The sequence below is a fragment of the Schlesneria sphaerica genome (assembly GCF_044336245.1).
Classification (GTDB): Bacteria; Planctomycetota; Planctomycetia; order Planctomycetales; family Planctomycetaceae; genus Schlesneria; species Schlesneria sphaerica.
The window spans coordinates 1810736-1926078 of sequence record NZ_CP172346.1 but is presented as its reverse complement, the minus strand read 5'-3'; the positions used below and the strand labels follow the sequence as shown (position 1 = coordinate 1926078).

The window sequence follows — 115343 nt, the reverse complement described above, 5'->3', positions numbered from 1 at the left end:
TATTGCTGTGGAATGACTCCAGATGCAGCCGTAAGTTCACCGCCGCAGTCGACGTAGTCTCAATCAGATTCGTGTCGTGACGATGCAGCCACGGCAGGGGACCTTGCCAAAGGCACACAATCAGACACAGGCGCCCCATCACGCGCAGCATCCCACTGGTCTGACAATTGTCCCGCTTCGCGATCATCTCTGGTTCCCGAGCAGCCGTGGCTCAAGATCGAGGATCATTCCTCGTCATCGTCGTCGTATTCCTCATCGAAATCGTCGTCGTCGCCATCAATTGTACCAACGTCCATGCCGTCGTACGAACTGATTCCCATCTTTTGGGCGAGGTCCGCCAGTTCCTGATTTCTCTGGAACAGCGATTCAGGATTGTGGATCTCAATTTTTTCGACCTGCAGCGTCAGGGGATCGTCGGCTTCATCCCCTTCTGCGATCTCCACGAAAACATAGCCTTGTTCGACGAGGTGATCGGCGAACGATTCAAGCTTATCCCGATCATCGTCCGTAAAGAAATAGCCCCAGAGCATCTCGGAGGACATGTCCCAGTCCGTTTGTTCTGCGATGGCCTCGAACATCTCAATTAATTCAGACTTGGGAATCATACGGCGGCCTCAGTTTCTGCGTGGGCGAGCAATCTCAATACACTCTCCAATTTTAGAGGCAGACCACCCCTGCAGCAATTCACTTTGCCTGAGTTCGAAAATTCTCAGGCAGCTTCGCCGATGCAACGCGAAAAGCCCGATTCGTGCCATTTCGAATCGGGCGTCGCGGTCGAAGTACTGTGTAACAATATGAAATTAAACAGGTTGCAGCTGAGCCAGTTCCTCACGCAGCCGGATTCGGGCCGTATGCAGCCTTCGCTTAATCGTCCCGATCGGGCTTCTGAAACGGTCACTCATTTCGATCAGAGACTGGCCTTCAAAATAGAATGCCACCAGGGTCTGCCGATCGAGTGTTCGTAACCGCTTCAATCCCCCCCAAACCTGGTCTGCTCGTTCGTCAGACATGAGGCCGTCCAGAGGAGACTGTGCCTCTGCGTCAACCGAAACGAGCGTCACTGGATCTTGAGAAACCACGGGGGGCCGCCGCACTGCTCGGTTAATGGCGAGCCGTACCGTGATTCGCTTCAGCCAACCGGGGAACCGTTCCGGTTCACGTAACTGATCCAGCTTTCGCATGGCCTGAACGAAAACGTCCTGAGTCAATTCGGACGCCTCGGCCTGATTCCGCAATCGCCGTAACGCAATCGCATAAACGGTCGACTGGAACAGGCGGACCAGTTCTCCGAAAGCAGCCCGGTTCCCTGCTTGAGCCTCTAACACAATCGGCAAGTATTCGTCTATGTCCATTATTCGCTCGTTTCCCAAAGCTACGCAGCGACGCTTTCCACGTCAAAAACTGCGAGCGGAGTGGTTTGGCGAATTCAGGTGATGCCATGCAAATGCCGCTGGCAAACGTCGACACCCTGTGCGGAAATAGGCACGATCCGACTACGGCACAATGCCGTCAGCCGGGGGCGACGCTTGCTCGAAGCATTTGCATGAGACACTCGACGTGGACCTCAAAGGGATCCGTCAGAGTGATTCACCGGAATTCGATAAAAAATGTCCTGTCGCAAATGCGCTCAGCCACTGATGGTGGATCTGACGCCCCGCATGCTTCGCCCCATCATCGATCCCCGTTTAAAGCGACGTTTCTGTCGCCAGGAATCTTGTGGTTGGCAAAGTACGACCGGATGCATGTGCTCCCCACTGCCGAGTTCAGACTCAGAGGACGAGTCGGATAGGCGCGGCGAGGGCAGATACATTCGATACGGACATTTTTTGACTGGGTACGTGTCGCAGGATTTCGTCGGTAGGGCACGATGGGCATTCGCGCGGCCGGCGACGACTACGACGGCTTCAAATCCGACGTTGGCGTTGATGTTGGCGTTGTGAATGCAATTGACATTTGACATCGTGATAACCTCCTGCGATCGCCGCAGTCTCCGGGAAACGAGAGAAAAATTCTGTGTTCGGAACAGTCCGCAATACTGAGATCTTCGTGGATCACGCTCACGAATGGCGGGCGGAGAAACAATTTCTTCCGCGATGTCGCATTAGAGCACAGATCGTCATGATTGGTTCGCGGAAATTCCGGATTTCTCCAAAATTTAAGAAGATCGTTTCTGAGGCCCTTCGTTAAGCGAGTTGAGCCTCTTTACTGAATTCCACCACCAATTTTCAGAAAATTCGAAAAAATCCTCCCAACCGTTAAAGTTTAACAATCCGGCAGGCCGATCCTATCAGAGACAGAGTCTCGGTGAATTGAATCTGCTTGAATATGGGTAGGATTTCAGAATGAATCTACTGCGATACTTGATGGTCTCGGTCTTTACGCTGTCTTCAATTGGATGTTGTTGCAGCCGCTGCGTCGTGACCGATCCTTGTGACCCCTGCGGAGTTACAGCGATGCCTCGCTGTTCGATCTCCCGGATGTGGCCATTCTCACGCATTCATAGCTGCCTCAGCCATGCAACACTCCCCACCGCATGTCATTGTGCCTGTGGTGGTTACAACACGTTTGATTCCTACACCGACTTTGGTGCCGTCTCCAGTTGCGGCTGCGGGGCTCCGATCAGCTCGTGTGCCGCCCCTTCCTGTGCGTCACCCATCATCAGCTCGTGTGCCGCCCCGGCGACTTGTGCCGCCCCATTTATGTCCGAGGTTCCCGCTCCCAGCGGCTGTAACTGCACGAATGGTGGTGGTGGGACTTCGTACTCCACTTCCCTGCCCCAGATGAGCACTCCAACCTACGTAGCACCGCCCACCTCAACGCCTCAGACGATTCCTGAAATTCCTCCCAGCAGTGCACCACTGCCGCCGACCGAGTCCACTTCCTATCTGCCTCCGCAAGTAGGCGGTCAGCCGCAAATGGTTTCATATGAAGAGTTTCAGCGTCTGCCAGGCAACATTATTTCGGGACCCGGTGCTCCCGGAACTCCCGCTCCCTCGCCAATCCAGCAGGTTTCGGCACCCGCTCCTTCCATGACCGTTCCTGCCGCCGCGGCCCCCACAGTGGCCCGAGCCGCTCGAGTTCAGCCACCAGCCGGGAACCAGCAGACTGTCTGGTCACCAGTGAAGGCCTACTGAGTTTCGTGAGACACCTCTGACCGAGACCCTGTCGCCTGTCCATGCTTCTGTCGGACTTCAACTCAACTGAAAGTCTGCGGAAACCGGTTCAATTCCTCACGATGACTCACCGATCACAAGCCCGGGTCTATGACCTGGGCTTGTTTGCGTTCCCCTGTCTTCTGCTGGAAGGTGTCCCATACGGGAAAACAAATGTATCCAATCTGTTCGGTTTTCAGGACATACACCGGCTGTTACACTCCCGCACCCGAGCGACCGGGGAATCTTCCTGGCCCTAACGAATTTGAGGTCAGGCGGTGGTACGGTGATCAAATCCTGTGACTTCTGTACCAGGAATTGCCCAAATCGTCTTGACTTGTCCCGTCTTGACCCGGGAACCTGATCTCGCCGTCTCCGGTTCATTCGACCGGAGCAAATTCGCATTATCACAACGCAGGGAAATTGGGAATGACGCACGCTTGGCACGATGTCACGCCGGGAGAAAACCTTCCATCGGAATTTACGACAGTCATTGAAATTCCGCGAGGCTCCAGCGTCAAATACGAACTCGACAAGACGACGGGTCTGCTTCGTCTGGACCGCATGCTCTACTCGGCCGTCTATTACCCCGCTAACTACGGTTTTATCCCCCAAACTCTGGCGGAAGACGACGATCCTCTCGACGTCCTCGTACTCTGTCAGGAACCGGTGGATCCCTTGACCCTCGTCGAAGCCCGGGCGATTGGCTTGATGACAATGGTCGATTGCGGAAAGCGGGATCATAAGATCCTCGCCGTCGCTGTTCACGATCCTGAATACAACGCCTTTCGTGAGGCAACGGAACTTCCGACCCATAAACTCACCATGATCCGCCGCTTCTTCCAGGACTATAAAACCCTGGAAGGAAAAGCAGTTGAAGTCGATGAACTGACCGAAGCCAAAACGGCCTTCCCCATCATCCTCGAGGCGCTTGAGCGATACAGTCTCTCACGACGACGAGGATTTCGTTAATGGATTGTCTGAGGAACTCGACGTCCGGTGTGATTGAATTGATTGCCAGATTCGGAATGTCGGCGAGTCGTACGGCTCGCCGACTGGAATCGCTCTCTTCGTGGCGAGCGAGCAACGACAGTGGATTGGCCGCATTCATCGTGACCGGCGACATGGTTCGACAGTCGAAAGTATTTTTCGAAGGATAAGTAATGGGTTCATTCCTCCTCTTGAATCCATGGCCGACAGTTTCCATCGCCCCATTCTTGACGCTGGGGGCCGTGGACGCAGATGGATCGACCGTCGGCACGGGTGCGCTTGCGTCGTCGCCGCTCCTCTTGCTTGCGGTCTACTGCGGTCTCATTGCCGTTTCGTCGCTGTGCGGTGGAATGGTGCCGCTGCTGATTCGAATGACCCATACCCGCATGCAGATTCTGGTCAGCGCCGTAGGCGGGTTCATGCTCGGCGTCGGTATTTTTCATCAGCTTCCCCACGCCGTTTCGGCGATCTCGTCCGAAGATGGACACGATTCGTTCGCACTCGACTGGTGTATGGGCTGGCTCATGTTTGGGCTGCTGCTCACTTTCTTCATGTTGCGGATGTTTCATTTTCACAGTCACGGACCCGTGGAAGAAGACAGCCCGCATGATCACGACCATGACCACGATTGCGGTCATGATCATCACCATGCCCATTCTCATGCGCACGACCACTCACATGGACACAGTCACGAACACAGTCATGGGGCGGGTGAGCCCGCCACGCTGAAAGGGGCGAGCTGGATCGGCATTCTGCTGGGACTCTCGTTGCATACTCTGCTCGATGGTGTTGCTCTGGCAGCGAATGTGAAAGCGGATGCACTTCATTTTCAGGGTTCAACGACATTCGTTCTGCTCGGACTCGGGACGTTTCTGGGTGTTGCGCTGCACAAACCACTCGATTCCATGTCGATTACCTCGCTGATGGCGGCGGGGGGCTGGTCCCGACGTGCCATGCAGATGGTCAACCTTGTCTATGCCTTGATGTGTCCATTGGGGGCATTCCTCTTCTACTTCGGCATTCAAGCCTACTCCGGCGTTCAAGAGAACGTCGTTGCCGCGGCACTTGCCATGTCGGCGGGGGTCTTCATCTGTATTTCGCTCAGTGACCTGCTTCCCGAGGTCCAGTTCCATTCCCACGATCGGTTGAAGTTGTCAGCCTGGCTGCTGTTGGGTGTTGCGACCGCCTGGGGCATCGGTTTCCTCGAACCACCGCATTCCCATGGACATCAGCCGCACACACATGGCCACCAGCAGGCCCCCCACCAGGGCCAGGATGACCACGATCACAGTCACGGCCCGAGCGGCCACCGTCACTGACGCAGGCGTATTTCAGTAGCCCGCCCGACGAAAGGCACACTGCAAATAGCTGCTCACCGTGAACGAACCCTGTGTTTCAGGGACCTAAGAGAAGCTCAGCTTGTTCAACGGTGGGCATCCTTAGTGTGCTTCATTCCAACTCCAACGAGGCGGACCGAGCATCCTCCTGGCGACCCGCCGATTCGCAGGTGGGGGAACGTCACGTTTGCCGCCATGAACGTGAGAAACGTGGGAAGACTGGGTTCCGCTGGCCAGCTGGCCAGTCCCCTTGAAAACACATAACGTGTTTTCGCTCAACAACATGGGACTGGCCACCGACTGGCCAAGGGGCTGGCCAGTTGGCCAGCCGCGGGCTGGGGTGACTGTGATTCGACATCGGCGCAATAAGTTCCATAGCATGCAAGGCCTCTTCCGAACTCCCGTCCGTCCGCATCTTGAGACGCGCGATCTTTCAACGCGAGCAGTGTGATCGCTCGAAAGCAACACCGCGAGTCCAAGCATCCATACATTTGGAAGACGGCGCATGCCCCGGTCTCGAATGAAGGCGAGGCCAGGAAGTCGTCGGCGTCACCCGGCGCTAATTTCTTGATCGTCCCATGCGGGGAATTGCCGCATCCGCTCCAGCGCGAATTGCCGGCTATGCACCTCACCTACACAGCGGATGACATTTGCTCGCAGTTCGTCAGGCCAACGCATCCAAAAAATACCAGGATAATTGCCAAGCAGATGCACAACGACCAGTCGATTCGGAGCTGTTTGGTCTGCCTGAGAAGCAACAACAGCGGTGCGGTTACGAGGCACAGCACCGAGGCAGAGAGCAGAATCACGACCGAATGCATCAGCATGGCAATTAAGTGAGGTTTACGGCACAGCGGTTTTGTTCATCCCATCGGCGAGAAAGAAGATGCGTTCCAATGCTAACACCGTGAGTTTCTCCGCCTCAAGGCCCGCGCGATTCAGAGGCTGGCACCGGTAGCGCGGTGGGAGCCACCGCGCCGGATACAATCCCAGTCCTGTCGCCTGGAGGCCAGACATGCAATTCGACTTCTGACTCATGCCGACTCCGGAAGTTCTTGCAAGAATAGATGCTGTGCCCTATGCCCGTGCCTCCTGCGAGAATGTTGATCATTCGACAACGGCTCAGAGAGATCGCATTTCAAGCTGTTGTGTTGTTCCATCCTGGCCAACGACCCAAATCTTTTGGGGGCACCGTTCGATGCGGAACAGTCCAGTCGCCGGCGTATGCCATTGCGTCATTACACGGATGCTTTCGATGCAGGGAATTTCCCGTCCGACCAATTCATTGAGCGGCCGGGGCGATTCGACAGGCGGCAATGTCTGCCCTTCCAGTTCGTGTCGGATCGTACTCAGAATTGCTTTTGAATGTGCGGCGCTTGCGCCAGCTGTCACTTGCGGATTGGACGTGTACATTGATTCATGCAGAATTAATCCTTCTGCACATAAGCCGATACAGATCACCAATATGATGGTAGAATAGGCGCGCATGGAACCTATGGTTGGTGCGATGAACGCTGCTGAGCTATCTCGCTCAGCGGTATATGGAGGGCGGTATATGGAGGGCGGTATATGGAGGGCGGTATGCAGTTCTATTATTTAACTGGCGAGAGGATTTGCGCTGGAGACGCTGTTCTCGCTGGCGGTAAACAGGCGATTGTCGAAAGCGTACTACTCAAGCATACTAACGATGCAAGAGACTTTAGCTGTTATGAGACAGGGGGCGTTCTTTTAGCGTTTCAGGATGGCGATCTCCAGATGTGGCCTTATATAAATGAAGATCTAGAGCTGATTCGTGGTAATACAGGGTTAAGTAGTAGGTAAAGGGCAGCAATTCCCGGAGGTCAGAAAAAGGCTGAAAATCGAGCGATATTGGCCGCCCCTTTCGTAAACATCGGGTAGGATTTTCGTGGTCTTGATACTCTGATTTCCGCTGTTAGGAACTGCGGGGTGATGAATGGAATCGCGAGAAGGCATTAAGGCGCGGAAGCATTTGTCGACAAACGCGCTGATCCGTGTGGTTCAAGAGAGATTCTCTTTCGTGAAGGATCCACGACGGGGACTCGTCGAGATTCCTCTGTCGGATGCGTTGATGTCGGCGTTCGCGATGTTCTCCCTGAAATGCCCGTCCTTGCTGGCGTTTGAAGAAGAACGTAAGAACCCCAACATCGGGCGGTTCTATCACATTGGACGTACTCCGAGTGACACCCGGATGCGGGAAATTCTGGATAGCGTCGCCCCCGAGGAAATTCGCCCTGCGTTCGCGGATGTGTTTCGCTGCGTGCAACGGGGGAAGATTCTGGAACGGTTTGCCTATTGGAAGAATTGCTATCTGCTCGCGTGCGATGGGACAGGCTATTTCTCGTCCGACAAGGTCCATTGCACATCGTGCCTGGAGAAGCACTCGCAGTCGGGCCGGATCACCTATTCGCATGCTGCCGTGGCAGCGGTGATCGTCCATCCCGACATTCGTGAAGTGATCCCGCTGTGCCCGGAACCGATCATTCGCCAAGATGGCACGGAGAAGAATGACTGTGAACGGAACGCTTCGCGACGTCTCTTGAGTCACGTTCGAAAAGACCATCCGCACCTGGGATTCATCGTCACAGAAGATGGGTTGGCCTCGAATGGACCGCACATTCAGGACCTGCGTGCTCATGACATGCATTTTATTCTGGGGGCCAAGCCGGGGGACCACGCGCTTTTGTTTGAGCAAGCAACACAAGCCATTGATGACGGGACTGCGATCACGTGGCAAACGGATGACCCCCACAAGAGTGAGCGAAAGAGTTACACCGCCGTGGCGCAACTCCCGCTGAACGCGGCCCACCCGGACCTGATGGTCAATTTTGTCTCGTGCACCGTCGAAAAGGGGAAGAAATCGACCACATTCAGTTGGGTGACGGACCTGCCCGTGGAACCCAGGGAAATGATGCTCCCACTGATCGAGCGAGGAGGTCGCGCCCGGTGGCGGATTGAGAACGAAACGTTCAACACACTCAAGAATCAGGACTACCATTTTGAGCACAACTACGGGCATGGATTCCAGCATCTGTCCACCGTCCTGATGATGTTGATGATGCTTGCGTTTCTGGTGGATCAGACATCGCAACTGGCTTGTCCGCTGTTCCGTGCCGCCTATGCAGCGATGAAAAGCAAGCGGGCTTTATGGGAACGACTGCGAGCCCTCTTCTTTACCGCTCCCTTTGAAGACATGGAGCAACTCTACCGAAGAATCATTCGAGGCTTCGAAGATTTCCCCACCCCGGTCAATAGCTCGTAACCCACAACCGTCCACGCATCACACCAGGGAAGATCATGCGGCCGCCCCAAGGATGGGGAGGGTCCAGGGCAACGTGCGCAACACGCCCTTACAACAACGAAATTGAGGTAACCTCACGCGGCATTAGCACAAAGAATACATCGCCGTTCGTGGCGATAATGCCGATGAATTACACCTCTTTGCCCCATTCTACCATCTGCATCTGCGCCACTGCCGAAATCGCCTCACAATCAGGCTCAAGGGGTGCAATCCCGTTTTGCGGTCGAGTACGGAGAAGTGATTATTTGCTGAGTGATCTCTGAGTCTGTGTTATTCTTCCCTGCTGTTGTCCAATCGAGGATTGGATGGATTCGGCACCGAGATCGCAATGGAGGGCGGTCGAATGGGAGGGATTTCCTTGGACGGTCGGGATGGTGAGTTTATTAAATCCGTTTCGGAGATGCTCTTCCGATTCAGTGGCGAGGTGTTTCCGAAGCTGGGGGAGTGGGAACGTCGTCTGAAAGGAGACCCGCTGAGTCTGGAAGCCCTTGAGTTGGAAGTCCAGCGGGAGTTCGCGCGGGGTGCGGGGATGGTCGTGGCGGGCTTGGCATCAGTCGTGATGCAGACACCGGAATTTGCCGCTGCCGCCGAGCAGACGCGACAAGACTATTCGATTCCGCTATCCAAGGGGCGTGATCGAAAGATGTCGGTTCGGCTTCTGGGGGGCGTGGTCATGTGGATCACGTCGCTTTACTGTGAAGCGAGTCGTCGTCGCGGGAATGGTCTGCAGAAGGAAGAATCAGTCTCGGGCCTACAGATTGAACAGGTGCAATTCGGGCTGGGAAAGAAAGTCTCTCCCGGGCTGGAGAGTACGGTCTCTCGGCAGTCGGCTCTGTGTCCCTCGTTTGAACTGGCTTGTGAGGAACTGGAGCGTCAGGGACTGTCGCTCAATCTCAAAACGGTGCGGCGGATTTCTCAGCAGTGCGGTGAGAAACTGCTGAAGCTACGAACGGCAGAATTGGCCTCCTGGCGTGCTGGAACTTTGGCATCGACAAACGAACTGTCGGGGAAGCGTGTGTCGATCCAGATCGACGGCGGCCGGACGAAACTCCGTGGAAAACTGCGAGCGGCAACGCCTCATGCAGAACAACTCAACGAAGACGGTTTGATTATCAGTGATGCGCCGGGACGCTCTAAGCGCCTCGCAAAACGGACGTTCGATGGCGAATGGCGCGAACCCAAGTTGATGACGATCTTCATTCATGATGAGCAGGGGCGCCTGGAGAAGAAGTCACGCATGACAATGGATGGGACGTTTGCGGGACCTGACGCTATGGCGGAACTGGTTGCCATGCACTTGCATCGCCTGGGAGCAGCCAAGGCACTGAGCCTGACCTTTGTCAGTGATGGAGCGGTCTGGATCTGGGACCGCGTCGATCAAATCGTGGCTCAAGCGCGGATTCCGAAGGAGGTCGTGATTCATCAGGTTCTGGATACCTGCCATGCCGTGCATCATATCTCACGAGCGTTAGCCACGCTCGGCGTGACCACGGAACAGCGGATGCCCCTGTATCGGGATCTTCGCACGCGACTACGTAACGGAGAATGGGAATACGTCGTCCAGGAACTACGAGTGTTTGCTGAAGACGAACCCACCAACGCGGAACTTCAAACCGAATTGAACTACCTCCAGCGACACGGGGATGCGGGACGATTGAACTATGCCGAATTTCGTCGCTGCGGTCTCCCCCTGGGAAGCGGTGCCATTGAAAGCAGTATCCGCCGAGTCATCAACCTGCGGCTGAAAGGAAACGGCGTCTTCTGGCGAGAACATCACGCGGAAGAAATGTTGCAACTGCGCGCCTTGGTGATCAGTCGCCGTTGGGATGAACAGGTCAAACGAATGCGAGCTTGGACCAAGAAACATCACCTCGCCACCTGGCAATGGACACCCCAACTGATGTCCTGCAAAGTTGAACCCCAAACCGCGAGTCCACAAAACACCCTGTAATCAAGAGTTTCACCGAACGCAAAACGGGGTTGCACCCGGCTCAAGACAGCATCACTCCGGGAATGGCTGGACTTCAACGCTATCGATCTTGTGTAGCAATTGTCAACAGAATATGCTGTGTCCCAATACTGTTCGGCACGCCATTTGCGCATGGCCAAGATACTGATTGCAAGATGCCAGAGGGGCATTTTTGCCCGTCATTTGGTCAGTTTATCTGCCATGTCAGCGTGCCCGGATGCCAAAAGAGCAAGCTCCCGACTCGGATGACGAACCAGCGCCGAAGATCTCGGCCAAGAATATTCATGGTCTGAAGTACTTTCGGGTGCTGAGGCCCTTCCTGAAGCGTTTACATGCGGTTGGAACCGCACGGGATACAGCGGGAAATCGACAGCTGCACATGGACCAGTATTGCACGCTGGTGCTGCTCTGGTTCTATTCTCCCATCGTCGACTCGCTGCGTGGCCTGCAGCAGGTGTCGCAGCTGAAGAAGATCCAGCAGAGACTCAAGATCCCTCGAACGTCATTGGGCTCCCTCTCCGAATCGGTGAAGCTCTTTGATCCTGAACCGCTCAAAAAGATTGCTCGCGAGTTGGCTGACCAGTTGCCCGACGCACCAGCCCCGGAGCGCTTCCGAGGGCTGGGTAAGACTCTGGTCGCTGTGGATGGTTCAGTGATTCCCACCTTGGCACGGATCGCCCGACTCGCCTGGATCACCAACTGTTCCGAGAAACCAACGTGCGGCTATCGCCTGCATACACATTTTGAAATCCTGCGTGGTCTTCCGAAGCGGATTGAAGCCACCTCAGCCAACCCGAAGGGAGATGCGGACGAACGAAAAGTTTTGGAGCGGACAATCGAACCAGACCACTGCTATGTTATCGATCGTGGTTACATGACGTTCCGACTCTGGAATAAGATCCATAACGCTGGAAGCAGTTATGTCTGTCGAGTCCGTGACAGGCTGGCGTATGAGACAATTGAAGAACGACCGCTCACGCCCGAAGCGACGGCTGCTGGAGTTCAGGCTGACCAAATCATCGAATTGCGACACAAGAAGACACGAACCAACCATACCTTGAGGCTGATCTCCGTCCGCTGCTCCGCTCACACCAGCCGCGGTCGACGCCGGGGACGCAAGTTCTCCAGTACAGCCCCCAGCAGCGATGGAACCCTGAGAATCGCCACGGATCTGCTGGACGTCCCCGCAGAACTGATCGCAGAGATGTATCAGCTTCGCTGGACGATCGAGCTCTTCTTCCGCATGTTCAAGCACCTGCTGGGCTGCCGCCACCTGCTGAGTACCCGACAGCAAGGTGTCGAGATTCAGATTTACTCCGCGCTCATCGCCTGCCTCTTGATTCTGCTTTACACCGGACGCATGCCGACCAAGCGGACGTTTGAGCTGTTGTGCTTTTACCTGATCGGCTGGGTCGACTTCGATGAGATCCAAGGACACATCGATAAGCTTAAGACCGCGTCTTCCTGACGTGAGTCTTTGATAAGAGATCCGTTCCGCGTGAACTACATTCCGCGATGAGAACGGGTGCGCGCCTATATAAACATCCTAATCGACAACCACTAAATACTAGTCTCACGTCGCGCCGAACTCCTTGCTTCGCGGGATTGACCGGGCGTGAACAGCTACAGAAAGAACGAATCCAGGATACAGACGAGCCACATCAATTCTCGTGCCGAACAGTATTGGCTGTGTCCCTGTTTCTCCTCCGCGGTGCTGAGCTATCTCGCTCAGCGGTATATGGAGGGCGGTATATGGAGGGCGGTATATGGAGGGCGGTATATGGAGGGCGGAATGCAGTTCTATTATTTAACTGGCGAGAGGATTTGCGCTGGAGACGCTGTTCTCGCTGGCGGTAAACAGGCGATTGTCGAAAGCGTACTACTCAAGCATACTAACGATGCAAGAGACTTTAGCTGTTATGAGACAGGGGGCGTTCTTTTAGTGTTTCAGGATGGCAATCTCGAGCTATGGCCTTATATAGATGAAGATCTAGAGCTTATTCGTGGTAATACAGGGTTAAGTAGTACGTAAAGGGCGAAAAGACGTATTTTTCACTTTACGAAGGACAATAATTCAAAAGTCTATGCTCACACACAAAAAGGGACACAGCATGAGGAAAAGTACCCATGGGGACACAGTGCGCCAGCACTAGCCGGAGGATTGTAGCGAATGCAAGTTTCGTACGAGGTAAGATCTAGCCAGTCGCCTTGGCCCCGAGTGATGCGTCTGTATGGGCAACTGTGCAGTCGAAGCGTTCACAGGGGAAAGTCCGGGTTGTGTATTGAGCTCCGAAATCAACTTTTTGTGATGGTCGACCTTGTTGTGTCAAGGGGAAGGCAATAGTCGGATCGAACGATATTGGCGAGTCCGATCCCACCTCCACGGAGTCCAGGACCACATGCACGGACGGAAACAATTCTCGCGCAAGCTGGGAGATCCCGGAAACATCCCTCACATTAGAGATGGATCGGTCGGAGAAGGCGAGTGGCCACAAGGCCGACATGCACGTTTCCGGGAAGTCAGACAGTCTCGTAGTACCGCAGAAGCGGGTGAACGACGCCGGACAGCCAACGGCTGAGGAACCTGTAGAGGGAAGGAGACTGACCAAGGAGAACGCCTCTCAGCCGCTCTTGGTCCAGACACAGAGCCGGGTTGCCAAGTCGCGTGGGTTGCTGGGCGTACGAGAAACGGCACGAGAAGATAAGAAAGCGAGGTTTAACAATCTGCTGAACAATGTCACTCCTGAATTGTTGAAGGCCAGTTTCTTTGACTTGAGGAAGAACGCCGCCCCCGGCATTAATGGAGAGACGTGGACCGAGTACGCCGAAGATTTCGAAACGCGGATCGTCGATCTGCATAGTAGGATTCATCGGGGATCGTATCGGGCAAAACCATCCTTGGATCCCCAAACTCGATGGCACGCTGCGGCGGAGCACGCTGTGTGACTGGGTTGCCTCGATGGCCGATCTGCTGACGCTCTTGTACGACTTGCTGTGCCAGCGCGTGCGGCAATCGGGAGTGATCCATACGGATGACACGAGCATCAAGATGCTGTCCGAAGGTCAGTGCCAGAACTGCAAGTTCTGGACATACATCGGCGATCCCGCCCATCCGTACGTGGCCTACGAATTCAGCCTGACCCGCGCTGGGAGGAACCCGTCCCGGTTTCTGGAAGGCTTCTCGGGTTATCTGCAGGCGGATGGCTTCAGCGGATACGACAAGGTCTATGCCAAACAACGGGTGATGGAAGTCGCCTGCATGGCGCATTGCCGCCGGTACTGGCAGGAGGCCAGTCACACCGATGCGCGTCGAGCGTACGAAGCGCTGGGCTACATCTGACGGTTGTATCAACTAGAAACAGAATTCGAAGCGGCAGGGCTGACCGGTGCCTCACTGCGTGACGCACGCGAGCAGCATGCGGTTGGGATTCTCAAGACCTTCCGCGGCTGGCTGAACGAAGAGCAAAACCAGGTACTCCCCAAGAGTCCGATCGGACAGGCCTTCACCTCCACACTGAATCAGTGGGAGGCGACCTGCCGCTACACCGACGACGGTGCACTGCAGATCGATAATAATCTGGCGGAGCGGATGATGAAGCCCCCCGCCATCCTGCGGAAGAACATGCTGTTCGTCGGCGGCGAACAGGGAGGTCATCGCGCTGCGATCCTGCTCAGTCTGGTCGGCAGTGCCAAGTACTGCGAGGTAGAACCGTGGCACTGGCTGCGAGCGGTCCTAGAGGAACTCCCCAAACGACTACGCACGGGAGCAGATCCCCCCGACCTGACAGGCCTGCTCCCCGATCAATGGCTGAAGGCCCATCCCGAGCACCGCTGGAAGATCGAAACGATCCGCAAAAAAGAACGCCAAAGGTCCAAACAGCAAAAAGCCAACAAGAGAAAGAAACGCTGAACCCCCATTCTCATCCACGGGGGCCTTCTTCACCGTGCGCTTACTCTGCGAGAACACGGGCGTCCATGTTATCACTCTTGCGAGCGCTCTGAGCAACCACTCGCAGCTTCCCAGGGTGCGCGAGGATCACGCGTTTCACATGAGGTTCAATTGCGGCGACGAACCACTTATAGCTCGCCGTGGCTTCCACCGTAACCAGGCACTCGCCCAGAGACTTCAAGTGGGCAACATTGGCGGCTGTATCCAGATTCGAAAAACGCTTTCGCGAGTGAACTTTCCTTGTCGCATTCACGGCCACCATTGTGATAGTTTGTTTGTGGAGGTCGACGCCGACGAAAAGCGTGATGGTTTTCCTTGTGTACAAGTGAGACGGATTTGTTAGTGACGTAACAATCATCTTTACTTATCCACCCGACTACTGTCATTTCTTTTCTTCGGCTCGACTCTTCCTTCATAGTTTCACTGCACTTCAGAGGAGGCTACCGGCACGTCCCCGTTAGCGTATGTTCTACCCCGACAAAAAACGGTTAAGAAACGAAATGATCAGATTGAGTAAATTTACTACTCCGGTAACAAGCCATGCGCTCACGGCGAATGCAGGTACGACAACGATGAGTATCGAGAGAACAAACCAAACACCGTAACGCAAGTGAAGCTCCATTGCACCCCACGTCGTGAGTCCAGTAGTGATCAAAACCACGGCTAATGTGTCAACATGGCCAGGTCGCTCGTATGAGTTGGATGTTTCCTTAACTCCGGTCGGTGGAATGTTGCCTGAATTGCTGTCGGCGCTTTCGTAGTCTCCACCCTTTCCCATGCTTGATTTCCTTTGGGCGGCAGCAAGCTCCTGCTCATTGGCTGCTCACGTGAGGGACTGTGTTCGCTGAAATACTGCTCAGCGAGACATTCGTTTCTCTCCAGTGATTGAAGCGTTTCCGGACGCATTCGGTGGTCGAGTGACGCTGTGTGGCCCGACCGCCTGTTGAGGGCGGTCGGGTGCCGGAGGTACAAGATGCAATCTCGTCGGCTGGCCATTCCACATCCGAGGTAAATTTATCATCCGCTTCCAAATCAGGCGACTACCGAATCGGTAAACCAGCAGATTTCTGTTGAAAGTACCAGCGAGCCGAACTCGACGGCCAGTCCCTGGCTCGTTCTACCAACCCGGCCCGAACGGGATTCATGTGCCTGGAGTCCAGTTTTAGTTTTCTTCCACCTTGGCCCGCGACCAAATGTTGAACCCTTAGTAGCGTGCCTGCCAGACGGGTTCGGTGGAGTCAATCAGGGACTAGTTGCTCTGGAGACGCCGGTGCAACAAGGTTTCCAATGATGTCGAAGTCAGTTCTTTCGACTTGTTCATGAACGGGCTAAATTTCCACCTTTCCGGGAACCAGATGAAACGGTGCCCCTATGCCCGCTGTGTCGCTATGCCCGCGGGGGATGGACGGAGATCAGTCTCAGGGGCTGGTTGATTCTCGCTTCTTCTCATCACAGTTGGATGACTTGATCAGCCTGAATTCCTGCTGCCGTCGCTTCTACTGACTGTCATGGAGCGTATTGCTGGTGGCGACCACCCTTTATTAATCTAGGTTGCCGCTTTGGATAAGGTGCGGTTGCGTCAGCGAGAACTCGCCATCAACGCCATTTCACCGATTGACGATTTTCGTTCAGGGCGTCATTCGACGTCGAGAAAGGGACTCGAATTGCATCACAAGTTTGACCTGATTTGTCTCGGCAGTGGCCCTGCTGCTCTCACCGTTGCGACCACTTGCGCCAAGGAAAAATTAAAGGTTGCTGTCGTGGAGTCGCGCGAACTTGGGGGGACGTGTGCGCTGCGGGGTTGCAACCCGAAGAAAGTCTTCACCAACGCTGCCAGTCTGGTTGACCAATTCCAACGCGCACGAGGTCGCCTCACTCGTGGCAGTGAGTCACATCTAGAATGGAGTGACTTGGTCGCGTTTCAGCGCGAGTTTACGGAGCCGGTGCCCGAACTCACCGAAGAAAAGCTCCGTAAGCTAGGTATTGAGACATTCAAGGGAACTGCCCAATTCGAAAGCGAAAACGTGATTCGCTTGGGCGATATGCTTCTCGAAGCGGAGAACGTCTTCATTGGTGTCGGTGCACGTCCAGTTCCGCTGAAGATCCCTGGAGAAGATCTGATCGTAACCAGCGATGATTTCATGGAAATCAATCCTCTTCCCGCAGACGTGGTGTTCCTGGGAGGGGGCTTCATCTCGTTCGAGTTTGGGAGTGTGGCGGCGCTTGCAGGGTCGTCCGTCACAATTGTTGATCGCAACGAGTTGCCGCTCAAATCGTTTGATCCAGATCTCGTTCAGTTGCTGGAGAAGACTTGCCGGGCAGCGGGAATTGAAATTCTGACCGAAACAGAGATCACCTCGATTCAACTCGTCGAAGGTCGCAAGAAATTAACGCTGAGGACGTCCAGCGGGACCGTGACCCGGATGACCGACATGATCGTCCATGGAGGAGGTCGGGTGGCAAATGTCGGCGGAATGAATTTGGAAGCTGGCGGAGTGGACCACGGGACGCGCGGGATTGTGGTGAACGAATTCCTCCAGAGCAAATCCAATCCGGCGGTCTATGCTGCGGGAGACTGCGCCGACAGTGGAGTTCCCATGTTAACCCCCACGGCGAACGAGTCCGCCCGCGTTGCCGCCAAGAACATTATTTCCGACCATGCGTCAAGAAAAATCAGTCCAGCAAAGGCACAAGGTACCGATCAACCGAAGAACAAGGTCGTCTTTGGATGTGTAGCTCAAGTGGTATTTTCTATACCACCACTGGCTGCAGCAGGGTTGTCAGAGGCAGAAGCGCGACACAAGGGGTACGATGTCGACATCCGCTTTCAAGATCTTTCAACTAAGGGCGAGGTTCGAAAGCTATGCGCCCCTGCCGCTGGCTGTAAAATCATCGTAGATCGCGAGACGGAGCAAATTTTAGGTGCCCACTTGCTGGGACCTCACGCAGAGGAAGTGATCAACCTCTTCGCGCTCGCCATTCAAGTCCGTATGACCGCCACGGATTTGAAGGCAATGCTGTTCAGTTACCCCACGATGACGGCAGAGTTCCTCCGAATTCTGTGAAGAGGCGGCGGGAGATTGCATTTCGGCCGAAATTCTCAGTTCGTCGGTGGTACACATCGGTTACCGACCGTCGAAACAGTCTGTGAAGTGTCAATAAGACACGAAATCCCGCTTGGGCGGTTTGTTGTGCCCGTAACAAGGCATAGGAAAACCACAGGGCTTTTCCGGGGCGTCGCTCTGCGGCGCTGTGCCCTGGCTGATATGTCCTGGCCTTTCCCAGCCAGGAGCAGGACCATGCCTGCGAATAGGCCGTCATTCGCTCAGTGTAGCCGAAAATTCACGGGTGGGGCGATTAGGTCGACGTTATTCCCGGGTTAATTTCGCTGTTTTGCCGTCATTCTTCGTTGGCATCGGGGCCTTCACTTCAGCGCGCCAGGCGATGAGGCGGTCGTGGAGTTCCTTGACCTTGGCGGGTTCGGATTTGGCGAGATTTTTTGATTCGCTGATGTCGTCGGTGAGGTTGTAGAGTTCCAGGCGGCCATCCTCGAAAAACTCCATCAGTTTCCAGTCGCCTGTCTGGATGAGACTCACAGGTGTCGTCCGCCAGTGTCCGTCGCCCCAGCCGAGGTAGCCGGGGAAGTGTGCGAAGATTGCATCTCGCTGCAGTTTGGCCGCGGAATCCCGGAATAATTTGACCAGGCTTTCTCCATCGAGTGTCTGCCGTGGCTGCGGAGCACTGGCGATTTCAAGGAGGGTCGGGAATAGGTCGACATGGATGGTTGGCACGTTCGATGACGATCCCGGTTTGGTCACACCGGGCCAGCGGACGACGAAGGGGACGCGAGTTCCACCCTCATAGAGGCTCCCTTTTCCGCTGCGGAGCGGCGCGTTGTCGGTGATGCCGGCATCGTCGTCGTCGGCACCTTTCGCCTTCTTTCTCTTGTTGGCCTTGTTTGCCTTCCCTTTGGCACCTGGTTCGCGTTCCAGGCCGTCTGGTCGGTCGTACCCACCCACTCCACCATTATCACTGGTGAAGATGAGGATTGTGTTTTTCGCCAGGTTCAGTTCATCCAGCGTCTCCATCACGCGACCAACGCTCTCGTCCACCGATGCAATCATGGCGGCGTAGGTAGGGCTGTTGTGGCCTTCGACGGCAGATTTTCCTTTGAACTTTTCAATCAGTTCTGCCTTGGCCTGATGGGGAGAGTGGACGCCAAAATGGGGCAGGTAGAGGAAGAAGGGTTTGTCCTTGTGTCGCTTGATGAAATCGACCGCCTTATCGGTAAGGAAATCGGCGAGATATTCTCCCTTGGGGTATTCGGTCTTGGGTTCGGTGTTAAAGTCAAAATGCTTGCCCGCAGAGACGATGGCTTCGTCAAAACCGCGGTTCTGGGGAAGGTATTCCCCCTTCTGGCCGAGGTGCCATTTGCCAAACATGCCTGTTACGTAGCCGGCAGCTTTCAGTTGATTCGGGATAATGTCGCGATCAAGAGGGAGGTTCGTGACGTTGTCGACAGGCCGCAGGGGGCGTTTGCTCCAGTCGAAGCGATCGATTCCTCCCACGGTATAAACCCCGGTGCGAGCTCCGTATTGTCCGCTCAGGATCGCCGCCCGGGACGGCGCACAATTCTGGCAATGGTGGTGATTCAGGAGTCTGGTTCCCTGCGCCGCGAGTCGGTCGATGTTCGGCGTTTCGTAGTATTGGCTGCCGAAGCAGGCCACGTCTGTGTAGCCCAGGTCATCTGCCATGATGAAAATGATGTTCGGCTTGGCGGACGGATCTGCTCCGACGGCATCACGCACAGACGTGCTGGCGAGCAGTTGCAGAAATGTCAGCAGAGCAACACGCGTCAGGAGGATTTGTAGCTTGGATGTCATCATGATTCCGCAGGGTTTTACGACAAGAGATCTCGCGACGCATGCATTGTTTCACACGTGCGACGGTGTTGGCAAGAATGGCACTTCTGCACGCGACCGTGAATGACTCGGTCACTTCGGGTTTCCGACAGGTTCCAGTTGCGGATCTTTTTGCTGACTTGGGGGGCTTTGGAGGGGCCGCTTGGTCGAAGGGAGATCTGTCGCACCACTCAATAGCTGAGTACGGATCCTTTAGGGTCTGATGGTGGGTGACCTCTCGTGCTTCGCACGCGGGTAGCCCAGAGGACCGTGCAACCCGCGCTACCCCTTGAGTTGCGTTGAACGCGCTCGTCTTTGTTAGCGACTCCCAGTTGTTGGCGACTCCACGCCTCGGTACGGGCCTTGGAGCACGATGGAGCATGCACTGTCAGGCACAGGTTCAGTCTCGATCCAAAGGGGAAGGCGACAAGTAGACTGCTGCTCTGGGAATACCTGGGTGACTACCTTGGGAGGGGGCAAAACAAACGCCCCTTGGACACGGGGTCCAAGGGGCGTTTGTTTTAACTGATATCAAGCGGAGAGGGTGGGATTTGAACCCACGGTGATATTGCTACCACACTGGATTTCGAGTCCAGCACAATCGGCCACTCTGTCACCTCTCCGGGGTCCGTCTTGCTGATATCCAGTTCAAGTTGGTCGATTGCGGTATCTTCATACCTCAACGGACGTTCGTTGACCCGGATCTGGCAAAACAGGGATCCACTGACACCGGGCAGTTCAGGCGGTCGGTGTCAGCGACGTCACCCACCGTTGCGAACATGGGTGATGCGTGGCGGATTCTAGCGAAACTTTTGCCGGGGGCAAACCCAAACTGCCGGACAAACCGTTCGCGGGATGGTGACCGTTGGGACAGACTTTGGGCGCGAGATCAGAGTCGTGGCAAGAAATTGCGTCGTGCGCAGTCTTGCGAAAGAAAAAGCCATCCAGACGAGTGGTCGGGGATGAATCATTTCATCCGGTCATTGGCCGGGTTGGAAGGTCGCGCTTGCAGTGGTGGAAGCGGTCAACCGGCAATGTCACTCAGCGGAACTGAGAACACTAAGAAGCGTGCTGAAGGGCGTTGATGTGGCCCAGGAGCCCAGAGGCACAGAGATGCAGGCTCTTCTCATCCCATACAATCGACGAGGCTGTCTTCGAAGATTTCGTCATGATCCCAGGCGTCCATTGCGCTCAGCAGTTTCCTTGGGAAAAGGGTGATGTTGACGCTGTCTTCGCTGTTTCCATCCATGAGCTGAACGCTTGCTTTGATGAACAGGTAGACGGGGGCGTCCTGAAGGTCGGCGACTTTTTCGATCCAGTCTCGCAACTGCTGACGCTCATCTTTCATGAGGCGTTCGTAATGCGAGCGGAATTCCGCGAAGTCCTGGTCGCGACCCTGAATGCATCTGGTAAGCGAGTTGCGAAGAGCGCGATCACCGTCTCGACTATCGAAAGTGGACATGAAATACCTTGCTCGATAGAGGCTGGAAGTTTGAGAACTTTTGATTCTAGACCCTACCCCCTCAGCGGCAATAAAATTTTCTCTGCCTGCCAGCGGGATGCATCCGCGAAGCTTGATTTCTGCTGCAACCTCGTTTTTCCACTGGGGATAGTGACCCCCTCTTCAACGGTGTGGTCTCGGAAACGGTGTCTTAAAGCTCATCGCGCGTGACGGCAGTGTTGCTTCCAATTCCGTCAGATCCATGCTGGCGCTGGTGGAAATAGCTCGGGTAGCTCTGCCTCTGCGGTGATCGGTTAGACAATTTGTGCCGACCGTAACGAGCGGTTGTCGGATAACCGAAGATATCGATCCACATGAGAACACAGCGGCCCACTTGGATGGGGCAATAAGGTGTCTCCTTTGCAAATCAGCTCTGTTTGACCGACAGTTGTGTCAGGCTGGGGACCATTCGCGAGTTTGCGGAGGGTCTGTTCCAGCCTGGGGCTGATGCCGCGCTTCCTGGCGACAGAGTCCGCTGCGTGGTTTCCTGCTGGTGGTCACGGGTCGGGTGCTCGCTGAACCTATTGGACGGAGCCACAAGCACGTGATTGTTGCAGCCTGTTTCTTCTCAAATTTGATGAGTTGTTTTTATGTTTACGGGATTGGTCGAGGGGTTGGGTCAGATCGTATCGCTGGTGCCGGAACCGGCCGGAGTTCGAATTACGCTAAAGCCACCCACGGAAATGTTGACACCGGGTCAGGCTGGCTCACAACCGACGGCCTGCGGTGACAGTATTGCCATCAATGGCTGTTGTCTGACGGTGATCGCGATCGAGGAGGGAGACTGGTCGTTTCAGGCCGGGACCGAGACGCTGTCGAAGACGAACCTTGGGCAGCTTCAGTCAGGTGACGTGGTGAATCTGGAACGTTCGCTGCCGGTCAACGGGCGACTGGGAGGGCACTTCGTGCAGGGGCACGTCGATGGCGTCGGCACGGTGGAGTCGATAGAGAGAGATTCGGACTGGGTCAACATGGTCTTCCAGGTGCCGGCTTCACTCAGCGAACTGATGGTTCCGAAAGGTTCGGTGGCGGTCGACGGAGTCAGCTTGACGCTGGTCAACGTCGAGGAGACGACCTTCAGTATTGCGTTGATCCCTCATACGTTGTCCGTCACGACATTGGGACAACGAGCGGTCGGACAAACGGTCAACATCGAGACGGACATCTTGGGAAAATATGCTCGAAAGTTTCTGTCAGGGGAGCGGGGTCTCCTGACGATTTGATGTCGCGGCAGGCACGACCGCCAGGGATGTCGTTCGAGGTGAAGCGGTTCCCCATCTCAAGGGCTGTTCTGAATGTGGCACATCCCCCCAACTCCCCTACGCGAGTCAGACAGAACTCGCGATTGTCGCCAGTTCGACTGTCTGTGGCTTCGCGAAAAGGTGAAATTCTTCGGAGCCTGTTTTCCGGTCATCACGGCAGAGCGTGGTGAGAAGGTCGAGTCCGGGGCTTCGTGCTGGTCGTGGCCTCGGCGACCCAATTTTGTATGGGGAAACGCGAGCAGCCGCCCTGCTCTTTGTGGAAGCGGGAGCGGCTGCATGAATCCAGTAGGCCGATGGAATCAGGGGCTCGTGGATTGCCGTGATTTGATTTCAGGCGACTGCCAGAGCACTGCACGAGGACAGGGCACTGCATGACCGCGGACGGTCATACAGTGGCATGCCTGCCTTATTCGCAATGAATCGCTAGTTGCGATTGCCGCGGCGGTTTGGTCCTTCGTCCCGGCCGGGGCGGAAGTCTCGACGAGGGGGCGTGCCGGGCATGGCCTGGACTCGTCTTCCTCGCAGGCGGACTCCCTGAACGGCACCGAGAATCTGCTCTGCCGCCTCAGCAGCGACCTGAACGAAGCTGACGGTCTGGAGGATCTGAATGTTTCCGATGACGGTACGTGGGACACCCGCCTCGTTGGCGATGCAGCCGACAAAGTCGCCCGGTGAGACCCCGGCGTTATCGCCGACATTGAATTTGATCCAGACTCCCGAATCGTCAACCCGCGAAGGAGGCCCGTCGTATTGGCCTCGACCGGTCGATTCACGTGGCCGGGTCATTCGCGGCGGACCATCGTCGCGGTCGCCTCTGGGTCCGCGCTGGTCTCGCTGATCGAACGGATGATCGCGGTGGGATCGACGGGGAGGACGCGGGTCGTCTTCGGCGATCCGTTCGGGGGCTCGGTTGCTTTCGCCCGCCAGCATGTGCATCAGGGCGGAGATGATTTCGCCGGGAGCGTGCCCTGCTTCGATCAGGTCTTCCAGCAGTTTGTCCTGCGGCTTGAACTCGCCCGACTGGATCGTGTTATGCAGGGACTCGACGAGTCGACTGGCATGTTTCAGCTCGAGCTCTTCAAGTCGCGGGACTGAGACTCTGTTGATCTTCGCCTTGGTGAAACGAATGATCTGCTGCAACCGTCCGAATTCGCGGCCACTGACCAGGCTGATGGCCTTGCCGCTTTTACCGGCGCGTCCCGTCCGGCCGATGCGGTGTACGTAGTCTTCGGCATCATGCGGCAGCTCGTAATTGAATACGATTTCAAGATCGTCCACATCCAGGCCGCGGGCTGCGACGTCGGTCGCAACGAGCAAGTCGATTTTACGTTCACGGAACCGCTTCATGGTTCGTTCACGCATCGGCTGGGTCATGTCGCCATGCAGTTTGTCGCAACTGTAACCGCGCGCCGTCAGCGCCTCGGTAAGCGTATCCACCTGGATCTTTGTGAATCCGAAGACGAGTCCGTAGCGGACATCGTGCAGGTCGAGCAGGCGACAGAGTACCTCAGTCTTGGATCGGTAGTCGACTTCGACGTAGGACTGTTCGATCGCCGGGACGCTCATCGCGGTTGCTTCGATCCGGACCGTAATCGGGTCCTTCGTAAAGCGTTCGATGATTTTGCGGATCGGAGGGGGCAGGGTTGCTGAGAAGAGGACGATCTGGCGCTCGCTGGGGATCGCTTCGAGGATCTTCTCGATGTCGTCGCGGAAGCCCATGTCGAGCATGCGATCGGCTTCGTCGAGGACGATCATCTTGACGCCGCTCAGCTTCAGCGTGCCTTGCTTGATATGGTCGATCAGTCGGCCGGGTGTCCCGATGACGATCTGCGGGCCCGCTTTCAGTCCGCGAAACTGATGTTCGTAACTCTGTCCGCCAAAGATCGGCAGTTCGCGGATTCCCTTTTTGAAGTGGGCGAGTTTCGAGATTTCTTCGGCAACCTGCGAGGCCAGTTCGCGAGTCGGGCACATCATCACGATCTGCACGTCACGATTGGTGGGGTCGGCCATTTCCACAGCCGGGATACCGAAGGCAGCGGTTTTACCGGAACCGGTTTGAGATTGGCCGATCACGTCCCGGCCGGTCAGAATCTGTGGGATCGCCTCAGCCTGAATCGGTGAGGCCTGTTCAAAACCCATTCGCTCGATGGATTTGAGAAGGTCGGGCGAGAGGCCCAGATCGGAGAAAAGTTTGTGTGTCATGCCGAAAACTATACCGAGATTTGCGTCTTCATCACAGCAAGCAAATTTGATCGCGCGGGTAGGGTGCGAATGTTCAAGCGATCCAAGTTTCCTGAGGCGTCGCCGATGGAAATTCCCGTCCCGATCAGCGGGGGAATTCCCCTTCCGTCCGAATGTGACGATTGAGCAATCTGAACCGGTCTCGCACCAGGCGGTGGGGGACTCGGCTGGTGGAGTTAAAGGGCTGGGGCGGTGAAGTCACACGCGATTGACTGAATTTGTTGAACGTCTGCAGGCCCGGAAAAAAATTCCCGAATTTGATCCTCGTGGCGAAAAGTTCCGTTGCGGAGGGGGCCATCTGCGGGAAGGACTGCATCTGCTGGTGGGGATTCCTTGTGTCGCGGAATAGTGACAGTCTTTGATGCCGGAGTGGCGTCAGTTGCGCAAGTGACGATGAATGCGTTGGCAGGCCGTGGACTCGACGGATATGGAAGCGGAGGTGATTGACAACGAACCTTGTTCAGGCCGTGTGGGGAGGTCTGTTCACCATCAATCAGCCGTCCGGTGGGGTTGTGCGTCAGGGAGGGCTTTTGCGGCGTTGGCCAGGTTCTTGAGGTTTACGTTGGTTGACGCATCCGCTTTAACGGCAGGTGCTAAATCAATTGCCCGTACGACGGCTCAATCAGACTGATCCCTTAAAAATTCCTGTTTGCCAAACTCCTCATTCCTGTTACGGTCTGTTACATTCAAAAACAATTTCCGATGTTACGGGTTGGTTGCCTCACCAAACTGGTTAGAATGAATCGGAACGTAGAGTCTTTTTTGCATCACAGGTTCTCTCGACTGGAATTTCAGACAGGGGCAAGCCTTCGACCAGGCGAGTCGAAACAGGGCCAGCACCGTCTGACTCGGGATCAGAAACGATCAAGATGAGTCCTTCAGATACGGTTACAAGTCGCTCTTCGTCGAAGGGCGTTTCTTCCTCAAGTGGGTCCCGTAATGGAGACCACCAATTTCTGGATGAGGAGAGCCGGGTCCCGGGTCAGGATACAAACTTGACGTATGTCGAGTCGCTGTATCTGGAGTACCTTGAGGACCCCTCTTCAGTTTCGGAAGATTGGCAGGACTACTTTCGACAGATCGTCGAGAGTCAGACCCGATCTGGAGGCGAGCTGCATGATCCGAGCCTGTTCCGTGCACCATCGGTGGGAACAGGTGTGGTCAGTCCGATTCAGCTTGACTACGCCATTCTGCAAGAGCGGGTTGAGCGACTGATTCGTAACTACCGAATCATGGGCCACTACGCAGCCGATATCGATCCCCTGGGTCAGCCACGACCGACCGTCGATGAGCTTGAACCTGCTGCCTGCGGTTTGACCGAAGCCGACATGGATCGTCAGGTCTCCACGATGTCGGCAGGCGGACAGCACTTCCGAACCGTTCGCGAAGTGCATCAGTGGATGCGGAACACTTACTGCCGATCGATCGGTGTGCAGTTCATGCATATCGACGACATGCGGGTTCGTGAGTGGCTCCAGACCCGGATGGAAACGACCGAGAATCGGATCGAGCTGACGCTGCAGGAGCAGAAGCGAATCCTGAAGCGACTCAGTGACGCGGTCGTGTTTGAAGAGTTCATCCTGAACAAGTTCAAGGGTGCCAAAAGCTTCTCGCTCGAAGGAGCGGAAACGCTGATTCCTCTGCTGGAACTCGCCATCTATCAGGCGGCGGACCAGGGAGTCGAAGAGATTGTTCTGGGGATGGCCCACCGCGGTCGTCTGAACGTGCTGGCAAGCATTATGGGGAAAGCTCCCCGGGCGATCTTCCGCGAGTTCGCTGACCTTGATCCTGAATTGAATACGGGGCGTGGTGACGTCAAGTACCACCTCGGTTACAGCAACGACTGGCATTCCGGCGACGGCCGCAAGATGCACTTGTCGCTTTGCTTCAACCCCAGCCATCTGGAATTCGTCAACCCGGTCGCCATGGGCCGTGTTCGCGCGAAGCAGGATCGCAATGGCGACACCACTCGCGAAAAAGTGGTCTGCATGCTGATCCATGGGGACGCTGCTTTTGCCGGTGAAGGGATCATTCAGGAAACACTGAATATCAGCAATCTCGGTGCGACGGGAATCGGTGGTACGGTTCACGTCGTGGTGAACAACCAGATCGGATTCACCACGGGTCCTCATCAGGCACGTTCGACACCTTATGCCACCGACGTGGCGAAGATGCTTCAGATTCCGATCTTCCACGTGAATGGGGAAGATCCGGAAGCGGTCGCTCAGGTGGTCCGACTGGCGATGGACTTCCGCCAGACGTTCCACAGTGACGTCGTAATCGATATGTACTGTTACCGCTTCCGTGGGCACAACGAGAATGACGAGCCGTCATTCACTCAGCCGCTGATGTACCGTCAGATCAAGGCACGGAAAAAGGTCGGACAGAACTATCTGGACAAGCTGATGAAGCTCGGCGGGATCACCGAGGAAGAAGCGAATCGTCTGCAGTTCGCTCATCGGCAGCAGCTTGAGTCGGAACTGGAAGTTGCCAACGGTCCCAACTACGAACATCGCTGGGATATGCTGCAAGGGACCTGGCGCGGGTACCTCGGCGGTAACGAAGCGGGGATTCCCGAAGTCGACACCGGAGTTGATCCCGCCAAGCTCGCTCAACTTCTGGAGCAGATGTCGCAGCTTCCCGAAGGGTTCCAGCCGCATCCGAAGGTCCACAATCCGCAGAGTTCGCTGGCAATTTTGACGAAGCGACTGGCGATCGCCCAAGGCAAGTTGCCGCTCGACTGGGCCTCGGGTGAATCGCTTGCATTCGCGACGTTGAGCTTGGAAGGGCACCGGATCCGATTGCACGGACAAGACGTTGAACGCGGGACGTTCAGTCACCGCCACGCCGTGTTCCATGACTTTGAAACCGACCAGACCTATATGCCGCTGGCACACCTGTCGCCAGATCAGGCCCCGGTTGAAGTCGTGAATAGCTGTCTGTCAGAAGCAGGCGTTCTGGGCTACGAGTACGGTTACAGCCTCGATACACCCGACGGGTTGATCTGTTGGGAAGCTCAGTTCGGTGACTTCGTCAACGTGGCTCAAGTCATCATTGACCAGTTCATCGTCAGTGCTGAAGACAAGTGGAACCGACTCAGCGGTCTGGTCATGTTGCTTCCGCACGGGTTTGAGGGGAACGGGCCAGAGCATTCCAGTGCTCGTCTGGAGCGATTCCTGCAACTGGCTGCCGAAGACAATATTCAGATTGTCTATCCCACGACTCCAGCCCAGATTTTCCATGTGCTGCGTCGTCAGGTGCTGCGAAAGTGGCGTAAGCCGCTGATCGTGATGACGCCGAAGGAATACCTGCGTAATCCGCGAGCTGTTTCCAGCTTTGCTGATCTGGGTACCGGAACGTTCCGCCGACTGTTGCCCGACACGCTGGAGCGACCTGCCGGTGAAGTTCGTCAGATCGTGCTGTGCACGGGCAAGATCTACTACGAATTGGCGGCCCGCCGCGAAGAACTGCAGAGAAACGACGTGGCGATTCTGCGGCTTGAGCAGCTCTATCCGACTCCGGATAAAGAGCTGGAAGAAGTTCTGTCCGCCTATCCTGATGGGACGCCGGTCGTCTGGGCACAGGAAGAACCCGAGAACATGGGTGCCTGGCGGTTCCTGCGAGTTCACTGGGGCGAATCGCTCTTCCGACGCTATCCGCTGTCATGCGTGTCTCGACCCGCTTCGGCCAGTCCGGCAACGGGATCGCACAAAAGTCACGATCTCGAACAAAACGAGATTTTGACCAAGGTGATCGGCGCTTCGACAAAACCTGCGACCTCGCACTAGTCGAAAAACAGTTTGACGTCTCAGCATTGATTCTCTGCATTGAAAATACGCTCTGTTCCTGACAGGCAAAGGATGACGAAGTCTCATGACAGTCGAAGTACAGCTGAAGAAAGGTGATTTTGGCGATTCCGTCTCGGAGGTCGTCGTCGTTGAATGGCTCAAGCAGGTTGGTGAGCAGATCACGGCCGACGAAGACATCGTCGAGCTGGAAAGTGATAAGGCCACAACGAAATGGCCCGCACCCAAAACGGGTGTGGTCACCAAGTTGATGTTCAACGCTGGCGATACGATTGAGCTTCCCGCTGTGATCGCCTTGATCGACGAAACGGCTGTCGCCGCAGCTCCGGCTGCCGCACCTGCAAAAGCCGAAGCACCCGCCGCTGCCAGTGCTGCCAAGCCGGCCGCGACAGGTGACATTCGCGTCATGCCGTCGGCCGCTGCTGCTCTGGCCGAGAACGGTCTGAAGCCATCCCAGGTGACCCCAACGGGACCCGGCGGGCGGCTGCTGAAAGAAGACGTTCAGCGTCAAGTGGCTGCTGCACCGAAGGCACCCGCTCCCGCTGTCGCCAAACCGGCTCCAGCCCCTGCTCCAGCACGAACGATCGTCGCTGGGGACCGCTCGGAAAAGCGACAGGCGATGAGTCCGATCCGCAAGCGAATTGCCTCGCGGCTGGTCGAAGCTCAGACTAACGCAGCGTTGTTGACCACCTTTAATGAAGTCGACATGACGGCCATCATGGATCTGCGAAAACAGCACCAGGACGCGTTCGTGCAGCGCTACGGGATCAAGCTCGGGTTCATGTCCTTCTTCGTGAAGGCCGCGATCGATGCCTTGCAGACCTTCCCTGCGATTAACGCTGAGATCCAGGGTAACGAGATCGTTTACCATAACTATTTCGATATCGGGATCGCGATTGGTGGCGGCAAGGGACTGGTCGTTCCCGTGCTTCGCAATGCCGAAGGGATGGGCTTCGCACAGATTGAGCAGGCCATTGCCGAGTTCGCCAACAAGGTTAAAGGGAACACTCTCAGTCCTCAGGAACTGACCGGCGGAACGTTCACTATCACGAATGGTGGGGTGTATGGATCGCTGCTCTCAACCCCGATCGTCAATCCGCCACAGAGCGGAGTGCTCGGGATGCATGCCATCCAGGATCGTCCGATCGCTCTGAACGGACAGGTCGTCATCCGACCGATGATGTATCTTGCACTGACCTACGATCACCGGATCGTGGACGGTCGCGAAGCCGTTACATTCCTGAAGCGGATCAAGGATTGTCTCGAGAATCCTGTTCGTTTGCTTCTCGACGTCTGATCGATCACGGATGAAAGCGCGTTCAAAGTGGGATGAAGTCTGACTGGCGAAATCCCCACGGAATGCTCGTCCGCGAGAAATGATTGAGTTACAACACGGGGCGTCCTCAATGCGAGGGCGCCCCGGTCAACTTTGAGACCCTACCTTTGCAGCAAGACTTCGTTGGTCGCCCGGGGCCGAAGCAGTGTCCGGACACGAGGTTGCTGTCTCGTTGTTTCAACTGAATGCTGGAATCGAAAATGCCTCAACATGATCTGGTTGTCATTGGTGCCGGGCCCGGCGGATACGTTGCGGCGATTCGTGCGGCGCAATTGGGACTGAATGTCGGATGCGTCGAGCAGGAAGGGGCCCTGGGGGGGACCTGTCTGCGGATTGGTTGTATTCCCAGCAAAGCGCTGCTCGAAGCCAGCGAACTCTACAAGATGGCTCAGCATCATCTGAAGGAGTACGGCGTCGGCGTCGACGGGGTCAAGCTGGATCTTGCCACCATGATGAAACGGAAGGATTCCGTCGTTACTGGTCTGACGACAGGGATTGCAGGCCTGTTCCGCAAGAACAAGATCACACGCTACACCGGCAAGGGGCGGATTGTCGCTCCCGGGAAGGTCGCGGTTGAAGGCGCCGAACCCGTCGAAATTGACGCCAAGAAAATTCTGATCGCCACCGGCAGCTACTCTGCACCGCTGAAGGGGGTCGAGGTCGACGGCAACCTGATTGGTACGAGCACCGAAGCTCTGGGCTACCCCACCGTCCCACAGCATCTGGTGGTGATTGGTGCCGGTGTGATCGGACTGGAACTGGGTTGCGTCTGGTCGCGACTTGGTTCCAAAGTGACCGTTCTCGAGTATCTGAACCGCATTCTGCCGGGGATGGACACCGAGATTGCGACGGAAGCACAGAAGACTCTGCAGAAGCAGGGACTCGAGTTCCGGCTGGGCGTGCGCGTCACGGGAGCCCGCGTGGTGGGACAAAAGTGCGTTGTCGAATGCGACGGACAGCCACCCGTGGAATGTGATCGAGTCCTCCTTGCTGTTGGTCGGCTTCCGAACACCAATGATATTGGGTTGGAGAAGCTGAATATCGCTCGCAATCAGCGTGGATTCATCACTGTTGATCCACACACATTTCAAACGTCTGTACCAGGGATTTACGCCATCGGGGACTGTATTCCCGGCCCGATGCTCGCTCATAAGGCGGAAGACGAAGGGGTTGCCGCCGCCGAGTCGATCGCGGGCAAATACTGCCATGTGAACTACGACGCGATTCCTTCTGTCGTCTATACCGATCCGGAAATTGCCAGTGTCGGCAAGACTGAAGAGCAGCTGAAGGAAGGGGGAATTCCCTATCGGAAAGGAATCTTCCCGTTCCTGGCGAACGGTCGTGCCAAGGCGATTGGCCGAACCGAAGGACGCGTCAAGATGTTGGCTCATGCCGAGACCGATCGAGTGCTGGGTGTCCACATTATCGGGGCTCACGCAGGGGACTTGATCGCCGAAGCGGCCGCTGCGATCGAGTTTGGTGCCAGCAGCGAGGACATCGCCCGTACCAGTCACGCGCACCCGACCCTCGCCGAAGCGATTAAGGAGGCGGCGTTCGCCGTCGACGGTCGAACCATCCATCTGTGATGGGCTGACCCATCGGAGGGAGGCTGCCGCTTGAATTGTGGCCGAAGACCATCCCACGAATGAACAAAAATGGCACGGGCAGTCCCTGAGGATTGTCCGTGCCATTGTCATTAAATGGACTGTGGGAACGTGGCGTCGGACGGGACTTCTCGTCCGACGGGATTCGGCATGATTCAATGAAAGGCGTGAGGTGAATTGGCGGTGCCTTACACACGAACGCATGATGTTCCACAAGCAATCCCCGCACCCCTTGTCTGGTTGGGGCTTCTTTGTTGATTTGTTGACGGGATTACTCCGTCTGAGGAACAGGTTTCATTCCTCAACGGAGTGAGTGGGCTGTACGGACCGGGGGCCGGGCATGGCGAGCGGGGTGGGTTGTGACTTCCCTCGAACTCGCTATTTTCTGCTGTGGATCCGGATCCATCAAAGCCTGAATACGCGGCGAACGGGTCTTGTATGGCTGGCGGGAACTCGCACGAGAACACGCGAGCGTGGCGTTTCAGGACAGCCCCTTCCTCGTGATCGATCGACGAACCCTTCATCACTGGCGAATTCATGTCTGACGGTCACCTGCCCGAAATTTCCTGGCCTGCCTCTGTGCTGGGGTATGACGAGACATTGCCGACACCGGCTGACAATCTGGCTCTGGAGGAGGCGCTTCTTGCGGATGTCGAGGCGGAACCCGCGAAAGCCTGCCTGCGGTTCTGGGAGCCGAAAGAGTACTTTGTGGTGCTGGGGCGTTCGAACCGTGTCGAAACGGAAGTCAATGTAAAGGCGTGTGCGGACGCTGGGATCCGGATTTTTCGCCGGGCAAGTGGGGGTGGGACGGTGCTGATCGGACCGGGGTGCCTGTGCTATTCATTGGCGCTTCCCATCACCAATTTACATCGCACACTGGGGGTGGGGGGCGTCACGACAAAGTTGATGGAACGGATCGCTGTGGCTCTGAGTCAACACGGGCCTCAGGTTGAAGTGTGTGGAACGAGTGATCTGGTCTGGAACAATCAGAAGTTTTCGGGGAACGCGCAGCGCTGGCTGAAGAATGCGTTTCTCCATCAGGGAACACTGCTCTACGATTTCGATCTGGACCTGCTCGCCCGGTGTCTCGCCTTCCCGAGTCGACAGCCGGATTACCGGCGAAGTCGGAGTCATCGCGATTTTGTCGTCAACATCCCACTGGGGTCTGTGGCCCTCAGGGAAATTCTGCGTGAGACCTGGCGAGCCATGATGGCGGATGTGACAGCGACACTGAGAGCTGCGGCGACGAAAATCAGTGAGACGCGCTACAATTCATCGGAGTGGCAACTGTGAAGGCCGGCGCTCGGTGGCCGATTTATTTTGCGGGCGATTTATTCTGTGGACGATTCACGGAGTCGCCGCAGCCGAATCCCTTCTGTGGGATGTTGCGGCTTGCTTCCCTGCTGAGGGGCGTGCCGCTAAAGAGACGTTTGTGCAATTCGATCCCCTGCGGGTTCTCGCCAGAGGACTATTGCCGGCAGAAAATCGAGCCATGAATCGCAGCGCGGTTGGATTGACTTCATGACGACCTTGCTGCATCGTGGCGACCCGACGACACCAAATTTTGATTGCAAACGAAGAAGGAGAGAGACACATGCCCAAGTTGACCGTGGAAGGTTTCGGAGAATTTGACGTTCCAGAGGGCAAGCGTCTGGTGTTGGCGTTGGTGGAAGATGCGGGTGTGGACCAGCTGCATGCCTGTGGGGGTGTCGCCCGGTGCACGACGTGTCGCGTCGAAATTCTGGCAGGCGAGCCGGAAGAGATGACCGTCGCAGAAAAGAATATCCTTCAGGCGAAGGGGGCAAGTGGCGTACGCCTGAGCTGTCAGATCGCGGTTCAGAACGATATGACGGTACGCTGCATCAGTCGATTGCAGGATAGCGGTCGTCCCGGGCCAGGAAACGTTCCGACACCTGAGATCGCTCCACTGCCTGAATGGACGACGAAATAGAGATCGCGAAGTTTATAAGAGGACGTTTCATGCGGGGATTCGGACTGGTCCTGTGCGTTGGTCTTTGCTTGCTGAATCTGACGGAACGAGCGGATTGTTCTGACTACATCCGCGAGATCCAGCAAAAGGCAATTGAGGACAACAAGGCTGACTTTGGGCACTGGGGACATGAGCCCTCAAACTACAAATCGTGGGGTTCTCACTCAAATCGCCTGATTCCCGTCTACACTTTTGGAACGCTCAACGCTCCGGACGGCGTGGATCTGAGAAGCTACACGGGCAAGAAGAGTCCCTACCGTAGTGAAACGGAACTCCAGCGGATTTATGGTCGTGTCCCCCCTGACACGCTGAATGACCAAGCCGAGTACCTCGATCAAACGAATCTCTTTCAAATTCAGCAGGCGGGATTTGCCAAGGGCAAGAAATACGTCTTTCTGGTCGTTTTCGACGGTATGGACTGGCAGACGACGCGAGCGGCAGCGATCTACAAGACTCAGCGAATTGCGTATACCGAGGGACGCGGGACGGGTTTCCATTTTCAGGACTATACGGCCAATGGAACGTCCCAGTTCGGTTATATGTGCACCAGTCCGCACAATGAAGGAACCCAGGTTGACACCAATCTTCAGTCTGTCTTGAACCCGGGTGGAACGCTTTTCGGTGGTTATTCTGTTTCGCTCGGCGGACCAAACGCCTGGACCGCCGGGAGTGACCTGCTCTACCCCATTTCGGGAAACAAAGAAGGACCCATCCGACACGCCTACACTGATTCGTCCAGTTCCGCTGTCAGCATGACCGCAGGCATCAAGACGTATAATAACGGGGTGAATGTGGACTACGCGGGAAATCAGGTTCCCACGATTGCTCATCTGCTGCAGGAACAGGGGATTTCGGTCGGAGCTGTTTCGAGTGTGCCGATCAGCCACGCGACGCCCGCTTCCGCCTATGCGCACAACGTCCACCGCGACGATTATCAGGATCTGACTCGTGACATGATTGGACGCAAGTCGATCAGTCATCCCGACGTTCCTCTGCCGGGGATGGATGTCGTGATCGGGGGTGGTTTCGGTGACAATCGTCTGGTTGCGGGAAACCCCAGGAAGTCGACGGCTGGTGAAAATTTTGTCCCCGGAAATGCGTATCTGACAGATGCGGATCTGGAAGCGATCGACGTCGAAAACGGTGGGAAGTACGTCACATCCATCCGCAAACCGGGTGTCGCAGGGAAGGCGGCCCTGCAACAGGCTGCCGAGCGCGCCGCGAAAGAGGGCCACCGGCTGTTCGGCTTCTACGGTGTCGGCAAGTATGCGGGACATCTTCCTTTCGCGACGGCGGACGGTGATTTTGTTCCGACTATCGGTCGATCGAATCGGGCTGAAGAGTACGAGCCTGCCGACCTCGCAGAGAACCCGAGTCTCAGTGATATGGCGGCGGCAGCAATGACAGTGCTGTCGAAGAATCCCAAAGGGTTCTGGTTGATGGTTGAACCAGGGGATGTCGACTGGGCAAACCACGACAATAACATCGATAACTCAATTGGAGCGGTCATCAGTGGGGACGCGGCCGTGAAAACCATCACGGACTGGGTTGAGCAGCACAGCAATTGGGACGAGTCTTTGCTGATTGTGACGGCAGACCACGGGCATTATTTAGTCCTGGAAAAGCCCGAACTTCTGATTCAGCCTCGGTAAACGTTGAGCGGCTTGTCAGGGCGAAGTCGGGGTTTTAGGATGGGGCTCCGCAAGCTGGACCGATTTCTGAAATCTTACATGTGAAGAGCAAACGCCTTCATCATGTTCGACGTACACCGTCAGCAGTGAGTTGTATTTTTTCCGACGAGATCTCGTTGGTGATTTGAGTTTGAGTCGTTTTCGTCGTCATCGGCTTTTACGTTAGAGACTCCGGGAGCATGCATGAGCCAGTCTGAGGCTGTCATCGAGATTCGCAATTTGTCGAAAGTCTATCGCGACTTCTGGGGTCGCCCTAAAGTTAGAGCTCTCAATGCTTTGAGTCTCGATATCCGTAAGGGTGAAGTGTTCGGTCTGTTGGGGCCGAACGGATCCGGGAAGACCACGACGCTGAAGCTGTTGCTGGGACTTCTCTTCCCTACGGAAGGGGAGATTTCGATTCTCGGCAAGCCTGCCGCTGATGTCAGCAAGAACGAGAAGATTGGATATCTGCCGGAAGAGTCTTATCTTTACCGGTTCCTGAATGCTTACGAAACACTCGATTTCTACGGTCGGCTGTTCAATCTGTCCGCTGCCGAACGAAAAGAGCGATCTGACAAACTGCTCGATCTGGTCAAGCTGGCTCCGCAAGCGCGTCGTCGCCAACTGAAAGAGTACTCCAAAGGGATGACTCGCCGAATCGGGGTCGCCCAGGCCCTGATCAACGATCCTGATCTGGTGATGCTCGACGAACCAACCAGCGGTCTCGATCCGCTCGGTAATCGTGACATGAAGGACCTGATTCTGGATCTGAAGAAGCAGGGGAAAACCGTTCTGATGTGCAGCCACCTGCTGGCTGACGTGCAGGACGTCTGCGACCGGATCGCCATCCTTTATGGTGGTGAGCTGAAAGTGATGGGTCGTGTTGACGAACTGCTGAAGGTTCAGGACGAGACCCAGATTCGCAGCACCCTGCTGAGTGATGCCGCGAAGAAGGAAGTGGAAGAAGTCCTCGCGCGTCACGGTGCGAAATACACCGTGGATCAACCGACCGAGAACCTGGAAGACCTGTTCCTGAAAACGGTCAAGGAAAGCCGCGATCGTCCCGGCCACCGCAACGTTGCCGAACCACAGTCCGCGTCCTGATCGAAGTCCGTTGACTTCTGATCAAGGTCGATACGCAGTGGCGCTGTTGCCATTTTTGGTCCTTCATTCATCAGCAACGGTCTAGGTTATGTATTTTGATCCTGCGATTTATCGACTGAACCCGCTGTACTCACTGCTCAACTGGGCCGTGGTGGCGGGGGCTTTAACATTTGTCGTCATGTTCGTCTCGTTGTTGAACCTGGTCCTGACTCGCGGGAGTAAGGGCTTCGGGATCTTCTTCGGCGAACTTGGGGCGATGTTGTCAGATCTGATTCATCTGTCCCCTCGCCGTATCTGGGCATTGACCCGCCTGACGTTCATGGAAGCTTACCGACGCAAGGCCCTGGCGGTCTTTGTTGTCTTCGGTCTGCTGTTCATGTTCGCCGGCTGGTTCATGGGCGATTCTAAAGAAATCAAACCCGATCAGGTCAAAGTCTATATCAGCTTTGTGCTCACGGCCCTGAGCTGGTTGACACTGCCCGTGGTTCTGCTGCTCTGCTGCTTCGGCATTCCTGAAGATATTCGCATTCGCTCGATTCACACCGTCGTGACCAAGCCCGCACGCCGGGTTGAAATCGTGCTGGGCCGTATGATTGGTATTTCGCTGATCGGTTATCTGGTGCTGCTGGTGATGGCCACGGTGGGCTATATCTGGATCGTTCGCCAGATTCCCACCGAAGCGCAGGGGTTGCTGATCTGCCGTGTTCCGGTTTATGGCGATGGAATGCGATTCATCGATCGCGAAGGAAACCAGGGCGCGACCGGGATCAACGTGGGGGATATCTGGTCGTTTCGCAGTTACATCGAAGGAGCGACAAAAGCACGAGCCCAGTGGCTATTTTCGAACGTCAATGAATCGATGCTCGACAGTGACGGGAACTTGAACCTCGAGAACTCATTCACCGCATTTCGCAGCTACAAAGGGGATATGACACGCCCGCTGTTCTACGATATCAAGATCTTTAATCCTGATACGAACCTGGCATACACGACGGACCCCAGTCCCGTGGCCGAGTTTCGCAGTACGATGAACAAGATTCCTCGTAAACTGACGGTGGACGACAAGCAGTACGATCTCCTCACCGACTTTGTCACAGAGAAGAAGCAGATGTTCGTTGAGGTCTCGTGTATCGACCGCGAACAGTATATCGGGATGGCTCGCCCGGACTTGTTCATCCGGATGCCTGACCGTGATTTCTGGGTCGGTTACTGGAAAGCCGTGTTGGGGATTGCCCTCACGTTAACCCTGGTCACGATGATTGGTGTCGCAGCGAGTACCATTGTTAAAGGACCTATCGCCACGGCACTGACTCTGGTGATTTACATCCTGTCGGGGCGGAACGCTCATCAGTTTATGGATCAACTGGTGTCCGGCCAGGTTCAAGGGGGTGGCGTTCTCGAATCGATTTATCGACTCGTCACTCAAATGGGACCGAGCCAGGAACTGCCTGCCAATCCTGCGTTCAAGATCGTTCAAGGAGTGGATGGGATCCTCAACAGCTTCCTGTGGTTGTGCAAGCAGGTGATCCCCCGGTCCGAATATTTCAACATGCCTGAGTTCGTGGCAAATGGATTTGATGTCCCCTGGGCCACGTCTCTGCTGCCGAGTCTTCTGGTGACATCCGCATTCATTATTCCCTGCGTCGTTCTGGGGTATTTCGCGCTTCGAATTCGCGAACTGGAGTCCAAATGAACAATCTGACATCCCAACAACGCAAGTTGGTTTACCTGACAGGAATTGTCCTGCTGCTGATTCCGATCATCTGGCTGAGCTTGCCCTCCGATGGCGAGAAATCGCCCGGTGGAGTCCTGTCTCAACTCCGTTCACAGTATGAACTGGGTGAGGCGGATCTGGGTGATGTGGATGCATCGAGCGCTGCCATGAATCTCGTCCTCCTGGGGATGCGAGGGATGGCTGTGAATTTGCTCTGGATGGATCTGGATCAGCAGAAGGATATGAAGCGATGGGCGGAAATGCAGGCCACGACGGAATCGATCGTCCGGCTTCAGCCACACTATGAAAAGGTGTGGGACTTTAATGGCTGGAATCTGGCCTATAACACGTCAGCGGAATGGGACGCTGTGCCTGATCGCTACTACTGGGTCAAGCAGGGTGCCAAGTTCCTGAAGCGAGGAGTGGAACGAAACAAGCGATCGACCGAACTTCACTACCGCACCGGGAAAGTGATCCAGCACAAGATCGGTTATGCCGACGAGGCCGCTGACTATCGTCGTTACTTCCTCTCGGACCCTGATCCTGCCTACGAAGGGAAGCCCGATCTGGTGATCAATCCCGAAGGGAAGGATAACTTCCTGGAAGGGAAACGCTGGTTTGAACTCGCCTGTGAAAGAGAACTTTCCCGTCCTCAGCACATTCTGGATCGCAGTCTGTTCCGCGCTACCCCTGCACGATGTCAGTTCGACTATGCCCAGGCGTTGCAGAAAGACGGAAAATTCGGGGAAGGGACGCGGGAGGCCTGGGATCAGGCACGCAAGGACTGGACGGAAGGTTATGGGCGTGAAATTTTCCATGCTCTGATCGGTTCAGAAGAATCTGATATTCGTCTCGAAATGACGGACGAAGAAATTAAACAGATTGCTTCGACTCCGGATGACGAGCAGCGTGTTCGCAAGGCCGTCGATGCCTACCAGAAGATGACGAACTACCGCTACTGGCGTATGCGGGCGTATGCCGAGGCTGAACCGGAAACGGCAGAAGCCCATCGTGCAATCTTCGAAGCCAAGCAGGCGTACAAGGCTCAGGAATTCGACAATGCCCGGAACGCGGCCTACCGCGGAATGGAAGGCTTCGACAAGCTGTTGAAGAGTCCTGAATACGAAATGCTGACGGACGAAGATCTGTTGTGTGAAGAATGTCTGCTCGCGTGGAAGATCTGGGACGACATCTACCAGGTGGCTGGCGAGAAGATTCCTGACGACTATCCGCTGAAGTGGCTCGTTGAACTGAAACAGGGCAACGACCAGCTGATGGCGAACGTCAACAAACAGTTCAAGCGGTTGTTCCTCGAGAATAGATAAGTGGTAATGACGGCTTGGGATCAGGTCATCAAGCGGACCGCCGAACACGTTCGGCGGACGCTTGAGAATGACACGACAGGACACGACTGGTGGCACATTGATCGGGTCCGCCGTAACGCTCTGCGAATTGCCGCAGAAGAGAAGGCGGACATGGTCATCGTGGAACTGGCCGCTCTGCTGCACGATATCGCTGACTGGAAGTTTCATGGTGGTGATGACACCGCGGGGCCACGGGCAGCCCATGCGTGGCTGAGTGAGAACAATGTTGATCCTGCTGTTGTGGATGCCGTGTGTGATATTGTTGCTCGAGTGACCTTCAAAGGGGCGGGTGTTCCGACGGAAATGCCGACGATTGAAGGCAAATGCGTTCAGGACGGAGACCGTCTGGATGCGATTGGAGCAATCGGTGTTGCTCGTGCGTTCACCTATGGCGGGCACATGGGGCGGCCGATGCATGACCCGTCGGTCCCCGCGGAACTGCATTCGTCGTTCGCGGCTTACAAGTCGAAGTCAGGTCCGACCATCAATCACTTCTACGAAAAACTGCTGCTTCTGAAAGATCGAATGCAGACGGATTCAGGGCGGCGAATCGCTCATGAACGCCACGCATTCATGGAAAACTACCTGCAGCAGTTCCTGGCGGAATGGAACGGCGCGGACGGGCTTCTCGTCGCCCAGACACCCTCCGCCTGATCTCAACCTACTCTTCGCTGCTGATCTTGAGATGGGGTGCCCCTGTGCGCAATGAGCCTTTCCAAACTGGCGCGAGCCGACTTTCGTCTCCCCTTTCAGGGTGATGCTGTCGCTGGAATCGCCGGCGCTCGACCACGCTGAATTCCTTCTCGATGTGAGAAGTCCTCTTCGCTTGGGCCGCGGGAGTGCGTATCTGGATCAGGCCAGGTCACCGGGAACGGGGGCTTGGCACCGATCGACAGACTTTGGAGGGACTTAGTGCCGGGCGATCTGGGGCGGATTCGACAGGGTGTAGATGAGTGATTCAGCCGCGATGCGGTCCCTGACCAGCTTGGACGACTGCAGAATGCCGAGCAGTGTCTGGCCGTCAAACATTCGCATGGGGCTGGACGTGGCTTGCTGTAAGAGCTGGTCGACCTGATTGACGTCGGGTCGTTTTTCAAACGGCTTATCCGACGCGACGACAAATCCCCAGGCAGACCCGTATGTCGGGACGTTGACGGTCGCAATCGCCGTATCGCGGAATACGGATGCAATCGTCTTCGCTGTTCTGGCGAGAGGTTCGATGAGCGGGGGTGACTGGGAACCCGCTTGATTGACGAAAAAACCGCCTGGCGTGAGGGCGTTCTGGCAGTGCGTAAAGAATTCTTTCGTGAACAGCTTGTAGGCCGGGCCAGATTCAATGGGGTCGGTCAGGTCGGCGATAATGACATCCCAGCCGCTTGTGTTCGCAATCACATCGAAGGCATCCGCGGCTTCAATCCTGACGCGTGGGTCGTTGAGTGAACCTTGATGGATTTCTGGCAGATGCTGTCGACAGGCCTCGATGGCATTGCGGTCAATGTCGACGAGCAGAATCTCTTCCACGTCGTTCCACTTGAGCGCCTCGCGGGCCGCTCCTCCGTCGGCTCCGCCGGCAATCAGAATCCGGCGAGGCTGACCGTAGAGAACAAAGGGAGTGTGAACGAGCGGTTCGTGGTAAAGGAATTCGTCACCGGTGCATGTCTGCCATCGGCCGTCGAGGACGAGTGCTTTTCCATAAGCACCACTTTCGACGACATACAGTTCCTGAAACGGTGTCTGCTGATGGTGAAGAACCTTGCTGACGCGGTGCTGCCAGATGTCGTCAGGGGTGAATGATTCACCGATCCAGCGTTCTTGTGTATTCATCGATGTGGACCTGTCACAGTGTCTTGATGTTAAAGCGTCTTGAGGTTAACCGGGGTGTTGTTCACGGCAGTGCGGGGACTGCACGTGCGATTCTGACAAAAAGGAGTCGCAACCGCGCGAGGCTGGCAACTGTTCTGCCTCGACTCCGTGAATGCGCAACGGACTCGGTCATCAAGGTGCCGATGACTCCCACCCTTCCAGCTTCACCAAAGCGTATAGCCACCGTCAATGACCATCGCGGCTCCCGTGACGTAGCGGGACGCGTCACTGGCCAGGTAGACCGCCAACGGCCCCAGATCTTCAGGCTGACCGAAGTCTCCGCTCGGAATCTGTTGACGGAATCCCTTGATCATTTCAGGGGCGTCATTGGCCCAGCGGATATTGGGAGCGGTCATGAATCCTCCCGGACAGATCGCATTGACCGTGATCTTGTGCGGAGCCCAATCCGCTGCGGCCGAACGGGTCAGATGCATGACAGCAGCCTTGGCGGTTTCGTAGCTTCGGCCACCGATTCCGCGGTTGGCGACCATTCCCGAAATGGAAGCGATATTGATGATCCGGCCCCCCTGCCCTCGTTCGATCATCGATTTACCGATGTATTTCATGCACAGGAAGGTGCTGGTCAGATTCAAATCGATGATCTGCTGCCACTGCTCGAGTGTCTGATCCTCGATCTGGACGTCAATTCGTCGTCCTCCCACATTATTAATCAGGATGTCGATCGGACCATGATGCTGCAGGACCTGATTGCAGATCGCTTCGCACTGTCCCGGCTGACTGACGTCCCCTTCGATTGCCCAGGCCTGTCGCCCAAGGGCACGAATATCATCGGCAGTCCCTTTCAAACTGGTCGCTTCGCGGCCGACCAGGACGACATCGGCCCCCGCGTCTGCAATCGCGAGCGCCATTTCGCGACCCAGTCCCCGGCTGCCGCCGGTGATGAGAAGACGTTTTCCATTCAGTCGAAACCGGTCGAAGATACTCATGAATTTCCCTTTCTTCACAGTCATCACGGGACGTCGCGCGCTTCCGTCGATTCGCTGCGCGACGGAGATGTTAGAGCCACAGCCGGATTCGATCTTTCAACTGTTGCGGGATTCGTTTCATCACGGCCCGTTCAATCTGGTTTGTGGCGTATCGCGTACTGAAGTGCATGGCAATGATCAGTTCGTTATGGAACTTGTCTGCACGTTCGATGATGTCGTCCAGGTGCATGTGTCCGAATTTGTAGATCTTTTCCTTGCGGTGTTCGGGGCGGAAGAATGTGATTTCTGTAATCAGGATCTTGGCTTCGAAGACGGGGGGATAGTTATCGATTCCGGGAGGAGCCGTGTCACCCGTATAGCAGACGAGCGGAGTTCGCACTTCGTGTGTGACTTCCTCACCTGACATTCTCAGATCCCGGATTTCGTTACCGGTGAGTGTGATGTACTGGGGCTTGAGTTTTTTGCGGCGCTGCCAGACGACGTATCCCACTGAGGGGACCGTATGGCGGGTCGGAAAGACCGTCACGACGTGATCACGTGAGATCTCGATTTCCTGGCCGGCCTTGACGCCGATCAGTTCGCAGACCATGCGGCCCCGATCCAGTTGCTGCCAGACTTTCAGCAGGCGTTCGGCCCATTCGACGTTTTCTTCCGGAAGGTAAATCCGGGGAGGTTCCATTTTCATCATCCGCCGGCGCGCGACATAGACTGGCAGAGCCGCCATGTGGTCCAGGTGTGCGTGCGTGACGAAGATCGTGGGGATATTCATGAAGTCCCAGGGACTTCCTCCCAGGTCGAATCCGAGTTTCAGTTCCGGGATTCGCCAGTAGCTCTGCACGGCCGCCCGGGAGTAACCCTCGATTGTCAGGCCGTCGTGCTCAAGCGTGTGAATTGGCAGGTTTTCGACCATGCGCGGGATCCGATCAGTGGGAACGTCGCACTTCTTGCACGGTCGTTCGTCGCGGGGGTGTCAGGGAATGAGTGGATATGATTATAGGGATCGCTTTGCAGCAATCGACCGACTGAGACCTGTCTTGCTGGCCAATCTGGACCAGGGCAATCACTCGCTCAGGGACCCGTTGTTGTCTGCAAGGTGTCTGCAGAGAGGATCAGAGGGAATCCCTGTCGGGATTCCCTCGTGACTGCTGTCCCGGGCAGTGCGTCTGCCCGTAGATCCTTTGAGTGTGTGCGCCGTCCAGGATCCCATATCTTTGCGGCGGGGCTGTGGGTGCTAACCATCGGTCGAGCCCCCCCCCTGAGCCACTTGACCGGTTTGAAATCGTCTGACCAGCAGGGGGATTTGCCTCGATGGGACTAGCTGACCTTGACCGGCTTGCCCGTCTGGATGCTCTTCGCTTCAGCGTAGCAGACCTTCAGTGCGTCACGTGCGAGTTCGTCAGACAGAAGTCGTGGCGTTTCTCGTGACTTGACGGCGTCGACGGCCAGCTGGAGTTCGGCGGTGAAGGCAGAGCACCATTCGGTCCCTCCCTTGAGCTTCGGTTGGGTTACCTTGCCGCCGGTGACAACGGTGAGAGGGCGGTCCGGGGTCCATTCACCCGCCAGGGTACTGGCGCTATAGAGAAGAGTGGCTTTCTCGAGATAGATTTCGAAGCCGGCTGAGAAACCGAGACCGTCGGCGGCGATTCCTCCGCTGACAGCGCTGATGGCGAGTGACGGGTCTTCGTAGAGGTACTGGGTATGGACGTGATTGACGTATCCATCCTGAAGCAGACCGCGCGAAAAGACCTGTTGCGGGACACCACAGATCAGGCTGATGAAGTGGTTGTCATGAATGTGGAGATCAATCCCCCACCCGCCGAGTTTGCGGAAGTCGGACATTTCGGCCGACCATTTCGGTGACGAGATGACGCGGCGGAAGTGAGCGGCCTGCAGCTTGCCGTATTTTCCGGACGCGATCGTCTCGGCGGCGAATTTGAATTCGGGGAAGAAGGGCAGCACCTGGGCCACCATCAATTTGCGGCCGGTCTTGCGCGCGGCAGCGACCATGCGCTCGGCTGACTTCAGGTCGATGGCGATCGGCTTCTCGATCAGGACATCCTTACCGGCGTTCAGCGCGGCGATGGCGACTTCTTCATGCTTGTCGTTTGGCAGGCAGATGTCGATCAGGTCGATGTCTGGAGAAGCCAGCATCTGCTCATAGTTATCGTAAGCGACGATCTTGGTGAGATCGAGCTTGGCGCCTCGAGGACCATAGTTCCCTTGGATCGAGGTCCAGTCGCCGATCAGCTTTTCGGGGCTGCGCGCGCAGATTGTTGTGACCGTGCCACCCTTGAGCTTCGAACCGGTGATGCGACCCGCTTCGTTGAATTTCATTGCCCCGGAAAAGTGGGCCCACCCCATGAAACCAATTCCGACGATTCCAATTCTAACCATCAAAAAACCTCTCAATCTCGCGGCGTAAATTTCCCTGATTCTTGGCTGTAAGCATCTGGCTCCCCTATGGGAAAAGCAAGCGAGATGAGTTGCACAAAAACCAGGCAGCGAGGCGTTGCCTAAATGTTGTGCACGGCATTGCAGTGACTCGCTGGTGACGGACTGCAGTTTTGGCAGGTTGATTGTTTGTTGCGAAATGATGCGATGGGTTGGCCGCTTGGGGGCGTGGTTGGGGGTTCTTCTGGGTGTTTGTGCACGGATTTTGTGCATGTGAGATGTTTGCAGGCGATTCAAGTTGCAGGGTTGTTTCTGTCGATTTCTCGGATTGGACTAGATTTTCCTGTCTCGCCCCTGTTATCCTTCTGACGTCGTATTCCAGTTGATGACAGTCGCGGTGGTTAGCCGCAGGGATGGATTCCGGACACGACTCGTTGAGACCGCGCAGCACGATACAGGGAAGATACTCACGACCAGGAAAGGGGTGGCGGTATGTTGGTGCTCTCTCGAAAGCCAGGCGAAAAAATTCTGATTGGTGAAAATGTGACGGTCACGATCGTCAGGATCGGTCCGAATACCGTGCGGATCGGTATTGAAGCGCCGCGCGACATGAATATCGTCCGCGAAGAGCTCTACCAGACGGCAGGGCATCTTGAAGACCCGCTCAAGGGGCATCAGGATGTGGAGTCTCTCTAAAGAGAGCACCGCAGAGGACTCGCTCAGGGCGAGGACTCAAAACACCAAAACATCAAACCGACGTGGCACTCGTGCTCCGTCGGTTTTTTATTGGTCTCTCAGGAAAGGACCGGCTCTAGTCCTGACGCCGTCAGCTCTGGCTTTCTGAACGAGTCGCTCGAAATCAGTCAGAGTATGTTACAGTACCAGGTGCCCATGCATTGATCGTGGTTTGAGTGATGACAAACGCTTGCTGGTGGAGCTTCCCCCATGATGCATCTTTCGGGTTCTGGAGTGGCACACACGTGCGACGGCGTTTCGCGGCGCGACTTCATGCAGGTCGGCTCGCTAGGCGCGATCGGACTTTCGATGGCTGACGCCGCGGCGATGGAAGCGCGTGCCGCTGAGTCTTCAACGAAGCGGCCCGGCAAGGATCAGCGATCATGCATCATGATTTTCAATCTTGGTGCGCCGAGTCAGCTCGACACGTTCGATCCCAAACCGGATGCCCCCGCAGAGGTTCGGGGGCCCTTCAAGGCCATCTCGACGAAGTCACCCGCGATTCAGATCAGTGAGATCTTCCCCCGACATGCCGCCATTGCCGATAAGATCTCGTTTGTTCGCAGTTGTAATCATGGTGCTCCCGCGGTGCATGATGCGGGATGGCAGATGATGCAGACCGGGCGTTTCTTCACCGGAGGGGTCAACACGCCGCATGCCGGCAGCGTGACATCTTATCTGATGGGGCGCAAGACGGATCTTCCTCCCTTCGTGGTTCTTCCCGAACTGATGGGATCAGGGGGTGGAAACCTGCCCAACGGACAAGCGGGCGGGTTCCTCGGCAAGGCGTATGATCCCTTTGCCCTCAATGCGGATCCCTCCAGGCCCGACTTTGCAGTCCCGGATCTATTGCCTCCTGCGCAGCTTGGCGAAGTCCGCCTTCAGCGTCGTCAGCGCTTGCGGAACGTCGTCGAACAGTCGCTCTCAGGATTCGAGCAAAGCGAGAATGCCCAATTGATTGACAGCAGTTTTCAGTCGGCCTTTCGTCTGATTTCCAGTCCACAGGCCCGCGAGGCGTTCGACCTGAACAAGGAATCGCCCGCCGTTCGCGAACGATATGGAATGAATCGGTTTGGTCAGTGCTGTCTTCTCGCGCGTCGCCTGGTTGAGGCGGGGGTTCGGTTCGTCACAATTAACACCTTCCTGACGGTGTTCAACGAAGTGACCTGGGACATTCATGGGACACTCCCTTTCACCTCCATCGAAGGGATGAAGAACATCGTGGCGCCCATGTACGATCAGGCCTACACCGCATTGATTGAAGACCTGGTCGAACGAGGGATGCTCGACGAAACCCTCGTCTGCAACCTCGCCGAATTTGGCAGAACGCCACGCGTGAATCCTGCGGGGGGGAGAGACCACTGGCCACAATGCTGGACCGTGTACTTTGCAGGAGGAGGAGTTCAGGGGGGCCGCGTTGTCGGACGGAGTGACCCGATTGGCGGTTATCCCGCGGAACGACCCGTGACGCCTCCCGATGTTGTCGCGACGATCTATCACAGTTTGGGATTCAATGTGGAAGAGCATCTTCCTGGTCCCGCAGGTCGGCCGTTTCCTCTGGCCGACTTCGGTACGAAGCCAATCCTTGAGCTGTTTTAGCAGGAGAGAATGGGGATCGTCGTTTAGGTGAGCTTCGTCTGAATCGACCCGCGCGATCCTGTGGACCTGTCCCGTCGGTGGAAGCGTCGGCACGCTGAGGAGGGATGGCTTGCGCGGTGGCGATTCGCGCGTGTTTCAGCGGCATGTTCTTGAAAGACTTTGCCGTCTGGTGAGCAATCCGAGTCTGACACCGCGGCGGGCCTGATCGAGCCTGGATGAATGCTGCTTCGCGGGTATTGCTTTGTTGGTGCCCCTCTGGTTGGGGTTGCATCCCAGTCATCGCGCAGCAAAAAACCCTTCGCGAGCCGACGAACTCAGACTCGATGAAATCGTGTCTGAAATCGCTGACTGCGAAGGGCTCGTCCCCCCCGACATCGCCGGATCGCGATCTGTTCGATCACGGATTGTCCGACGATGTACGAGTCGCGTGATGCGAGTCTGCTCGTCGTAGACGTACAAGCAACCTCAGCATGGTGTTCGATTCATCCGACGGGCGTCCGGGCACTGCGATCAGTAGCCCGCGTTTTCGTTGAGGCCCTGCATGGATGCCTCACGGTCGGCTTTATACTTTTCCAGGGCGCGAATCTGCCGGGACAGTTTCTGCTCAGGCCCTTTGGGGAAATACTGAACATCATCATCCAGATAGTAGGCCGATGGCAAGGTTTGGCCTCCAATCGTTGTCTGAAGACATCCGATCGAATTGGCCGAGATCAGCAAGCCTGCTACCAGATGCATGTGCCAGCCCGATTTCGCTTTCATTGCAACATCCTTGCACGACAAATTCCCCACGAAGCAACCGTGGCGTTCCCTACTTAGATCGGCGAACGAAGCCCGAATCTTTCGCAGATTCAGCATAACCCGCCACATTTATGGCTTTCATGCAAGGGGCGAGGAAAATGGCATGCAGAAATGGGCGCACAAACTCTCTATTTTTCCCAGACATCCTGATCCGCAGAGGCGGGAGCGCGCCGCATTTCGGAGATTCTCGTTCTGATCCATTCTGTAATCGAAGTCACGCGTCGTCAGGAAATTGTGATCCATTCCCGGAAGCGTGATTCATCCACGTTTCTTCCGCTCAGGACGATGACGATGTCCCCTTCTCCGTCCAGCGAGATCTTCCCGGTCAGCAGGGCGGCTGTGGAAATCGCGCCGGAAGGCTCGGTCCGCAGACCGTGGGTCTCGTAGAGCCACTTCATGGCTTTCCGTGTTTCCAGGTCGGGGACTGCAACCGCCTTCGACAGATACTTCTGAAGGATGGGCCAGTTGTGCTGACCCACGTCATAAGAGAGCAACCCGTCGCAGATGCTTTTGGGGTGGTCAACGCGCACGCGGTGTCCTGCGGCGAGCGACTGGGCAAAATCGGTTGCGCCGTCGGGTTCAACCCCAATAATTTGAGCGGTTGGGAAACCGTCGGCGATCGCCAGGGCGTGGCCTGCCATCAGGCCTCCCCCGCTGACCTGACAGACAAACTGTGAGATTTGCCGTCCTTCACGCTGAAGCTCGCGAACGATTTCCAGACCACCGACGCCATTCCCGGCAATCACATACGGGTCATCGTAGGGGGATGCCTGAACGGCGTGGTGTTCTTCCGCAATCTTGCGGGTCAGTTTGTCTCGTTCGCCCGTTTCGTGGTCTCGCGCGATGTCGTAGGTCATGACTTCGGCGCCGAAGGACCTCGTTAATTGAAATTTGACGTTCGGCGCGGTGTTGGGCATCACCACGATGACTTTTTTCTGATAGCGCATTCCGGCGAACGAAATTCCCGATGCGAAGTTGCCCGAGGAATGGGCTGCAACGGGAAGATCACCGATGCGATCCAGATTCTTCGACATCCAGTACAGAGCCCCTAATAATTTGAAGGAACCGACAGGAGTCCACCCGTAGTCCTTCAGCCAGACGCGGCGACCATTGGTCAGGCCGAGCTCTCGTTCAAGCGGGTAGGAGCGGATGAGCGGGGCAGGTGAAAGATGTTGGCGAATGACCGCTTCTGCATCGCGAACGTCTTCCATCGATGCGATTTTCAACGTCATTGGGGGGCGTCCTTCTCTAGAGGGCGTAATGGGTGGAGGGCTGTCGGTGAGAAAAACTGGGCGACGGCAGGGTTTGCAGGGAATTCTCGTTCGCAGTGGAACAAAGCAATGGAACAAAGATGTCTCGCGACCAGCGTTCGACGGAGCGGCATCGTCGTCTGGCCGCAATGGCCCCTACTCGTCAGTGAGAAGTTCGTCTTCCAATTCCGCATCCTGACCGCTTGCCAATTCTTCCAATTGCCGGGCGAGGTCGAGTTTTTCCACGATGGCATAGCGCCCCTCGCACCATCGAATCAGGTCGACTTCTTTACAACGGCGACTGCAAAAGGGGGCGTAATTACTGGCAGGATCGGTGGCCGGAGCGACTGCCTTCTGGCAGATTGGGCATTCTGGCAAGCGGATCAAGATAGGTAAGCTCTTTTCCGGTGTTGTGACGGATCCACAGGGGTGCCGACGACGTCTGTGCCGAGCATCAGCTGTCGGATTTGCTGCCGGAATCGCTTTTCGAAGCAGAACCGGAATCACTTGACGGCTTATCGGCTGCGGCGGCTTTCTTGTAAGAGTCGCTGCGATAGTCTGTCAGATAGAACCCGGACCCTTTGAAGATCAGACCAGCGCCGCCGCCAATCTGGCGTTTGGCCTTGGATTTGCCACATTTGGGGCACTTCTTGACCGGCGCCGCCTTGATCGACTGAAACTCTTCCCAGAGATGATCGCAGGCGTCACATTTGTAGTCATAAGTCGGCACGAGAGAGGCTCCTGATATACAAAACGCGTTTGATCTTGACGCAGATGAAAAACCATCCGGTCGTTGTCCGCAAGGGCTGGATGAGAACTCCGAGGAATTCTCACGGAAGTCCGACGGAAGGGAATGCCGAAACCCGTCAGGACTGTCTAGATTCGCGTATGATAGCAACGCTGGCAAGTTTCCAAGGCTTTCTTCCTTAATACTTCGAAGTCTGACATGAGCCGCCCTGAATTCGATCTGATTCACTGGATACGTTCGCAGGTTCGAGATCGCGAGCCGGTCCGCGTCGGAATCGGGGATGACGCTGCCTGCCTTCGTCCACCAGCCGACCGCGATCAACTGGTCGCAATCGACATGCTGATGGAAGGGGTTCATTTCACCTTTCCCGACGCCACCCCTGAACAGGCTGGGCGAAAAGCACTGGCTGTGAATGTCAGCGACATTGCCGCCATGGCAGGTGAGCCGACCGCGGCGTTTGTTTCCGTGGCCCTTCCAAAGCACCGGGGGGCCCAATTCGCGCGGCGAGTGCACACCGGCGTCATCGAGCTGGCAGATGAATTCAACATCGTCATTGCCGGGGGTGATACCAATAGCTGGAACGGGCCACTGGTCATCAGCGTCACACTGACCGGGCACCCTGTCGGTCCCCGTTCCATTTGCCGAGACGGGGCAAAACCGGGAGACTGGCTGTTTGTCACGGGGAAGCTTGGAGGAAGCCTGCCCACCAGGCACCATTTGACATTTACGCCGCGGCTCGCGGAAGCGAAGAAGCTGGCGCGGATGGTTGAACTGCATGCCATGATGGATATCAGCGACGGACTTGCGGCCGATCTGGACCACATTCTGACCGCCAGCCGGGTCGGTGCGCTGCTTGTAGCCGACCAGATTCCATTGACGGAGTGGGCACTCGCATCCACGGATGGTTCTTCTCCCTTGCAGCACGGACTCAGTGACGGAGAGGATTTTGAGCTCTTGTTTGCCGTGTCGCCTGAGGAGGGAGAACGATTGCTCGCTCAATGGCCCGAAACGACACCCATCACCAGGGTGGGAGAAATTGTCGAAGCTGCGGGGTGCAGGATTCGGTATCCGGATGGAAGAATCGAACCGCTCAGTCCCATCGGGTGGACTCATTCGCTGGACGCTGAGGGCCAGTGATCGTCAGAGCGATTTTCGGGCCGAGCAGCCAAGTTGGGCGCGGCTGCCTGGAGGGGGATGGTGTGATCCATTTTCCGCAGAGTGTGCTGGTTCTTTCACGTACGTCTGATGATCTCTTCCCTGCTCACCATTGGTTTGAAGAATGTCCGTAGACTCACGATTACGAGTGCTGTTCGTCATTGGCTCCATGGGGGGGGGCGGTGCCGAGCGACAGGTGCTGGAGATTCTGTGGCGCCTCGATCGAACCCGTTTTGTTCCGCACCTGTACCTGGCAATGAAGCAGGGGGAACTGATGAGCGAAGTCCCCGCTGACGTTCCTGTCTCTGCATACTGGGATCGGCAGCCGGAATCGATTTCGCGTCGTCTGCTGAGGATGCTGAAACTGACTCGACTTCTGCGCTACCTCCACCTGGCCCGTGTCTTACGCGATCAGAAGATCGATCTCATTTATGACCGGACGTACCTGGCCACGCTGGACGCCGCTGGTGCCTGCTGGTTCCGGCCCACTCCGCGGATCTCGTGTTGTGTCGCCGACCCACAGCCCGAACTGGAGCAACACGCTCGTTTTTCGGTCCGAATGGCCTGGTTATTAGCGCGTCGAGCGTACCAGAGTGCTTCCGTCGTCCTTGCCAATTCTGAGGGGTTGCGGCGGAGAATGCTGGACTATTTTCATCTTCGTCCAGAGCACGTGAAGGTTTATCAAAATCTGCTCGCCAATGTACGGCCACCGTCTCGAGCAGATGCGGGCGGTCAGGTCGATGCGTTACATGGTCCGGGAGGGGTGGGAACCGACGAAGCAGCGGCTTCGGTTCCGAAGGAGTCTGCGGGCGACGTGTCCCCGGAACGGGATGAGCGATGGCAAACGCTGCGGGCAATTTTCCGGGAGGACAATCCCTCGTTTCTCATTGTCAGTGCCGGGAGGCTTCATCCGCAGAAAGGGTATCAGTACCTGCTCGAAGCCATGCACGAGGTGGTGAATCATGGGGGGCGTGATGTGCAACTCGTGATCTTCGGTCAGGGGGAGTCACGAAGGGAGCTGACTACTTATATAGAGAAGCACGGTCTGGAGCGGCACGTCTATCTGGCTGGCTTCGATCGAGACCCCCGGAGGTGGTACCGGCATGCGAAGCTGTTTGTGCTTCCGTCTCTCTCAGATGCGATGCCAAATGCGTTGATTGAGGCCGTCATCGATGGGGTTCCCGCGCTGGCGACAACGTGTCCGACTGGCCCGAAAGAGATTCTCGCCGACGGAGAACTGGGGGGGCTGGTGCCGCCCGAGGACGCTCGTGCGCTGGCTGATGCCATCGTGGATGCGATGGATCATCACGAGCAGTGGAGGGCTCGTGCGGTACGGGCTAAGGAGATCATTGAGAAGACGTTCGACCCCGAATCGGGGATGCACCGGCTCCAGACATTAATGGAAGAGATCGCGCGTGGAGCGATAGCAAAATCCTGAAGTCTCGATCGTGATTACTGGCCCACGGGCATTCATGGTGGACAATCGGGATGTCGGCGGGAGAGACGGGGCGAGGAATCTTTCAGGTAAGCCCGTCTGAAATTTGATGCGGGGCTCGTTGGTGGAACCCAAAATGAAGATGCCCCGCGACTCGCATCGCGGGGCATCTCGATTAATCACGTGAGTGACGATTACTCAACAGAGTTGAGCAAGAATCACTGGCAGCAAGGAGCGGCAGGAGCAGCGTTGCAACCGTTGTTGCAGCATGCACCGTTGGAAGCTGGGACGAGGACCGTCTTTGGAACAAGCTTGCAGACCTGAACGGTGACTTCTTTTTCAACCGTTACAGGGACGCAGACATTGTAGGTTTCGGTCTTCTCTTCGTTGACGGTGTCGCAAACCGTGACTTCGTACGATTCTTCACGGGTCTTCGCGACGCTTTCCGTGTAGTTGATCGTGCGGGTCTTGGTTTCGGCAACCTGACGGCTGACAGGAACAGTACGGGTACGGTTTTCCTGTCGGCAGAGCTGAACCTGGTAATCATACTCTTGCTGAGCAGCAACCTGACGGCTCACAGGAACGGTACGGGTACGGGTTTCCTGACGGCAGAGCTGAACCTGGTAATCGTACTCTTGCTGAGTAGCAACCTGTCGTGTGACAGGAACGGTACGGGTGCGGGTTTCCTGACGGCAGAGCTGAACCTGGTAATCGTACTCTTGCTGAGTAGCAACCTGTCGTGTGACAGGAACGGTACGGGTGCGGGTTTCCTGACGGCAGAGCTGAACCTGGTAATCGTACTCTTGCTGAGTAGTAACCTGACGTGAGACAGGAACGGTACGGGTACGGGTTTCCTGACGGCAGAGCTGAACCTGGTAATCGTACTCTTGCTGAGAAGCAACCTGTCGTGAGACGGGAACGGTACGGGTATGGGTTTCCTGACGGCAGAGCTGAACCTGGTAATCGTACTCTTGCTGTGACGTGGTGTAGTTCGTGACCTGCACCTGTCGGGTGCGTGTTTCTGGGCGACACAGCGTGACGGTGTAGGTGTAAGGAACCTGCTTAGCAACTTGCTGGCAGACGGTGTAAGGAACCTGAACCTGAACTACGTTTGGAACCCAGTACTGCTGAGTAGCGACTGGGGTACCACATGCACCACCGTTAACAACTCCACCGGCGACGTTTCCGCAGCCGCTGGCGCAGCCACCGCAAGCGGCGGTTGTACCACAAGGAGCACAGACATTGGCAGCAACACCCACTGGCTGGCAGCCGTTGGAAACGGCGACAGCACGGGTTTCCCAGTGACCCTGGTCCTGGCAAACGGTGCGGAACTGCTGAACCTGAACGGTGTCATATTCCGTTCGCGACCCCTGTCGTTCTTCCGTGTACGGAACATTGACGGTGTAGGTCTGGTCTACAGTGCTGACAACGGGGACGGTGACAGTCCGTGTTCCCTTGCGGGTTTCCGTGTAAGGAACGCTGACGGTGTAGGTCTGCTCAACATTGTCGGTGACAGTGTTGTAGACGGTCCGTGTTCCCTTGCGGGTTTCCGTGTAAGGAACGCTGACGGTGTAGGTCTGCTCAACATTGTCGGTGACAGTGTTGTAGACGGTCCGTGTTCCCTTGCGGGTTTCCGTGTACGGAACGTTGACGGTGTAGGTCTGCTCAACATTGTCGGTGACAGTGTTGTAGACAGTCCGTGTTCCCTTGCGGGTTTCCGTGTACGGAACGTTGACGGTGTAGGTCTGCTCAACATTGTCGGTGACAGTGTTGTAGACAGTCCGTGTTCCTTTGCGGGTTTCCGTGTACGGAACGTTAACGGTGTAGGTCTGCTCAACATTGTCGGTGACAGTGTTGTAGACGGTCCGTGTTCCCTTGCGGGTTTCCGTGTAAGGAACGCTGACCGTGTAGGTCTGTTCGACCTGGTCAACCACCGTGTTGTAAACCGTGTAGGACTCTTCCCGCGTACGAGGTTCGTTCTCGTAGTACGTTACGGTGCGAGTCTTGGTTTCGGTGCGTGGAACTTGTCGAGCAACGGTGTACTTGCGTTCACGCGCTTCTTGACGGTATTCCGTCACGTTGACCTTGCGAACTTCGGTCGTCAGCTGTGGTTCCATGACCGTCTGTTCGACCATCGCTGGCCCGCATCCACCGCTGGCGTCGCCGGAGGAAGCATAGCCGACTGAACCGTAACCTGCCGAACCATAGACAACAGAGTTACATCCGCTTGACCCGGCAACTGCTGCTCCCGATCCGCAGCTGGGAGCTGCAACGCAACTGGGCACCGAGGCGCAAGTTGCTGGACGTGGTTTGCAGCAGCGGTGATGCCGATGCCCCGCTTGTGCCGTCGACCCCAACAGGGCGACAGTGGCGACCAAAAGGCCCCATTGTTTGACCATTCAAACCTCCCCCTCAACATGAACAGAAACCGACACTTTCCAAAACAATTTGGAACTTCCAGACGGTCTGGAAGATTAAGCCGCAAAGTTTCGCGCGGAAAACTTTTCGAAATTGATACGGTTTGGGATTTTCAAACAAATCCTAAGACGCGCTACTACCCATGTCCACTGTAAATATAGGTAATTTCTGCCGTAGCTGAATTTTTAGGTAAAATGCGGCGTTTGTGTTGTCTGGGATATGTTTGCGGCTCGAGTCGCTCGCAACTGTCAGGCAATGTCAAGAATTCGCGAAGAGCGAAACTGCGCCGAAATCTCTCAAGAATTTCTTGAAGTCGAGTTGGATTGGGGGTCTATACATGCTGTCGTGAAATTGAACGAATAGCAAGTGGTTCCTTTTGCGAAGCTGGCGCATTTGACATTTTCTTCAAAATTGTCAAATTCATCAGCTGCTTCGCAATCTGGGTTCGCGTCGAAATCTTCAGACAATTTCCAATCCCGGTCGCTTCCATTCCAGCGATGTGTACACGCGTGTCGACAAGCTTTCAGGTCCAATTCGGCGCTTGTTCGTTTGTTGAAACCGATTCCAGTTTTGACAAATCACCCAGATTTTGTCGCATGCAGTCGTGCCAGGATTGCAGCGTGTGGAGTGTCCAGGGCGGTCGTCATCGAAGTCGGAAGGAAGGACATCTGTTCTCGCCTATTCGGGTTTGAAGAGATCGGGATCGATGAATTAAACCGATTCCGCCGCAGGACCTGTGCCAGTGACGGCAGTATGGCAAGTGTTGAGAAGAGGTCCCTTCCCGTCGGCTGCTTCAGTTCATCTGGATAGCGTCAATCGTCTTTTTGGCAGTGACTCCAGGCTTGGCAGGTGATTGGCAGGGTTCGTGATGGACCACTTCCAGTTTTTTTTGACCGACCTGGCTCGTATTGCGGGGGCACTATGCTGATGCGTGGAATGACAAGTTTGAAGCGATTGCGTGCGGGAATTGCGTCAGCCGGGGTGCTGATGGCCCTGCCAGGAATGATGATCTGCTGCAGCGCAACATTGGCCGTAGCACAGGGGGTCACACCGACGGTGCTGACTTCGAAAATGATTCGCTCGATGCCGGGCGTCGATATCACCCGAATCAAAACACCTCTGGCTCAGCCCGCTTCGGGAACAGCCGTAACCACCATACCGCTCGCGGATACCTTCCGGCTGCATAGCCAAGCCACGGCTACCAAGACGATCTACCTGGATTTTGACGGTCACACGACGATCAATACGCCCTGGAACACTGGCAGTGGCGCGATTACCACTGCGCCGTTTACGTTGGACTCCAATCGGGCCTTCTCCAATACAGAATTGCTCGCGATTCAGGAGATCTGGCGACGGACGGCGGAAGCGTTTTCTCCCTTCAATGTTAACGTCACGACTCAAGAGCCACCTCTTGCTGACCTGATCAACTCGGGGGGAAGTGATACCCGCTGGGGGATTCGCGTTCTGATCGGAACATCAACACCCTCGCCCGCTCCGGATGCAGGGGGCGTCGCGTTTCTCAATAGTTTCCCAGCAAGTGCGGACGTTCCCTGTTTCGTGTTTCCTGCAAGTCTGGCAAATACTTCCAAGTTCATTGCTGACGCAACGATCCATGAAGTCGGACACACGTTGGGCCTTGATCACGATGGACGAATTTCTCCCGCCGAGGGCTATTACTACGGCCACGGTTCGGGGGTGACTGGTTGGGCGCCTCACATGGGGGTTGGCTACGAACAGAACCTTGTGCAGTGGAGCAAGGGTGAGTATCTGAGCGCCAATAACCTGGAAGACGACCTGGCGATCATCACCACACGAAACGGATTCACTTATCTGGCGGATGACTACGCCAACGATCGGACTTCCGCAGCCGCGATCAATGGGACTCGTGGTTTGGGGGCGGCCGCGAATATTTTCAACGTCGCGCAGACGGGCGTGATTACGACGCGAACCGATACAGACTGGTTCAAATTGACGGTGGGGAATGGGACTCTGGTGCTCACTGCCACCGGGGGAATTGCCAATACGATGCTTGATATCCAGATGGATCTTTACACAAGCACGGGCTCACTGCTGGCCAGCAGCAATCCGACCGATCAGTTGACCGCTTCGATCAACCGTAATGTGACCGCAGGGGTCTATTACGTGCGAATCGACGGTGTCGGCAATGGCCAGGTGCTGGGAACGGGATACTCAGACTATGGCAGCATTGGGACATACAACATCGCCGGTTCGTTTGTCGCTCCTCCGACAGTCGTTTCCTCTCGCGTTGTCGCTTCGTACTCAAGTGCGACGAAGACCCTGGCATTAACCGGTGACGGGATGGGCAACTCGTTGACCGTTACGCTTCAGGCTGGAAGCCTCAAGGTCGAAGGGGCCAATGGTACGAGCATTGGCATCGTGGGAAGTGGCGGCGCGATCACGACCGTCCCCTCGACGACGTTTGCACACACTGGAAAGCTGATTTTAACGGCTGACCTGGGTGACGGGGATGACGCGATTGCAGTGCTCGGGGTTGATTCTTCGACGACGAACATCAGTCTGGGGAACGGAAGCGACCGGGCGGCGTTTACCCTCTGCAATATCGGCACGTTAAGTGTCAATGGTGGTGCAGGGACTGACGTCATCACCACGACATCCAGCACAATTGGTCAGTTCAACGGCACGAGTATCCCGTAATCGGACGCAAAAATGAGGTGGTTCGGGTTCCCTGGACCACCTTCTTCTGCCTTGCTGCGAACGCTTCATTTCCGACTTTCCGTGTGGTAGACTCAGACCGTTTGGGAACCACACGGAAACCGGAAAATTATGAGTCTGCTAGAACCTGCGAAACTCGCCCTCGCTGATGGTACGGTCTTTACCGGCACCGCATTTGGAGCACAGGGCGAGGTTTATGGCGAAGTCTGTTTCAATACGAGTATGTCGGGTTACCAGGAGATTCTGACCGACCCATCCTACTGTGGGCAGATCGTCACGATGACGTATCCACTGATCGGCAACTACGGAATCAATTCCGAAGATGTCGAAAGTCGGGGGCTGTTCCTGCGGGGCTTTGTCGTGCGGGAATTGTGTCGGCAACCCAGCAATTTTCGATCACTCACTTCACTGGATGACTACCTGCGCAAGAACGGTGTCGTCGGAATTGAAGGAGTCGATACGCGGGCTCTCGTGCGGCGACTCAGAATTCGGGGAGCCATGACCGGCGTCCTTTCGTCGGTCGATCTCGATGACGAATCACTGGTCAGAAAAGCACAGCAAAGTCCGACGCTGGTCGGACGCGACCTGATTCAGGAAGTCATGCCGAAGGAACCGTTTGAGTGGTCCGAAGGCCTGTCGGATCTCGGAGCAAGCGGGACTGCCAGGACGACCTTGAGTGACAAACAGCCTCATGTCGTGGCAATCGACTACGGCATGAAGTGGAACATCCTGCGGCACCTGAAGGCGATAGGATGTCGGGTGACGGTTGTTCCCGGAAACGCGTCCGCCGAAGAAGTGCTCGCACTCAAACCGGACGGCGTATTTCTGTCTAACGGGCCTGGCGATCCGGAACCCCTCACCTACGCGATCTCGACGATTCGCAATTTGCTCGGCAAGACACCCGTTTTCGGGATTTGTCTGGGCCATCAGCTTCTGGGACTGGCCAGCGGTGCCGAGACATACAAGCTGAAGTTTGGGCATCGAGGGGCCAATCAACCCGTTCTGAATAAAGCGAACGGTCGGGTTGAGATCACATCGCAGAACCATGGTTTTGCAATCTCGGCCGAGACACTGCCCGACAGCCTCGAAGTCACCCACGTGAATCTGAACGATCAGACGATCGAAGGGTTTCGACATCGAGAGTTTCCCGCCTTCAGTGTGCAGTATCATCCTGAGGCCGCAGCCGGACCGCATGACAGCAGCTATCTCTTTCAAGAGTTTCTGCAGTTGATGGCCAAGGCTTGAGCCGACACCGGCCATCGTCTCTAGTCTGATCAAGTGGTTCCAGATTGGCACTATTCGTCGCGGTGACGTTGTTGGCCGGAATGAGTCAACTTTCATTTTTCAACAGTTAAGGAATGTTCGATGGCGCTGGAACGTAGTTTTGTTTTGCTGAAGCCCGATGCCGTGGCTCGTCGTCTGGTGGGAGAGATCCTGGGACGATTCGAGTCCAAGGGACTGAAGATTGTCGGGATGAAGATGCTGAAGGTGACACCCGAGCTTTCCAAGCAGCACTACGCCGAACACGTCAGCAAGCCGTTCTATCCCATGCTTGAGCAGTTCATCACCTCGGGGCCGGTCATTGCTCTGGCCGTTGAAGGGCCTCAGGCGATCTCCGTGATTCGGGCCATGCTCGGTTCAACCAATGGACGGGAAGCTCCGCTGGGAACCATCCGTGGCGATTTCGGGTTGAGTCGTCAGATGAACCTGGTTCATGGCAGTGACGGTACTGATGCTGCTGCCCGCGAACTGGCCATTTACTTCAAGCCAGAAGAATTGCTCAACTACCAGGACTCGCTTGATCCCTGGACCTGTGCCTCAGACGAGAAGTAAGCGGGTCTTTCAGCCACGAGCCAGCCGCTCTGCCCGTTGATTGAGTTCGACGGGCACTTTGTCGATGAGCATCTCGATCACCGCATCGGCATCGATCTTCTGGCTCTGGGCAGCGAACGTCGTGACAAGGCGATGGCGCAGCACCGGGTGCGCCATCGCCTTGATGTCTTCTGTCATCACGTGAAATCGTCCTTGAAGCAAGGCGCGAGCTTTCGCACCGAGAATCAGATTCTGTCCTGCTCGGGGCCCTGCTCCCCACGAGAGATATTCTTTCACAAAGCCTGGTGCATCGGCTTCTCGGGGCCGTGTGGCTCGCACCAGATCTCGTGCGTAAATAAAGACGTGTTCTGCGACGAGAACCCTGCGCACCACTTCCTGAAGTGCGAGAATCTGTCGACCCGTCAGGGTCACGGTGAGCTGCGGTTCTTCTCCGCTGGTGGTCTGCTTGAGGATTCGCAATTCCTCTGCGGCGTCAGGGTACTTCACGACGATGTTGAACATAAACCGGTCCAGTTGTGCCTCGGGAAGAGGATAGGTCCCTTCCTGCTCGATCGGATTCTGCGTCGCGAGCACAAAGAACGGGACGGGCAGTCGATAGGTGTTCGAACCGACCGTGACATGTCTTTCCTGCATGGCTTCCAGCAGCGCCGCCTGCGTCTTGGGTGGAGTGCGGTTGATTTCATCGGCGAGAAGCACATTGGTAAAAATCGGCCCCTGCATGAATTGAAAAAGGCGTCTTCCGGAGTCGGGGTCTTCCTGGAGAACGTCTGTGCCAGTGATGTCGGACGGCATGAGGTCCGGGGTGAACTGGATTCGGCGATAGGACAGTTGCAGGATTTTCGCGACGGTGCTGACCAGTAATGTTTTCGCCAGCCCGGGGACACCCATCAGGAGACAGTGCGACTTGCAGAACATGGCGATCAGCAATTGATCGATAACATCATCCTGTCCGATGATGACCTTACCGATTTCCTGTCGCAGTCGTGAGTAGGCCGTTGCGAGTCCCCGAATTGCAGCCAGTTCTCGATCGCGGGCTGAGGTGTCAGAGTGCGAGGCTTGGTCATCATTCGCTCTCACATTCATCAGATCTGCCTTCGGTGAATCAAGTTGATATCCGCCTAGAGATACGATAGCAGGTCATTGATTTGCAAACCAAATCGAGGCCCGGACACGGAAATACATTGACATCACGGGAGGGCAGATCGAGCGGTGTGGAGTTGGAGTCATGAGCCCGTTTCGAGTCAAGCTCGTGTCTGACAGGCGGAGTTGGCACGAAATTGAAAGATTTCTGCGTCGCTCATAAGCCTGTTCGCTGCTGAGAAAGCCGGGAACCAGACCGCAGGTTAGTGAAACCGGGGCGATTGATGGAAGCAGGCTGGTCATCGCGGCACGTTTTCATGTTGCGATTATTGATAAATTCTAGAAACAGTGTCACCTTGTACCGGTAATTGACGTTCGCTTCCCGGGCGTTGAATCTGGAATTTCAGCAGCGTCGCCATCGCACACCACGACGATAGCTCCGGCCATCCAGAAAACTATCCAACTCAATCAAACGCAAGGAACTGCTTCAATGTCCGGAAACGATCTTTGGGTTGATACTCCTCACGAACCACAGCCTCTTCCGCCGGTTCCGAAAAAACGAATGAGCGGCTGCATGATCGCAGCAATCATCGGTGGTATTTTCGGCACGTTGGGCCTGCTGGTCTGTTGTGGCGTCTTGGGGTGGCTCGTGACCATGATGATGCCGACCACCACGAATGTTCCCGCGGAAATTACCGGGATCGGGAAGAAGGTCCTGGATATCGAACTTCCGCCCGATTTCCAGCCTGAAACCGCAGTGACCGTCGACAATATGTTCATGACGATGCAGCTTGCGAAGTTCAAGCACAAAGAGGGTAAAGGCGATTTGCTTCTCAGTTCCTTCAAAAGCAAGTTTAATCAACCCGGCCAACCCGCCATGCCAGCGGACCAGTTGCGTGTGAAGTTCGAGGAAGAGATTCGTAATTCACTCGACGTCAAGAAAATCGATACGCACGACATCGTCATTAATGGTCAGACCGTCAATGCATCGATTGCTGAAGCAACAGATCGAGCAACGAATCAGGGGGTGCACACGGTCACCGTGGACATTCCCGTTCCAAACGGTCAGTCGTTTATCATGTTAAAGCTGACGGATGATGTCTGGGATCAGGACGCCGTCTTGAGAATGCTCTCAGGCGCCAAATCTGAAGCGGTTGAGGAAGTGAAGCCTGAAGCGGCCGAGGAAGTGAAGCCTGAAGCGGCCGAGGAAGTGAAGCCTGAAGCGGTTGAGGAAGTGAAGCCTGAAGCGGTTGAGGAAGTGAAGCCTGAAGCGGTTGAGGAAGTGAAGCCTGAAGCGGTTGAGGAAGTGAAGCCTGAAGCGGTTGAGGAAGTGAAGCCTGAGGCGGTTGAGGAAGTGAAGCCTGAGGCGGTTGAGGAAGTGAAGCCCAACGAATAAGTTTGCTGGCGGGTGGGGACCAGTCACTAGGCCACGTCGCGACGCCGATCCTCTCGGGATCGGCCGTCCGACCCGGTTGGCCTTGAACGGCGAATCGGCCGTGATGACTGTTCCCGTTGTTCTAAAGATTGACTCAAGCGGTGGATCTCGTCGCGCAGGTTGTCGATCCGCCAGGTGACTTCACTGACCGTTTGCTCCATGCCACTCGAGATGAGCGTCACCACCCCCAGGAACAGTAGCATCTGTCCGACGGCAGCGGTCAGCCAGCCGGTCGGCATGTAGTTCGGTGGACCGCCGAAATAGCTCCACATGATCAACACAGTGCCACAGGTGAGCAGGGCGACGCCACCGTAGGCACACAACTGCCCGGCGAGTGTCGTCCAGCTTGAGCCGCGGTTCAACTGCTTTTGAAGGGCTTCCAGGACGACACGATCGTGCGCCTGTCGGGATTCATCATCCACCAGTGTCAGGTCAACTTTGGGGCCTGATTTTTGAGTGGACCGCTCACGGCCGGACGAACTCGGAGTGCGAACGCGTTCTGCGGCGGGATCGATCGCTTCATCGAGATCCTGCTTGATCCGGGCCGCATAGGAGGGATCACCCAGATCCGCAAACGGCGCCCGGCCGGGGGACTTTGAGGAGATCAGCGACTCGAGTTGTGCGTCGATGGGATCAGACGAGGGGATCGGTCGAGTGACCTTGGCACCTGCGCTGCTCGTGGTCGATGCAGGGACTTCAAGATTTTGCGCCGACCAGCGTGCGAGCAGCTCGCGGGCGTCTCGTTCGGCTTCAATGGTTTTCGGAGCAACGGCGACCCGGGGCGTTTCAATCGCTGCCACGCCGAGTTCCATTTGGCAGCGTGCGCAGAGCATCCGACGGTTGTCCGTGGACAACTCGGCCGCGACATCTGCCCGGCACGATGAGCACCACATCAGGTCAATTCCGCGAGGTTAAATCTCGAACAAACTTTCCAGTGCCACTACATGGAAGCGATGACACCAGGTCGCGGAAGCTATCGGGACATTGTGTTTCATGCAAGATCGGTTATCGGGGGAGCGGAGCCACGGAGCCACGGGGCTTCCCCGCTGGCTGTCGGGTGTTACCTCGCCATAGAGCCTTCCGCTTCGTCAGGCTCGTGTTCAGGTGCGAGAATCGCCCCATTCGCGCTTCATGCAAAGGGGCTTGCTCAACCGCCTGCTGACGGCTCGAAAAATGATCATCAGGGCGAGAACTCGACGAATCCTTCGAAGTCAGCGAGTGACTCGAATGCTCGCCCTGTGATGTTGTCGTGCCGGTTCAAGAAGATTGCGGGGTGGGATAAGAGGGGAAGTCGAGCCGGTGGGCCGCCAGTTCCGGAAACGTGAGCTCGTAGCACTTTAATTGAGTGTGGTTGGCATGCTGGCTCGTTTCCTGTTCGCGATGGGGTTCCCGAAGTGGGGGATCGCACGATCGAGGCGGCCTCAAACTGCCCGAGTTCGAGTCAATCTGGCTGCACCTGTGCCGCCATGAGAAACCAGGAACTGCGAAACGATCACGTCTCTTCGATCTCGGTGATTTCGTAGTTCGTCACACCGCGAGGTGCCTGGAATTCAACCCGATCTCCCACTTTCTTGTGCATGAGAGCCGTCGCGAGCGGTGAGGCGGTGAGGATCTTCATGACGTCGCTGGTGTAGTCCTCTTCACCTGGACCCACAAACTCATACTGCTCGATCGAGTTGTCGCTCAGATCTTTGACAGTGACGCGTGTGCCAAAGGTCACAATGCCCTTCGGCAGACTGGATTTATCAACGATATAGCAGTCTGCGAGAGTCGATTTCAGTGAGTTGATGCGCGCCTGCAGCATCCCCTGAGCTTCACGCTGACCGTGGTATTCTGCATTTTCGCGAAGGTCCCCTTCATCACGTGCATCTGCAATCGCCTGTGCGATCTTGGGCATTTCCACTTCTTCAAGCTGACGCAGCTCTTCCTTCTTCTTTTCGTACCCTTCTCGCGAAATTGGCTGCCGTTCCATTGTCTATTCCTCAATCCAAATTCAAAAACCTGAGTTGGCGAGAGCCCGCTTCGAAGCGAGTGGGGCCCCTCCAACTCGCACTGCAGATCAACAGGAAAAAGCAAGCACGGGCGACGGTGATGTCGCCCGTGCAATTTTCACTTCATCATCGATGGCCAACGGACCGGGAAGAATCTCCCCAGTGCACCAGGATCGAATCCTCATCGAACACTTTTCCGGCAGGATTGGAAGCTGCCGTTGATCGCATAATGCAGCGAAACGCTGATCGCTTCTACAACATTATACCATCGCCCCAAGGGGACGCTATCCGACTTCGGTCCAACTTCCTGACTTTGCACTTTTCAGCACAGCATCGCAAATTTTCTGCGTTTCCAGGGCTTCGCGGAAGGTCGGTGAGACAGAGACACCTTTGTCGACACCTTGCAGGAAATCAGCGACATGGTGAACAAATGTGTGCTCGTAGCCGATCTGCAGACCGGGTACCCACCAGTTGCCCATGTAGGGGTGATCGCCGTCGGTGATATGGATCGACCGCCAGGCTCGCAGGTTTCCTTCATCACGGTGATCGAACCACTGCAGACGGTGCAGATCGTGAAGATCCCACTTGATTGACGCGTGCTCGCCGTTGATTTCAAACGTGTACAGCGCCTTGTGGCCTCGTGCGTACCGAGTCGATTCAAAGAGTCCCAGCGACCCGTTTCCAAACCGGCACATAAACGTACAGGCGTCGTCGATACCAACTTTCTCGACCTTGCCTGTCAGCGTGTGTTTACGCTCCTTCACGAACGTTTCGGTCATGGCAGTCACGTTCTTGACGTCACCGTTCAGCCAGATGGCTGTATCGATACAGTGAGCGAGCAGGTCACCCGTGACCCCGCTTCCGGCTGCGGCGGCGTCGAGTCGCCACAAGGCCGCGCCCCCCTGGGGCAAGTCCGCCGAGATGGTCCAGTCCTGCAGAAAGTTTGCACGATAGTGGAAGATTCGCCCCAGTTTCCCGGAATCGATCAACTGCTTGGCGAACGTCACGGCGGGAACGCGGCGGTAGTTGTACCAGACCGTGTTCAGCACCTTGGCCTTTTCGACCGCCTGGCACATCTCTTCACCTTGCGCGGTATCCATGGCGAGTGGCTTCTCGCAGAGGATCATCTTGCCATTCTCGGCCGCAGCGATGGCAATGTCACGATGCAGGTTGTTGGGGGTACAGATATCAATCGCGTCGATATCTTTGCGTTCGACCAGCTTGCGCCAGTCGGTTTCGATTGATTCGTACCCCCAGCGATCGGCAAACGCCTTGACCTTTTCGGCATCCCGCGCGCAGACGGCCTTCAAGACAGGATGATGCTCGGAATCAAAAAAGTGGTTCACTTTACGATAGGCATTGGAATGGGTTCGACCCATGAACCCGTAACCCACCATTCCGATTCGCAAAGGCTTTGCCATGATCTCGTCTGTCTCCTCAAATCCCGGGTGAGTCTTTTTTGTTGGCGATTCACCCGGTTCCCCATGTCTAGATGAGAGATTGTCGTTGAATCTGCCGATGGGCAGGCATCATACGCAGTGCCCGTTGCCACCTGCAAACACGTCCTGCTTCCTGATGGCCGACATGTCTTCGACGGCCCGGCGTCCGGTCCGGTGGAGTGGTCTTCCTATTTCGGATTTCATTCCACTCGAATTCCACGAGGAAATCCAGTGCACCACGAATGACGTACGAATTCACCGGTCACATGATCGCAAGCAGTAGAGTTTCACCCATCGACATAATCGCGATTGTTCGGTGAGGGAAATCTCTGCAGAGACTTAGTTCATCCCCCATCCTGTCAAGTTCAATTTGACCGTAAGATAAATCTTTTGTGGGCGTTGCGTCTCGATCGACGACTCCATCAACGAGAGGTTTCCCCGATCCGATCCGTTGTCTGTGACTGCTGGCAACTGCTGGACCTGGCGTCATTTCTCGAATTCCGGCCCCAGGGTGGCCTCACACCATTGAGTTCATTGGTAATTGGTGACGTGAGGGAGAGGCGAGTTCGCACTCCACGGCTCCGTCCTTGGGAAAGAAAATGGAACGAGTTCGTCACCGTTCATCTGGTCATTCCCTCCGGTGACCGACGTCATCGATCGGGAAGAGGAAACGCGCCAAGATGAGGGGACACGTTTCGGACTCGTCAGGAACCGGCCGCAAGGCTGCGGAGTTGGCTGCAGACCTCATTGGGTATTGCGGGGCCGCCATCCCCTGCCTCTGGCGGCGACTATCTTAGGAGCCTCGGCTCCAGTTCTGCTTTCGTAATTGCGATGTCGGTCAGGCTTCCTGGCAGACCGTCGTGCGGGTATGTCAATTTCTTATGGTCCAGGCCCAGTGCGTGAAGCAGAGTTGCGTGCAGGTCGTGAACCGTTACCACATCCTGAACCGCTTTGTAGCTGAAGTCGTCCGTCTGGCCATGGCAATAGCCCGCCTTAAAGCCCCCTCCGGCCAGCCAGAGCGAATTGGCATGTCGGTTGTGGTCTCGCCCGTCTTTCCCCTGAGACACAGGCAACCGTCCGAACTCTCCGCCCCACATCACGATTGTGCGATCAAGCAAGCCTCGCTGTTTCAAATCGCGTACGAGTGCAGCGCTGGGTTGGTCACTGCGGGCGCACAGTGATTTCAGCGTGGCCGCATTATTGCTATGCGTATCCCACGGCTGACCTGCCAGAAACAATTGGACAAACCGGACTCCTCGTTCGACCAGCCGTCGAGCAATCAGGCATCGGGTGCCATATTCCGCCGTCGCGGGGTTGTCGAGACCGTACATCGATTTCGTCGCTTCTGTCTCTTGCGACAGATCAAGTGCTTCCGGAACGGTCGCCTGCATCCGGGCGGCAATTTCAAAGTTGTTAATACGAGCCGCGAGTTCGGTATTGTTCGGGTAGGAACGCAGGTGTGTCTTGTTCAACGATTCGAGCAGTTCCAGTTGCCTTGCGCGGGCTCCCGGGGTGATGCCCGCGGGAGTCGCAAGATTCGGGACAGGCGTCGCACCGGGACGGAACGCGGTTCCCTGATAGGCGGCAGGCAGCCATCCTGCGGTCCAGTTTCGGACACTATCCACCGGCATTCCCCCCGGATCAGTCAGCACGACATACGCGGGGAGATTTTGATTGACGGTACCCAGGCCGTAGGTCACCCAGGAACCCCAGGTGGGATAGCCAGCCTGGAACTTACCGCTGTGAATCAATCGCAGTGCGGATTCATGATCGACAGACTCGGTTGTGACCGAGCGAATGAGCGTCAGGTCGTCCACGATCGTAGCGGTGTGCGGCAACAAGTCACTCAGTTCGATTCCTGATTCTCCGCGCGGTTCAAATTTGAACGGCGAGGCGAGCAGGTTCCCCTTCTGGCCGGGGAAGTGGATCTCGAGGTCTCCCTCGTATGGTTTGCCATCATATTTTGTCAGCTCGGGCTTCGGATCAAACAGATCCATCTGACTGGGGCCGCCGTGCTGAAACAGGCTGATCACCGCATCGGCGCGGGCCGGATGGTGCGTCCCCAGCGCTAAGGGAGAGCTTGAACTCCCCAACGGTGCCGCTGACGCCCGTTCCTGATTCAGCAGGTGGGCCAAAGCCAGTCCCCCGAGATTTCCCGCAGAATAGCTCAGGAACGCTCGGCGATTCGGAAGAAAATGTTCGGCGCAGTGCATGGCAATATCAACTCGCTGAGATGCTGGGCCAGATATTTATTCGATGTAGAGGAATGCATTGATCGAAAGTAACAGGTTTGTGAAATCGACCCAGGCCCGTTCCTCCGCATCAGCCTGACCAGGATATTCAGCAGGTTGCCGTTCGAGAAAGTCGATCGCAAAAGCTGACTCATCGGAGGTGGCAGGCCGACCAACCGCCAGTTCAAAGGCGTAGTCAATTCGTCGTGTCAGTGGTCCTTCCACGTCGGACAAGACCCGTTTTGCGAAAGCCGCAGACCGGCTTCGGACGAATTCCGAATTCAGAAGTTTGAGTGACTGCAGAGGAATGGTCGTCGGGATCCGCAGAGTGCAGTTGGCGACAATCGACGGTGAGTCGAAGACTTCCAGAATCCCCGGCACTTGAGTGCGACGTTGCTGGAGGTAGATGCTGCGTCTCAAGGCTCCGTCCGTCGCTTCCTTAACAACCACGTCCCCTTCCGCATCGTGCGCCGTGGGCACGTACGGACCACCGTGCCTCAGGTCCAGCTCACCCGCGATTGCGAGCATCGAGTCTCGAATGCTTTCGGCATCCATCCGATTCAGCGGGAATCGCCACAAGAGCTGGTTGGATGGGTCGATGTTCTCGCCCCTCTCGTGAGGGACGCTCGACTGGCGGTAGGCGGCGGAGTGGAGGATCAGGCGATGGAATGACTTTGCACTCCAGCCGCTCCGAATCAGTTCGCTCGCCAGATATTCCAACAGCTCGGGATGAGTCGGTGCGACGCCGGAGTATCCCAGGTTTTCAGGCGTGGGAGCCAGCCCCGTCCCGAAGTGGTGCTGCCACCAGCGATTGGCTGTGACACGAGCCAGGAGGCTGGCGGCTCGCGAGTCGGGCTGCGTCAGCCAGCGAGCCAGAGCCAGACGGCTTCCGGTGGACCCGGTCACTTCCGGCGTCCGCCCCAGCAGCGTTGACGGGTTGGTCTCCTCTGCCAGCACTTCCGGCGCACGAGCGTCAACTTTTTCGCTGCGGTTTTTGTAGACCCCGCGCTCCAGCAGGTAAACCTCGGGAGCTTCTGCCGACAGATCCATCGCGGCTGCGATGATTCCGGGATGACGGGGTCGACGGGCTTCGATCTGGCGAATCTCTGCCTCGTGTTCCGCTCGCTTCTTCGCGACTCGCTTCGCAAGCTCTTCACGGAAGGCGAGTGCATCAGGAGTTGTCTCACCGGTCTCAATCAGGACGTTGTCGACGGTAAAGCTGCGACCGCAGCAGTATTCAAAACCGAATCCGCCGTCGGGCAGGTCTTTCTCTGTGAGAGTGATCGACTGAGTTTCGACAGCTCCATCGAAGATATGGGCCAATTGGTACTTGCCGCCACCCATGTTTGTCACCTGCACTCCGTAGTTGTGGCCAGGGAGGCATTTCTGCTGACTGATCGATCCCACACCGCGGCTGCCGGTCCCGGGGTAGTCGACGTGAACCGTAACTCCACCCGACGCGGCCCCGTCCAGTAGAATATTACCCGCCACAGTATCTTCAGCGTCGTTGAAATCTCGCAGAGCGATCAGGAAACCGACGTAGTCGGCACCTGTCACCAGATCGAACGTGACGCGGATCCAGTTTCCTTCCTGGTCTGGTGTCCAATCGAAAATTTGTCGGGTGCTGCAGGCACGATCACCACTGCCACCGGACTCGATGATCTGCAGTCGGCCGTCAGAAGCCCTCGCGGCCGGGGCGTCGGTGGAGTCGATGTTAACTGCGGGTTGCCCCGCCGGTGCGGCATCGCCCGGTGCAGAATTGGCCCACGTGTCAGCCAGTTTTCTGTCGGCTCCGTCGAAGTCATCGCGAAATACGGGTTTCCCCGCTTCTCTGTTCGCACGAATCCATTCGCGGTATTTCTCGCGAGCGGCTGCAATTTCGTCATTGATCTTCTGGATTGTCGTTTCGTAGGCCGCAATCTGTTCTGGCGACCCGACAGTCACTTGTCTGGCGTTGGGAGTGACCCACTTGTCGACGTTAAACACCGGAAACAGAACCGCTTGCAGCTGGTAGTAGTCTTTCTGTCGGAGCGGCTCAAATTTGTGGTCGTGGCAGCGTGCACACTGGACGGTGATTCCTAGAAGTGCGGATCCGATGATCTGGAGTTCCCCTTCCAGCACAGCGTAGCGGTCGGCCCGAACTTCATCTTCATTCCCGTCACTGCTGTCGGTCCCGTCAGGGCTGTTGCGGAGAAAATGGGTCGCTTCGAGTAACTCGATCGTCTCGGGCGAACCGTCAAATCCCGGCCGGTCGATTCGTGCGAGTTCATCTCCGGCGAGTTGCTCAATGATGAATCGATCGAACGGCTTGTCCGCATTGATGGAGCGAATGACATAGTCGCGGTAACGGAATGCCAGAGGACGATCAGTATCCGCGCCGAAATAGCCATTGGAGTCCGCGTAGCCAGCCGCGTCGAGCCAATGCTTTCCCCACCGTTCACCGTATCGAGCCGAGGCGAGAAATCTCTCAACCATCTGTTCATAGGCGTGCTCATGCGGATCGTTGAGGAACAGCCGGATCTCGTCCCGCGTCGGAGGAACACCCGTCAGATCAAGGCTGACCCGGCGGATGAGACGGCGCCGATCGGCTTCGGTATTCAGCGTTAACCCGGCTTTTTCAAGCTCTTTCAAGAGAAATGCATCGACCGGAGTCAGGACTCGGGGTGCATCAATGACCGGGGGGACTTCTTTCGGCACAAGTTTCTGGAAGGCCCAGTGCTCGTCCCCATCCGCGACGGGAGAGACGGATTCGGGCAACCCCGATGCACCCTGAGCGATCCAGTGACGCAGCAGTTCCTTTTCTTCCTGCGTCAGCGGTTCGTCGGGGGGCATGGCATCGGTTTCGACGCGTTGCCAGAGCAGACTTTCAGCAGGGTTTCCCGCGATGACGGCGATACCGGAATGTCCCCCGCGGGCAATTCCAGAGGGTAATGCAAGACTCAGCCCTCCTTCCTGCTGGGCAGGGCCGTGGCACTTCACACACCGGCTTTTGATGAGCTGGATCGTCTGGCTGCGCAGGTCGCCGGGGGGAGCCGCATCCGCACCCCAACCTGATGTGACGAAGCTGAACAAGATGATGCAGCTCAAAATCGGCTGCAGGGTCGTCCGTCGTCCCACGTGGTGCTTCCCAGCTTCAAAATTCGTTGGACATTTCCACCCGCCGAGCTTGTGAACGGATGCATAATGAATAAAGTATCCTGCATACAATATGCGGTCAACTTCATAGAGGTTGATTCTTATGCATGTTGATATTCATCGTCCCGGTACAGTCGACCGCGTTGAGGTTCTTTTGCGGATTAGGGTGCGTGCACCGAAAGAAAGCATTTGAATGCCGGCTTACTGTCAACCGCAGGTGAGGACGCGATCGGGACAATTCCTGCTCGCCGTCTCGGCGTTCCACCGCTGGTTCTGTTCGGACTCAGGCCTGTGCCAGCTCTTCAGTGCTGTTAAGCCGACTTTCGGTTGGGGGCTTTCTCGGTCTCGAACTGCTGCGTCAAAAAACGTAGTGCGACCCATGGAAGCGTCGATACAGGGTTCGAAGCGGATCCGTCGGCTGGTCGATCCCTTTGCTGATCGTCCTTTTCAGTCCCGCAACCAAACTCTGACAAGTACCCATTCCCGTATGCGCAGTATGCACTTCGTGACACTCTTGGCGCGGCTTTGAAACGCTAAGGCGGCCATCGACGGGAAAAGTTTGCCTCGTTGACGTTTTTGCATCTTGTTTTGTTTCCTTACCCCTTTCTGTTCCACGGATAAGATTTAGTACATGAAAATTACGGAAGTCATCTGCCAGTTGTTGCGCGTCCCCAGCGTTGAAGCGAAAACCGCCAGTAGCCAGGACGCTGTGCTTGTCCGCATTAAAACCGACTCGGGTCTGGAAGGGATTGGTGAAGCGGATTCTCAGCCTGAAGTCGTCAAGGCGATTATCGACGCCCCTTTCAGTCACAACATCGCCTGCGGTCTGCGTCAGCTGCTGATCGGCGAAAACCCGCTCGAGACCGAGCGTCTCTGGCAGAAGATGCATCGCCGCACGCTCTATTTCGGTCGTTCTTCGGTGACTATCACGGCCATGGCCGCTGTCGACATGGCGTTGTGGGACCTCAAAGGGAAACTCTACAACCAGCCCATCCATCGCCTGCTGGGTGGCAAGCAGCATGACCGGATCAAGGCATATGCCTCGATTCTGTTCGGACGTGATGGAGCCGAGACCAAGGCGATCGCACAGCGCTGGCGTGCAGCGGGATACAATGCAATCAAGTTCGGCTGGGAGCCAATGGGGCAAAGTGAAGCTCTCGACATCGAATTGGTCCGTTCGGCCCGGGACGGAATTGGCGACGGAACGTTGTTGATTGATGCCGGCTGTGTGTGGGACGCCCGCACCGCACTCCAGCGCGCCAATGCGTTTGAGCAGTACGGGATCGGCTGGCTGGAAGAGCCGCTGCGACCTGAAGACGTGGAAGGTTACCGCTGGTTGCGTGACCGCTCACCAGTTCCAATTGCCGGGGGTGAAGAGGAATGCGGTCGTGAGGCCTGGCGTCCCTTGATCGAAGCTCGAGCTCTCGACATCTATCAAGTCGACCTGGCACGCAACGGATTTACTGACGCCGACTACGTTAAGCAGCGTGTCCAGGAAATCGGTGCACGGCTTTGCAATCACTGCTACACCAGCCCTGTGACCGTTGCAGCAAGTCTGCATTGGCTCAGCACCTGCCGAGACGCATTTGTCTTCGAGGACTGTGTGGAAGACTCGCCACTGCGTCACGAATTGACTCATGAGCGAGTTCAGGCCACTGATGGCTGGATTTCCCCACCGGATGGGCCGGGCCTTGGAGTCACCCTGAATGAAGATTTCGTGGCGAAGTATCTGATCGCCGAATCAGGACGAAAGTAATCAGGAGTTTGTCCTTCGTCGGAGCCCTTGGAAGGCTCGGAAAGATGATTTAATGGCTGGCCTGGTTTTTAGCCTGCGCGAACAAATCGTTGACCAACTGCGAAACGACCTGCTCTGCGGTCGTTTCGCGGAAGGGGAACGTTTGAGCGAAAATAAACTGGTTGAACGATTTGGCGTCAGTCGAACTCCCATTCGTGAGGCCCTTCAGCAGTTGACTCAGGAAGGACTGCTGGAGGGGCGACCGAATCTGGGTGTCAAAGTTGCCTCACGCCCCCCGGATGCCATCCGGGAACTGGTCGTGCCGATTCGTCGCAGTGTCGAAATTTTTGCGCTGCGATCGTTCTTTCATGAGATCAATGAAGCCGACTACGTGATCTGGAACGAGATTCTCCAGAAGCTGAGAGCGGCCTGTCTGTCGAGCGACTTCATTTCAATTGGTGAGCAGGATATTGCCTTCCACCGTTCCATCGTCCGTCGGGCGAAGCAGCGAGATGTGGAAGCGATCTGGATGACGTTGATTTCCCGCGTCCGCTCGCACTTCTGGCAGACACAGCGAAAGCGGTATTCGGATCCGATCGAAGTCTACGAGGAACACGAACAGATTATCTCCGTTTTTCGAACAGGAGATCTTGAGGCCTCAGTCAAGGCCCTCGAAGTGAACATCGATTGACGATGGAAACCGACTCGGTTCAGGGATGACAGCAGAACTCGGGGCACCTGTTTTCATGACGCTCCGCTACCGGGATTTGTCAGGGCGTTTTCGGCTCTGCCTGAGTCTTGTCGACCTGAGTCTTGTCGAGGAGTGGAATCTCGATTCGATCTTTCTGATATAGCGGCAGGTGCCGGTAGTAGACTTCCAGCGTCAGCAGTGCGAGTGTGGTCATGTAGAGCCGACCTCCCCCCCTGCCGTGATAGTCGGCGACATCCCAGCTCCCCATGGCATGTCCTTCCTGAATCTGGGTACGGATCAGGCGTTCGCGCATGACCAGATTCCAGCGGTCCCACTCAGCGCCGCCCCAGTGATGCATCACCTGAGTCGCGTAATAGTTGTAGTACATATCGTTGTAGTCCGGGCCATGTTCGTCCAACAGTCGAACACCTGCGGCGAGCCTGCCGTTGTCTTTCCACTCGAGATACATCCGGCTTAACAGCCCTACGGCGGTCATGGAAGGTGTCGGAGCGGCACGCCGCTGTGGTGTGTACGCGTACTGTGAGCCGCGCATCGACGAGACACTCACAAGAAATTGATCAACCCCGGCAAAGACTCGCTGGGGAATGGGGATACGAGAATACTGAGCACTTTTCAGTGCCATAAGTTGCCAGCCGACGACAGACGTATCCCCCGGCTGACCGGGATAATACCGCCACCCCCCTCCGAGTTCCTGAGTGGCGACGAGGAACTCGACGGCACCTGTTACGACGGGCCTGAGTCGGGCGTCCCCGGTCATCGCCAGTGCCTCGCTCAGGGCGATCGTTGCGAGGCCGTGTGTGTAGTAGGTTGGTGGGCCAGCCAGGTTTCCGTAGAAGCAAATTCCCGACTCAACCTCCATCCCATTCTGCATGAGGAAATCCAGACCTTTGAGAACTTCGGTCCGGTACTCACCTTCTTCATGTGTCTGGCCAGCACCGAGAAATGCCATGAGCGCCATTGCCGTGGCAGCATTGGGGTTGTTGTCCATGTAGCCTGGCATGGAACAGTCACAGGCCGGGTAGTGAGCGTGATTGAAGTTCCATGAACCGTCGAATCGTTGATGGTTCTTGAGCCAGACCAGTCCACGGGCAACCGCGGCTTCACTGGCATCGGTCCCACCCATTCGTTTCACCAGGGCGGCGCGCGATTTAGGGCTTCGTCCGACAAAATGATTCACATGCTCGCCCGGATCTGCCGCCTGCCCCCCGTTTCCTGTTCGCCCGGAAGTACGTTTCTTGGAGGTGACGCGCTTTGCTGCAGGACGCTGGATGGGGGGGACGACGATCTGAGGATTCTGGACGACTTTCGGGCGATCCACACCGTCCAGGTCTGTGGAAAAGGACTGAACGGACTCCACCGGTTCTTGTGTCAGATCTTCCGACAAGTCCAGGTCTGACAGCAGTTCGCCCATTTCGGCGGGGGCGAGATCGGCTTCGTCTGTGGGAAGATCCAGTTGCGGGGCTTCGACGGAAGGTTTCTCGTCCGCGACCACCAGAGTCAGGATCGAGTCCAGGAGCATCGGCCGCGGCAGGTCAAAGTAAATCCAGCTCAAGACAAACAGTACCAGGGCATGCAGCGCGAGACTGACGATGACGGACGCCGAGACTTCTTTTGTTCTCGGTTTCGATTGAGACAATGACCGAGGAAGCGCGGTGAAAGCGAGTTTCCTTTTCTTCGCAGGGGAAGCAGATGTCTCGTTGGCTCTCAGCGACATGATCTCGACCCGCGAAGGGAATCGGTGACGAGGGGGGTAACCTACAGCAATGATAGCAAAGTGGCCAGTTCGCAGCGCCATGTCGAGTTCAGAACCGGGTATATTCTGATGCCACGCTTGGAATTCAGGTTGACCGGCTCCGAGTCTGGATAGGTCCGCGACGGGGAGCTCTCTATGAATCTGAGGAAATGGTCCCCTCAGACTCGCCGGAATCCAATGTGGATCAGATCCATCCAGTCTGCCTCTCGGTTTTGCGATCGTTACGGCCACAATCGCCCGTGTTCTCGCCTGGTGGAGGTCGAACGGGTACTGTGGAGGAAATCGCGCCATTGGAACGTCATCTGCATGAGAAAAGGTTGAGGGCCTGGGGATCGCGGTGCATCCTGGTCAGGCTCTCGGATGATTTCCGTGACCTCCCAGTTGGCCTCCCAGTGAAGTTGAGAAGCTCATGCGATTTAACGTCAGCTCACAGTTGAATTATCACGTCAAGTTTCCCTCGACACTGATTCTAAATATTCAGGCGCAGATGAGCAGCGCGCAATATGTCGTCGAGGAGAAGCTCACGACGAACCCTCAGGTCAACTATGAAGAGTTTTACCTGGAGGCTGGAAGCAGCCGGTTCATCCGGTTACAGACCGGAAACGCACAAACTCTCGAGATTTGCTATTCCGCAACAGTGGATTGCTCGACGGAACTGGTACCTGCAAAAGGTGCCCCCCCCGTCTCCATCGCGGAGATGGACCGAAACGCAATCCCGTATTTGTTTCCAAGTCGTTACGTCCAGTCGGATCGACTGTCGAAACTCGCCTGGGACCTGTTCGGTAAGATCAACGACCCTTATCAAAAGGTGGTTGCGATCGATGACTGGATTTATTCGAACATTGAATATGCGTTAGGCAGCACCGATTCGCAGACATCCGCCTATGATACGGTGGTGGAACGCCGGGGTGTCTGCCGCGACTTTGCTCATCTTGGTATCGCCTACTGTCGGGCCCTGAATATTCCCGCCCGCTATTTTTCGGGATACGCCTACCAGCTCAATCCGCCGGATTTTCATGCCCTGTTTGAATGTTATGTCGCAGGCCAGTGGCTGCTGTTTGATTCAACCCGACTGGCTCCCTTGAATGGGCTGGTGCGGATTGGCACAGGGCGAGATGCGGCAGATGCTGCTCTGGCGAGCATCTTTGGTGGGGTACAAGGGACGGGGGTGAAGGTCGATTGTCAACTGGGGAGTGGAGAGACGTTCACACCCCTCTTTCGCAATCAGCTCCGCACGCAGGGAATCGCCCAGAACTCGGGCGATTCCTCGGGGAACGGCTAATCTCGTCTAAGGTGATTCTGGGAGGTGATCCTAGAATCGGCTGTACGGAGAGCCCTTGCGGTAGTAGTGATCCCCGGAACCGCCAAAGCCATCGATTCTCTGATGGTGTCCGCCATAAGAAAGTCCAGGACCTCCGCCACCGAAGCCGTACCCGTAGTCATATCCGGTCCCAAAACCGTAGCCCTGGTTGTACGAGTTCTGGAAGATCGAGTTTGGTCTCGTCGCTCCATATCGACCGGAGCCAAAGGAATTATACGAGCGAACCGGTGCGATGTCGTCGCGGTAAGGGACGTAGTTCTGTTGTGAGAGTGTGGGATAGCCCGGTGCAAATTCAGATGAATACCCCGATCCGTATGCCCCATACCCCTGACCATAACCGCCGTAATAACCCTGGCCCGAGCCCGTGTAGTATCCGGTGCCATATGATTGTCCGTTCAGAAAGTCTTGCGCAATTGCAGCCGGCAACGGAATGGCGAGCAACGCTGCGGCCAAAGTGGCTAATGTGATTTGCTTTGCGTTCATGATGATCCCTTTCAGAGACAATGTTTCTTAAGGGGACAGTCGGAAGCAGTGAATCGTCACTTGCAATGCACAACTGACACCCCTGATTGTGGTTTCGGGCTTCGACGGGAGGCTGGATACCCATGACATCCGGCCATCCACACCGCTCGCTTCGGAATTCGCCTCTTGCTCAGGCGGATTACCGGATTGAGCGGGTTCAGGTTGCCACTTAAGGGGAGCTGGAGTTCTCCCGCTGCTCTCACCGAGTGGCACCTGAAGTGGCGCGACTCACGAATTCAGAGGTTTCCTCCGAAGGATTCGCAAGTCGGCTAAGAGTGTAAATTGCACTTCGCGTACCATTCAAAAAGCGGGGATTCACCACGGTTTTGAACAGGAACCTGGCGATTGCGGGTTCAAATCGACCGGCGGGCAGTCAACGTGGTTCCTGCAGACCGCAGCTCGGTCACATTCGACGAAGAACTCGCCGTTTCGTATTCTGCGGCGGCGAGGCCATCGCTGCTCGACTGCTCGACGTTTGGTGGCCAGACAATGCGGCCCGTATCAAGCCGAACGACGAACGAGCTTCGGCGATGATGTCTGGCGACGACAACACCTGGATGGAACAACAATGAATTTGCATGGACTCCCAATGCCGCCCGGAGTGCTCTCCGGACCTACTGTTGCCACCAGCATCGCCTTCACGGAAGGACCTGCTTGCGACTCGACGGGCAATCTTTATTTTACGGACATCGTCAACAACCGGATTCTGGTTCTCGAAAAAGGTTCAAAGTATTACCGGGTGTTCCGCGAGCCGAGCGGCCGGGCCAATGGTTTGCTGTTTGACGTTGAAGGGCGTCTGCTGGCCTGCGAAGGGAACGAGTTCTGTCCCAACGACGGGAATCGTCGCATCACCCGGACCGATCTGAGGACGGGGGCTGTCGAGGTCCTGACCGACCGATTTGAAGGGAAACGCTACAACGCGCCGAATGATATCGCGGCCTGTTCCAACGGCCAGTTGTTCTTCACGGATCCCTGCTATTACGACCGAAGTACGATGGAGCTGGATCATGATTCCATCTATCGGATTGATCGCGACGGGACCGTCACACGAGTACTGACTCAGCCCGAGATTCAGCGACCCAACGGAATTGCGCTCAGTCCCGACGAACGGACACTGTATGTCGTCGACAGTTGCACGGTCGCAGGGGGGCACCGACGCATCTGGGCTTTCGATCTCTCAAGTGACGGAACACTCTCGCAGCAGCGTCTCGTCTTCGATTTTGCTCCGGGACGGGGAGGCGATGGTATGTGTATCGACTCGCAGGGAACCCTCTACATCGCCGCAGGGATTTCCCGTGCTCGTAGCGCGATCGAAACGGACCGGGTTCCCACTGGCATCTACGTGGTTCGCCCGGACGGAACTCTGCTGGGGTGTATTCCGATCGACGAAGACATCGTCACGAACTGCACGTGGGGCGGTCCCGATCTGAAGACGCTCTACGTCACCGCAGGCAAGACCGTCTATCAGATCCAGGTCGAAGTCCCCGGCTGGGTCGTCCATCGCAGTTCGTCGTCCCGCGGTTGATCACGAGAACCACGGCGGAACGGTCGTCAGAGACCATCGGATGCGTTAATCTGGCGACCTCTGAATCGACTCGTTCGGAACGAGCGTATTTGCCAACATCACTGAGGAACGACCGGAATGAAGTGGCATCTTTGCGTTTTCGTCTTGTGTATCTCGCTATCGTCGACGGTCAGTGCTCAATCGCAGCTTGAGCTGAAGAAGGGCGATCACATCTGCATTGTGGGTGGCACCGTCGCCGAACGCATGCAGCACTACGGCTGGCTCGAAACCTATATTCACGCAAAGTTTCCCGACGCCGAACTTGTCTTTCGCAATCTGGCTTACAGTGGTGATGAGATCAACGGATTTCGCGATCGCAACAAGCGACTCCGTTCGATGGACTTTGGTACGCACGATCAATGGCTGAGCGGCAATGCTCCCTGTCCGCAAGTCGACAAGCTTTCCAAACGCGACGAAGGAAAGGTGCGGGAGAACCGGTTTGAACTGACCAACACCAATGCCGACGTCGTCTTCGCCTTCTACGGCTACAACGAGTCCTTTGCCGGTGAAGCAGGCCTCGCAGAATTCAAGGAAAACGTGGATGCCTTCATCAAGCACACCTTGAGCCAGCAGTACAACGGAAAGTCAGCGCCACGCCTCGTCCTGTTCTCGCCGATCGCGCATGAATTTGTCGGCGATCCCAATTTGCTGTCGCGGACACAGGTCGTGGCTGCCAATGCCCGACTCAATTTGTATTCCAATGCCATGGGCGAAGTCGCCCGTGCCAACTCGGTCTTGTTCGTAGACTTGTTCACGCCGACCTTGAAGTTATTTAACGGCGATTCCCCGGTCGTCGGCAATTCTCGTGACAGCAAGGCCCCTGTTGCGACCATCAACGGCGTCCACCAGAACGCTTACGGTGACCGGACGATTGCCCGCGTTGCTGTTCAAGGCCTGTTCAAATCGAAGAGCGAGCAGCTCGATTCGATTCCTGCATCCCGGCTCAGCTCCATTCAGGCTGCGGTCAACGACAAAAACTTCTACTGGTACAACCGCTATCGGGTTACAGACGGCTATTCGACCTACGGTGACCGGGCGTTTCTCAAGTTTTCCGAGGGGCCCGGTGGGTATGGAGACGGACTGTCGAATTACTCCGTCGGCCAGCGTGAACTCGACGTCCTGGATACGCTGACGTCCAACCGTGACAAGGTCGTCTGGGCAGCGGCACAGGGGAAAACGATCAAGCCGGACGATACGAACCTGCCCCAGTTCCTGGAAGTGATTTCCAACAAACCCGGTCCGCTCGAAGGGGGCAAGCACCTGTTCCTTTCGGGGGAAGAAGCAATCAAGAAGATGACGGTTGCTAAGAACATCAAGGTTGAACTGTTCGCGGACGAGTCGATGTTTCCCGAACTGATCAATCCCGTGCAGATGGCCTTTGATACACGCGGTCGTCTGTGGGTGGCGACCTGGCCGACGTATCCGCACTGGAAGCCGACAACGCCCATGAACGACAGCCTGCTGATCCTGGAAGACACCAATCACGACGGCAAGGCGGACAAGTGCATCACCTTCGCCGGTGACCTGCACAATCCTACTGGCTTTGAATTCTGGGGAGGCGGCGTCCTGGTAGCACAGGGACCGGATCTGCTGTTTCTGAAAGACACGAATGGAGACGACAAATACGACGTGAAGGAACGTGTTGTTCACGGGTTCGACACCGCCGATACGCACCACACGATCAACAGCTTTGCTCTTGATCCGGGTGGCGCGATGTACTTCCAGGAAGGGACATTTCATCATTCGCAGATTGAGACCCCCTGGGGGGCTCCTCGCCGCGTCGCGAACGGGGCAGTGTTCCGTTATGAACCCCGGTCCCAGAAGACCGACGTCTACGTGACCTACGGATTCGCCAATCCACACGGCCATTCATTTAATGCCTGGGGACAGGACATCGTCGTGGATGGAACCGGTTCTGCTCCATACGACGCGACGCTGATGTCCAGCTTCCTCGAATACCCTCACAAGCACAGTGGCACACCGACGGTCTACAAACAACGCACACGCCCCTGCCCGGCAATTGAGTACCTCAGCAGCAGCCACTTTCCTGAAGAGATGCGCGGCAGCCTGCTCGTCGGGAACGTCATCGGGCTCCAGGGAATCCTGCAGTACAAGGTCTTCGAGGACGGAGGGAGTTTTGGGGCGACCGAGTTCCCTGAAACACTGGTCATGTCGAGTGATCCCAATTTCCGTCCTGCCGATATCGAAACAGCACCGGATGGTACAATTTATTTCACCGATTGGCAGAATCCAATCATCGGACACATGCAGCACAACTTGCGTGACCCCAATCGCGACCGGATTCACGGCCGTGTCTACCGCATTCGATACGAGGGACGCGATCTGATCAAACCGATCCCCATTGCTGGTCAACCGATCGGCAAGCTGCTGGACGTTCTGAAAGAGAAAGATGACCGCGTCCGTTCACGAGCGCGCATCGAACTTTCCGCTCGACCCACCGCTGATGTGATTGCGGCGCTGGAACCCTGGCTCGCCCGGCTGGATAAGAATCATGCAGATTACGATCACCATGCACTCGAAGGACTCTGGGTTCACCAGCATCACAATGTGCTTAATACAGCATTGCTGGAACAACTTTTGAAGGCCCGGGATCATCGCGCACGGGCAGCCGCGATTCGTGTGCTGCAGGCTTGGCGGGATCGCGTCAGCAATACTCTGGATCTGCTGAAACAGGCGGCGAACGATGAGGCCCCCCGAGTTCGATTGCAGGCAATCTGGGCGGCCAGCTTCCTGCCGCAGGCGGAAGCGGCCGAAGTTGTGCTGATCGCGCGCGAAAAACCGACAGATGCGTTTATTGACCACATGTCGAAGGAAGTCATGCGGACGCTTCAACCCTATCTGGATCTTGCCAGCCGGGAAAACCGACGTGTGGAATTCACCTCCGATGCCGGTGCCAGGTACTTCCTGAAGAGTCTTACAAATGACCAGCTGCTGAACGAAAAGCGCGACCGACTGGTCTACGTGGAAATGCTGAACCGGCCTGGGCTGCGGGATGAAGCCCGACGCGAGGCCATCGAAGGACTTTCGCGGCTGGACAACAAGCCACAGTTGGCCGTGATTATGGATGCCATCAATACGCTGGACGGAAAGCAGTCGAATGCGGACGTCACCGTGATCTTTGATCTGGTGCGACAACTGACGGGACGAAGTGCCGCGGAACTGACGACGGCTCGTGCGGAACTCGAAAAGCTGGCGACATCCGCAAAGCAACCCATCTTCCGACAGATCGGGTTTGTCTCGTTGATCAATGTCGATGGCACGATCGATAAGTCCTGGGCGCTGGCGACAACCAGTTCAAACCACCTGATTGATTTCGTGAACGCGTTGCCATTGATCAGCGACGCCTCGATTCGGGCCAGTCTGTACGACAAGGTGGTGCCACTGCTTGACGGGCTTCCTGCTTCCATCGCCGGCACGACCTCTAAAGGAACGCTGGGACGCTATGTGCGAGTTGAGTTGCCCGGAAAGGGAACCTTGACACTTGCTGAAGTCGAAGTGCTCAGCGGTGGTGTGAATATCGCTCGCCGGGGCAAAGCGACGCAGAAGAATACCGCTTCGGGGGGGGATGCTTCCCGTGGTATCGATGGGAACAAGTCCGGTGCCTATGGCGATGGCGGGCAGACCCATACCGAAGAGAATACCGCACAGCCGTGGTGGGAAGTCGATCTGGGCGAGGTCTATCCGATCGATCAGATTAACATCTTCAACCGGACCGAGATTCCTGATCGGCTGGACCAGTTCACGTTGAAAGTGCTGGACGACAAGCGGGCTGAAGTCTTCGTCAAAGAGAAGAACCCTGCTCCAAAGGTCAGCGTTTCCTTCACTCTTGAGGGGGGCGGTCCCGAGTCACTTGTCCGTCGTGCCGCCATGCTGGCCCTGACCTACGTTCGCGGACAGGAACCAAGAACGTTCTCACTGCTTCAAAAATTTGTGAAGGAAGATGTAGAACGAAGCACGGCCATTCGTGCTCTTCAGCGACTGCCACAGTCGGCCTGGCCGAAGGATGAAGCGGCGCCGCTGCTGGAGGTGTTGATTGCTTCTATTCAGAAGACCCCCGCGGCCGACCGGACATCTCCAGCGGCCCTGGATGCACTCGAGTTTTCCGACGCACTGACAACGCTGCTGCCGGTGGAAGAGGCGAAGAAGACGCGCGCCATCTTGGGTGAACTGGGCGTTCGCGTCATCAAGATCGGGACGATCTTCGAGAAAATGGCGTTCGATAAGGATCTGGTCGTTGTCGTAGCGGGCAAACCGGTCGAGTTCCTGCTTGAGAACAGTGATCTGATGCCGCACAACTTTGTGATCACTCAGCCAGGGGCACTCGAGGAAATTGGACTGATGTCTGAAGCCAACGCCCAACAACCGGCGTTTGCCGAGCGATACTACGTGCCGCAGTCGGACAAGGTTCTTGCCAAGAGTACCTTACTGCAGCCTCGCGACAGCCAGCGAGTCAGCTTTACGGCACCGCAGCAACCCGGCGTCTATCCCTTTGTGTGTACCTATCCGGGGCACTGGCGGCGCATGTACGGGGCCTTGTATGTCGTCCCGAATCTGGACGAGTATCTTGCCAGCCCGGAACCGTATCTGGCTGCGAATCACATTGAGCCAGTCGACGCATTGCTCAAGGATCGCCGGCCCCGAACCGAGTGGAAGTTTGAAGATCTGTCCGACATTGTTGCGACGCTCGCCGAAAGCCGTGGCCACGGAAACAGCGACGACCATTCGCATGCAACACCCAACTTTGGCAATGGCAAGCAGCTGTTTACGGTGGCCAACTGTGTCGGCTGTCACAGATTCGACGGTGCTGGTCGCGAGTTTGGTCCGGACCTCACGAAGCTCGAACCCAAATGGACCAGTGTCGATATTCTCAAGGAAATTCTTGATCCTTCCGCCAAGATCAATGACAAGTACCAGACCAACGTCATTGAACTGGGGAATGGAAAAGTCGTAACGGGGCTCGTGGTCGAAGAAACCCCCGATGTGATCAAGATCGTCGAAAATCCACTCATTAAGGCCGAACCGATCGAGGTCAAACGGAGTGAGATCGTCGAACGGGAAAAATCCAAAGTTTCCATCATGCCGAAGGGCCTGTTGGACAAACTGACTCGGGACGAAATTCTGGATCTCGTTGCGTACGTGAATTCACGAGGCAACCGGAACCATCCCGTTTACAAAGCGGGTGCCGAAAAAGGTGGACACAAGCACTAGCCCGCCTTGTCGGTCGCGATAGAGGAATCCCTGGCGGCGCTCAGGTGCCGCCGGGGATTCGCCTCTTGCAAACTGGAGTCGGAACTGATTGTGGGCAGAGCCGCGGTGAGTTGAGGACTGATTGCCAGCACTGATCGTGACACGGCAGAAAGTGTTTATCTCGCCACCGCAATCTGCCATACTCCACCGGCCTGAACACGGGATGAGCCTGTTTCCGTGAGGGGAAGAAAATCCCACGCTACCAGGACGGTCTGCGTAAGCCTGTGTGTGTATCTTGTGTCTTTTTGAAGGTTATTCCGTGAATCTTGCGACCATCGCCTGGAAAAGCATCCGTGAGCGCGGATTGGCTTCCTCATTGACCGCTCTCAGTGTAGCACTGGGCGTGATGTTGATGGTGGCGGTCCTTGTGATCTATGGGATCCTGCAATCCGTATTCAGTCAGCGGGCCATCAACTACGACCTGATCGTGGGAGCCAAAGGGGATCCCCTGCAACTGGTCCTGAGCACCGTTTACCACATCAGTCCACCGATCGAGAATTTGCCCTATCGGTACTTTCAGGAATTGAAAAAGGATCCCCGTGTTGCTGTCGCCATTCCGGTTGCGATGGGGGATGTCACAGAGCAAGGCGGTTTCCCGATTGTTGGGACCGTACCCGAATTCTTCGACGTCGACTACGCCCCTAAGCAGCCTTTTATGGTGAAAGGGCATGGGTTTCGGCGGGACTTCGATGCCTACATCGGCGACCGGGTTGCACGGGAGAATGGCTGGGGACTGGGGAGCAAGCTGAAACTGGTCCACGGAGGTGCGGAATCAGATCACGTCCATGATGAAGAATTTGAGGTGGTCGGGATCCTCGCCCCCACTGGGACGCCTCATGACAAAACGGTGTACGTGAATTTGAAAGGCTTCTACCAGATTCAGGGGCACGACAAACCTCTCAAAGAAGCGATCGAACGAGAACGTAAGTTCTTCGGTGAACCTGCTCTGACTGACGAAGAGCTCAAGTCAGAAATTGCCCGAATTCAGAAGAAATACGGAGTGCACGACCACAGTGCCGGAGGGCACGACCATCACGGACACAGCCACGATCTTCCCGATGTACAGAAGGAAGTGACGGCAGTCCTCCTGCAATGTAAATCCGCAATTGCTGCGAACCTGATGGCGGGGGAACTCAAGAAAGGGAATCAGGGACAGGGAGTGAATCCGATTGTTCCCATGCAGAGACTGTTCACGGAGTTTCTTGCCCCTGCGCAAGCGATGTTTCTGGTCATGACCGCCCTGATCGTGCTGGTATCAGGGATCGGGATTTTTGTGAGCATTTACAACTCGATGTCAGCTCGCCGACGTGAAATCGCCATCATGCGGGCGTTGGGGGCGCAACGAGGAACTGTCCTCACTATTGTCCTGGCGGAATCAATCATTCTCTGCGTAGGCGGAGGTCTGTTAGGTCTGTTGCTGGGCCATGGACTGGTCTTCGCAGCGGCCCCCATTGTCGCTGCAAAAACCGGTCTGCTGATCGACCCGCGTGCATTCTCCACCTACGAACTGGTCGTATTGCCGGTTCTCTTGCTGATGGGGGCGCTGGTCGGATTTCTGCCGGGGATGACGGCCTACCAGACGGATGTTGCCGAGTCGCTTAACAACTGATCGCCGCCATGGGGGCCTTGCGTCATCGTTTTAATGGGGCGAGCGCGAGCAGTTGGTCCAGCGTTACGCCCCAGCCTTGCTGGAAGCCCATTGCATCATGCCGCTTGCGTCCTTCGGGGGTGGTGTGCCGGACATGTCCCGTGTATTTTGTCCCCCCCGGTACCTTTTCGAATGAGATCGTTGCAGTGAAGGCGAACGGGGCTTCGGATGTGTCTTTGGGTCGATAACCCGGGCCCAGCATCCAGGTCCAAGTCAGTCTTCGATTCTTCACGATCTCGAGAAAGCAGCCGGTGTTCTCGGTCGTTTCTCCGTCAGGCCCCTGCATGACGGTCCGAAAAATTCCACCTGGGACGAGGTTGATCTCGCATTCGATCGTCTTCCAGGGGGGAGGACAGAACCAGGTTTTCAGCACTTCGGGGTCTGTCCAACCCATCCAGAGGTGCTTTGCGGTCACTTTGACAAGTCGCTCGAACTTGAGATCCAGTTCTGGATCAAACTGATCGTGAGTCTCGACGTGCATGCATACTGTTCCTTCTGGAGTGGGGGCGGGTCAGCGCCCACTGCCGCACTGGGGGACAAGATGCGATGACGGTCAGTAGTGCGGCGGTTTTTCGTCGTTGATGTCCCGTTCCTGCCCCCCTTCATTGACAATATCAATGCGTCGTTCGAGTTTCGAGATCTGATCGCGGGTTCCTTTCAGCTCGCCTTGAACGGCCAGCAGAACGGAGTGCATCTGCTCGAGTTCGTGCTGGAGATGAGCTACCGCCATTTCGAGGCGAATAATGTGATCGGAGGTTTCGTCAGGGGTCACGATTCTGCTTTCTAGCGAACGCATCAGGCCAAGGATGACGTTCCGGAGGAGGAGTAACGACCAGTCACTGCTGATTTATCAGGAAGAAAACCAGGTCACAATGGGGCAGGGAGTCGGGAATTCCGCAGTGAACCAGGATCCGTCGAGAAGGGTGTGAATCGCGGCTGCCGGAAGTTAATTGGGTTTGATCGATTCCCGATCATCGGATAATGTCTAAAAAGTCATCGTTTTCGATACCGAACGCACCAACGTGCGAATCGGGCTTATCTTAATGATTGCGAAGGATCGTTCAGATGCCCAAATTTGTTGCCGGGATGGGGTCGATTGGCGGATTGTCGAGAACCGTCGGTTACTGCATGGTCTCGATGGCCGTTTCCGCGATGACTGTCGACGCACAGACCAATACCGAACAGGTCACGACCACGGTGAATAAAGCGCCGGCAGCGGACCGGGTCGAGGTCGATGAGGCCCATGCTCTCTATATTCCGCTGCAACTGGCGTACAAGGCGCACGACAAACTCGAAGAGATCGAAGATTACGAATGCATTTTCGTCAAGCGGGAAGTGATCGGAAAAAAGCTGATCAAGGCCTCGATGAAAATGAAGTTTCGCGAAGAGCCGTTCAGCGTCTACCTGAAGTTCATTGACAATAGCCCCGGTCGCGAGGTTCTGTACGTTAAAGGGCAGAACAACAACAACCTGCTGGTACGCGAAGCGGGTTTCAAGTCCATTATCGGAACTGTCGCGCTCCCTCCTACCGGCCCGGATGCAATGGCGGAAAGCAAGCATCCCATTACGTCGATCGGAATGAAGCAGATGCTTCAACGGGTCATCAAGCAGTGGGAACTCGAATCCAAGTTTGACGGCACCACCACGCAAAAGCGTCCCAATTCGAAACTGCCGACGGGTGAGATCTGCACGGTGTTCGAATCAGTGCATGAAAAGCCCTACAAAGACTTCAAATTTCACACGACCAGGCTCTGGATCGAAGACAAGTCGGGGCTGCCGATCGGCGTCCAGCAACTCGGTTTTCCCGGCAAGACGGACAAAGAGCCCCCCCTGGTCGAAGAATACTTCTATAATGACGTAAAACCGAATCGAAAGTTTACTGACACCGATTTCGACAAGAATAACAAGAGCTACTCATTCCGATGACCAGCCCCGACCGAACGCCGCCCCACATTGCGGAAACAACGGCCGACGTTCGCGCTGCCGTCATTGCAAATCAGCGAGCCGGAAAAACAATCGGTTTTGTGCCGACGATGGGGGCTTTACACCCTGGTCACGTGAGCCTGATGACGCGGGCCCGGCAGGAATGCGATGTTGTCGTCACAAGTATCTTCGTGAACCCCACCCAGTTTGGTCCCAACGAGGACTTTCAGAAGTATCCTCGACCCCGCGAGCTCGACCTGAAGATCTGCGGCGAGGCGGGATGCGACATTATCTTTTACCCCAGTGTCGAAGTGATGTACCCGGCGGGATTTCGGACCTTTGTCGAAGTCGAGGGGTTGTCGGACATCCTGGAAGGAGCAATTCGTCCCGGTCACTTTCGTGGTGTCGCGACTGTTGTGACGAAATTGTTCATGATTGTCGGGGCCGATCGGGCCTACTTCGGTCAAAAAGATTACCAGCAGCAGTTGATCATCCGCACGATGGCCCGGGAACTGAACATCCCGACCGAAGTCGTGACCTGTCCCACCTTGCGTGATCCAGATGGTATGGCGATGAGCAGCCGCAATGCTTACTTGAGCGCCGAAGAACGCCAGCGAGGCCTCTGCTTGTCGAGGGCTCTGGTGGCCGTATCTCAATCGCTCGCCGCGGGTGAACGTGACCTGTCCCGACTCGAAGCGACGTTGATCGAGCAGCTATCTGCATCATCGGGTGTCGAATTGGACTACGGGGTTATTGTTGATGCTGATACCCTCGCTCCACTGACGTCCGTGGCATCGGAGATGGTGGCACTGGTTGCGGCACGAGTCGGTACGACGCGCTTGATCGATAACATGCTTTTGAAGCTCCCTGAATGAAGGGCATCCGTGCACGCGTCAGGCAAGTTGTCATTGAGTTGTCTGACGTCGAAAGTAAATGATTCAAGCACGCCTCGCTCCATCGTTGCTCACAGTATTTTATGCTGACACCTGTCGGCTCGGAGACGTTTCCCATGCGGCAAGTACTCGTTCAAATTCCCCTGGATCGTCCGTGGGATCTGGGGCCGCTGGGTAAAGTGCCAGGTTTTGGCTTTGGCGTTGTCCTCTTTGTCTGGATCCTGATTGGTGCAGGATATTTGTATCTTCGTGGTCGCAAGTCTGGCTGGAAACTGAAGCTTTCCGACGAATTCCTTCCGTTCGTAAACTGGCTAGCCGTTGCACTGGCAATTGTGTTTGGTGCCCCATTGCTGGGCAGTTATCTGAGATCACACGGCTCTGAAAATTTTCGTGAAGGGATCCCGATTTTCGGATACGGACTGATGCTGTTCATCGGCTTCAGTCTGGCGGTCTTTCGGGCCACGATTCGGGCTGAGCGAGAAGGACTACCCAGCGATGTCATCTGGGATCTCGCTGTCTGGTTGTTCATTCCCGGGATTGTCGGGGCTCGGCTCTACTATCTCATTCAGTACGGGAATCGCGTCTTCACCGGTCCCCCCAGTCTCGACTGGCTCATCGCCGCGGTGAGTCTCTCACAGGGAGGGATTGTCCTGTATGGTGGTCTGTTGGGTGGGGCGATTGGTTATTTTTCGTTCTGCTATTTCCGCGGAATACGGCCGCTGGCGCTAGCAGATATTATTGTCCCGTCGGTCTTCATCGGGATCGGGTTTGGCCGCATCGGCTGCTTCCTGAATGGCTGCTGCTATGGAGCGATGACATCGCTTCCCTGGGCCGTCCAGTTCCCCAGAGAGAGTGCCACGTTTGCGTCGATGGTAGAGAAAAAACTGCTCGACGCCAGTGCCGTCTGCACGCCCCCGCTGCATCCGACTCAGATTTACAGCGCAATTGACGGGTTCGTGATTGCCGCGATCACGGCCTGGTATTTCCGCTATCGACGTCGGAACGGGGAAGTGCTGGCAGTCGCCCTGTTGATTTATCCCATCACGCGGTTCTGTATGGAACTGTTGCGCGCCGATGAGGGGGGACAATTCTCAACCAGTCTAACGACTGCTCAGTGGGTGAGTATTGCCTTGTTCGTTGTCAATCTGGGATTCATGTACTATCTGTCGACAAGACCTGCCGTGCGGGAGCCCGTCACGATTCCTCCTGCTTCGACTGGTATCGGTTCGCTGGTCCCCAACGGACAGCACCGTTCAGCGTAGTGGCGTTCCGGGTGTCTTGTTATTCACTACTGGTGACTGACATCGATCGAGTTTGACGATCGTCAGCGCGGACCCTGAGCGCCGGATATCCGCTCTCAAAATCCGAGTGTTGGACTCTGCGAGATTCACATGACTGTCAGCTCGACTTCATCGCTCAACCGAGTCCGTTTCGCGATGATCGGCTGTGGCCGAATGGGACGTCACCATAGTGAAAAGCTGTTGGAAGATGGGCGAGGTGAAGTCGTCGCGCTGCTTGATTCCTCGCCCGCGATGGCGACGCGTCTTCAGCAGGAATACTGGCCTGCGGCTGCGGTGGCGACTCATTTTGATGACCTGATCGCCAGTAGGCAGGTCGATGCCGCTATCATCTGCACGCCGACTGCTGAGCACTATGCACAGGCACGACGTTGTCTCGACAGGGGCTGGCATGTTTTGTGTGAAAAACCGCTGGCTTCTGACCGGTTACAGATTCTGGATCTGATTCACGATGCAGAACGAGCTCGGGCCCGGGGACAGGCTTTTTCGCTCGGCTATCAACGCCGCTACACCGCTCTCTTTCGCACTCTGCGAAAACAGGTTCACTCGGGCAGGTGGGGCGCCGTGCGGGCGATCGCTTCGCACAACGTTGAGAACTGGCAGTCGACGATCGCGGGAACCTGGCGAGACGATCCGGAGCAGAATCCGGGGGGATTCATTACCGACGCCGGCAGCCATAAGCTCGACATACTTTTCTACGTCACCGGTTTGAACCCGCTCGAAGTCTTCACACGGACGCAGAAATGGGGCAGTCAGGTGGAGATCGTGGCCAGTGTGTCGGCCTTGCTGACGGGCGACGTGACCTTGACGATGGATTTCATCGGGAACGCACAGTACCTCGGTGAAGATCTCCATATTCATTGCGATGGGGCGGATTTGATGGTCCGGCATGAGGAACTCTGGATCGCTCAAGCCGGACACCGCGAACGACTGCCGATCGATGAATCCGATTCCAACCCGGTCACTGGCATTCTGAATATGATTCTCGATGGCAAACCCGATGTATCGCCTCCCGAGGCAGCCTTGCCCGTTTACGATATCACTCAGGCCATCCTGGCGTCCGGTCGAACCGGCATGCCTGTGAAGGTTCATCGTTGAACGATGGCAGCTCAGGTGATTGCTCAGAATGGTCATTGCCGAATGGCCAATTGTCCCGAAGCAGCCTTCTGGTGAGCAAACGGGACCCGGTAGGTAAAGGGATGAGAATACCCATCACGCGCCCCTTCTGTCAGCGACACGAATCAGAAGGCTGCTTTCAATGAATTTTGCGGCTGGGGTACCGACGCGCGATGCCGGTGTCAGTATCATTGAAGTCCCTTCCCGTATACCCCTTTGATGAAAAAGAGATGGTCATGTCTGATGAAGAATCGACGCCGCAATCAAAGAAGTCTGACGAGACGCAGATGGCGATCGAAAGGACTTATCTTTCTTATGAAAGGACACTGCTTGCCTGGGTGCGGACAGGGACGTCTCTCGTGACGTTGGGGCTGACGCTCTTCAAGTTTATCGAATTTCTTCATGATCAGAACAAGACCGAGTTGCCCAGGCGATTGCTGAGTGCACGTACGCTGGGGATGGTCATGGTCGTGATCGGAATTACCACACTGGGAACCGCATGTCTGCAGCATCGGCAGCGAATGCGACGACTCCAGAAGAACGTTCCCGGCTTTACGTTTTCACCGGCCTATGTCCTTGCGTTGCTTATGAGCGCCCTGGGGGTCATCGCACTGATTATGACTCAGTGGAATTTTTAAGAGAGCTGCCCACAGTCACCACGGTTAACAGGAGGGAATCCATGTCACGTTCATCATTTCCATTTAATCCAGCGAAGCGGGCCTTCACGTTGCTCGATGAATTCAAAGCGTTCGCCTTTAAGGGGAACGTCATTGATCTGGCGGTTGGCGTGATCATCGGCGGTGCATTCGGTAAGATTATTGAATCCATGGTCAAGAATCTGATCATGCCCCTCATCTCTGCCCTCTTTGGAGGCAACCCGCAAGAGGCCACCAAAGGGCTGGAATCTTTGTCTGCCCCGATCCGAGGTGTGCAGGTTCCGTATGGAGCGTTTCTGGCGGATTTTGCCAACTTTCTGATTCTGGCCTGTGTCTTGTTCCTCGTGATTGTGAAGTTTCTCGGGTGGGTGCTGAAGTCCCGCAAAGAAGAAGCCGAAGCTCCACCACCACCTCCCGCACCAGAGATCCTGCTGTTGACGGAAATTCGCGACTTGTTGAAGACGAAATCCCCTACTCCATGAAAGATTGACTGATGACACTTACAAAAGGTGGCTTGACCACGCTGGGGCTTTTGGCGCTGACGGGCTTTGCAGGCTTCTCGGCTTCGATCACTCAAGCCTGCACACGTGCCGTGTATCTTGGCAAAGAGGGAATGGTTGTTACGGGACGAACGATGGACTGGGCTGAGGACATGCACAGTAATATCTGGCTGTTTCCTCGAGGCATGAAACGGGACGGAGGTTTCGACGAAGCCTCGGTGAAATGGACCTCGAAGTACGGCAGCATCGTGACCTCAGTCTACGAATCGGCGTCCGCAGACGGGATGAACGAAAAGGGACTGGTTGCGAATCTGCTGTACCTTGCGGAGTCCGATTACGAACTTCCCGGTGATCAACGCCCTTCTCTCATGATCTCGGCCTGGGCGCAGTACTTCCTCGACAACTTTGCGACAGTCAAAGAAGCGGTCGAGGACGCGAAGAAAGAAGCCTATCGCATTGTGACGACTGAGGCTCCGAACGGAGCGAAAGGGACCGTGCATCTCTCGATCTCTGACCCCACAGGTGACTCTGCCATTTTCGAGTACGTTAAGGGAAAACTGGTGATTCATCACAGCCGGGACTTTCAGGTGATGACCAATTCGCCCGTTTTTGACGAGCAGATTGCCCTCAACAAGTACTGGGAGCAAATTGGCGGGACAGTAATGCTCCCCGGAACCAACCGTGCCGCCGACCGATTCGCTCGTGCCTCGTTCTACGTTAATGCGTGCAAGCAGTCAGCCGATCCACATGAAGCCGTTGCGTGCGCTCTGAGCGTGATGCGCAATGTGAGTGTTCCTATCGGAATCAGTACGCCCAACCAGCCGAACATTTCGTCGACTCTCTGGCGCACCGCCAGTAATCAGAAGAACCTCGTCTACTTCTTCGAGAGCACGCTGAGTCCCAGTCTCGTATGGATCCGGTTGAAAGAACTCGATTTCAGCGAAGCGGCCGGGGTACGAAAGCTGGTGCTCGCCGGTCGACCCGAACTGGGGGGAGATCAGACCAGGGGATTCGAGAAGGCGGCTCCCTTCAAGTTCCTGGCTCCCGAGAAAAAGTGAGCTTATCCGTGAACTGCTGCGGTGCGATGACCCGTCGTCGTGCCCGCGTGTTCGGTTAACGCTGTAATCAGATGATCTGAGCACGGCCCGAAGCGAGCACATCGTTTTCGGGCCGTGCTGTTTGTTTTTCACTGCCGGTCAGTCAGGCGACAGTCGAAATCGCTGCAAAGTTAAGTCCTGAGCAACACGGTCAACCGAGCATGCAGGAGCGTCAGGCCGGCCCCTTGTGGTGTAAACGGACGAGGTAACGATTCAGTCCGGGGACCGTTTCTCCCGGTTGGCTGGCCTCTATCGACGGAACATGGCGTTGATCGTCGTCGCCATTTGAGAGAGCGGGATGATTCGATCAGCGAGGCCCGCCTGGATGACGGATTTGGGCATTCCGAATACAACGCATGATTCCGAATCCTGGGCGAGGACTTCGCCCCCCCGCTCTCGCACCAAACGGCACCCGTCTGTTCCGTCGCGACCCATGCCAGTCAGAATGACGGACACGATACGCCCGTCAAACGCCTCGATTGCGGAACGAAGGGTGTAGTCCACGGCGGGGCGGCAACTGTGCTCATGAGGATCGTCCGTCAGTCGCACGACGACCGGTCGGAAAGGCTTCTTTTCAAGACGGACGTGGTGTCCCCCGCGTGCCACGATCGCCATCCCCTTCTGCAGCACCGTCCCATCGGCCGCTTCGACCACCGGAATTTCGCTGGCCTCATTCAGTCGTTTGGCCAATGATGCAGTGAATCCTTCGGGCATATGCTGGACAATAATGACGGGAACCGGGAAATCAGGTTCGAGAAACGGGACAATCCTTCCCAGTGCATCAGGACCGCCGGTTGAACAACCGATGACGACAGCATCAAAGCTCGAACCGTCGGCGGGTTTCAATTTGCGTTGGTCGAATGGAACAAGGGGAGCCGTGTCACGACGACTCAGAGCGTTCTCACGAATCGCGGAGATTTTCTGTGCCAGGGCGTCCGTAAGCTCGGCTTTATTCGCTGCCGGATCCTTACCGGATGGCTTCAGGATAAAGTCGAATGCACCCTGCAACAGGGCGTCGGTCGTGATTCGTGCGCCTGCTGTTGTCAGTCGGCTGACGATGACGACTTTGGATGTCACCTTTCGCAGCTTCAATTCCTGGAGGACTCCCATTCCGTCCAGTTCGGGCATTTCCATGTCGAGCGTGACCAGGTCGGGCTGAAGTTCAACGATTTTCTGAACGGCCGATTGCCCGTCTGACGCAGTGCCGATGATTTCACAATCAGGAATGGAACGGACGGCATTCGACAGAAGCACTCGAAACAGTGCTGAATCATCAACAGCGACGATGGTGAGTTTGGCCATATGTCAGTTGCTCTGCCGGTACTGCTCGAAAAATGCTTTGAAGTTGTCGGGCTGGAATGGTTTGACGACGAAGTCGATTGCTCCACTCTCGATGCATTCGCGCAGTTTATCCTTCTGATTGACGGCGCTGACCATGACGATGTTGGCATCGGGGTGCAAACTTCGGATGGCCTTCAATGCGGACAGACCATCCATCCCTGGCATCACCATGTCCAGAGTCACCAGGTCTGGACGATGTTGCGTGAATAGCCTCACGGCTTCTTCACCGTTTGTTGCTTCTCCGACGACTTCCCACCCCGCAGACTGGGCGATCTCACGGATTTTCATCCGCATAATCAGGGCATCGTCGACAATCAAGAGCCGGTTCATTGGTCAGACTCCGGGGATTTCCGGGCCAGGTCGAGTTGATACATTGCCGGGAACCGCCTCTCTTCAGATGTATTCACGTTGTGATGGTCTCAAATGGGACAAATAGTGATGTAGCGACCATTTCACAGTTCAGTTGTCGAAGCCCCGACGACATCGACGGTCACACGACCTGTGTCCACTTCAAACGCCAGCCGCCGACCTGCCTTCCCACCGCAATGCCGACCCAGCACCGGAATGCCCGCGGTCTTCAGCAGATGTTCAACAGCGTTGATATTCTGCTCTCCAATCGATGTCGGCCCTGTGGTAGCAAACATGTTGGCACCTCCCGCGAATTTAGCCGAAAGTTGACGTTCGCGGCCACCCAATTCGCGGATCTGTTTCAACAATTCCTCCAGCGCCTGATCAGCGTACTTTCCCGGTGGCCCAGACTGCCTGGTTGACGACGGCAGGACGATATGAGCCAGTCCCCCGACCTGATTCTTCAAGTCGTAAATGACCAGACCGACGCAGGAACCTAGAAGAGTTCGCAGCACAAATGCTCCGCGCGCAACCTCTATCTCACCCATGCCAACTTTCCGTTCAGGAAGCTTTCTGGATTTGGACTGCGATGGGGACCGATCGTGTTCCGTCATGATTGGGCGCCGCCTGCATTGTCCCGGCTGGATAGAAGTTGCGACAGCTTTTGCAGTGAGGGCGGGTGGGGGATCAGCAGGAACGTCCAGTTCAGCGGTTGTCCGCGCAGTTCAAATCGGGCTCGGGCAAACAGGACATGACTTCCGTCTACGGCTTGTTCCATAAACACGGTTTGCAGCAGGCTTTCAGCAAAGTCACGATAGAATTGGGGTGGTGACGGTACCAGGGTCACTGGCGAGGATGCCTCTTGGGTCAAGTTGGCTGCCATGCCGTTGAGGTATGAGCTGCCCAGAATGTTCATTGATTCCAATGCCGACGAAACCTCGATTTCGCCCCATTCCACTGCCGTTCCTGGCTCTTTCCCCAGCAGCAGATCGCTCAGCGAGAGTCCGCTCAGGTCGTCAAAAGCCAGCACCATCCGACCCGAGAGTGTTCCCTCCATCTGCATCACGCACATCCCGACGATATCGCCTGTCTCGCTAAGAACCGTTGTGGCCAGATCCAGGGGACATTCATCCGCAGAATCGATCGAGATCACCGCAGGGACCATTAGCCAGCCCTCGATGGCCTTTGATGCCGTTGCGGCTCCCGCATGAAATGCTGCGGTGAGTCGTTGAAGTTGCCCGGAGGTTAGTCGCGCAGCAGGGCTCAATTTGGGTTCCTTCTAGTGAAGCGTGGTCAGGGACGCGCCCCGGTGCGCGTGGCGGATCTTTCCGAGGCAAGTTCGATCAATGCCGCACAATCAAGCATCAGACAGACCGATCCGTCGCCCATGATACTCGCACCCGACAGTCCGCGAATGGCAATGAAGTTCTCAGAAAGAGATTTAATCACGATGTCTGCGCGCCCCACGAGAGCCTCAACGCAAAGTCCCAGTGTCTTTCCTCGCCCATTGAGTAAAACGACGTTGATATTGCGGTTGTGTAGGCTCCGTTCGGCCTGAGGTGATGCGACCTTATGCCCCCAGTCAAAAATGCTCTCCATACTCGCCAGCGAGATTAATTCGCCACGGACATCGATTGTCAGATGGCGGTGAACAGCATGGATGTTTTCCGGTGCGACCGAGACGATTTCCCTCACGTCATCGATGGGGATGGAAAAGTGACCATCGCCATGTCGGATGAGCAGGCTGCGAATAATGGCCAGTGTCAGAGGTAGCCGAATGGTGAACGTTGTCCCCACTCCGACAACCGATTTCATCTCGATCGTCCCGCTGAGAGATGCGATGGTGCTTTGAACGATGTCCATTCCTACGCCGCGACCTGAGATGTCCGAAATCTGGTCGGCCGTGCTGAATCCCGGGTGCCAGATGTAGTCCACGACTTGTTGATCCGACATTTCGCGGACTTGTCCCTCGGTGGCAATCCCGCGGCTGACGATGCGATCTCGAATCCGTGCCGGGTCGATTCCTTTCCCGTCATCACGCACGGTGATGAGGACGTTGTTCCCGCGGTGCGACGCCTCAATTGAGAGGGTGCTGATGGCGGGCTTTCCGTTCGCGAGACGTTCTTCGGGCAGCTCGACGCCGTGGTCGATCGAGTTACGGACCAGATGAAGAAGCGGGTCACCCAGTGAATCAATCATCCTGCGGTCGAGTTCTGTGTTCTCGCCATGGACCACCAGTTGAACCTTCTTTCCCCGCTCGACAGACAGATCACGAATGACTCGCTTGAATCGGTTCAACAAGGGGCCGACGGGAACCATCCGAGTATTCAGTACGCCGCGCTGCAAGTTCTTCGAAACGCGCGTTAACTGGTCGACGGCTTCGGTAATCTCCAGAAAATGACGGTGCCCCTCATCCCACAGCGAGGACTGCTCATCGAGTCTGTCAAGGTCGTCTTCCAACCCGTGAAAAAGAGACTTGAAACTCTCATCGAGTTTCGTTGTCGCTCCCAACTGTCGCTCGAACTTGACCAGCCGTTGTCTCAACCGTTCAGTTAGATCCTTCGTCTTGTTAATAACTGAGGTGCGACGAAACACCGGACTCATTTTGGACGTGATTTCGGCGAATCGAGCATTCGTCACGACGAGTTCACCGGTCAGATTCATCAGCCGGTCGAGTCGATCAATGTCGATGCGCAGCGTTTCAGTGACAGGTACCTTTGCGTCGGTGGATTCTGGGGGTATGGGCGATGCGGGTGCGCCGTTGTTTGGTTCGATGGCAGTTGCGGAACTTACGGCGACATCAGGTTGAGGCACAGGACCGCCGGCAGCCAGCCTGTTTTCATTGGAGACTGTGGCACCTGCGTGCGATGCTGCATCACCCGGGCTGTCGACAACGAGGTCGTGCGGAGTTTTCCCGTCGACATTTCCATCGAACTCAATGTCAACGAGCGAAGGCATATCCATTTCGATGGAGTCGACGCCATCAACACTGGCAATCCGTCGGATCTCTTCGAGCTTGCGATCCGTCAGGAGAACTAAGGAGAACAGTGGAAGCTCGTCAAAACTGCGAACGTCCTCAATTTTGGGTTCGCAGGAGATGACTTCGCCGATCGATGACAGCCGTGCCACAATCAGCCGTGCCTTGAGGTCGGCCAATTGAAGTCCCGGCTTGAACTTGACCTTAATCGGCACACCCGCGGACATCGAGACGGCGTTCGAAGGTCCAGCAGCAACTGAGGCGGGAGCAGGAACTTCCGGTTCGAATACCGATGCGTCTCCGCGAGGTGACTGCTCGTTGAGTTGACGGATCAACTCGCTGGGATCTCCTTCATCCGGATTTCCCGCTCTCAGTCGATGGGTAAAATTCCGGAAGTAGTCGACACATTTCAGGACAAGCGTCGTTGTGTCCCGGTCCAACTGCTCCTTACCTGATCGATAGTTTTCGAATCGGTCTTCCAGCGTATGGGCGAAGTCTCCGATGACTTCAAACCCCATCATTCCGCACGAGCCTTTCAGGGAGTGCAGCATGCGAAAGGCTTTGTTCAACGCTTCGGCGTTAGTGGGGTCCCCCTCCAGAAACAGCGTCGCCTCGACAAGAGCATCGAGCTCCTCGGCCGTCTCGTCGAGAAAGACCTGCAGATACACTGACAGATCATCGGATGAAGAGTCAGAATTCTGCGTCGGATTATTCGGATCTGACACCATTGGGTTCCTGACTACTCCTTCTGATACAGAAAAGTACTTCGCTTGGTCAGCATTCCCAACATGTCAAAAATTCCCTCTGAGGGGCCGACGACGAGAAACCCCCGTGGCGCGAGCGCCTTGACCAGATTCTCAATCACGGTCTCTTTTGAAGCCCGGTTGAAGTAGATGAGGACATTGCGAAGAAAGATGCAATCAAATGCCGGCTCAGTGATCGGCTGCATGAGATTGTGCCTTTTGAATTTCACGATCTCTGACAGGGCCGGTTTGACCCTCCAGGCGTTCGCCGCCGTGTCGTGCTGAAAGTACTGTGTCCGCAACTTCAGTGGGATATCGTCCATGGTTTGGGTATCGAACAGACCGGCGCGTGCTTGGGAAAGTGCCTGTTCGCTGATATCGGTCCCCAGGATTTCGAGCTTCCAGCTTGTCAGCTTGTGCTGGTTTTCGGCCAGACAGAGAGCGATGGAATAAGGTTCTTCTCCGGTGCTACACGCCGCAGACCAGATGCGGATACTGCGGCGGCTCCCCACTTCTTTGGATCGGGCGATCTGCAGATCGACAAACTCGGTACTGAGCCAGTCAAAGTGTTTCTGAGTACGAAAGAATGATGTTTCGTTCGTGGTGATGGCGCTGAGGAATCCGTCAAGTTCCGTCTTGCCGGACGATGAGGTCAGGAAGTCGAAGTAACTCTGGAAGCTCTCGATTTTCGTCGCACGCAGTCTTCGACGGACTCTGTTACTAAGTAGTGTGATCTTGGTATCGGGCACACTGATACCGCAGAGTTTCAGAATCAGCTTCTGATACTTTTCAAATTCTTGACGAGTCAGTTGAATCGAGTCCACAGCCGCCCGGCCTTCGAACAAATTGTCCTTCGTGCGCTTCTAAACCTTAAATCGTGCCACGAGATCCTGTAGCGTTGTCGCCTGTGAACCCAGTTCCTCTGCACTGGCGGCCATCTCTTCCGATGCTGCTGCATTCGAGTCAGTTGTCTTGCTGATCGACCGGATTGCGAGCTGAACATCTTTCGCGCTGGCTGCCTGAGTCCTGGTCGAATCCGCGATTCGGGTGATCCCCAGCGCCGTCATTTCTACGGCGTTGACGATGGAACCCAGCGACTTGCCAACCTTTTCCGACAGGTCGGCTCCTTCCGCCACGCGCCGCGTTGATTCCTTGATGAGCTGCGTAATCTCTTTGGCTGCCAGACTCGAACGTTCCGCCAGTTTACGGACTTCATCGGCCACCACGGCGAATCCCAATCCATGCTCACCCGCCCGTGCCGCTTCGATCGCGGCGTTCAGTGCCAGCAGGTTGGTCTGGTTGGCAATCTCACTGATGACCTGGATGATGTCATTGATCTGTTCGCTGGACTTCTGAATCAGCCGCATCGAAGAAATTGCTTCACTGACCGAGTTCCCACCTGACTTGGCCAGTTCCGACGTCGATTCAGCCTGTCGTCGCGCTTCTATTGAGTTCACCGAAATGTCCTGGATCGAGCGGACAAGTTCTTCGATGCTGGCAGACATTTCCTCAACGGAAGCGGCCTGCGACTGAGCCCCTTCACTGAGATTCTGTGAGCTTTCGGAAATGGCCCGGGCCCCTTCGTTCTGCTGCGCTGCCGACTCGATAAGCTGACCGATCAACTCCCGCAAGTCGCTCGACATCTGTCTGATGCTGAGGCTCAGTCGTCCCAGATCATCTTCCCAATTCTGTTCGAGTTCCTGTGTGAGGTCACCGTTTGCGATGGCCTGAACCACGACCATCAGTTGGCTGATCCGGGTCCGCATGTCGTCCGCAATGCGTTGCTGCTCTGCCTGAAGTGCCTGCTCCCGTTCCTTCGTGTGGACCTGGTCCGTGACGAGTTCCCAATTGATCATGGGGCCCATGTATTTTCCGGCCGAATCTCGGATTGCCACAGCGTTCAGATTGAGGATTTCGTTCCCAAGTTTGATCTGGGCCTGATGCGGCAAGGTGTCAGGGTTGGCCAGAATGCGTCGCTGGTGTTCAGGATTGCGGTGGAAGATGTCGATCGACTGCCCCATCATCTGGTCGACTTTGCAGGGGAGCAGATGCTCGAGTTGCTTGAGTGTTCGGACCGACGCGGGATTCATATAGACGATTTTGAGGTTCTCGTCGGCGAGAATCATGCGGACCGTGGCGTGCTCCAGCATCTGCTGAAGCCGCTGCTGCTCGTGTTCCAGCCGGACTTTGTCGGTGATTCGTTCCCACGTGATCATGGGGCCCGCATAGTTTCCCGTTTCGTCGAACATTGCCGACACCCGCAGTGCGAGTGTTTCAGGTCCCAGTCGGATGTTCGCGACGTGCGGCAGATTGCGCGGATCGGCGAGCAGTCTTCGCTGGTGCTCTGGATTGCGGTGGAAAATGTCAATCGACTGACCGAGAAGATTGTTCACATCGCAGGGAAGCAGATGCTGAAGCTCTCGGAGTGTCGAGAGAGAGGCCGCGTTCAGGTAAGTAATCCTCAGGTTAAGGTCAGCCACGATGACGCGGACGGTTGAGTTCTCGAGAATCTGTTGAAAATCGATTCGGGGCTCCACCCGCCGGGCAGTCGCGGACGCGCGTCGCGCACGGGGACGCCCTGGTGAGGGTGCGGATGAGAGTGATTCGTCGGTGGACATAGGATGACTCCAGCAGACAATGCGCTGCCTCAGGCAGTATCGCGTGAGAGCGGTTTTACCGGCTCACGATCCGCCGATCTCTGAGAGAGGACAGTCGGCAACTCACGTCTGCTTTTGACATTGGTTAGTTTTCAGATTTGGAGAGTGACAAAATCGAAGAGCCGCGACGAGCTACCTCTCGCACGTGCTCGAGTTTCGCTGGATCCAAAAGTTCAGCGATATCGAGCAGGATGACCAGTCCACTGTCGAGCTTGGCAAACCCGGAGATATAAGCTGCCCCGTCGGCTTTCACGATGTCCGGGGCGGGTTGGATATTTTTGGGCGAGATTTTGATGACCTGGGTCACCGCGTCCACCGTGCATCCGATTGTTCTTGAACCGACGTTGACGACGATGGTTCGGGTTTCTTCGCTTTTCGACTGGGCATCCAGGTCGAGCAGTCGGCGCAAGTTGATGATCGGGATGATCGTTCCGCGGAGATTGCTGACACCTTCGACGTAGTCGGGGACTTGAGGCATGCTCGTCACATGATCCGGGATGACGATCTCCTGAATCCCTTCGATGCGAAAGGCATACATCTGGTCAGCCAGTTTGAAACCAACAAACTGCATTGTCGATCGCGATTGGGCCATTGCTTCCGACGAGGCTGACCTCGTCGAATCGTTCCCGCTCATTCCCGCAGTCCTTCACACATAACTCTCAGGTCGGTCGTAATGCTTCTTCCGCTGATTCTGCAAGCGGAGGGAAACCTACGTCAACTTGCGATTCGGGGAATGTGATTTTCCTGAACAAGCAGGGATTTGCGGTACCGTTTATGACGCCCGGCATGCCTGTAATAGACATTTCAGGCGATGTGCATCCAGAATGCGATGGACAGACGCGATGACGCTTTGACGGAAAAGGGCTCGTAAGTACAGCCTTCGCTGGTCGACATCGACTTCTGCGAGAACGTGGCGCGAGTCCGGTAGAAGTCGCATGAAAATCGAATCGCGGAAATCTCGCTGGGTCGCCTTTGTTAATTCCCAAAGACGCAGCACGACAGTGGGCGTCTCACTGATGGGGATTCTTTCCGAGTCATTCAATCCGACGAATACCACATCCAGAAGTCCCGTCTGGCGAATCAATTCCGCAACGGAGTCTGGTACCCGCTTGTAATCGGACATGATGACAAGGCGGAACCGGGTCGCGTCGATCTGAGCGCCGATGATTCCCTGTTCCAGTTCACAGGGACCCGCCGCATGGACGATGCGAAGCGTATCTTCGGGGCGTACCCGCTTGGGAGCCAGCACCAGGCTGGCGGCCGTACCAGCGGCAACCAGGTCCTCGACAGTTGAGTCACTGGAATTGAGCACGACGCATGTTCGGTTGAGTGAGCATCGCATACTCAATTCTGAAATGAGATCGATCCCCTTCCCATCGGGCAATTCCATGGCCGTCATCAAGAGATCAGGCACATGGTTCTGCATTGCTGCGATGACCTGTTGTTTGGTCGAGTATAAGTCGATACGAAAAGCGCCTGACCGGGCACACGTGTCTCTCATCATGGTGGCGAGCATCTTCGATGGCTCAATGATGACGACCGACCGCAATCGGCGGACCTCATCACTGACTGTGATAGACGCGCGCTCCGTTTGCTGGACGGGCGACGGCGTGAAAACGGGGGTCTTGGTCAGCGCCGAGATGTGTGAGCCCCCCTTTTCGATGACGTCCATCAGCGCATCGGCCATCTCGGTCGCTGTCTGATAGCGGTCTGCGGGCTGCTTGGACATTGCCTTGGCAATGATGTGGTTGCACTCAATCGGGAGGTGCCGAACAAATTCCGTCGCTTTCGGTGCTGGTTTATTCAGATGGGCCATCATTGTCTGGACAATGGACGAGCATTCCTCGTAGGGAAAACGGCCTGTCAGCAAACGAAAGAGCGAGGCGCCCAAACTGTAGATGTCCGTTCGTAAATCGACTTCCGACGATTCGAATTGTTCGGGGCTCATGTACTGAGGAGTCCCCAGGATCTGACCTTGCTTGGTCATCGCTGTCCGGGTGTCATGTGCCGCGTCGACCAGCTTTGTCAATCCGAAGTCGACGACTTTGACAAGTCCTTCCCTCGTCTTCATCAGATTCTCGGGTTTGATATCGCGGTGGACCATGCCGGCGGCATGTGCCGCGGCCAGTCCAGCCGCCGCCTGGGCGATCATCTTACAGGCGACTCGCCAATGCGACGGGCCGTAAGTCTGGACCATTTCCGCGAGGCTTCCCCCTGAGAGATACTCCATGACGATGTAGTACTGGCCGTTCCAGAGATCGATGTCGTGCAGTGATACGACATTCGGATGATTCAGTCGACCAATCGCGCGGGCTTCCTGAAGAAACCTCTGAAGCGCCGTCTTCGAAGAAGCGACTTCCTGTGACAGGACCTTGATTGCCACTTCCCGTTCAAGCATCTTGTCAAACGCGAGATAGACGGCCCCCATCCCGCCCGAGCCTAACTGGGACCGGATTTCGTACTTGCCAATGGCTTTGCCGACAGGAGTAGGTGAGCCCGAAACGTCGGGACCCGCCACTGAGTCTGCCCCCAGAACGGTCTTCGTATCGTTTTCCGTCCGCGCTTTATGCAGCCTGTCGTAGGATGGGGGGGGGCCTCCTGCGAACTCATTGCGAGTAGACTGAGAACGGGGATCGGAACTCATTGATTCCACCTGGGATCGATTGTGCTACCAGCGGCGGGGCACAAAGAGAAGTACGGACGATAAGCTACGTCATAAAGTTTCATTTTACAACGGTTCGGCGCTGTTGGTGAGAACCAAAGACGCCAAAATGCAACGGAACGAGATCTTAACGGTTCTAACGGCCCGGGTTGTCAGGTAAACACCGCTTTTTATTAGTCAATTTTGCACGAAGTTCTACTGGCAACTCAACATTAAAAAAGAATGATCTCTAAAACCAACGGGAATTTTGACTTTCGGGACATTTGCAGAATTGGAATCTTGGACAGTTGCCTTTGCGAGGGGAACCCTCCATGTCAATTTGTGAAAAATGCACCAGTGGACTGTTTAAGTCTCCTCATATGTTTTCAGATGTATTCAAGGGTACACTGAACCTGCGGTTGTTGTCTCTCTTTTTCGGAATGATGATCCCCCCTCCGTTTGGAGGGATCATCACTCGTTAACTTCAGGAAGTCTGCTGTGAGAGTTTCGCGTCGATCTCTGGGAATCACCATCCTTTTGGCTCTGCTTGTCGGACTGTTGCTGCGGTCGGCCGATTCAGAGTTAACACCGCAGAATCCAAGGATTACACAAGGAATGGCGCTACCCGAATACGACGAAGAGGGAAGGTTGCGCAGGCCCGATGGATTTGAGAAATGGGTCGTGGTGGGAACGTCTGTCGGTCTTGGCTACTCCGATGGAGCGCAATCAAATGCAGATAATCCAGGTACGTTTCACAATGTCTATCTGCAACCGGAAGCTTTCGATCACTACGTGAAGACAGGCGAATTTCCCGAGCAGTCGGTATTCATTGTGACAAACCTTCCCTCGCGACCTGCCAAGACCAAGGGCCCTGTCTCAAGAACGGGTTTCGTCGCGGCTCCGACAGAAGGGCTTGAAGTGGCTGTCAAGGATTCAAAGCGGTTCCCGGATGCCTGGGCCTACTTTCTGTTTCATGACGCGGCAGAGGGTCGGAATCAGACCGTCCGGAAGACTGAAGCGCCGATCGCGAGGAATGCTTGCTACGACTGCCATGCCGAGCACGGTGCAGACGATAACGTCTTTACCCAGTTTTATTCGGTGCTGACGAGTGCCCGGGAGAAGGAACTCAGGAAGAGCAAAACAGGCAAATAGGCAGGCCTGCTTGAAAACTCGGACCAATTGCAGATTGAAGCGGACTCACCAGGAAATTGCCCCAGCACCAGAGTCGGACGCGGATAGGCCGACTTCAGTCGATCAGAGGCAGCGATCCTGACGGATTTGCTCGCGTTCCGGATTGCCGTCAGTCCATTTCACGGGACTCGACTGTTTCTGGCGGCATGGTGTCCGACTGTTCAGCAAGTCGAATCTCGCTCCTGACGAAACGGCTCGATGTGAAGCGGCTGGCTGAGAAGCGGAAAAGAATGCCGCCCGCGCGTTGAATCACCGTACGGACTCAATCAACGACTTTGAAACGAACTCACCTGCTCCCGGTAATAACAATGACCGTGCGCTTTGACGCACGGTCATCTCGAAGCAGCTTACTGGGCCGGTGCAGCAGCGGGTGCAGCCGGGGCCGTGAAAGGGATCAGATCCGGCTGATACTCACGCACGTCGATTAATGTTCCACCCAGGAACAGGGCGACGAATAAGAGTGAGAAGCAGAATACGATCGCGTGAAACGGGTTGTCGTAGCGCAAGTGCATAAAGTAAACGGCCACCAGTGCTGCTTTCGTGGTCGCGATCGCCATGGTGATCGGAACTTCCCAGGCACCAAGGTGAAATTTCGAGATGACCACCGTGGCAATTGTGAAGAAGATCAGTGCACCGAAAATCGTAAACAACATGCTCAAGGGCATGACGTGGACATGCAGTCCTTGATGGCCATGGTGCCCCACTTCGGTATGGTGCGGCGTCATGGGATTGGCAACCGAGTGTGATTCTGAGTGAGACATGGGTTTACCCAATGAGATACAAGAGTGGGAACAGGTAGATCCAGATCAGGTCGACAAGGTGCCAGTACAGGCCAACGTAGTCGACGGGACCAAAATAGTCTGGCCCAAAATCACCTCGGATCGATCGCCAGACCAGCCATGCGATGGTTCCCATTCCAGCCAGAATGTGAATCGCGTGCAGGCCGGTCATGACATAGTAAATGCTGAAGAAGATCCCCGTGTAGGTCGGATCGAATTCTGCCTGGCCCAGGGGATGCGAAGGGCCATTTCCGATGCTGGCCTGGGGTTCACTGACTTGGCTTTCGGCTGCGTGGCTGTGACCCGCGTGGGCATCAGTCCCCTGAGCTACGTTTGCGTGCTCATCGTGACCGTGGCTTCGATCCCCGCCCTGCTCTGAGTGCGATTCTTCGTGATCGCCACCGTGTTTGACACCGGTGAAGGATTCCTCGATCACGGGAACCATTGTTCCCAGGCCGACGCCGCCGAAGAACGCAACGCTGGTCAGCAGCAGACAGAACCAGAAGGGGGCTGCGATTGGAGACTTCTTGGCTCGCGAGACCGCAAATGCAACGCCCGTGATCATCGTTGCCAGGATCGCTGGAATTGAGAGTACGAGCAGCGCTGGACTGTGTGCCGCATGATCTTTCGGGTTGAACTGAGAAGCCCACAGGATCCCCAGGTCCCACTTGTGGCTGTATTCCACGGCTTTCACGCCCAGGAAGATGCTGGCACACATGAGAGTGATCGTCAGCAAGCGGATCAGCAGCGTCTTCTGACCCAACTGAGCTGCGCGAACTGCCCACGCCATCGTCAGGCTACTGAAAATCAGCACGGCAGTGTTCGTGGCGCCTAATGTCGAATCGAGATAGCGGTCGGCATTCGCGAACGCTTCCGGATGGGTGCTGCGATAGACCGCATAGGCACAGAACAGCCCACTGAAAAAAAGGACTTCAGTGATCAGAAACAGCCACATGCCGAACTTGCCCGCATCAAATTGTTGCTGGGGCGAGCCGAAGTGATGGGCCAGGAACCTCGGATGATCGTCACTGTGATGATGCGAAGTGGCGGAGGGCTCGGCAACTACGCTTGATGAATCGGACATGTGGATTAACCGGATGAAAGTGAGGTACTGGATACGTTCTGAAACGGAATCGTGCGATCAACGCTTAGTGCTTCACAGGGAGCGGAGCGTCATCCGGATCAGGTGCGACTTCTTCGACTTCCACATATCCACCTTCCTTGGGATCATACTGAATGTGGTCGTAGTGGTATGGCTCAGTCACGACAGGTGGCCAGTCAAAATTATGGTGAGGTGGTGGCGAACTGCATTTCCACTCCAGGGTCGAACCACCCCAGGGGTTTGCAGGGGCACGTCGCCCTCTCAGAAGTGAATGCAGCAGCACGCCGGCGGACAAGAACAAACCTGCTCCCAACAGCAGCGCACCAAACGTGCTGAACTGATGGAAGATCTGGAATTCAGGATCGTACTTTGCATATCGCCGGGGCATGCCCCGACTGCCGAGGATGAACTGCGGGAAGAAGGTCGCGTTGAAGCCGACGAAGATGATCAAACAGGCGATTCGAGCAAGGTTCTCGTTGTACATCTTGCCGAACATCTTGGGCCACCAGTAGTGCAGGCCACCCAGGAAGGCGATCAGAGTTCCACCCATCATCACGTAGTGGAAGTGAGCCACAACGAAGTAAGTGTCGTGCAGATGGACGTCGGTAGCGAGGGCGCCGAGGAACAACCCCGTCAGACCGCCGATGCCGAACAGGAAGATGAAAGACAAGGTGTAGCACATGGGGGTCTCAAGGCTGACCGAACCCTTGTACATGGTCGACAACCAGTTGAACACCTTGATGGCTGATGGAATCGATACGCTGAAGGTGAGCGCGCTGAACATCATCGCCGCCAATGGCGACTGGCCACTGACGAACATGTGATGGCCCCAGACCAGGAAGCCCAGCAGTGCGATGGCGATTGAACTGTAAGCGATGAAGCGATATCCGAAGATCGGTTTACGCGAGAAGGTCGAAACCATTTCGCTGATGATTCCCATGGCCGGGAGAATCATGATGTAAACTGCAGGATGACTGTAGAACCAGAAGAAGTGCTGGAAGAGGACCGGATCGCCCCCTCGTGCGGGATCGAAAATACCAATCCCCAGAGCCCGCTCGGCAATCAGCAGCAGACCCGTGATACCGATGACCGGAGTGGCGAGGATCTGAATGATGGATGTTGCGTAGAGGCTCCACAGGAACAGTGGCATGCGGAACCAGGTCATCCCCGCAGGACGCATCATGTTGATCGTCACGAGGAAGTTCAGCCCGGTGAAAATCGAGCTGAAACCCAGAATGAACACACCCAGGCTGGCGGTGATCACACTCGTGTTCGTTGTTGTGCTGTAGGGGGTGTAGAACGTCCAACCCGTATCGAGTCCACCCAGGATCACAGCGGCGAGGAAGAAGATTGCTCCGCCGATCCACAGGTAGAAGCTGGCGAGGTTCATGCGCGGGAAGGCAACGTCTTTGACGCCCAGCATGACCGGAACCATGAAGTTCCCTAATGCGGCGGGAATGCTGGGGATCAGAAACAGAAATGTCATGATCGCCCCGTGCAGGGTGAACATGTGGTTGTACTGGTCTTCGCTCAGGAAGAACTTGCCCGGAAGCAGCAGTTCCAGACGGATCAGCAGCGCCATGATCCCCCCGGCCAGGAACGATGCCAAGATGGCGACCAGGTACATCACCCCGATCCGTTTGTGGTCAAGCGTGAAGGCCCAGGACTTCCAGCCACTTGAGCATGAGAGGTAATCCTCTTCTCCGTGGCCATGAACGTGAGCGGTGGCGGTGCTCAGATGCGATTCGGACATTATTTTTTCTCAGGCGAAATAGTGTGTTTCGAAAACCAGAGCGAACGTTACTCTTTTGGCGTCGCTTCCGGATTCAAGCTTTTGATGTAAGCGATCAGTGCGTCGATTTCATTGTCCCGCAGGCGACCCTGGTAGGTGGGCATGACCGGCTGGAATCCTGCGCGGATCTGGGCCAGTGGTTCCAGGATTGAACGACGCAGGTAGTTTTCTTCGATCGTGACTGATTCGCCGTTCGTCAGACGCTGCTGCGTGCCAAATGTTTTGGCGAATGAAGGACCGGCCTTCCCCTGCACATTGTCATCAATGGCGTGACACTGAGCGCACCCTTGTCGCTTGTAAAGCAACGCACCAAGTTCTGCTGGCGGCAGGTTGTTCGTCTTGTCAGTCTCGATCCTCAACCACTGTTCAAAATCGGCTGGTTCGTGTACGACGACATTGGCGACCATGGTCGAGTGCTTCTGACCGCAGTACTCGGCACAGTACAGGCGATGCGTCCCAGCTCCGGTTGCGCGGAACCACATTTCAGTATACCGGCCGGGGACAAGGTCTTGCTTCACGCGGAAGGCAGGTACGAACAAGCTATGGATCACGTCCATCGATGACATCAGTAGTCTGACAGGACGGTCAGCGGGAACATGCAGATCCTCCATCACCAGACCATTGGGGTACTCAAATGCCCAGCTCCATTTGCGGGCGGTCACCTTGATCTCGTACGCACCTTCAGGAACGCGTCGAAGGTCGAGGAAGATCAGAAATCCAGCCGCAAAAATGGCGAGAAGAATGAAGCCAGGAAGGACCGACCAGGCGATCTCGAGAGGAGTGTTGTGCGAGGCACTTGGCTGTGCATCGTGTCCGGGGCGCCTGCGATAACGCAGGACGAAATAAACCATGACGCCAACAATGATCGCAAAGAAAAATGCGCTGATGGCGGTAATGGCATAAAACAGCCAGTCGATGGCCGGAGCGAAGTCGGATCCCTGTGTTGGGAATACGAGCGTCTCGCCAGAGGATTGTCCCCACACCGCGTGCAGGGTACTGAGCATTGTCGACGTCATCATGTCAAATTTTCCGAAACAATCGGCGCAGCGGCTGCAGAAGCGGGATTGGTAAACCTGGCGATTGCTCGCTTCCAGGGAAGGAAAAACAGGGCCAGCACAATTACGGTGGCTGCTGCTCCAGTTTTCATCAGACTTACTGCTGCCGGAGCATAGTTCCCCGAAGTGGCATCATAGTGAAAGCAAAATAACAGGACCTGGTCGAAAGTGGTTCCGATTCGTCCTTGTGCCGCCTCGACCAACGACAACTGAACCGTCTTGGGTTCGAATCGGATACCGTAGAGGTATCTTGAAACCCGGCCATCGGGAGTGCAGATCATGAAGACTGCGGCGTGAGCGTATTCCTTACGTTCCGGAACATACTGATACTGGAAGCCAATCGCATCTGCCAGTGCACGAATTTGTGGCTCACGCCCCGTCAGAAACGTCCAGCCTTGACCGTCGCCGCGGCCAAATTCACGCAGGTATCCCTGCTTTGCCATTCGAGCTTGCATGGGAGATTCGAGCGGGTCAATACTCACTGAAACCACCCGATAGTCACGGCCCGGTTCCAGCGACATCTCTGCCAATGCCTCGATCATCCCGCGCAGTTTCAAACCGCAAAGCATTGGGCAGTTCGTGTAGTTGAGCGTTAAGACGACGGGACGTGTGCCGTCGAATAGCGATTGCAGCTGCAGCGGCTTTCCGCGTTCATCAACGAACTTGAGATCGAGCGGAAGCTTCTGGTCGAGGTGTTCGACAACGCCGACTCCCTCGAGCTGAGCAACTGGTCGTAGAATCTGCGCAAAGGCTTGAGTTGACACTCCAGCCCCCGTCAAAAACGCAAAACAGATTGCTACGACACACCGGTTCATTCCGTCACAGCTTTCGTGGATTGCTGCTGTTCCTGCACGACCAGCCGCATTGCTTCCGAGATGGGGATACTGACCACGCCTTTTGCCGGATCGACCCAGCCGTATCCGGCCAGGCGGTTCTGCTGCTGTGTCAGACTGTCCGCGAGAACGGCCGGAACAGCACCCGTGATCTTCCGCTTGGATTCGAAGCTGTTCGTCGCGAAGAAGATCGCTTGAGTGGCCAGAATCGTTACGAAAGTCAGGATGGCGGAAATGAATCCGACAACGACGATTGTTGGTGTATCGATCGTGTCATAGCGCTCGAACTGACTCGCGGGATTGAGGGTCCGCGGACTGGCGGGAGCGGCTTTCGCTTCGAGAGTTGCTACAGACATTTTACCACCTTAAACGTTGTGAAAGGCCAGGGACTCTTCAAGCCGAGGGTCGCGGACTGCAACGAACGACTTGGTGGACGCTGTCCGGATAAATCCGGCCAGGAACAGGCTGGAAACTCCCAGCAGTAGCAGAATGTCGCTCAGCGTCGGCCAGACTTGCGAATGGAACTGCGGAATGACATTCCAGTAAATATCAAGGGCGTGCATCAGGAGTAACCAGACAGACCAGAAGGCAAGTGACTTCATGTTCCGTCGGGTATGTCGTGACATCAGTCCGAAAAACGGAATCAGCAGATGCCCGAACAGCAATGTCAGGCTCACCCATTCCCAACCGTTTTCCTGGCGAAGAATTAACCAGCCAGTTTCTTCGGGAATGTTGGCGTACCAGATCAACAGGTACTGCGAGAAGGCGATGTAGCCCCAGAAGAAGTTGAAGCCGAACAACAGCTTTGCGAGGTCATGATAATGTTCGACAGTGACTTCAGGGCCAATGATCTGTCGCTTCTGGAGGTACATGGTTCCGAGGATCATGACGGCCAGGGCACTGACGATCGCTCCTGCGAAGAAATAGATGCCGTAGATCGCGCTGAACCAGTGAGGATCGACCGACATCATGAAATCGAAGGCGAAGAAGTTTGCGGTCAGTGCAAACAGGAGCGTTCCGAGTGGCGCGAGTGCCTGCATCCGGTGAGTATGATTGACATCACCGGTTTCGTCCTGCTGACGTGAGTGAGACAGGAAGAAGCGACCCAGGAGAGTCCAGATGCCGAAGTAGATGACTGTCCGGATTGCGAAGAACGTTGGGTTTAACCAAGGCTGCTTGTGGCGGATCAAATGATCGGTTTCGATGAGCGTGGCATCGTTCCATTCATAGATCGCGTGATTGCCCAGAAACAGCGGAATCACAATCGGCAGACTCAGCAGCGCGACCCAGCCAGCGGAAGCGGCCAGAAGTTCGGCGATGCGGCGAACTACGACACTCCAGCCTGCTCGAACGAGGTGCTGAATGAGTACGAAGAACAAGGCCCCGCATGAGATGCTGGTGACGAATAGGAACGCGACAAGGTAGCCTGCCTGGAATCCCTGCCAGCCAGAGGATCGCTGCTTCAGGAAATCATCCCAATGCGGTGGAAGTTCCTTGCCGAATTGAGACTCTGCCGCGCTGGCGATTTCCGTCAGCGGTCGCCCTGCATACTCGGTGACGGGCTTACCTTCCTTGTCGGCCAGAAGCCGGACAACGCCGACCAGCGCTGTGGGGGCCGATTCAGGATGGTACGTCTGTTCGAGACGCGATTGTCCGCCCAGCAGTGACAGGACTGCAGCGATACCGATGCACGCGAGTCCGGCGAAGAGTGCCTTGCGCGTAGCACCAGGGCCGCGATCCCCCAATGTGCGATCGCGGGTTAAGTCAATCTGTGGATGAGTGTGGTGATCGGCCATGGAAAGCTGAATTACTTCCGGTTTTGGAGAATCGTGGCTTCGTCTTGGGGAACATCGTTCAGCGAAGCACGCTGGCTGCGCTGCAGGGCCTGGACATACAGCACGATGGACCAACGGTCTTCCGGTTCGATCTGTGCTGCGTACCCGGCCATCTTGCGACGTCCGTGAGAAATTGTGTCGAACAGCTTGCCAACAGGCTGAGCCGTAACGATGTCATTCGTGAGATTGGTCGGAGGAACCCAGGTTGGTTCCTGGAGACTGATGGCGCGAAGCGAAATCAATCCATCTCCTTGACCGACAAGTCCGTGGCAAGGAGCACAGTAGATGTTGTATTTGGCCTGTCCGCGAAGCATCCGCGCTTCTGTGACATCATATGGGAACTGAGTCAAGTAATCCGGTTCGACTGGCGGTGCATTCGGATCCGGATTGACGTTCACAGGGGGCTCGCTGGAGGGCTGATATCCCAGGAACAAGGAATCGTCCTCGTGGAAATCACCTAAGGCGACTGTGCCGGGAACCTGCGGACGCATGGAGCGTCCATCGGCAAACAGTTTTGATCGCTGCTGTGGACCGGGGCGATCCTGCGAATCCATGTCTGCGAAGAAGTCGATGCGGGGAGCATCGGATGTCGTGGTTCGAGCCCACGCGATGCCGACGACAGGAACTGTCGCCAGCGTCAATGCAACAGCGACGACTGCACCGAAGAAACTGGGGAGCTTGTCCGACGACTGCGAAGGTGGAACTTCACGAATCGCTACGGCATCAGCCATTCGAAACAGCTCGACGACGTCCTGCTTTTCGTTGTTCGGGTCTGCCGCGTCGACATACAGAAAGAATCGGTCGTTCGTAACGCGACGGAATTGATCCACATCGAGCAGCGGATTGGAATGTTTTGGCAGTCGATTCAATGCCAGCATCCCGAAGAATGTCGTGAAGGCGCTGAGGAGCACGATCACTTCGAACATCACGGGAATGTTGGCCGGGAGGCTGAAAGTTGGCTTTCCGCTGATCAGAAACGGATAGTCAACTGCGTTCATCCACCACTGCATCAAAAGAGCGGCCAGTCCCCCAAACGTTCCGACGATCAGCACAAACCATGGCAAGCGGGTGGGCCGAATGCCAAGTGCGGCGTCAATTCCGTGAACGGGGAAAGGGCTGAACGCATCCGTCTTCGTGAACCCACGGGTTCGAACCAGCTTGGCCGCCCGGATAAGTTCGTCTGGTCCGACGAACTCAGCCAGTACGCCGACAGACGGACGAGAGGATTCATTCACCTCGTCCCGCTGGGCGACATCATCTTCAAGCATAACCGCAGACATTTAGTTACCTGTTATCAGAACCTGGCTTGGGCATGACACTTTTCACTTCGGCCATAGCCACGATCGGCAGATACCGACAGAACAAGAGGAAGAGTGTGAAGAACAGACCGAAACTTCCGGCGAACATGCAGATGTCCACCCAGGTGGGCGAATAGTAGGCCCAACTCGAAGGCAAGAAGTCCCGGCTCAGCGACGTGACGATGATCACGAAGCGTTCAAACCACATCCCGATGTTCACAAAAATGCAGACAATGACCATCAACCACGGTGAGGTGCGGATCTTCTTGCTCCAGAAGAACTGAGGAGCGATCACATTGCAGCTGACCATTGTCCAATAGGCCCAGGCGTAGGGTCCGTATGCCCGGTTAAGGAAAGTGAAACCTTCATAGGGGTTCCCGCCATACCAGGCGATGAAGAATTCAATCCCATAGGCAAAACCGACCATACAGCCTGTGGCAAGGATCACCTTGCACATATTTTCCAGATGCCGCAGCGTGACAAAGTCCTTCAGACCGAACCATTCACGTGCGGGGACCATCAGAGTGATCACCATGGCGAAACCGCTGAAGACCGCACCCGCGACGAAGTAAGGTGGGAAAATCGTGGCATGCCAGCCGGGCAACTGTGCTGTGGCAAAGTCGAAGCTCACGACGGTGTGCACCGAAAGGACCAGCGGAGTGGCCAGGGCGGCGAGCAGCAGGTAAGCCTTCTCGTAGCGATGCCAGTGGCGTGCGGAACCTGTCCAGCCGAGTGCCAGTATGCCGAAGATCACCTGCTTGAATCGGCTCTTGGTTTGATCCCGGAAGGTGGCAAGGTCGGGAATCATCCCCATGTACCAGAACAGCAACGAGACTGTGGCGTAGGTACTGACGGCGAACACGTCCCACAGCAACGGGCTGCGGAAGTTTGGCCACATGTCGAGTCGTGCGGAAGGAACCGGGAAAAGCCAGTAAGCAAACCAGACGCGGCCGACGTGGACGGCGGGGAAGATACCGGCACAACAGACAGCGAAGATCGTCATCGCTTCAGCGAAGCGGTTGATACTGGTGCGCCAGTTCTGGCGGAACAGAAACAAAATGGCGGAGATCAGAGTACCTGCGTGTCCGATACCGACCCAGAACACGAAGTTAACAATGTCCCATGCCCAGAAGACAGGGCTGTTGTTTCCCCACACCCCTACCCCTCGGTAGATCAGATAGCCGATCATCGAGAAGAGCAGCAGCGTAAAGCTTGAGGAGATTGCGAATGCAATGTACCAGGCCAGTGGGGTTTTTCGTTCGGAAATGCCCACGATGGCGTCGGTAACCGAACCATAGTCATGATCCCCGGTAACGAGCGGAGCGCGTTGCGTGGGATCTTCAATCGTCGTATCGACGAGTGTCGCCAGTGAGGAAGCCATTAGACGTGGACCTCCTGACCACAACGATGATCTTTAAGATTCATGGTGTGAGTGGGTACCGAATGATTCTGTGGATGAGTTTCTGAACGAGCCGCAAGCCATGGATGCGGATTGCGGATGCGGGCCAGATACTTGGTCCGTGGCTTGATGTTCAATTCGCTCAACATTGCGTAAGCCCGAGAATCGTTATGGGCCTTGGCAACGTTGCTTTCAGGGTTATTCAGGTCGCCGAAGACGATTGCCTGAGCGGCACACGCCTGCTGACAGGCGGTCTGCACTTCATTGGCCCCAATCGGACGCCCTTCGTTGCGGGCTGTGATCCGTGTATTCTGGATTCGCTGCACACAGTAAGTGCATTTCTCCATGACACCACGGGTCCGCACAGTGACTTCAGGGTTGAGCACCAGGTGCGACAGATCGTTGTTGGTCCCCGGCAACTCGCCGCGATAATCGAGGAAGTTGAAGCGACGAACTTTGTAGGGACAGTTGTTTCCGCAGTAACGTGTTCCGATACAGCGGTTGTAGGCCATGTCGTTCAGACCTTCATCGCTGTGGACCGTCGCTGCAACAGGACAAACCTGTTCGCAAGGAGCGTTCTCGCAGTGATGGCAGGTGACGGGCTGGGTGGCAACCTGCGGCTGTTCTGGATCGCCAGCGAAGTAACGATCGATTCGCAACCAGTGCATCTCGCGGTTCTGTCGAACCTGCTCTGCACCGACAACAGGAACGTTGTTTTCTGACTGGCAGGCAATGGCACACGCGTTACAGCCGATGCATTTATTCAGATCGATGGCCATACCCCAAGCGTGGCCGTCGTACGAATGTTCGGTCCAGGGGCTTTCCAGCGGTGGATGATGAACCTTGTGCTGGGCGAAGTCGGGATGATGGAGGTAGTCATCAAGACTTGCTTCGCGGATCAGGTCACCGATACGACCGTGAATTCCTTCAAGACCAATCTTGTCAATACTGTAGTGGTCC

89 protein-coding genes, 1 tRNA gene and 1 pseudogene (1 of these 91 cut by a window edge) are annotated in these 115343 nt (G+C 56.0%); 46 read left to right on the top strand and 45 right to left on the bottom strand.

The genetic code is table 11. From position 1 onward, the window contains the following. Positions 1-224: 224 nt before the first annotated feature. Complete coding sequence (locus ACGY09_RS07130; RefSeq protein WP_373650968.1) at positions 225-605, bottom strand: ribonuclease E inhibitor RraB; 381 nt, start codon at positions 603-605, stop codon at positions 225-227. 195 nt (positions 606-800) lie between these two features. Continuing rightward, a complete protein-coding gene (locus tag ACGY09_RS07125) occupies positions 801-1352 on the bottom strand; it encodes an RNA polymerase sigma factor (RefSeq protein WP_373650969.1) in 552 nt (183 codons plus the stop codon). Between the two features lie 1101 nt (positions 1353-2453). Between ACGY09_RS07125 and ACGY09_RS07120 the strand changes: the two genes are divergently transcribed. The 11 genes and pseudogenes from ACGY09_RS07120 (at position 2454) to ACGY09_RS07070 (ending at position 14677) form a co-directional block, all read left to right on the top strand. Beyond that, positions 2454-3134: a hypothetical protein gene (locus ACGY09_RS07120; protein ID WP_397571013.1), complete on the top strand. Its 681-nt coding sequence runs from the start codon at positions 2454-2456 to the stop codon at positions 3132-3134. A 447-nt stretch (positions 3135-3581) separates the two neighbouring features. Continuing rightward, entirely contained in the window at positions 3582-4124 is a 543-nt protein-coding gene (locus ACGY09_RS07115) for an inorganic diphosphatase (protein ID WP_373650971.1), read from the top strand. Beyond that, the gene (locus ACGY09_RS07110; protein WP_397571012.1) at positions 4124-4312 is read left to right on the top strand and encodes a hypothetical protein; all 189 of its coding nucleotides are present in this window, start codon (positions 4124-4126) and stop codon (positions 4310-4312) included. Before ACGY09_RS07115 ends, ACGY09_RS07110 begins: the two co-directional genes overlap by 1 nt. 3 nt (positions 4313-4315) lie before the next feature. Further along, positions 4316-5461: a ZIP family metal transporter gene (locus tag ACGY09_RS07105; RefSeq protein ID WP_397571011.1), complete on the top strand. Its 1146-nt coding sequence runs from the start codon at positions 4316-4318 to the stop codon at positions 5459-5461. Between the two features lie 1972 nt (positions 5462-7433). Beyond that, on the top strand, positions 7434-8759 hold the full coding sequence (locus ACGY09_RS07100; RefSeq protein WP_397571010.1) for a transposase: 1326 nt from the start codon (positions 7434-7436) through the stop codon (positions 8757-8759). Between the two features lie 367 nt (positions 8760-9126). Next, the gene (locus tag ACGY09_RS07095) at positions 9127-10749 is read left to right on the top strand and encodes a hypothetical protein (protein WP_397569182.1); all 1623 of its coding nucleotides are present in this window, start codon (positions 9127-9129) and stop codon (positions 10747-10749) included. Positions 10750-10984: 235 nt separating this feature from the next. Further along, positions 10985-12235, top strand: coding sequence for an IS4 family transposase (locus ACGY09_RS07090; RefSeq protein WP_397569312.1), 1251 nt, complete (start codon positions 10985-10987; stop codon positions 12233-12235). Between the two features lie 324 nt (positions 12236-12559). Beyond that, positions 12560-12799 carry a hypothetical protein gene (locus tag ACGY09_RS07085; RefSeq protein ID WP_397571009.1) on the top strand — a complete coding sequence of 80 codons (240 nt, stop codon included), beginning with the start codon at positions 12560-12562 and terminating at the stop codon, positions 12797-12799. Positions 12800-13230: 431 nt separating this feature from the next. Next, a complete protein-coding gene (locus tag ACGY09_RS07080; protein WP_397571008.1) occupies positions 13231-13713 on the top strand; it encodes a hypothetical protein in 483 nt (160 codons plus the stop codon). Between the two features lie 13 nt (positions 13714-13726). Then, a pseudogene (tnpC, locus tag ACGY09_RS07075) lies at positions 13727-14362 on the top strand (IS66 family transposase); the annotation flags it as partial. Beyond that, on the top strand, positions 14357-14677 hold the full coding sequence (locus tag ACGY09_RS07070) for a transposase domain-containing protein (protein ID WP_397571857.1): 321 nt from the start codon (positions 14357-14359) through the stop codon (positions 14675-14677). The pseudogene tnpC and the gene ACGY09_RS07070, both read left to right, overlap by 6 nt. Positions 14678-14717: 40 nt before the next feature. Here the strand turns inward: ACGY09_RS07070 and ACGY09_RS07065 are convergent, their stop codons facing one another. After that, positions 14718-15074, bottom strand: a complete 357-nt coding sequence (locus ACGY09_RS07065) for a transposase (RefSeq protein WP_397571007.1) — start codon at positions 15072-15074, stop codon at positions 14718-14720. Positions 15075-16380: 1306 nt separating this feature from the next. Here ACGY09_RS07065 and ACGY09_RS07060 point away from each other — a divergent pair. Continuing rightward, positions 16381-17781 (top strand): dihydrolipoyl dehydrogenase family protein, encoded by a 1401-nt coding sequence (locus ACGY09_RS07060; protein WP_397571006.1) that lies wholly within the window; start codon positions 16381-16383, stop codon positions 17779-17781. 303 nt (positions 17782-18084) lie between these two features. On the opposite strand, the gene ACGY09_RS07055 is transcribed toward ACGY09_RS07060, so the two are convergent. From ACGY09_RS07055 to ACGY09_RS07045, 3 genes are all read right to left on the bottom strand, one after another. Continuing rightward, the gene (locus tag ACGY09_RS07055; RefSeq protein WP_397571005.1) at positions 18085-19602 is read right to left on the bottom strand and encodes a sulfatase; all 1518 of its coding nucleotides are present in this window, start codon (positions 19600-19602) and stop codon (positions 18085-18087) included. Positions 19603-20153: 551 nt separating this feature from the next. After that, positions 20154-20240 (bottom strand) — tRNA-Ser (locus ACGY09_RS07050). 503 nt (positions 20241-20743) lie between these two features. Next, positions 20744-20965 (bottom strand): hypothetical protein, encoded by a 222-nt coding sequence (locus ACGY09_RS07045; RefSeq protein ID WP_373650976.1) that lies wholly within the window; start codon positions 20963-20965, stop codon positions 20744-20746. Positions 20966-21708: 743 nt separating this feature from the next. On the opposite strand from ACGY09_RS07045, the gene ACGY09_RS07040 reads away from it, so the two are divergent. Continuing rightward, positions 21709-22341: a riboflavin synthase gene (locus ACGY09_RS07040; RefSeq protein ID WP_397571004.1), complete on the top strand. Its 633-nt coding sequence runs from the start codon at positions 21709-21711 to the stop codon at positions 22339-22341. 462 nt (positions 22342-22803) lie between these two features. Here the strand turns inward: ACGY09_RS07040 and ACGY09_RS07035 are convergent, their stop codons facing one another. After that, positions 22804-24582 (bottom strand): DEAD/DEAH box helicase, encoded by a 1779-nt coding sequence (locus tag ACGY09_RS07035; RefSeq protein WP_373650978.1) that lies wholly within the window; start codon positions 24580-24582, stop codon positions 22804-22806. Positions 24583-24829: 247 nt separating this feature from the next. Here ACGY09_RS07035 and ACGY09_RS07030 point away from each other — a divergent pair, with 247 nt between their 5' ends. From ACGY09_RS07030 to ACGY09_RS06980, 11 genes are all read left to right on the top strand, one after another. Next, complete coding sequence (locus ACGY09_RS07030) at positions 24830-24970, top strand: hypothetical protein (protein ID WP_397571003.1); 141 nt, start codon at positions 24830-24832, stop codon at positions 24968-24970. Between the two features lie 520 nt (positions 24971-25490). Then, positions 25491-28409, top strand: coding sequence for a 2-oxoglutarate dehydrogenase E1 component (locus tag ACGY09_RS07025; protein WP_373650979.1), 2919 nt, complete (start codon positions 25491-25493; stop codon positions 28407-28409). Between the two features lie 85 nt (positions 28410-28494). After that, positions 28495-29724 carry a 2-oxoglutarate dehydrogenase complex dihydrolipoyllysine-residue succinyltransferase gene (gene odhB, locus ACGY09_RS07020; RefSeq protein ID WP_373650980.1) on the top strand — a complete coding sequence of 410 codons (1230 nt, stop codon included), beginning with the start codon at positions 28495-28497 and terminating at the stop codon, positions 29722-29724. Between the two features lie 239 nt (positions 29725-29963). After that, positions 29964-31349 carry a dihydrolipoyl dehydrogenase gene (gene lpdA, locus ACGY09_RS07015; RefSeq protein ID WP_397571002.1) on the top strand — a complete coding sequence of 462 codons (1386 nt, stop codon included), beginning with the start codon at positions 29964-29966 and terminating at the stop codon, positions 31347-31349. A 555-nt stretch (positions 31350-31904) separates the two neighbouring features. Beyond that, entirely contained in the window at positions 31905-32660 is a 756-nt protein-coding gene (locus tag ACGY09_RS07010) for a biotin/lipoate A/B protein ligase family protein (protein WP_397571001.1), read from the top strand. Positions 32661-32961: 301 nt separating this feature from the next. Next, positions 32962-33318, top strand: a complete 357-nt coding sequence (locus ACGY09_RS07005; RefSeq protein WP_373650983.1) for a 2Fe-2S iron-sulfur cluster-binding protein — start codon at positions 32962-32964, stop codon at positions 33316-33318. Between the two features lie 29 nt (positions 33319-33347). After that, positions 33348-35009, top strand: a complete 1662-nt coding sequence (locus ACGY09_RS07000; protein WP_397571000.1) for an alkaline phosphatase — start codon at positions 33348-33350, stop codon at positions 35007-35009. Between the two features lie 222 nt (positions 35010-35231). Then, positions 35232-36131 (top strand): ABC transporter ATP-binding protein, encoded by a 900-nt coding sequence (locus tag ACGY09_RS06995; RefSeq protein ID WP_373650985.1) that lies wholly within the window; start codon positions 35232-35234, stop codon positions 36129-36131. A gap of 88 nt (positions 36132-36219) precedes the next feature. Further along, complete coding sequence (locus ACGY09_RS06990; RefSeq protein ID WP_373650986.1) at positions 36220-37824, top strand: ABC transporter permease; 1605 nt, start codon at positions 36220-36222, stop codon at positions 37822-37824. Then, positions 37821-39170: a hypothetical protein gene (locus ACGY09_RS06985; RefSeq protein ID WP_373650987.1), complete on the top strand. Its 1350-nt coding sequence runs from the start codon at positions 37821-37823 to the stop codon at positions 39168-39170. Before ACGY09_RS06990 ends, ACGY09_RS06985 begins: the two co-directional genes overlap by 4 nt. Positions 39171-39176: 6 nt before the next feature. After that, positions 39177-39863: an HD domain-containing protein gene (locus tag ACGY09_RS06980; RefSeq protein WP_397570999.1), complete on the top strand. Its 687-nt coding sequence runs from the start codon at positions 39177-39179 to the stop codon at positions 39861-39863. A gap of 255 nt (positions 39864-40118) precedes the next feature. On the opposite strand, the gene ACGY09_RS06975 is transcribed toward ACGY09_RS06980, so the two are convergent. The 4 genes from ACGY09_RS06975 to ACGY09_RS06960 all read right to left on the bottom strand — a co-directional run bounded on the left by ACGY09_RS06975 (position 40119) and on the right by ACGY09_RS06960 (position 44413). After that, the gene (locus tag ACGY09_RS06975; RefSeq protein WP_397570998.1) at positions 40119-41033 is read right to left on the bottom strand and encodes a spermidine synthase; all 915 of its coding nucleotides are present in this window, start codon (positions 41031-41033) and stop codon (positions 40119-40121) included. 203 nt (positions 41034-41236) lie between these two features. After that, complete coding sequence (locus ACGY09_RS06970; protein ID WP_373650990.1) at positions 41237-42019, bottom strand: SDR family NAD(P)-dependent oxidoreductase; 783 nt, start codon at positions 42017-42019, stop codon at positions 41237-41239. Between the two features lie 70 nt (positions 42020-42089). Further along, positions 42090-42929 carry an MBL fold metallo-hydrolase gene (locus ACGY09_RS06965; protein ID WP_373650991.1) on the bottom strand — a complete coding sequence of 280 codons (840 nt, stop codon included), beginning with the start codon at positions 42927-42929 and terminating at the stop codon, positions 42090-42092. A gap of 404 nt (positions 42930-43333) precedes the next feature. Next, positions 43334-44413, bottom strand: coding sequence for a Gfo/Idh/MocA family protein (locus ACGY09_RS06960; protein ID WP_373650992.1), 1080 nt, complete (start codon positions 44411-44413; stop codon positions 43334-43336). 489 nt (positions 44414-44902) lie between these two features. On the opposite strand from ACGY09_RS06960, the gene ACGY09_RS06955 reads away from it, so the two are divergent. Both ACGY09_RS06955 and ACGY09_RS06950 read left to right on the top strand, forming a co-directional pair. Next, complete coding sequence (locus ACGY09_RS06955; protein WP_373650993.1) at positions 44903-45106, top strand: carbon storage regulator; 204 nt, start codon at positions 44903-44905, stop codon at positions 45104-45106. Positions 45107-45355: 249 nt separating this feature from the next. After that, positions 45356-46744, top strand: a complete 1389-nt coding sequence (locus ACGY09_RS06950) for a DUF1501 domain-containing protein (protein WP_397570997.1) — start codon at positions 45356-45358, stop codon at positions 46742-46744. A gap of 510 nt (positions 46745-47254) precedes the next feature. Here ACGY09_RS06950 and ACGY09_RS06945 read toward each other — a convergent pair. From ACGY09_RS06945 to ACGY09_RS06930, 4 genes are all read right to left on the bottom strand, one after another. Then, positions 47255-47503, bottom strand: a complete 249-nt coding sequence (locus ACGY09_RS06945; protein ID WP_373650995.1) for a hypothetical protein — start codon at positions 47501-47503, stop codon at positions 47255-47257. 263 nt (positions 47504-47766) lie between these two features. After that, on the bottom strand, positions 47767-48774 hold the full coding sequence (locus tag ACGY09_RS06940) for a threonine/serine dehydratase (RefSeq protein ID WP_397570996.1): 1008 nt from the start codon (positions 48772-48774) through the stop codon (positions 47767-47769). Between the two features lie 174 nt (positions 48775-48948). Beyond that, positions 48949-49179, bottom strand: a complete 231-nt coding sequence (locus tag ACGY09_RS06935; RefSeq protein WP_397570995.1) for a DNA gyrase inhibitor YacG — start codon at positions 49177-49179, stop codon at positions 48949-48951. A 67-nt stretch (positions 49180-49246) separates the two neighbouring features. Continuing rightward, positions 49247-49522, bottom strand: a complete 276-nt coding sequence (locus ACGY09_RS06930; protein ID WP_373650998.1) for an FmdB family zinc ribbon protein — start codon at positions 49520-49522, stop codon at positions 49247-49249. A 216-nt stretch (positions 49523-49738) separates the two neighbouring features. Here ACGY09_RS06930 and ACGY09_RS06925 point away from each other — a divergent pair, with 216 nt between their 5' ends. Then, a complete protein-coding gene (locus ACGY09_RS06925) occupies positions 49739-50677 on the top strand; it encodes a thiamine-monophosphate kinase (RefSeq protein ID WP_373650999.1) in 939 nt (312 codons plus the stop codon). Between the two features lie 142 nt (positions 50678-50819). Continuing rightward, positions 50820-52133: a glycosyltransferase gene (locus ACGY09_RS06920; protein WP_397570994.1), complete on the top strand. Its 1314-nt coding sequence runs from the start codon at positions 50820-50822 to the stop codon at positions 52131-52133. Between the two features lie 215 nt (positions 52134-52348). Here the strand turns inward: ACGY09_RS06920 and ACGY09_RS06915 are convergent, their stop codons facing one another. Next, positions 52349-54265 carry a hypothetical protein gene (locus ACGY09_RS06915; RefSeq protein ID WP_397570993.1) on the bottom strand — a complete coding sequence of 639 codons (1917 nt, stop codon included), beginning with the start codon at positions 54263-54265 and terminating at the stop codon, positions 52349-52351. A gap of 1219 nt (positions 54266-55484) precedes the next feature. Between ACGY09_RS06915 and ACGY09_RS06910 the strand changes: the two genes are divergently transcribed. The 3 genes from ACGY09_RS06910 (at position 55485) to ndk (ending at position 59075) form a co-directional block, all read left to right on the top strand. Continuing rightward, entirely contained in the window at positions 55485-57224 is a 1740-nt protein-coding gene (locus ACGY09_RS06910; RefSeq protein ID WP_373651002.1) for a hypothetical protein, read from the top strand. Between the two features lie 129 nt (positions 57225-57353). Then, positions 57354-58487: a glutamine-hydrolyzing carbamoyl-phosphate synthase small subunit gene (gene carA, locus ACGY09_RS06905; protein WP_373651003.1), complete on the top strand. Its 1134-nt coding sequence runs from the start codon at positions 57354-57356 to the stop codon at positions 58485-58487. Positions 58488-58613: 126 nt separating this feature from the next. Next, positions 58614-59075, top strand: coding sequence for a nucleoside-diphosphate kinase (gene ndk, locus ACGY09_RS06900; RefSeq protein ID WP_373653868.1), 462 nt, complete (start codon positions 58614-58616; stop codon positions 59073-59075). 9 nt (positions 59076-59084) lie between these two features. Here ndk and ACGY09_RS06895 read toward each other — a convergent pair whose 3' ends face one another. Next, positions 59085-60158: an AAA family ATPase gene (locus tag ACGY09_RS06895; protein WP_397570992.1), complete on the bottom strand. Its 1074-nt coding sequence runs from the start codon at positions 60156-60158 to the stop codon at positions 59085-59087. 487 nt (positions 60159-60645) lie between these two features. Between ACGY09_RS06895 and ACGY09_RS06890 the strand changes: the two genes are divergently transcribed. Then, positions 60646-61551, top strand: a complete 906-nt coding sequence (locus ACGY09_RS06890; protein WP_397570991.1) for a hypothetical protein — start codon at positions 60646-60648, stop codon at positions 61549-61551. 26 nt (positions 61552-61577) lie between these two features. Here the strand turns inward: ACGY09_RS06890 and ACGY09_RS06885 are convergent, their stop codons facing one another. The 5 genes from ACGY09_RS06885 to ACGY09_RS06865 all read right to left on the bottom strand — a co-directional run bounded on the left by ACGY09_RS06885 (position 61578) and on the right by ACGY09_RS06865 (position 70368). Then, a complete protein-coding gene (locus tag ACGY09_RS06885; protein ID WP_397570990.1) occupies positions 61578-62390 on the bottom strand; it encodes a hypothetical protein in 813 nt (270 codons plus the stop codon). 692 nt (positions 62391-63082) lie between these two features. Then, positions 63083-63562: a transcription elongation factor GreA gene (gene greA, locus ACGY09_RS06880; protein WP_373651007.1), complete on the bottom strand. Its 480-nt coding sequence runs from the start codon at positions 63560-63562 to the stop codon at positions 63083-63085. A gap of 303 nt (positions 63563-63865) precedes the next feature. After that, complete coding sequence (locus tag ACGY09_RS06875; protein ID WP_373651009.1) at positions 63866-65002, bottom strand: Gfo/Idh/MocA family protein; 1137 nt, start codon at positions 65000-65002, stop codon at positions 63866-63868. 806 nt (positions 65003-65808) lie between these two features. Next, positions 65809-67233 (bottom strand): DUF1501 domain-containing protein, encoded by a 1425-nt coding sequence (locus ACGY09_RS06870; RefSeq protein WP_397570989.1) that lies wholly within the window; start codon positions 67231-67233, stop codon positions 65809-65811. A 36-nt stretch (positions 67234-67269) separates the two neighbouring features. Continuing rightward, on the bottom strand, positions 67270-70368 hold the full coding sequence (locus ACGY09_RS06865; RefSeq protein WP_397570988.1) for a PSD1 and planctomycete cytochrome C domain-containing protein: 3099 nt from the start codon (positions 70366-70368) through the stop codon (positions 67270-67272). 649 nt (positions 70369-71017) lie between these two features. Between ACGY09_RS06865 and ACGY09_RS06860 the strand changes: the two genes are divergently transcribed. Beyond that, positions 71018-72142, top strand: a complete 1125-nt coding sequence (locus ACGY09_RS06860; RefSeq protein ID WP_373651012.1) for a mandelate racemase/muconate lactonizing enzyme family protein — start codon at positions 71018-71020, stop codon at positions 72140-72142. A 52-nt stretch (positions 72143-72194) separates the two neighbouring features. Then, positions 72195-72812 (top strand): GntR family transcriptional regulator, encoded by a 618-nt coding sequence (locus tag ACGY09_RS06855; RefSeq protein ID WP_373651013.1) that lies wholly within the window; start codon positions 72195-72197, stop codon positions 72810-72812. Positions 72813-72891: 79 nt separating this feature from the next. On the opposite strand, the gene ACGY09_RS06850 is transcribed toward ACGY09_RS06855, so the two are convergent. Beyond that, positions 72892-74547 (bottom strand): prenyltransferase/squalene oxidase repeat-containing protein, encoded by a 1656-nt coding sequence (locus ACGY09_RS06850; protein WP_397570987.1) that lies wholly within the window; start codon positions 74545-74547, stop codon positions 72892-72894. A gap of 448 nt (positions 74548-74995) precedes the next feature. On the opposite strand from ACGY09_RS06850, the gene ACGY09_RS06845 reads away from it, so the two are divergent. Then, entirely contained in the window at positions 74996-75868 is an 873-nt protein-coding gene (locus tag ACGY09_RS06845; protein WP_397570986.1) for a transglutaminase family protein, read from the top strand. 30 nt (positions 75869-75898) lie between these two features. Here the strand turns inward: ACGY09_RS06845 and ACGY09_RS06840 are convergent, their stop codons facing one another. Then, a complete protein-coding gene (locus ACGY09_RS06840; protein ID WP_397570985.1) occupies positions 75899-76390 on the bottom strand; it encodes a hypothetical protein in 492 nt (163 codons plus the stop codon). A gap of 607 nt (positions 76391-76997) precedes the next feature. Here ACGY09_RS06840 and ACGY09_RS06835 point away from each other — a divergent pair. From ACGY09_RS06835 to ACGY09_RS06825, 3 genes are all read left to right on the top strand, one after another. Further along, positions 76998-77954 carry an SMP-30/gluconolactonase/LRE family protein gene (locus tag ACGY09_RS06835; protein WP_373651017.1) on the top strand — a complete coding sequence of 319 codons (957 nt, stop codon included), beginning with the start codon at positions 76998-77000 and terminating at the stop codon, positions 77952-77954. Between the two features lie 117 nt (positions 77955-78071). After that, a complete protein-coding gene (locus ACGY09_RS06830) occupies positions 78072-83222 on the top strand; it encodes a PVC-type heme-binding CxxCH protein (RefSeq protein WP_397570984.1) in 5151 nt (1716 codons plus the stop codon). Between the two features lie 298 nt (positions 83223-83520). After that, on the top strand, positions 83521-84870 hold the full coding sequence (locus tag ACGY09_RS06825) for an ABC transporter permease (RefSeq protein WP_397570983.1): 1350 nt from the start codon (positions 83521-83523) through the stop codon (positions 84868-84870). Between the two features lie 22 nt (positions 84871-84892). Here the strand turns inward: ACGY09_RS06825 and ACGY09_RS06820 are convergent, their stop codons facing one another. Together ACGY09_RS06820 and ACGY09_RS06815 are read right to left on the bottom strand one after the other, a co-directional pair. Beyond that, positions 84893-85390, bottom strand: coding sequence for an SRPBCC family protein (locus tag ACGY09_RS06820; protein WP_397570982.1), 498 nt, complete (start codon positions 85388-85390; stop codon positions 84893-84895). A 72-nt stretch (positions 85391-85462) separates the two neighbouring features. After that, positions 85463-85681: a SlyX family protein gene (locus ACGY09_RS06815; RefSeq protein ID WP_397570981.1), complete on the bottom strand. Its 219-nt coding sequence runs from the start codon at positions 85679-85681 to the stop codon at positions 85463-85465. Positions 85682-85974: 293 nt separating this feature from the next. Between ACGY09_RS06815 and ACGY09_RS06810 the strand changes: the two genes are divergently transcribed. From ACGY09_RS06810 to ACGY09_RS06780, 7 genes are all read left to right on the top strand, one after another. Then, complete coding sequence (locus ACGY09_RS06810; protein WP_397570980.1) at positions 85975-86835, top strand: DUF1571 domain-containing protein; 861 nt, start codon at positions 85975-85977, stop codon at positions 86833-86835. Then, the gene (gene panC / locus ACGY09_RS06805; RefSeq protein WP_397570979.1) at positions 86832-87707 is read left to right on the top strand and encodes a pantoate--beta-alanine ligase; all 876 of its coding nucleotides are present in this window, start codon (positions 86832-86834) and stop codon (positions 87705-87707) included. Before ACGY09_RS06810 ends, panC begins: the two co-directional genes overlap by 4 nt. Before the next feature lie 134 nt (positions 87708-87841). After that, positions 87842-88987 carry a prolipoprotein diacylglyceryl transferase gene (locus ACGY09_RS06800; protein WP_397570978.1) on the top strand — a complete coding sequence of 382 codons (1146 nt, stop codon included), beginning with the start codon at positions 87842-87844 and terminating at the stop codon, positions 88985-88987. 129 nt (positions 88988-89116) lie between these two features. Continuing rightward, positions 89117-90121 carry a Gfo/Idh/MocA family protein gene (locus ACGY09_RS06795; RefSeq protein WP_397570977.1) on the top strand — a complete coding sequence of 335 codons (1005 nt, stop codon included), beginning with the start codon at positions 89117-89119 and terminating at the stop codon, positions 90119-90121. Positions 90122-90375: 254 nt separating this feature from the next. After that, a complete protein-coding gene (locus ACGY09_RS06790) occupies positions 90376-90777 on the top strand; it encodes a YidH family protein (RefSeq protein WP_397570976.1) in 402 nt (133 codons plus the stop codon). Between the two features lie 41 nt (positions 90778-90818). After that, the gene (mscL, locus tag ACGY09_RS06785) at positions 90819-91277 is read left to right on the top strand and encodes a large conductance mechanosensitive channel protein MscL (RefSeq protein ID WP_373651027.1); all 459 of its coding nucleotides are present in this window, start codon (positions 90819-90821) and stop codon (positions 91275-91277) included. A gap of 11 nt (positions 91278-91288) precedes the next feature. Further along, entirely contained in the window at positions 91289-92353 is a 1065-nt protein-coding gene (locus ACGY09_RS06780) for a linear amide C-N hydrolase (RefSeq protein ID WP_397570975.1), read from the top strand. A gap of 288 nt (positions 92354-92641) precedes the next feature. On the opposite strand, the gene cheB is transcribed toward ACGY09_RS06780, so the two are convergent. From cheB to ACGY09_RS06735, 9 genes are all read right to left on the bottom strand, one after another. Then, positions 92642-93694 (bottom strand): chemotaxis-specific protein-glutamate methyltransferase CheB, encoded by a 1053-nt coding sequence (cheB, locus tag ACGY09_RS06775; protein ID WP_397570974.1) that lies wholly within the window; start codon positions 93692-93694, stop codon positions 92642-92644. Between the two features lie 3 nt (positions 93695-93697). Then, positions 93698-94063: a response regulator gene (locus tag ACGY09_RS06770; protein WP_373651030.1), complete on the bottom strand. Its 366-nt coding sequence runs from the start codon at positions 94061-94063 to the stop codon at positions 93698-93700. 122 nt (positions 94064-94185) lie between these two features. Next, complete coding sequence (locus ACGY09_RS06765; RefSeq protein ID WP_373651031.1) at positions 94186-94629, bottom strand: chemotaxis protein CheD; 444 nt, start codon at positions 94627-94629, stop codon at positions 94186-94188. Between the two features lie 62 nt (positions 94630-94691). Continuing rightward, complete coding sequence (locus ACGY09_RS06760; protein ID WP_397570973.1) at positions 94692-95348, bottom strand: hypothetical protein; 657 nt, start codon at positions 95346-95348, stop codon at positions 94692-94694. Between the two features lie 26 nt (positions 95349-95374). Beyond that, entirely contained in the window at positions 95375-97786 is a 2412-nt protein-coding gene (locus tag ACGY09_RS06755) for a chemotaxis protein CheW (protein WP_397570972.1), read from the bottom strand. Between the two features lie 11 nt (positions 97787-97797). Further along, positions 97798-98625, bottom strand: a complete 828-nt coding sequence (locus ACGY09_RS06750) for a CheR family methyltransferase (protein WP_397570971.1) — start codon at positions 98623-98625, stop codon at positions 97798-97800. Positions 98626-98664: 39 nt separating this feature from the next. Beyond that, positions 98665-100419 (bottom strand): methyl-accepting chemotaxis protein, encoded by a 1755-nt coding sequence (locus ACGY09_RS06745; RefSeq protein ID WP_397570970.1) that lies wholly within the window; start codon positions 100417-100419, stop codon positions 98665-98667. A gap of 124 nt (positions 100420-100543) precedes the next feature. Next, entirely contained in the window at positions 100544-101029 is a 486-nt protein-coding gene (locus ACGY09_RS06740) for a chemotaxis protein CheW (protein WP_397570969.1), read from the bottom strand. 201 nt (positions 101030-101230) lie between these two features. Further along, positions 101231-103102, bottom strand: a complete 1872-nt coding sequence (locus tag ACGY09_RS06735) for a serine/threonine protein kinase (protein ID WP_397570968.1) — start codon at positions 103100-103102, stop codon at positions 101231-101233. A gap of 495 nt (positions 103103-103597) precedes the next feature. Here ACGY09_RS06735 and ACGY09_RS06730 point away from each other — a divergent pair, with 495 nt between their 5' ends. Next, complete coding sequence (locus ACGY09_RS06730; RefSeq protein ID WP_397570967.1) at positions 103598-104251, top strand: cytochrome P460 family protein; 654 nt, start codon at positions 103598-103600, stop codon at positions 104249-104251. A gap of 386 nt (positions 104252-104637) precedes the next feature. On the opposite strand, the gene ACGY09_RS06725 is transcribed toward ACGY09_RS06730, so the two are convergent. The 10 genes from ACGY09_RS06725 to ACGY09_RS06680 all read right to left on the bottom strand — a co-directional run. Beyond that, positions 104638-105051, bottom strand: a complete 414-nt coding sequence (locus ACGY09_RS06725; RefSeq protein WP_373651039.1) for a cytochrome C oxidase subunit IV family protein — start codon at positions 105049-105051, stop codon at positions 104638-104640. A gap of 4 nt (positions 105052-105055) precedes the next feature. Further along, on the bottom strand, positions 105056-106153 hold the full coding sequence (locus tag ACGY09_RS06720) for a cytochrome c oxidase subunit 3 (protein WP_397570966.1): 1098 nt from the start codon (positions 106151-106153) through the stop codon (positions 105056-105058). Between the two features lie 64 nt (positions 106154-106217). After that, complete coding sequence (gene ctaD, locus ACGY09_RS06715) at positions 106218-107924, bottom strand: cytochrome c oxidase subunit I (RefSeq protein ID WP_373651041.1); 1707 nt, start codon at positions 107922-107924, stop codon at positions 106218-106220. A 47-nt stretch (positions 107925-107971) separates the two neighbouring features. After that, positions 107972-108982, bottom strand: a complete 1011-nt coding sequence (coxB, locus tag ACGY09_RS06710; RefSeq protein WP_373651042.1) for a cytochrome c oxidase subunit II — start codon at positions 108980-108982, stop codon at positions 107972-107974. After that, entirely contained in the window at positions 108979-109782 is an 804-nt protein-coding gene (locus ACGY09_RS06705; protein WP_373651043.1) for an SCO family protein, read from the bottom strand. Before ACGY09_RS06705 ends, coxB begins: the two co-directional genes overlap by 4 nt. A 47-nt stretch (positions 109783-109829) precedes the next feature. Continuing rightward, positions 109830-110207 carry a hypothetical protein gene (locus ACGY09_RS06700; protein ID WP_373651044.1) on the bottom strand — a complete coding sequence of 126 codons (378 nt, stop codon included), beginning with the start codon at positions 110205-110207 and terminating at the stop codon, positions 109830-109832. 9 nt (positions 110208-110216) lie between these two features. Beyond that, on the bottom strand, positions 110217-111647 hold the full coding sequence (locus tag ACGY09_RS06695; protein ID WP_397570965.1) for a quinol:cytochrome C oxidoreductase: 1431 nt from the start codon (positions 111645-111647) through the stop codon (positions 110217-110219). A gap of 11 nt (positions 111648-111658) precedes the next feature. Beyond that, positions 111659-112966, bottom strand: a complete 1308-nt coding sequence (locus ACGY09_RS06690; protein WP_397570964.1) for a quinol:electron acceptor oxidoreductase subunit ActD — start codon at positions 112964-112966, stop codon at positions 111659-111661. A gap of 4 nt (positions 112967-112970) precedes the next feature. Then, the gene (gene nrfD / locus ACGY09_RS06685; RefSeq protein ID WP_397570963.1) at positions 112971-114365 is read right to left on the bottom strand and encodes an NrfD/PsrC family molybdoenzyme membrane anchor subunit; all 1395 of its coding nucleotides are present in this window, start codon (positions 114363-114365) and stop codon (positions 112971-112973) included. Next, on the bottom strand, positions 114365-115343 hold the 3' portion of the coding sequence (locus ACGY09_RS06680) for a TAT-variant-translocated molybdopterin oxidoreductase (protein WP_397570962.1). 2099 nt of this gene lie beyond the right edge of the window; only the last 979 of its 3078 coding nucleotides appear in the window; the start codon falls outside the window, past its right edge; the stop codon is at positions 114365-114367. The genes nrfD and ACGY09_RS06680 overlap by 1 nt, the downstream gene beginning before the upstream one ends.

Excerpts from the sequence above, each read along its gene's own strand:
- ACGY09_RS07130 (WP_373650968.1), bottom strand. The coding sequence starts at position 605 with ATGATTCCCAAGTCTGAATTAATTGAGATGTTCGAGGCCATCGCAGAA.
- ACGY09_RS07125 (WP_373650969.1), bottom strand. The coding sequence starts at position 1,352 with ATGGACATAGACGAATACTTGCCGATTGTGTTAGAGGCTCAAGCAGGG.
- ACGY09_RS07120 (WP_397571013.1), top strand. The coding sequence starts at position 2,454 with ATGCCTCGCTGTTCGATCTCCCGGATGTGGCCATTCTCACGCATTCAT.
- ACGY09_RS07115 (WP_373650971.1), top strand. The coding sequence starts at position 3,582 with ATGACGCACGCTTGGCACGATGTCACGCCGGGAGAAAACCTTCCATCG.
- ACGY09_RS07110 (WP_397571012.1), top strand. The coding sequence starts at position 4,124 with ATGGATTGTCTGAGGAACTCGACGTCCGGTGTGATTGAATTGATTGCC.
- ACGY09_RS07105 (WP_397571011.1), top strand. The coding sequence starts at position 4,316 with ATGGGTTCATTCCTCCTCTTGAATCCATGGCCGACAGTTTCCATCGCC.
- ACGY09_RS07100 (WP_397571010.1), top strand. The coding sequence starts at position 7,434 with ATGGAATCGCGAGAAGGCATTAAGGCGCGGAAGCATTTGTCGACAAAC.
- ACGY09_RS07095 (WP_397569182.1), top strand. The coding sequence starts at position 9,127 with ATGGAGGGCGGTCGAATGGGAGGGATTTCCTTGGACGGTCGGGATGGT.
- ACGY09_RS07090 (WP_397569312.1), top strand. The coding sequence starts at position 10,985 with ATGCCAAAAGAGCAAGCTCCCGACTCGGATGACGAACCAGCGCCGAAG.
- ACGY09_RS07085 (WP_397571009.1), top strand. The coding sequence starts at position 12,560 with ATGCAGTTCTATTATTTAACTGGCGAGAGGATTTGCGCTGGAGACGCT.
- ACGY09_RS07080 (WP_397571008.1), top strand. The coding sequence starts at position 13,231 with ATGGATCGGTCGGAGAAGGCGAGTGGCCACAAGGCCGACATGCACGTT.
- ACGY09_RS07070 (WP_397571857.1), top strand. The coding sequence starts at position 14,357 with ATGATGAAGCCCCCCGCCATCCTGCGGAAGAACATGCTGTTCGTCGGC.
- ACGY09_RS07065 (WP_397571007.1), bottom strand. The coding sequence starts at position 15,074 with ATGATTGTTACGTCACTAACAAATCCGTCTCACTTGTACACAAGGAAA.
- ACGY09_RS07055 (WP_397571005.1), bottom strand. The coding sequence starts at position 19,602 with ATGATGACATCCAAGCTACAAATCCTCCTGACGCGTGTTGCTCTGCTG.
- ACGY09_RS07045 (WP_373650976.1), bottom strand. The coding sequence starts at position 20,965 with ATGAAAGATGAGCGTCAGCAGTTGCGAGACTGGATCGAAAAAGTCGCC.
- ACGY09_RS07040 (WP_397571004.1), top strand. The coding sequence starts at position 21,709 with ATGTTTACGGGATTGGTCGAGGGGTTGGGTCAGATCGTATCGCTGGTG.
- ACGY09_RS07035 (WP_373650978.1), bottom strand. The coding sequence starts at position 24,582 with ATGACACACAAACTTTTCTCCGATCTGGGCCTCTCGCCCGACCTTCTC.
- ACGY09_RS07025 (WP_373650979.1), top strand. The coding sequence starts at position 25,491 with ATGAGTCCTTCAGATACGGTTACAAGTCGCTCTTCGTCGAAGGGCGTT.
- odhB (WP_373650980.1), top strand. The coding sequence starts at position 28,495 with ATGACAGTCGAAGTACAGCTGAAGAAAGGTGATTTTGGCGATTCCGTC.
- lpdA (WP_397571002.1), top strand. The coding sequence starts at position 29,964 with ATGCCTCAACATGATCTGGTTGTCATTGGTGCCGGGCCCGGCGGATAC.
- ACGY09_RS07010 (WP_397571001.1), top strand. The coding sequence starts at position 31,905 with ATGTCTGACGGTCACCTGCCCGAAATTTCCTGGCCTGCCTCTGTGCTG.
- ACGY09_RS07005 (WP_373650983.1), top strand. The coding sequence starts at position 32,962 with ATGCCCAAGTTGACCGTGGAAGGTTTCGGAGAATTTGACGTTCCAGAG.
- ACGY09_RS07000 (WP_397571000.1), top strand. The coding sequence starts at position 33,348 with ATGCGGGGATTCGGACTGGTCCTGTGCGTTGGTCTTTGCTTGCTGAAT.
- ACGY09_RS06995 (WP_373650985.1), top strand. The coding sequence starts at position 35,232 with ATGAGCCAGTCTGAGGCTGTCATCGAGATTCGCAATTTGTCGAAAGTC.
- ACGY09_RS06990 (WP_373650986.1), top strand. The coding sequence starts at position 36,220 with ATGTATTTTGATCCTGCGATTTATCGACTGAACCCGCTGTACTCACTG.
- ACGY09_RS06985 (WP_373650987.1), top strand. The coding sequence starts at position 37,821 with ATGAACAATCTGACATCCCAACAACGCAAGTTGGTTTACCTGACAGGA.
- ACGY09_RS06980 (WP_397570999.1), top strand. The coding sequence starts at position 39,177 with ATGACGGCTTGGGATCAGGTCATCAAGCGGACCGCCGAACACGTTCGG.
- ACGY09_RS06975 (WP_397570998.1), bottom strand. The coding sequence starts at position 41,033 with ATGAATACACAAGAACGCTGGATCGGTGAATCATTCACCCCTGACGAC.
- ACGY09_RS06970 (WP_373650990.1), bottom strand. The coding sequence starts at position 42,019 with ATGAGTATCTTCGACCGGTTTCGACTGAATGGAAAACGTCTTCTCATC.
- ACGY09_RS06965 (WP_373650991.1), bottom strand. The coding sequence starts at position 42,929 with ATGGTCGAAAACCTGCCAATTCACACGCTTGAGCACGACGGCCTGACA.
- ACGY09_RS06960 (WP_373650992.1), bottom strand. The coding sequence starts at position 44,413 with ATGGTTAGAATTGGAATCGTCGGAATTGGTTTCATGGGGTGGGCCCAC.
- ACGY09_RS06955 (WP_373650993.1), top strand. The coding sequence starts at position 44,903 with ATGTTGGTGCTCTCTCGAAAGCCAGGCGAAAAAATTCTGATTGGTGAA.
- ACGY09_RS06950 (WP_397570997.1), top strand. The coding sequence starts at position 45,356 with ATGATGCATCTTTCGGGTTCTGGAGTGGCACACACGTGCGACGGCGTT.
- ACGY09_RS06945 (WP_373650995.1), bottom strand. The coding sequence starts at position 47,503 with ATGAAAGCGAAATCGGGCTGGCACATGCATCTGGTAGCAGGCTTGCTG.
- ACGY09_RS06940 (WP_397570996.1), bottom strand. The coding sequence starts at position 48,774 with ATGACGTTGAAAATCGCATCGATGGAAGACGTTCGCGATGCAGAAGCG.
- ACGY09_RS06925 (WP_373650999.1), top strand. The coding sequence starts at position 49,739 with ATGAGCCGCCCTGAATTCGATCTGATTCACTGGATACGTTCGCAGGTT.
- ACGY09_RS06920 (WP_397570994.1), top strand. The coding sequence starts at position 50,820 with ATGTCCGTAGACTCACGATTACGAGTGCTGTTCGTCATTGGCTCCATG.
- ACGY09_RS06915 (WP_397570993.1), bottom strand. The coding sequence starts at position 54,265 with ATGGTCGAACAGACGGTCATGGAACCACAGCTGACGACCGAAGTTCGC.
- ACGY09_RS06910 (WP_373651002.1), top strand. The coding sequence starts at position 55,485 with ATGACAAGTTTGAAGCGATTGCGTGCGGGAATTGCGTCAGCCGGGGTG.
- carA (WP_373651003.1), top strand. The coding sequence starts at position 57,354 with ATGAGTCTGCTAGAACCTGCGAAACTCGCCCTCGCTGATGGTACGGTC.
- ACGY09_RS06895 (WP_397570992.1), bottom strand. The coding sequence starts at position 60,158 with ATGAATGTGAGAGCGAATGATGACCAAGCCTCGCACTCTGACACCTCA.
- ACGY09_RS06890 (WP_397570991.1), top strand. The coding sequence starts at position 60,646 with ATGTCCGGAAACGATCTTTGGGTTGATACTCCTCACGAACCACAGCCT.
- greA (WP_373651007.1), bottom strand. The coding sequence starts at position 63,562 with ATGGAACGGCAGCCAATTTCGCGAGAAGGGTACGAAAAGAAGAAGGAA.
- ACGY09_RS06875 (WP_373651009.1), bottom strand. The coding sequence starts at position 65,002 with ATGGCAAAGCCTTTGCGAATCGGAATGGTGGGTTACGGGTTCATGGGT.
- ACGY09_RS06870 (WP_397570989.1), bottom strand. The coding sequence starts at position 67,233 with ATGCACTGCGCCGAACATTTTCTTCCGAATCGCCGAGCGTTCCTGAGC.
- ACGY09_RS06860 (WP_373651012.1), top strand. The coding sequence starts at position 71,018 with ATGAAAATTACGGAAGTCATCTGCCAGTTGTTGCGCGTCCCCAGCGTT.
- ACGY09_RS06855 (WP_373651013.1), top strand. The coding sequence starts at position 72,195 with ATGGCTGGCCTGGTTTTTAGCCTGCGCGAACAAATCGTTGACCAACTG.
- ACGY09_RS06850 (WP_397570987.1), bottom strand. The coding sequence starts at position 74,547 with ATGTCGCTGAGAGCCAACGAGACATCTGCTTCCCCTGCGAAGAAAAGG.
- ACGY09_RS06845 (WP_397570986.1), top strand. The coding sequence starts at position 74,996 with ATGCGATTTAACGTCAGCTCACAGTTGAATTATCACGTCAAGTTTCCC.
- ACGY09_RS06840 (WP_397570985.1), bottom strand. The coding sequence starts at position 76,390 with ATGAACGCAAAGCAAATCACATTAGCCACTTTGGCCGCAGCGTTGCTC.
- ACGY09_RS06835 (WP_373651017.1), top strand. The coding sequence starts at position 76,998 with ATGAATTTGCATGGACTCCCAATGCCGCCCGGAGTGCTCTCCGGACCT.
- ACGY09_RS06830 (WP_397570984.1), top strand. The coding sequence starts at position 78,072 with ATGAAGTGGCATCTTTGCGTTTTCGTCTTGTGTATCTCGCTATCGTCG.
- ACGY09_RS06820 (WP_397570982.1), bottom strand. The coding sequence starts at position 85,390 with ATGCACGTCGAGACTCACGATCAGTTTGATCCAGAACTGGATCTCAAG.
- ACGY09_RS06810 (WP_397570980.1), top strand. The coding sequence starts at position 85,975 with ATGCCCAAATTTGTTGCCGGGATGGGGTCGATTGGCGGATTGTCGAGA.
- panC (WP_397570979.1), top strand. The coding sequence starts at position 86,832 with ATGACCAGCCCCGACCGAACGCCGCCCCACATTGCGGAAACAACGGCC.
- ACGY09_RS06800 (WP_397570978.1), top strand. The coding sequence starts at position 87,842 with ATGCGGCAAGTACTCGTTCAAATTCCCCTGGATCGTCCGTGGGATCTG.
- ACGY09_RS06795 (WP_397570977.1), top strand. The coding sequence starts at position 89,117 with ATGACTGTCAGCTCGACTTCATCGCTCAACCGAGTCCGTTTCGCGATG.
- ACGY09_RS06790 (WP_397570976.1), top strand. The coding sequence starts at position 90,376 with ATGTCTGATGAAGAATCGACGCCGCAATCAAAGAAGTCTGACGAGACG.
- mscL (WP_373651027.1), top strand. The coding sequence starts at position 90,819 with ATGTCACGTTCATCATTTCCATTTAATCCAGCGAAGCGGGCCTTCACG.
- ACGY09_RS06780 (WP_397570975.1), top strand. The coding sequence starts at position 91,289 with ATGACACTTACAAAAGGTGGCTTGACCACGCTGGGGCTTTTGGCGCTG.
- cheB (WP_397570974.1), bottom strand. The coding sequence starts at position 93,694 with ATGGCCAAACTCACCATCGTCGCTGTTGATGATTCAGCACTGTTTCGA.
- ACGY09_RS06770 (WP_373651030.1), bottom strand. The coding sequence starts at position 94,063 with ATGAACCGGCTCTTGATTGTCGACGATGCCCTGATTATGCGGATGAAA.
- ACGY09_RS06765 (WP_373651031.1), bottom strand. The coding sequence starts at position 94,629 with ATGGGTGAGATAGAGGTTGCGCGCGGAGCATTTGTGCTGCGAACTCTT.
- ACGY09_RS06755 (WP_397570972.1), bottom strand. The coding sequence starts at position 97,786 with ATGGTGTCAGATCCGAATAATCCGACGCAGAATTCTGACTCTTCATCC.
- ACGY09_RS06745 (WP_397570970.1), bottom strand. The coding sequence starts at position 100,419 with ATGTCCACCGACGAATCACTCTCATCCGCACCCTCACCAGGGCGTCCC.
- ACGY09_RS06740 (WP_397570969.1), bottom strand. The coding sequence starts at position 101,029 with ATGCAGTTTGTTGGTTTCAAACTGGCTGACCAGATGTATGCCTTTCGC.
- ACGY09_RS06735 (WP_397570968.1), bottom strand. The coding sequence starts at position 103,102 with ATGAGTTCCGATCCCCGTTCTCAGTCTACTCGCAATGAGTTCGCAGGA.
- ACGY09_RS06725 (WP_373651039.1), bottom strand. The coding sequence starts at position 105,051 with ATGTCTCACTCAGAATCACACTCGGTTGCCAATCCCATGACGCCGCAC.
- ACGY09_RS06720 (WP_397570966.1), bottom strand. The coding sequence starts at position 106,153 with ATGTCCGATTCATCAAGCGTAGTTGCCGAGCCCTCCGCCACTTCGCAT.
- ctaD (WP_373651041.1), bottom strand. The coding sequence starts at position 107,924 with ATGTCCGAATCGCATCTGAGCACCGCCACCGCTCACGTTCATGGCCAC.
- coxB (WP_373651042.1), bottom strand. The coding sequence starts at position 108,982 with ATGATGACGTCGACAATGCTCAGTACCCTGCACGCGGTGTGGGGACAA.
- ACGY09_RS06700 (WP_373651044.1), bottom strand. The coding sequence starts at position 110,207 with ATGTCTGTAGCAACTCTCGAAGCGAAAGCCGCTCCCGCCAGTCCGCGG.
- ACGY09_RS06695 (WP_397570965.1), bottom strand. The coding sequence starts at position 111,647 with ATGGCCGATCACCACACTCATCCACAGATTGACTTAACCCGCGATCGC.
- ACGY09_RS06690 (WP_397570964.1), bottom strand. The coding sequence starts at position 112,966 with ATGTCTGCGGTTATGCTTGAAGATGATGTCGCCCAGCGGGACGAGGTG.
- nrfD (WP_397570963.1), bottom strand. The coding sequence starts at position 114,365 with ATGGCTTCCTCACTGGCGACACTCGTCGATACGACGATTGAAGATCCC.